The organism is Mesorhizobium humile (assembly GCF_033977215.1).
Taxonomy (GTDB): Bacteria; Pseudomonadota; Alphaproteobacteria; order Rhizobiales; family Rhizobiaceae; genus Mesorhizobium; species Mesorhizobium humile.
In genome coordinates, this window is sequence record NZ_JAVIIV010000006.1 from 166645 (window position 1) to 281987 (window position 115343).

Here is a 115343-nt window from a genome sequence, read left to right on the forward strand (position 1 = left end):
CATGTATGTTCGCGACAAATCGGTTCCGGTTTCGGCGCTCACCAACCAGCAGGCCGACAACCAGCCGCTGTTCCTCGCTGGCCAGCTCGGCATGATGATCTCGCACCCGTCCGACTACAACGTCATGCTCGACCTGCAGAAGAAGGCGACGGGCACCGACAAGGACAAGGCGCAGACCGTCATCGACAACATGCGCTACGGCCTGATCCCGACCGGCCCGGACGGCAAGCGCGCCGTCGTGTTCGGCGGTTCGAACATCCACATCCTCAAGCCGGAATATGTCGAGGGCGGCAAGGTGGACGAGCCGGCCGCAAAGGCCATCATCTGCATGTGGACGAGCCCCGAATGGTCGCTGAAGATGGCCTATGCCGGTTCGAACCCCGGCAACCTCAACGGCTTCAAGACCAAATGGATGAAGGAACGTCTGGACAGCATCAAGTTCCTCGACGTCACGACCTCGATGCTGCCATACGGCATCCCCTTCCCGGCGCTGCCGCAGTCGCCCGAGATCATGAATATCATCGTCCCGGACATGCTGCAGAATGCCCTGACCGGCGCTATGACCGTCGACCAGGCGGCGGACGACGCGGCCAAGAAGGTGAAAGACCTGATGGGCGGCGGACTGTAGCCCAGGCCTGACCTGAGATCCGACCGGTTGCGCGCGCAGGGCGCAGCCGGCCCATTCCTGAAAACAAGGGCACGCCACAGTGACGATCGTGACCGGGAAGGCCGAGGCTCGCCCAGGATTGCAACCCGGTGGATCCGGCATGCTGCGCCAGGTCTGGCAGCATCGCGCCGACTACGCCTATGTGCTGCCGGCGATCGTCGTGATGCTCGTCGTCATTGCCTATCCGATCTACTACACGATCGAGCTGTCCTTCTTCAACACGCCGCCCGGCCTGCAGCTGCGCGACAAGATCTTCGTCGGTTTCAACAACTACACGGCGATCCTGACCAGCGAGGTCTTTTGGCAGGTCACCTTCAACACCCTGATCTGGACGATAGGGTCCACCTTGATCTCATTTGTCCTGGGGTTTGCCGCCGCGCTGGCGCTCCACCGCGACTTTCTCGGCCGCGGCGTCCTGCGCGCCATCCTGATCATTCCCTGGGTCATAAGCGCGGTCGCCGCATCCTATATCTGGAAGTGGATCTACCATTCGGATTTCGGGATCATCGGCGCGGTCCTGGTCGAGCTCGGGTGGGCTGATCGGCCGCCGAATTTCATCGACAGCGTCTCAACGGTGCTGCCCTCGCTTATCGTCGTCAACATCTGGCGCGAGTTCCCCTTCGCCATGATCATGATGACGGCCGGTCTGCAGACGGTTCCCGAGCAGTTGCTGCGCGCCGCCAAAGTCGACGGCGCCAACGCGTGGCAACGCTTCTGGCACGTCACCTTCCCGCATTTGCGCAATGTCTCGACGGTGACGATCCTGCTGCTCGCGGTCGCCAATTTCAACTCCTTCATCATCCCCTGGATCATGACCGGCGGCGGTCCGTCGAACGCGTCGCATATCTGGATCACCCATATCTACGAGCTCGCCTTCGGCCGCCAGCGGTGGGGCGTGGCATCGGCCTATTCGGTGCTTCTGTTCATCATCCTGATGACGCTTGGCTACTTTTATGTCCGCGCGCTCAGCGGCAACGAGCGGAAGGATGGCGGCGCATGAGCACGGTTTCCGAGACCGCCTTTCGAGCGCAGCCCGTTCGTCGCATGCGCTTCGACGGATGGCGATGGGGCGGGCGCGCCTTCCTGGTGTTTATGCTGCTTTACACCGCCTTGCCGATGATCTGGATGCTGCTCACCTCGATCAAGTCGGGCTTCGCGGCAATGCAATTTCCGCCGCAATGGTGGCCTGACCAACCTACCCTCGCTAGCTACCAGAAACTGCTCGATCCGCAGAACAGCGTCGGCCAGGATTTCCTCCGCTTCTTCTGGAACAGTCTCATCGTCTCGACCGCCACAACCATCCTCTCGGTCATCGTTGCGGTGCCTGCGGCCTATGCGTTCTCGCGCTTCACCTTCCCGGGCCGGAACTTCCTGTTCTTCGCCGTCCTGTTGCGCAACATGTTCCCGGCGGTGATCTTTCTCGTGCCGCTCTTCATCCTGATGCGCGCGATCGGACTGGTGAACACGCACGGCTCGCTTGTTCTCACCTACCTAACCTTCGGCCTGCCGCTCGCGATCTGGTTGCTCAAGGGATTTTACGACAACATTCCCGTGCAGCTCGAGCAGGCGGCGCGCATCGATGGCGCAACGCGGTTCCAAGCCTTCGTCCTGATTGTGATGCCGCTCTCGACGCCGGGCATCATCGCGACCGCGATCTATTCCTTCATCGGCGCGTGGAACGAATACATCTACGCCTATACCTTCCTCTCCAAGAACGAGCAGTTGACGCTGCCCGTCGGTATCCAGCGCTTCTTCTCGGAGAACACGACCGATTTTCCGGGCCTGATGGCCGCCAGCTTCATGATGAGCGTGCCCGTCGTGGTGCTGTTCCTCCTCCTGCAACGATATTTTGTGCGCGCCCTCACGGAAGGCGCCGTGAAGCACTAGGAGCTGCCGATGGCCCATGTGGTCCTCAAAGATCTCGTCAAGACCTATGGCAGCTTCAAAGCCGTCAACAACGTCTCGCTGACGGTCAATGACGGCGAGTTCATTGCGCTCGTCGGTCCTTCAGGCTGCGGCAAGACAACCACGCTCAATCTGGTCGCGGGCCTGACCTCTGTCACATCGGGCGACATATTCATCGGCGACCGGGTGGTCAATGACCTCGACCCCAAGGACCGGGACATTGCCATGGTGTTCCAGAACTACGCGCTCTATCCGCAGAAGTCGGTTTATATGAACCTCGCCTTCCCGCTGCAGATGCGCAAGTTGCCCAAGGACGAGATCGACAGGAAGGTCAGGGAGGCGGCGCGGGTGCTCGATATGACCCAGCTGCTCGAGCGCAAGCCACGCGAGCTTTCCGGCGGGCAACAGCAGCGCGTGGCGCTCGGTCGCGCCCTCGTTCGAGATCCGGCGGTGTTTTTAATGGACGAGCCGCTCTCCAATCTCGACGCAAAGCTGCGCGTGCAGATGCGGTCCGAGATCAAGCGGTTCCATCAGGACCTGAAGGCAACGATCGTTTATGTGACGCACGACCAGCTCGAGGCCGTGACCATGGCCGACAGGATGGCGGTGATGAATGGCGGCTATCTGCAGCAATATGATTCACCGGCGCAGGTTTTCGCGCATCCCGTCAACATGTTCGTGGCAAGCTTCGTCGGCAGCCCGGCGATGAGCCTAATTCCGCTGGAGGCATCCGCGGCTAACGGCGACGCCGTCCTCACAAGCGCGGAAGGCTGGACCCTCCAGCTGTCGCAACGCAACGCCCGCAAGGTCCAGAACGCGACCACCAGGAAGATCGTGCTCGGTGCGCGCCACTCGACGATCAAGCTGCACAAGAGCGCGGTGCCGGGCGCCATCCCGGCCAAGGCCTATACGGTGGAACCGACCGGAGACGTCACCTTCGTGCAGGCATTCCTGTCCGGCGCGATCGTCAATGTCAGCGTGCCGCCGAGCGTTGCCGTCGCGCCTGATGAGCGGATCTGGCTCGAGTTCGACCAGGAGCGGGTGCATCTGTTCGATGGCGAAACCGAAATGGCCCTCAAATCCGACTGAGATCCGGGTGACGGATACGGGGCCGACTGAAAGATGGGACGCGCGCGGAACGTGGGTAGGAATGACTGCGAAGCTTAAAATCACTGCGATCAAGCCCTACCCGGTGTGGGTCGGAACGCGCAACCAGATGCTGGTCAAGGTCGAGACCGACCACGACATCTCGGGCTGGGGCGAGAGCGGCTTGAGCGGCCGCGAGAAGGCCGTCGCAGGCGCGGTCGAGCATTATCGCGAGTTTCTCATCGGCCGCGACGCCATGCAGATCGGCCGGATCTGGCAGGAGCTCTATCGCAGCCAGTACTTCGAAGGCGGGCGGGTCCTGCAAGCGGCGATTTCCGCCATTGACATCGCCCTGCATGACATCAAGGGCAAGGCGCTGGGAGTACCGGTCTATGAGCTGCTCGGCGGCAAGCAGCGCGACCGCATTCCCACCTTCGCCTCGACCGGAGACGAGGCCGAGGGCGACGCGGCCATCGAACGAGCTCGTGAGCTTCGCTCGCAAGGATGGCAGGCGATCCGCTTCTTTCCCGCAGGGCAAAGCAGCAAGGACATCTTCGAGCCGCGCGAGTCGATTGGTACTACGGCGAACATGCTGAACAAGGCGCGCGAGGCGCTTGGCGACGAGGTCGTCCTCGGCATCGACTATCATCATCGGCTGTCGGTGGCCGAAGCGGCGAGCTTCTGCAGCAAGCTCGACCGCGGCGTGCTTGATTTCCTCGAGGAGCCGATCCGGGACGAGACACCGGAGGCCTACGAATCCCTGCGCAGGATGACGGACATCCCCTTTGCCATCGGCGAGGAATTTGCCAGCAAGTGGCAGTTCCTGCCCTATATCGAGCGCGGCATCCACCAGTTCAATCGGCTCGATGTCTGCAATGTCGGCGGGCTCACCGAAGCGATGAAAGTCGCCGGCTGGAGCGAGGCGCATTATGTCGACTTGATGCCGCACAATCCGCTTGGTCCGGTATGCACGGCCGCGACTATCCATCTCGGCGCGGCGGTGCCCAACTTCGCCTGGCTCGAAACCAGGGCGCCCGAAAGGAAGCTGGGCTTCGACAATTCCGACTTTTTCCCCGTGCAGCCGCGGCTCGACGGCACCGATTATCCGGTCGGCGATTTGCCGGGGCTTGGTGTCGAGGTCAACGAGGCAGCGATCCAGGCGCAGAGTTTCAGTTTCTGGGAAGCGCCGCATCTCAGGCGCCGCGACGGTTCCGTCACCAACTGGTAGTTCCATTCCAATCGGAGTCCATCATGACGCATACCCCCGACATAACCCGGCCGCCCAGGGACCTGATCGACGCGCTGCGGGAGATCGGCGCCGCGACGGTTGCCGGCACGCTCGGCCACATGGGCTTCCGCAGTCCGCACATGGTCGGTCCGGTGGCGCAAAACCATGGCAAATCGATCGTCGGGCCGGCGCTGACGCTGCAATTCCTGCCGCAGCGTCCGGACCTCTTCAACGAAGGAGAATATGCCGATCCGGAAACGCAGTTGCATCGGCACGTGCTTTACCATGCACAGGAAGGCGACGTGGTCGTGGTCGACGCTCGCGGCGACATGAGGTCGGGCGTCTTCGGCGATATGATGTCGACCTATTTCAAGGGTAGAGGCGGCGCGGGCATCGTCATCGACGGATGCATGCGCGACCGACCCAATGTCGAGAAGCTCGATCTGCCTTTATGGCTGCGCGGCTGGACGCCCAACTATCATGTGCAGACCAGCATCTATCCCAATGCCGTCAACGTTCCGATTGCTTGCGGCGGTGTCACGGTCATTCCCGGCGACATCATTGTCGCCGACGATGACGGTGCGGTGGTGGTTCCCGTCGCAATGGCTGCCAAGGTCATCGAGGAAGCGAAGAAGCATCACGACTGGGAGGAGTTTTCCCGCGAGAAGCTGATGCAGGGCGCACCTTTGCAGCGCTACTATCCGCTGCATGACGATGCCCGCGGGGAGTATGAGGCCTGGCGTAACTCCAGGAATATGCCGAGCTAGCGAGGCCGGCGCCAACGGGCGCCGGCCTGATGCTGGTCTAAAGCGCGTCGCGCAGAAACGGATTCAGGCGACGCGCTTTAGGTCCTTTGTTTGATGCATGTCGTTGCCGCAAAACCGAGGTCACTTTTGCGCGACATGCATTAGCTGTGCCGGATTTCCGTGCCGAGCACCTTCAGGCACTCGCGGATGAATGCGGCAAGAGCGGTCCAGCCTTTCGCCGAAACCATAGTGCCGTCGACATAGGCCTCAGTTGGCGACAGATCGATGTAAGTACCGCCGGCAAGCGTCACTTCCGGCTCGCAGGCCGCCAACGCGCCGACCTTCTTGCCGCGCACCACGCCGTCGACCGCGATCAGGATCTGCACGCCGTGGCAGATGGTGAAGATCGGCTTTTTGGTCTCGTGGAAATGGCGCACCATGGCCTGAACCCGCTTGTCGGTGCGGATGTATTCCGGGCCGCGGCCGCCGGCGCAATAGACGGCGTCGTATTGATCGAGCTGCTTTTCGGCGTCGGCGAACGTCTTGTTGATCAGCGCGTAGTGGCCGAGCTTTTCGGTGTAGGTCTGGTCGCCTTCGAAGTCGTGCAGCGAGGTTTTGATCACGTCGCCGGCATTCTTGTCGGGGCAGACGACGTGGACCGTGTGGCCGACCGCTTCCATGGCCTGTTGATAGACGAAGATTTCGTATTCCTCTGTGAACTCACCGGTCAGCATCAGGATTTTCTTGGCTGGCATGATTTTTCCTCTTCGATTGAGATGGCGAGGCGTGAGCGCGCCTCGCCAAGGATTGCGACGGCGGTCCTCGGAACGGAGAATCGGGGAAGTAATACTCCCTGGCGTTGGCCTGGGTGATCAGCGGCGCGTCGAGCTTGACGTGACCGCGAACCGGCGCCTGGCCGATCAGATTGGCAACCGTCATGTAGATGGCGGTCTTGATCATCGCCGGCGGATAAGGCGTCTCGACCGGCGTCATGGCGTCGCCGTCGATGACTTTCCTGACGACGTGGCAGGACATCGAGCGTGACATCCGACAGGACCATCGCCGCGCCGTATTGCTTGGACAGCCCTTGGGCACGCAGCACCGCGGGAGGGACCAGCATGCCGTCTGCCGGCGCAATAACGCATTCTTCGTCGATACGAGCGGCAATGGACATCGGTGCGGTTACTCGAAGGCTGGCAGGAGCCGGTCTCGCGAATTCTCGATATGCACTCGCATGGCCTTCGCGGCGGCGCCCGCATCGCCCGCTGCGAAGGCAGCCAGGATCGCCTCGTGTTCGTCCAACGCCTCTTCGGTGACGCGCGAATGATACATCAGGCGAAAGATGTGGAAGTGCGTGTGCTGGTGGTTCAGCGTCTCGCGGATGAGCTCGTTTTGGGCGAACTCCATGATCTTGTCGTGGAAGATCGCGTCCTGGCGCGCAAAGTTCGAATAGCGCAGACGCTCGTCCTTCCCAACCCGCCGGGCCATCACGCCCGCCGCCTCTTGCAAGGCCGCAAGGCGCTCCTCGTCCAGGGTTGCCACGGCCTTCGCCGCGGCGGCTGGCTCGAGCAGAAGGCGCAGTTCATAGAGCTCGTCGAACCGGCGCCGGGTGATCTGCGGAGCGGCGCGATAGCCGATCAAATGGGTCTTCAACACCAGCCCCTCACCTTCCAACCGGCCGAGGGCTTCGCGGATGGGGGTGTGGGAGACGTTGAACTCCCTGACGAGATTGTCGACGGTGATCCGCGATCCCGGGGGAATCCTCAGCGACATCAACTGCGCGAAGATCGCCTCATAGACATCTCCAGCCAGGCTGTTGGCCCGCTGGATGCGGCCGCTCGCGCGGGCCTCGTTGTCGACGGTCAGACCGTGGTCTTGCATCGTTTTGCCTCTTGACAGGAGAAAGCCCTAACACGATGCTCCGGCCAATTCAATACTATATCCTATACGATTTTATAGAGGATATAATCGGATGGGCTAGAACCCTTTATGGACGCGGCCGTGGTTGGCTGCCGGTCCGCCAAGAAAGCTGAACGCATGAAACTCGCCAAGCCGGGTTCGGCGACGAACACGGCGCTTGGCCAATCAGTTTCGTTTGAAAGATCGTGATCCATGACCTTGTTTGCAGCCGCGCGCCTTCCGCGCGAAATCCTGTTCGGCAAAGGCCAGCGCCATGCGCTGCCCGCGATCGCGGCACGCCACGGCGGTCGCGCCTTCATCTGCACGGACGAGCGCCTGTCAAAGACGGCTGAATTCGTCGAGATCCTCGCCGGCTTCAAAGCCGCCTCGGTCGAGACACTGGTTTATGACAGGACCTTGCCCGATGTGCCGCGCGACAGCGTGGCGACCTGCGTCGCCGAGGCGAAGGCGTTCAAGCCGGACATGGTCATCGGCATCGGTGGCGGCAGTTGCCTCGACATGGCCAAATGCGCCGCGCTGCTTCTCAGCCACGGCGGCCAGCTCCAGGACTATTATGGTGAGTTCAAGGTCCCTGGACCCACCCTCCCCGTCATCGCCGTGCCGACGACAGCCGGCACGGGCTCGGAAGTCACCCCGGTCGCAGTGATCTCCGATCCGGACCGGACGCTCAAAGTCGGCATCTCGAGCCCGCATCTGATCGCTGCTGTGGCGCTTTGCGACCCCGACCTGACCGCAACGTGCCCGCCTTCGCTGACCGCCATCGCCGGTGCCGACGCCCTGACCCACGCCATCGAAGCGTTCACCGCTTCAAAACGCGGCACCGATGCCGACCTGCCGCAGAAACACGTTTTCATCGGCAAGAGCGCATTGACGGATCATTTCGCGCTTTTGGCGATCAAGCTGCTGGGCCGCAGCCTGGAAACCGCTTGCCGCGACGGCTCAGATGAATCGGCCCGCGCCGACGTCATGATGGGCGCGCTCGCCGCGGGCTGCGCTTTCGGCACCGCCGGAACCGCTGCCGCCCACGCCGTGCAGTATCCGGTCGGCGCGCTGACCCACACCCCGCATGGGCTCGGCGTCGCCACCATGCTTCCCTATGTGATGCGTTACAATCTTCCCGTCGCGGCGGCGGAGATTGGCGAGATCGGCATTGCCCTTGGCCTGTCCGGCCAAGGCCATGATGCCCAGAGCCTGGCCCGCGCGACCATCGCTGAGATTGCCCGCCTTTTCCGCGCCATCGGCATCACCGTGACGCTGGCCGAACTAGGGCTTGCCGAGGACAAGATCGACTGGACGGCCGAGCAGGCGCTGGGCATCGACCGGCTGATCAAGAACAATCCGCGACCCTTCGACATCGCCTCGATGCGCAGCCTGGTCAGAGCCGCCTACGAAGGTCAGATTGCGCCGGGCACCGTGTGAGCTGGAGCCAAATCCATGAACATCCTCCAAGACCAATTCGACCAGGATCAAGATATGTCCGACTACATCACCTTCGCCCACGGCCTCTATATCGGCGGCAAGTGGCGGCCGGCGTCCGACGGCCGTGTCATCGAAGTGGTTGACCCTTCGACCGAAGCCGTGATTGCGGCGGTGCCGGACGCGACGCTCGGCGACACCGCCGACGCGGTGGAAGCGGCCGCAGCCGCGGCCGAAGCGTGGCGCGGAACCCCGCCGCGTCGCCGCTCCGAGATCCTGCGGCGCTGCTTCGAGCTGATGACCGAACGCGCTGAGACCTTGGCCGCGCTGATCTCCCTGGAGAACGGCAAAACCCTGCGCGATGCGCGCGGCGAAGTCGCATACGCGGCAGAGTTCTTTCGCTGGTACGCGGAGGAAGCGGTTCGCATCAGCGGCGAGTACAATCTTGCGCCGTCCGGCGCAAACCGGATCGTGGTTGACTACCAGCCCATCGGCATTTGCATTCTGATCACGCCGTGGAATTTCCCTGCCGCCATGGCGACGCGCAAGATCGCGCCGGCGCTCGCAGCGGGTTGCACTGTGATCCTGAAGCCTGCCAGCGAGACGCCGCTGACAGCTTATGCGCTTGCGGCGCTCTACGAAGAGGCAGGCGTGCCGCCCGGCGTCGTCAACGTCATCACCACGTCCGATCCTGGACCGCTGACCGCGGCCATGTTGGCCGATGCGCGCGTGCGCAAGTTGTCGTTCACCGGCTCGACCGGTATCGGGCGATTGCTCCTGGCCGAGGCCGCGAAGCATGTCATCTCCTGTTCCATGGAGCTTGGCGGCAACGCGCCGTTCATCGTCTTTGACGACGCCGATCTGGAAGCCGCCCTCGACGGCGCCATGATCGCCAAGATGCGCAATGCCGGCGAGGCCTGCACGGCGGCCAATCGGCTCTATGTCCAGGCCGGCATCCATGACGCTTTCGCCGAGGGCCTGCGCAGACGCATGGCGGCGCTCCGTGTCGGCCCGGGCACGGAGGCCGATACGGAATGTGGTCCGATGATCACCAGGAAAGCTGTCGCCAAGATCGACCGCCTTGTCCAGGACGCGGTGACGCGTGGCGCCAAGGTCCTGTGCGGCGGCGAGGCGCCGGCGGACAGGGGGTTCTTCTATCCGCCGACGGTGCTCGCCGACGTCCCTTCGGATTCAGAAATGGCGCATGAGGAGATCTTCGGACCGGTGGCCCCCATCAGCCGATTCGAGAATGAGGCGGAGGCCATCGCTCGGGCCAACGACACCGAGTACGGTCTCGCCGCCTACATCTACACCCGGGACTTGGCCAAGGGCATGCGGGTTGCTTCCAGGATCGAGTCCGGCATGATCGCGCTCAATCGCGGCCTGATGTCGGATCCCGCCGCGCCCTTCGGCGGCGTCAAACAGAGCGGGCTCGGACGTGAAGGCGGCCAGAAGCACGGCATAGCCGAGTTCATGGAAGCGAAGTATATCGCCGTGACGATCTGATGAGCCAGATGCCGAAAGATCCGTTCCGCATTCGTGATCACGTCGCAGAGTTCGACGAGATCGTCGCGGACATCGTTCAGCGCAGCGCCAAGACGAGGCAGAACATCCCGATGGTCGCTGACGTCGCTTACGGTGCTGCGCATACCGAAACCCTCGACCTGTTTTTTCCGCAAGGAGAACGGCACGGACTGCCGGTGCACATGTTCATTCACGGCGGCTATTGGCGCATGTTTTCCAAACGCGATTATTCCTATATCGCCGACACGGTGACGGCCGCCGGCGCGATAGCAGCCATTGTCGACTATGCGCTCATGCCGACCGTCAGAATGGCGACGATTGTCGACCAGGTGCGCCGTGCGCGGCATTGGATAGAGCAGAATATTGCCAGCTACGGCGGCAACGCCGGCCAGTTCACAGTTAGCGGCCACTCTGCCGGGGCGCATATCGCGACAATGCTCTTCAACGATCCTGACCGCCTGTCTGGCGTCAGAGCCGCGCTGCTGCTCGGAGGGCTCTATGACTTGAAGCCGCTGCAAGACTCCTTCCTCGCTGCAGAGATCGCGATCACCGACGATGAAGTGGCCCGGTTCTCCCCAGTCACCCATCGGTTCGACAGTACGGTGGCGGTCGAAATTCTTTTCGGCGCCACGGAAACACTCCCATTTCAAGCCCAAGCTCAGGCAATGGCCGAACATTTTTCCCAACAGAAACTGGCCGTGTCGATCTGTAGCCTTCCGAACGCCAACCACATGAGCAGTGTGAGCGACCTCGGACTTACGAGCACTCGTGCCGGCGCCAGGTTGGCGGAGCTGATCGAAAGTATCAATCAATAACGGAACTAACGCTTCTAACCGCGCAACCCTGCCTAAAGCGCGTCGCTAATGCTTCAGGATCTGGCTGAGGAACAGCTTCGTCCGAGCATGCCGCGGGCGGGCGAAAAACTCGTCTGGCGTGCCCTCTTCGACGATCTGTCCGGCGTCCATGAAGATGACGCGGTCGGCCACGGCGCGGGCAAAGCCCATTTCATGCGTCACGCACACCATGGTCATGCCGTCACGGGCCAGTCCGGTCATCGTCTCCAGCACCTCCGAGACCATTTCCGGGTCAAGAGCTGAGGTCGGCTCGTCGAACAGCATGACATCGGGTTTCATGCACAGGCTGCGGGCGATCGCCACGCGCTGCTGCTGGCCGCCGGAAAGCTGGACCGGGAACTTGTTCGCCTGCTCGGGAATGCGAACCCGTTCCAGGAACTGGAGAGCGGTCTTGCGTGCCTCCGCGGCGGACACGCCCTTGACCCACATCGGTCCGGCCATGCAGTTCATCAGCACCGTCATATGCGGGAACAGGTTGAAGTGCTGGAAGACCATGCCGACGTTGGAGCGCACGGCAGCGACGTTGTTCATCTTGCCATGCAGGGCAATACCGTTGATGACGATGTCGCCTTCCTGATGCGCTTCAAGGCGGTTGAAGCAGCGGATCAATGTCGACTTGCCCGAGCCGGACGGCCCGCAGATGACGATGCGCTCGCCCTTGTGCACAGTGAGGTTGATGTCCTTCAGCGCGTGGAACTGGCCGTACCATTTTGAAACGGCCTTAGCTTCAATGATGGCTTGAACACTCATCGCACCTTGCTCCTGGCATAGTGCCGTTCGATGCGGGACTGGATCAGCTCGAGGCAGATCGACAGCACCCAGTAGATCATGGCGGCCGAGATCAGCATTTCCATGTGCTGGAAGGTCTTCTGGCCGAGCGTGCGCGCGAGGAACATCAGCTCCCACACGCCGATGACGGAGACCAGTGAGGAATCCTTCAGCATCGAGATGAACTGGTTGCCGGTCGGCGGAATGATGACCGGCAATGCCTGCGGCAGGATGATGCGGCGCATGGTCAAGGCGAAGCCGAATCCCATCGAGCGCGAAGCCTCCCACTGGCCGCGATCGATGCTCTGGATGCCGGAGCGAAAAATCTCGGTCATGTAGGCGCCGTAGCAGAGCGACAGCGCCAGGATGCCAGCGGGCACGGCATTGATGACGAAACCGAGCTGCGGCAGCCCGAGATAGATCAGATAGACTTGCATCAGCAGCGGCAGGCCGCGAAAGAAGGAGGTGTAGAAGCTGGCGATCGCGTAGGCGAAACCGTTGCTGGAGAGCTTGGCGACCGCGCCCGCCACCGCGATGACCGAAGCGATGACGATGGAGATCGCCGAGACGTAGAGCGTGGTTACCACGCCCTGGCTGATCAGGAACGGAAGCTTCTCGCGGATGAAAGGCAGGCTGAGGTGAAACGTCTCGAAGAAGGCGATGAACAGGAGCAGCAGTTCGAGCCATACGATGCCGATCTGCAACTTAAGCGGCGCGAAACCGATCAGCACGACGTTCAGCGTGAAGATCACCGCAATCGCAAAGCCGATGGCGAAGCGTCCGTAAAGGCCGCTCGTCGAGGGCTCGCCGATCACCGGACGCATCAGTTCGGCGAAGCCGGTGCCAGACAGGTTGAAGGCCATGAACACCAGCAGGACGACGCCGAACATTGTCGCCACGAACCAGGGCTTGTGAACGAGGACTTCGGCCTCGACGGTATCCGGGTAGAGCATATTTGAGCACCGGCGGTTCGGCGGCCCGCCAATGGCAGGCCGCCTTTGGAGGGACTAGTTCGTCTTCGAATAATCCTGGCCGTACCATTTCTCCGAAAGCTTGCTCAGCGTGCCGTCCGCCTTCATCGCCTTCACGGCGTCGGCGATCTTGGCCGACAGTTCCGGATCGCCATGCTCGATGGCGATCGCCAGCGGCTCGTAGAACACCGGCTCGCCCACCTGCTTGATCGGATAGCCGGCCTTCACCGCATCGAGGATCGACGGAAGCGAGGAAACCACCGCGTCCAGCCGCACGCCGTCGCCGAGGCGCAGGTCGTCGAAGGCGGTGGTCGAGTTCTCGTAGGAATGCACTTCCTTCGGGTTGAGCTTGTACTCGAATGGCGGCGCGCCGGCGGCGTCGAGCGTCAGTTCCTTCTTGGCATAGGCTTCGAAGGTGGAGGTGCTGGTGGCGCCAACCACCTTGCCGTCGAGGTCGGCAAGCGTCTTGGCCTTGCTGTCCTTGTGCACGGCGACCGCCGCCGGCGTGTAGTAGTATACTGCCGGGAAATTGAAGATCTCGGCGCGCTTCTTGGTCGGCGTCATTGAACCGACATGCATGTCCCAGCGCCCCGCCCAGTTGCCTGCCGTGATGATGTCCCAGCCGGGTGTGACGAACTCGACTTTGACGCCGAGATGCTTGCCGATCTCCTTGGCGACGTCGACGTCGAAACCGTCGAGCTCATTGTTGGCATTCATGAAGGATTGCGGCGCCCAATTAGCGTCTGTCGCAACCTTGAGCGTGCCGGCTGAAGTCACGCGGTCGAGCACAGCCCCGGCGTGGGCGGGATATGCGCCAAGCGCAAGCGCCATAGCGGCCATCGTCAGCTGTCGTCTGTTCCAGAATGTCATGTCTCTATTCCCCTGTTGTTGTTCAGTTCCATGCGGTCACGATCTTTCTGTCTGGTCATGACCCGCAATTTCGTGCTGGCCGGGCCGGCGTGCTCCCCCAAAAAGCATGCGGATTTAGCGACGGGCTGGCCGCTCCGGTCTTCCGATGCCGCGGAGGATGTTTGCCGTTCCCCTTCCCCCGATCACAGGGAAAGCCGGCGCTGTCAGCCATGAGAGGCAACTCCCTTCGTCCGACCGGCGCCCGACAGGAAGTCGCCCATCACGGCGGCAACTTGGGCCGGTGCCTCGATCAGGATCGAATGGCGAAGCCCGGGCAGGATGGCGAGCTCGGAGCCCTGCACCTGTTCGTGCATCAGCCGCGCCATGCGCGGGCTGGAGCCCTGGTCGTCCTCGCCGGTCACGATCAGCGTCGGGCAGGTGATGCGATCGAGGATGCCGCCGAAATCGGTTTCGGCCAGAACCCGGTAGGCGGCGGCATAACAGTCACGGTCGTTCTCGGCGTCGCGCCCGCGCAGCTCGGCGATGATCTCCGGGTTCCGGTCCTGGAAATCCTCCGTCAGCCAGCGCGACAGCGAGGCGGCGTGATGCGCCGAGGCGTCGCTCGCCATCAGCGCCGCCAGCCGGCCGCGCACCGCCTGCCGCTCCTCGGGCGTACGGCCGGCGACGGTCGACAAAAGCACCAGTTTTTCCAGCCGCTCGGCATGCGTCAGCGCAAGCCGCTGCGCGATAAGGCCACCCAGCGAAAACCCGGCCAGATTGAAAGTCGAAAACCCCAGATGATCGGCCAGCGCCAGCGTCTCGCCGACGAAATCGTCGATCTCGTAGCGGCCCTTGACCCGGCTGGAGCGGCCATGGCCGCGCAGATCGAAGGTGAGCACCGCGAAGTGGTTCTTCAACCGGTCGGCCACGCCATTCCAGGCTTCGAGATAGGAACCGACGCCGTGGATGCAGACCAGCGGCACGCCGCCCTCGCCCTCGAGACGCCAGTTGAGCAGCACGCCTTCGACGTCGAGCTGGCCCGAGCGCGCCATGGTCACGCCCTCGCTGCCTGGCGCGCCTTGTCGCGCTCGCGCGCGGCAAAGATCGGCATCACCTCGTCGACCCACAGCTTGATCGTCTTCTTCTGCAGTTCGAACGGCAGGTTGAACGTGAGGCCGAGGCAATATTGATCGACGCCCGCCGCCTCATAGTCGAGCAGTTTCTCGATCACCTCGTCCGGCGTGCCGAACATGAGGTTGCGACGGATGTTTTCGGGATTGTAGTTGTCCTTACCCTTGACGCTCTCGTAGGGCACCGCTTCGGGGAAGCCGTTGTTCACAGTGCCTATGTTCTGGAACAAGTTCTCGAAGGCGCGGCCGTAGTCGATGGCATGCCCAACCGCCACCTCCCAATCCTGTTCCCGTTCGTAGACGCAGGTGCGGCGCTGCATCATCAGGCGCGGACGCGGCACCTCCGGATGATCGGCGACGGCCTTGCGGAATTTCTCACCGAGCACAGCGATCTCGGCCGCCGGCGCCGACAAGGGCGTCGACAGGATCGAGGCGCCGATGCCGACCGCCCAATCGAATGTGCCGGGATCGCGCGCCGCGACCCAGACCGGCGGATGCGGCCTCTGCAGCGGCTTCGGCACACCGGCGGCTAAAGGAAACTTCCAATAGTGCCCGTCATGGGCATAATCCTCGGCCCACAGTTTCTTCACGGCCGGAACCAGTTCCTTCAGATAGGCGACGCCTTCCTGCTGCGGCATGCCGCCTGCCATGCGGTCGAACTCATACTGGTAGGAACCGCGCGCGATGCCGAACTCCAGCCGCCCGCCGGTCAGGTGGTCGCAAAGCGCGGCCTCGCCCGCCAGCCGGATCGGGCTCCAATAGGGCGCGACCAGCGTCGAGGTGCCGAGCCTTATCTGCTCGGTGTGCTGGGCCAGCCAGGTCAGCGTCATCAGCGGATTGGGCGAGATCGTGCATTCGATCGTGTGGTGCTCCGCCGTCCATAGCGTCTCGAAGCCGCCCTCGTCGGCCATGCGCGCGAGTTCCAGCAGATTGCTCTTCACCCTTTCCATCGGGATGTCGGGCGAGAAGCGCTCCATGGTCAGCGATACGGCGAATTTCATGTCGGTCTCCCGGTCGTTGCGTCGGGTTATGGTCAGCGAAGGCGGATGACGAACGGGTCCTGCATGGCGCCCGAATAGTCGATGACGACGTTCTTCAAGCGCGAGAACTCCTCCATGGCGTCGAAGCCGCCGCGCCGCCCGTAGCCGCTCTCCTTGAAGCCGCCATTGGCGGACATGAAGGAGGACGCGCGATAGGTGTTGATCCAGACCGTGCCGGCCTCGACATTCCTGGCGAAGCGCAGGGCGCGGTTGATATCGCGCGTCCAAATGCCGGAGGCGAGCCCATAGCGTGTGTCGTTGGCGAGCCGGATCATCTCGTCTTCCGACGAGAACGGAATGACGCCGACGACGGGACCGAACAGCTCCTCCTGCATGAACTCCATGCCGTTGTCGGCATCGGTCATGACGGTCGGTTCGAAATACCAGCCGCCCGCGAGCTCGTCCGCCTGCGGCCGCTTGCCGCCGGCCGCGATCCGGGCGCCCTGGCGCACGCCCGAGGCGACATAGGTTTCCACCTTGGCAAGCTGCGCCGACAGCGCCAGCGGGCCGATGTCGGTGTCCTCCTGCATCGGCAACCCGACCCGAACGCGACGGGTGCGCTCGACCAGCGCCTCGACGAAGCGGTCATAGGCGCTCGCCTCGACAAAGCAACGCGAGCCGGCGACGCAGGTCTGGCCCGCGGCCGCGAAGACACCGGACACGACGCCGTTGACGGCATGCTCGATATCGACGTCGCCGAAGACGACATGGGGTGACTTGCCGCCGAGCTCCATCGAACAGGGGATGAGGTTCTCCGCCGCGTTGGCGGCAATCCGGCGCCCGGTTCCGGTCGAGCCGGTGAAGACGAATTTGGCGATGCCTGGATGCCGGGTCAGCGCGTCGCCCGCCACGGCGCCGGTGCCGGTCACCACGTTGACGACGCCGGCGGGAAACCCGGCCTCCATGATCAACTCGGCCAGGGCGAGCGTCGAAGCCGAGGCGTGCTCGGACGGCTTGACGACCACCGTGTTGCCGAGCGCCAGGCATGGCGCCAGCGTGCCGGTGAGCAGCATCAGCGGCGAATTCCACGGCGTGATCATGCCGACAACGCCGATCGGCTCGCGCAGATTGAAATTCAGCATGTCGAGCTTGTTGACGGGAATGGTGTCGCCGAGCAGTTTGTCGGCCATGCCGGCGAAATAGGTGTAGCTGTCGGGCATGGCGCGCATCTGTGCCCGCATTTCCTTGAGCAGCTTGCCATTGTCGCGCGTCTCGATCAGCGCGAGCTCGTCGGCGTGCTCCAGCACCAGCTCCGCCAGCCGGCGGACGAGCTTGCCGCGGTCGGTCTGGGTCATGCGCCGCCAGGCCGGATTGACGAACGCGGCTCGAGCTGCCTCGACGGCCGCCCCAACATCCTCGGCGTCGGCCTCGGCAAACTGGTACCAGGGCTTGCCGGTAGTCGGGTCGAAGCTGTCGATATATTGCCCCTGCTTCGGCGCTACGAACGCGCCGTCGATGAACAGGTCCTGGCGTGAGCCTTCGAGCGATCCGACCGTCGTTTTCATGCTGTCAGTCCTGCGTGGATCATCATTCGGACGCGGCCTGCGTCCACGATTGCGACTGGCCGTCGATCATGGCGACGCGGCCGCCGTCGCCGGTGTCCATGTAGATGCCGAAGCGCTTGTCCTGGCGCTCGCGCGCATAGCGGCGCAGCATGGCGCGCAGCTCGTGCGTGGTGATCTTTTCGTAGGGCAGCGCATCGACGGCAAAGAAGGCGTGACCGTCCGGCAGTGCGGCTTCAGTGCTCTCACGGTTGAGCTCGGCGCGGTAGATCAGGTAGCCGGGATCGCTATCGGCGACGTCGAACACCGAATAGAGGAAGGTGTTTTCAGGAACGAGGCTCAACGCCTCGCCTCCATCGAGGACGAGCCGGCTGTCGGCCTTGCGGCGCTGCGCGGTCGGCAGCACCCAGCCGCCCTTGCCGTCGCCGCGCAGAAGGATGCGGTTCCCCGCTTCGACCAGATAGCCGATGATCATGTCCTGCGAGGCCAGCCAACCGGCCGGCAGCGGATCCTTCACGCTGGCGTAGCGGCCGCGGCAGAAGCCGAGCGGCGCCGACGGGCTGGTTCCGAAGGCCTGGACCCGGCCGATCAGGATGATGTGATCGCCGGCCTCGATGCGGTTGTGAACGGTGCAGTCGAACCAAGTCAGGCTGTCGGTGAGGACCGGCGCGCCGGTGTGCGCGCGGTCATGTTTGACCGACTGGAATTTGTCGGCCGACTTCGAGGCGAACGCCGACGAGACATCCACCTGCCCCTCATGCAGGAAATTGACCGCGAAGGACTGAGTTTCGTTGAAGGCCGGAAAGCTCGCCGCCGACTTGCCGACGCAGACCAGGAGCAGCGGCGGGTCGAGCGAAACTGAGGTGAAGGAATTGGCGGTCATGCCACGCGGATTGCCGTCGCGATCGCGCGTGGTGATGACGGTAACCCCGGTGACGAAGGTGCCGAAGGCACGACGCAAAGCGATCGGGTCGATCGTCCTTTGTGCCACCGCGTCCGCCATTGCTTCCTCCATTGTGCGGGATGGAAGCTAGGCAGGTGCCGGCACCGGTTCTTCCTCCGATCTGTAGGAAAGACTTCGCGACAGGCTGCTGCCATCCCGAGCAAGCACGAGCGCGACGAGCCCGTGCCCGGCGCGGATGCGATGTGGCGGCAGCGATCTTGAGATGGAGTGGTTCTAGCGGGCTGCCGGCACGCGGCTGTCGATGATGCCGCTGAGGCGGATTGCCAGCTCGACCGCGAAGCGTTGTTCGGGCGTGTCGAGCTTGATCCCGAACAGCTCCTCCATGCGTGACAGGCGATAGCGCAAGGTGGTGACATGCAGCCCGATGGCGTCGGCGCAGGCCTGGCTGCGGCAGCCTTCGCGCAGATAGGCGAACAGGGTGTCCAGATAGGGCGTGCCGTGCTCGCGGTCATGCGCGATCAGCGCGCCGACGCTTTTGTCGACGAAGTTGCGCACGTCGGGCACGTCGGCGGCGGCGACCAGCATCGGCAGCGGACCGAAGTCCTGGCCGGCGAAGACGCCGGTGCGTCCGAAGGAACGGCCGATGCGGATCATGCGGCGGCAACGGTCCCACGCGGTCGGATAATCGGCCAGCGAGGTGCACACTTCAGAACCCAGGATCGCCGGCTCACGCTCGAAATAGCGGCCAAGCTCTGAGGCTATTTTGTTGAGCAACTTCCCCACGCGTATGCCGTCCTGCCCGATATCGTCTGCGACGAGACAGACAAGGCCGCCTTCAACGGCGATAACGGTGCCGGCCACGCCTGTCTGTTCCAACAGCCGGACCAGGGCATGATGCGGATCGGCGCCGCTGCCGTCCTTCGCCGCGTCGGCGTAGTCGACGACGATCAGCCTTTGCGGCGCCGTCAGGTCGACGCCCAAGCGGCGGGCGCGGTTGACGATATCGGCCTCATCGCGCCAGCGGCGCTCCACGACCTCCAGGAAAAGCTCGGTCAGCGACCTGGTCTCGAAGCGGAAGCGGACGAAGCTGCGCATCATCTGCACGCTGAGCGCGAATTTGGCGCTGTCCAGCAGCATCTGGTCGAGTTGGCCGGACTGCTGCGGCGTCGGAAAAATCATCAGCGCGCCAACCACTTCGTCATCGATGGTAAGCGGCTCGATACGCACCGAAAGCCTGAGCCGGTGCTTGCCGTCGTCGACGAACAGCGTCTCGTTCTGGCGCGCTTCGGGCGCACCGCGCGCGACCTTGACGATCTGCCGGTTGAGCGGACCGGCCACGGCCTGCTGCCAGGACGCTGCATCGAAGTGCGCTTCGCTCGGCGAGCGACCGGCGACGATCAGATTGGCGTGGAAATCGATGACCACGACCGGATTGGGTAAGAGCTCGCCGACCTTGTCGGCGAGCGCGGCAACTGCCCCTTCCGACAGCGCCTGCTGCAAAAGCGTGGTGTGCGCCAGCAGGGCACGCTGCAGTCGCTCGCCGGCCTGCTTCTCCTGACGCAGGCGATGCTGCTTCTCCACCGCGATCTCGCCGAGATGCACGATCATGCCGATGAAGGCGATATCCTCGGCGCTCACCTCGGTGATTTCGCGCGAGACCACCGTCAGCACCATCGGCCGGCCGTCCTCGTCGACGCAGTTCATCGGCATGACGAGAACGCTGCGATAGTCGCGCTCGAACGCCTCGCGGCGATAGCCGGGAAACTCCTCGGATACACGCGCGTCCCTGATATAGACGGGCTCGTTGCGATTGAGCGCGACGATCGACGGACTGGTCGCAAGTTCCCAGCGGTCCGGCAATGTACGTTGAATGAGCGTCGGGTCGTGGCGCACGATGACATAGGCGTGGCCATGCGGCGCATCGATGCTCATGATCGAGCCCAGGGTCCATTTGGCATGACGGCAGGCTGCCAGCACGAGGTCGCGCAGCACGGACTGGAGATCGCCACCCGAATTGATAAGGCTGGCGGCGTCCCGCAAAGAGAGAATTTGCGACTCGTGGTCCACGCCCGGTCTTCCGCCTCGCGAAGAGCTAAATTAAGCCCTCGCGGATATACGAACGCTACACCGCTTCCAAGCGGGGTGCACGCCGATTCTTCCTACGAACCGGAGGAATACCAGTCCCTTGGGCCTTACTAGGCTGGACTTCCACCAACGGGGCCCAAAATCATGGAATTGCGAAAAGTCTGCACCTTCATCGAGGAAGTGCGCATCGAAGGCGGCAAGGCGGGTGCCAGGCCGGTAACATCGATCGTCGTTGCCGCCGTCCTGCGCAATCCATGGGCCGGGCGCGGCTTCGTCGAGAATTTGCGGCCGGAGATCGTGGCCATCGCACCTCGGCTGGGGCATGAGCTTACGCACCGCCTGCTCGGGCTTATGCCGGCAGAGCGTATCGAGAGCTATGGCAAGGCCGCGGCCGTTGGGGTGGCAGGCGAGATCGAGCACGCGTCGGCCATGATCCACACGTTGCGCTTCGGCAATGTCTTCCGCGACGCCGTCGGCGGCACGACCTATCTCGAATTCTGCAACACGCGCAACGCGCCGGGCGCCCTGCTGTCGCTGCCGATGATGCACAAGAGCGAGAACGGCCGCCGCTCGCATTTCATCACCGCCAATTTCCAGATAGCCGACGGCCCGGCCGCCGACGAGATCGTCGTGGCCATCGGCGCCGCCGACGGCGGCCGCGTCCACCCGCGGATTGCCGACCGTTTTCAGGACATGAAAGAGATGGAGCAGGAGACCGCTGGATAACGTTGTACGCGACGCGTTCGCTTTGTTGTTGATGATGTCCGCTTCAGAAACATGCCAAGCCGGCTTCAACGGCCGAGATTGAGGCGCAGAGAAGCCATGTCCGGTCTGGTGGAACCGAATGCTGTCGAAGTCATGAAGCGTGATCTCATGCCGCTTTGCCGTCTGATCACGCCGAATCTCATTGAACTGGCGGTGCTGGCCGGCTCGGAATTGGCCGTCAACGACGAAGAAGTGCTGCGGCAGGGAAGGCGATTGCTTGCGGCCGGGCCGCGGCACTGCTCATCAAGGGCGGACATGCGGCGGGGGCAACATCAACAGACATGCTGTTGACATCCGACGGGGAACCGGTTCGTTTCGACATGCTCCGGCTTGCCGGTTCGATGCGCGGGACGGGCTGCATGCTGGCCAGCGCGATCGCCGCGCATCAGGCCAAGGCGAAGTCGATTGAAAGCAGCGTGCGAGACAGCAAACGATTTGTGTTCGAGCAGTTTTTGAAGAGCTCAATCGAATAACTTGCGGCTGCCCGACTATTCATATCGCGCGCCCTCGGCGACATGCACTATTGCGGGGTTCCCGCGTTCTTTTGCCGGCGAGATCTGACCGCCTCCAGCAGTTCGCGTTCGCTGGTGTGAGCATTTCGATAAATTGCCACAACCATCACCGCCAGAATTTCGGCGTCCGGGTCCAAGGGATCGAGCCGTTCATCCGCGCAAACCTGATTGAAGACGCGTTCGCAAACAGCCAGATCGAGAGGGCTAAGACAGGTGCGATTGAAACGCTGACGCAGCATTTGAGCGAACCTTTCAGGGTCCGCCGTCCGTGCTTTGCGGCGGGCTTGTATCACTGAAGCTCGAGCGATGGTATTGCTCGCAATCTTATTGCCGTACTAATCAATACATCACGACTATGGTATTAGTATTCCTAGAATCTGGGCGCACTCGCGAGATCTGTATTGCCCGGATGTCATCAGTTGGTAATAGTCTTGCCGCTTGTTTTCCGGTACGTGAAAACCCCGCCGGAAATCCGCCGCCTCTTTTGGGGTTCTGGTGCAGCCGAGTTTGCTGGCGCTGACTTTCAAACTCGCCAGCGAGCATCCGAGCTTTGCCGCAATATCTTTCAAGGGTTCGTTGTTAAAGTACCCATCGAGAATGATCTTCCGGCGAGCTTCTCCTTTCAGCTTTGCGTTCATTTCGTGGTCTCCTCAACTACGCTTTCACGGTGCCAGATTCTATACGCACGAGGTTGAAGAGTGTCGTTAGCTCCGCATCCAAAAACTTATCTCGGAATGCATTTCTTACTGCCACCCAGCATGGGACGGCTTCTGTGGACTCCAGCCCCACCGGTCTTGCCAGATGCCTGGTGCACACCACATGATTGAGGATGGGCGCGGGCATACCGGATTCGGATATGGCACCCTGCGATGGACGCTAAGAAACAGGACGAGGCGCGTGCGCGGCAGTCGCCGGAACGTGATCGACGTCGTTGGCCGCGCGAAGCTCAACCTGACGACGCAGACTGTGAGGTTGCAACCTCACTTCCGCCGGCGCTCAAACCCTTGGCGTTTTCAACGCGCGAACTGGCGCCGCCGGATCAGTTCGCCGCCTGGCAGGCACTCATGGCACCGCTTGTCGAGGTCAAGTTGGCGGATGACAAATCGCGCGAAGATGGCTTTCCCGCTGACCATGTGACCTGGAACCTCGGTGGCATGCTGATTGTCCAACAGCGCGCGCCGGCGCATAGCTATCTGCGTTCTTCCGCAAAGCTTCGGTCCAGCTCGATCGATCACTGGTATATCGCCTTGCTACGGAATGGCCGGTCGTGGACGGAGGTCGATCGCCGCGTGGCGGAAAACCAGCCGGGCAAATTGGAGATCAGATCGCTTGGCTACCCGTTTCGCGGCAGGACAACGGAATCCGAAAGCCTGTTTGTCTATTTGCCGCGTGATCTGTTCGCCCAGGCGACGGCGACCCTGGACGCAAAGAACAATTCAATTCTGTCCGGCAACTTTGCCAACCTCTTGGTCGACTACGTCAACAGCATCGAAGCCAGGCTGAGCAGTCTCACGGCTGATGATCTGCCTCGTATCGTGCACGCAACACGCAGCATGATCACTGCCTGCCTCTCGCCCCAGGCGGACCAATCGGCAGCCACCGAACAATTGGCGAGCGTCGCGCTGATGGAGCGAGCGCGCCGATACGTCCACAACAATCTGGATGCGGCTCATCTGACCCCGGATTCGATGTGCCGGGCGCTCGGCGTATCGCGCTCTCGTCTCTATCAGTTGTTCGAACCGAGCGGTGGTGTTCTCCACTACATACAAAGTCGCCGACTTCTGGCCGCCCATGTTGCGCTTAGCGATTCGGCGGACAGCCGGCGCATTGCCGATATTGCGGAAGCCGTGGGGTTTAGTTCGGGGGCCAATTTCAGCCGGGCATTCAGCAAGGAATTCGGTTACAGCCCGCGCGAGGTCCGAAGTTCCACGGGGTTGCCCCACCCCACCTCCTCTGTCTCGCCTGCCGAACATGAGAAGGCCCCATCCTTTGAAGGTTGGCTAAAGGCGCTCGGCAGTTGATTTGGGATTGGGCGATGGCTGGGATGGCGCGCTCGAAACAGGCTTGCCGGCGCGCGCAGGCAGTCCCGCCTTACGAATCACAATATTTTGAATCACGTCCGACGTGCGCTCTTTAGAATGGCCAAATTTGCGGCAATTCCGGTTGTCAACGAACTGTGACTATTAACCATTGTCGATAATACAACGCCAATCACTGCGGAGCTTACATCGTAACTGCGTCGCGCATGCCGCTTGTTGAGAACGCGCGTTGAAAGTTTGCCAAGTTCGACAGTCATGTTATTTCTAGACTGGGGGACGCACATTGACACCGCCTATGGAGGTGACACTTGCATCCAAAGGCGTCAGGCGCCGGCAAGGAGAGTAAGGGGGCACCCGCTAGCGCCCCACGTGCCGACGAATCGCTTCTCGCCGACCTCTTGTCGAACACCGCCGATCTCGTATCGTTCTATGACCGCGACTTCCGCCTGACGCACTACGCAGCCAGTCTCAAAGACATCTGCGGAGGCGCAGTGACGCCGGGTGCCGCCATTTGGGAGGTCTACCCTGGCTTCCTCGATGCGAGGTGTCGCGACGAATTTCTTCGTGTGTTCCAGGGCGGCTCTCCGGCAAACATTGAATTGCCGCGATCGTCAGGCGAGGCTCCCCGGTCCGTTTTCGTCTTCGGCTCTGCAAATGGTGTAGGCATCATCGAATCGCGGCAGCATGGCAGGCGGAGTGCGGCGGAGGAGCAGGAACATGTAATTCTGCTCCATCAGGCGACGCACGACGTGCTGACCGGGCTGGAGAACAGGCGGCGTTTCGGCGAGCGGCTGCAGCAGGCGCTGACCGCCGTCGGCGGATCAAAGCCGAAAGCTGCCCTGCTGCAAATCGACCTCGACGACTTCAAGGCGGTCAACGACACGCTCGGCCATGGAGCGGGCGACACGCTCCTTCAACTCGCAGCAGGCCGAATCCGCGACGCGCTGCGGGACGGCGAATCGGCGTATCGGTATGCCGGCGATGAGTTCGCTGTTATCCAATTGGGAAAGGCGCAGCCTGAGGAAGCAGAGCGCCTCGCCGGATCGCTGGTGGATGCGTTCAAGGAGCCGTTCGTCATCAACGGCATTCCCGTCTTCGTCGGCTCGAGCATCGGAATTGCGTTCGGGCCGGAGCACGGGACCGATGGCGAACAGCTGATGAAAGCCGCCGACATTGCTCTTTACGCAGCCAAGACGGATGGGCGCGGTTGCGCTCGAACGTTCAACCGTTCGATGCTGCTCTTGCTCGAGCAACGCGAGAATCTGCGGCGCAGCCTTCGAACGGCGCTGGAACGGGACGAGCTCTACCTTGAATATCAGCCGCTCATTCGGCCGCCTTCGTTGGTGATCGGTTTTGAAGCGCTGCTGCGGTGGCGGCACCCCGAGGTCGGGATCATTCGGCCCGGCGTGTTCATACCGATCGCCGAAGCCGACGGGCTGATGGACGAGATTGGACGATGGGTGATTGAGGAAGCCTGTCGCCAGGCGTTGACGTGGCCTTCCTCGCTTACGGTCGCGGTTAACCTGTCGCCGGCTCAGTTCCTTAGCGGTTCGCTGACCGACACTGTCGCTCAGATCATCGACGCCGTTGGAATCCGGGCCGAGCGGCTTGAGCTTGAGATAACCGAAACGGTGCTTCTCGAGAAGACGGTCGACAATATCGATACGTTGAATACGCTGAATGTGCTGGGAATACGAATTTCGCTAGACGATTTCGGCACCTACTATTCGTCGCTGAGCTACCTTAAGAACTTTCCCTTCGACACCTTGAAGATCGATCAGTACTTCATCGCGGACTTGGAGACGGATCTCAAAAGCCAGACGATCGTGCGATCGATCATAAATCTGGCGCACGGCCTGGGAATAAGCGTCACCGCCGAGGGGGTGGAGACGTCAGGCCAGGCGCGGTGGCTGATCAACGAGAATTGCGATTGCCTGCAAGGCAATTTCCTGGGACTGCCGCTCGGAGCCGAGCCAACCAGGGATTTCATCAGGCGGTCGCCGCGGAAGGTGCTGCGGGCAATGGAGGAATCAAATCGGGCGCTATAGCGCCTTGCACCCTTTGTTAACGATGAAGTCGAGATTTGTAGAAACGTTCGAGGTAGATACCGCGCAATTCTAACGTCAGTGCGAGACTGGTTCATCCAAGGGCCGCAGCGAAGTCTTCCGCCTCGGAGGCTGTCGCCGCATCAGTGCTCGAATACGGATGAATAGGGAGGATGCCGATGGGAGCTGTTCATCACGACCTGGCCGGCGAGCCGACCTTCGAGCCGATGATCCAGATCGACATGGAAATGAACGCTTTTGTCTCCACCTGGAGGCACTGCGACTATGTCTCGACCTATATGGCCCGGATGATCGGGCAAAACAGGTCCGATTCAGTCCGCCACTCAAATCTCTTTTCCTCCGCCTTCAACGAATTGCTGGAGGTCGCCTTTCGCACGCGCCATACCGACGGCGAACTGGCATGCAGGGTGTCCCGTCAAGGCGCGACGGACAGGATCGAGCTGACATTTCCATGCGTGCCGGAGGAACGCCGGTTCTACGAGGAAGCCGTGGCGCAGGTCGCGGGGTCCGAAGCCAGGGAGCGATATCTCAACTCCGTATCCGGGGATCTAGCGCCCACTCGGGAGATCCTGCTCCTCGAACTGGCCGTCGACTACGACGCGACACTCAAGGTAGAGGAAGCCGACGGCGATGCGATCAAGCTTGTCGTGGATATTCCGCTTGAGGGCTTATAAAATTGCGCCCCGACAGCCTCCTCCCGCGTTTCAAGGCGCATTACGACGCCAACAATCAGGAGTTCTCCATATCGGGGGTCGTCCGGCCCCAGGCGATCGATGAGCTTGCGCCCAGCATAGCCTTGCTCCGCGATGCGATCGGCCGTGTGCGCGGCGTTCTTTACATCAATGTCAGACGCCTGACGCAGATGAACAACGCTGCATTTCATGCCTTTTCGAGGATCATTCTTGACACCTGCCGCGCTCGACCGGATTTGAAATTCGTCGTCGTCACCTCAAGCGTCGTTGGATGGACGTCACGGAAATTTGGTCACTTGAACGCGATCGAGCCGAACATAGAGGTCGCGGAGTACGACACCCAATTCTATCCGGGGCAGGGCTTCCTCGAGGAAGGCGGCTTCGTTCCCATCCTGCGTACGCAGACAAAGATGACCTGGCGCCACGAGCGCGCAATCTTGCCGCGACACGGCATGAAACCCGGCATCGTCATGGCCGACATCTGTTGCGGGATCGGTGATTTCGCCGTGCTTGTGCAGAAGGAATTCCAGCCATCGCGGATCGTCGCCCTGGACCACTCCATGTCCAGCCTCGCCTATGCCCGACAGGTGATGCGGGAGTTCGATATCCGCGGCATCGAATATACCTATGGCGATGCGTCGGAAATGCTGCTCGACGAAGCGCAGTTCGACTTGGTCACCTGCCGGCATTCCCTTCAGATCTTCAACCGACCCGAACTCATCCTCAAGGAACTCTATCGCATCTGCAAACCGGGCGGCCGGGTCTACATCACCAACGAGAAGAATTCGCATTGCCTTGGCGAGCCTCGCGCCGAAAGCATTCGCTGGACCTACAACGAGGTGGCGAAGCTGTTTGCGCACTTTGAGATGGACGTCGAGCTTGGACCGAAGAGTCGGCGATACCTGGTCGAAGCCGGATTCGAAGATATACGGGTCGAAACCTTCATGGTCACCAACCTGGACGGCGATCCGCAGGACTTCGCCGATGTCATCGCGGCCTGGGCGGATGTCTATGCGGGCGAGATGGCGGCCAGACGCGGCGATGACCCGGAATTCGTCGCACGGTTCCGGCAGGGCTTCCAGGACCACATTTTCGCTGCGCTTCACTCCAAGGGTTACGCGGGCTGGCCGATCTGGGTGGCATCGGGGCGAAGACCACAATGAAAGCCGACAATGAGCAGACGCCGCGTTTCGGCCTGCGCTCCTTTCGGGCGAAATTTGTATTGGTCGTTGGCGGCGCCGTGCTGTTCGACCTCCTGCTGAGCGGTGGGCTGGCGCTTTGGAATGTCCAAAAGCTGTCGCGCGATGCAACGTCGGAGGTCGGTGAAGGCCTGACGACCGCGAACCAGGAATACATTCGTTCCTATGCCGACTCGACGGCGTCGAGTGTGGACCTGCTGCTCGATCGGGTTCATGGCGACGTGAAAGCGCTCGCCGGCGTGCTGCAGGCCCAGATCGACGATCCGGCGAGACAGCAACAGGTCGGAACGACGCTTGCGCATGAAGAGCCGGGTTCCGTGAAGGTCGTCTACGACGCGAAGGGGAATTGGGCGCAGAACCTGCCGGGCGCGCCTTCTGTGATCAGCGTCTGGGGCTACCTGCTGAGCGCCGACCACACTCCGCTGCCAGGCGTTCAAAAAGAGATAGAAGACAGTACCGTGATCGATCTCGTCGCGCCGACTCTCATGGCGAGCGGACCGTCCAAGCTGCAGATGTACTACATCGGCCCGAAAGAGCGACCAATCTTCAGGACGGTGCCGTATACGGACCAGGCACAGACCTTCGACCGGCTCTATCCAGGCCACAACAAGGCGGAGTTCTGGGAGTTCTTCTTTCCAGGGATCTATGGGTCCTGGCAGCAATGGGCCAGGGATCCGGCTTCCCGCCCGGTCCCTGACGATATTACCCAGACGGCACCCTACACCGATGCCATCACCGGCAAGCTGATCGTCAGCTTCTTCCACCCGCTATGGACGCGCGATCGCACCGGCATCGCCGGTACGGCGGGGGCGGACATAACCCTCGACCAGCTTGCGGAAGTCGTCGAGCGCGTGAAGATCGCCGATACCGGCTTCGGCTTCCTGACGATGTCGACTGGGAACGTGGTCGCGATCAATCCTTCGGGCCAGGCGATTATCGGCCTGAGGTCATCGAGCGATGCCGGCACGCAGGGCGTGACCGGCCTGGAGAGGTCCCTGCGGGGAAGCACGCAGCCGGCCATCGCGTCGCTGCCCCTGGACCGGAACAATGATGGTGTCATTCAGCACATTACGCTCGACAACAACGGCGAACGCGTTCCCTACATTGTAGTCCTCAAGAGATTGAAGCCGACCAATCTATGGAGTTCGGGGCCGATCAAGTCCGAAGCCATGTCGGTCGGCATCGTCGTTCCCGAACGAGAGATCTACGCGTCCCTGTTCGCCGCACAGGAGAGCATTTCGCGCGCGACCAACCGTATCCTGCTCTTTCAGATAGGCGCGATCATCGTTTCGCTTCTGATCGTCTTTGCGGCCGTGCTCGGAATTTCCAAGCGGATCACCGCGGGCCTGAGGGCGCTTGCCAGCGCCGCTCAGCGACTGCAGTCCAAGGATTACTCCGTGCGGGTTAACATTCCAACGCGCGACGAGGTTGGGGCGGCTGGGATTGCGTTCAACCGCATGGCCGAAGAGATCAGCTTTCACACTGAAAACCTCGAGCAGCTCGTCGACGAACGAACCAGAGAACTCGGCGACGCAAATCAGGAGATATCCGCGCTCAACGAAAAGCTGCGCGACGAAAACGTCCGCCTCGGTGCCGAGCTCGCGGTTGCCAGGCACATCCAGATGATGGTTCTGCCGAAGCCAGTCGAACTCGAAGCGATCCCGGGACTGGAGATCGCAGCCTATATGCGGCCAGCGGACGAGGTCGGTGGGGACTACTACGACGTCCTGCAGAACGGATCACGGGTCAAGATCGGCATTGGCGACGTGACAGGCCATGGTCTCGAGAGCGGTGTACTGATGCTGATGGTCCAATCCGTCGCACGCGCGCTGCAGGAGACCAACGAGGGGGATCCGCACCGGTTTCTGGATCGGCTGAACAGAGCGATCTACAAGAACATCGAGCGGACGAAGACCGATAAGCATCTCTCGCTGGCCTTCCTTGACTTCGAGGACGAGCAGGTGACGCTCTCCGGCCAGCACGAGGACGTGCTGGTCATGCGCGCAGATGGGGAAGTCGAGCGCATCGATACGATTGATCTGGGTCTGCCGGTTGGTCTGGAGAATGACATCTCGCCGTTCATTGCCACGCGCGATATCCCATTCGGGAGCGGCGACGTGATCGTGCTGCACACCGACGGCGTGACCGAGGCGGAAGACCAGGAGAGAAAGATGTTCGGGTTCGAGCGCCTCCGCCAGAGCGTGGAAGACCGTCACGGCAGGAGCGCGGAGGAAATCAAAGCCGGTATCATCGAGGATCTGATGGCTCATATCGGCATCCAGAAGATCCACGACGACATTACCCTTGTGATCATAAGGCGCACATAGGAATGACAACGCTGTTCGGTACCCCTGACATTGCAATCGGGATGAAAGAGAGCATCAGTCGGGTGCGGCTGTTCGACGGGCCTCTCGATTTGAGTTGGCGTCATTGTGCCACCACATCTGACTTCATCGCCGATCTTTTCGCGTTGCGCTTTCAGTCGTCCCGCAATGACTACGTGGAGATGCGGCACAGCATCGGGTATCTGGTCAACGAGCTCATTGAAAATGCCGTCAAGTTTCGCGCGCCGGGCGAAATCGTGATCGAGGCGTCGATGGATTCGGACTCCTTCAAGCTCAAAGTCTCGAACGATGTCGACGGCGAGAACGCGTCCGAATTCCAAAGTCTCCTGGCGGACATCACGGTTGGCGACCCCAGGGATCGGCTGATACAGCGAATTGAAGCGAATGCTGCGAACCCCGACGTCGCAGGCTCCGGTCTCGGATTGCTGACGCTGATGAGCGACTATGGCGCACGCTTGGCCTGGATATTCAGCTCCGCCGACGAAAGCGATCGGATTTGCTTGGAAACCTATGCCTCCATTCCGATCTCGCAAACGCAAAACTAGATGAAACGAAGCCACATTATGGAAATCAAGACAGACGACTACCGGGTGTGGGTTGAAGGAAGCGAAATTTTTTTCGACGGCGCGATGCGGCTTGCCAGTTCCGAGGCCGGTGCGCCTGTCACGGCCTTGGCGGCCAGCGTTCTTGCCTCGAACCCATCCTCCATCACGCTCAATTTAAAGGACCTTCAGTTTCTCAACTCCTCCGGCATCAATCTGCTGGCGAAATTTACCATCGAGGTGCGCAAGCATCCAGACGTTAGACTCATCGTGCGTGGAACGCCCGACATACCCTGGCAGTCGAAATCATTGCCGAATCTGAAGAAGCTGCATCCTGCTGTAGTGCTTCTGATGGACTAACCCGGTCGTCCGAAAACCGACCAAGGGCCGAAACCAGAGCGCGGTCCCCAGCGAGATATGTACGCCAAGATAAGTAAATGGATGCGAGGCTAACGACAATCCGGCCGCGATCGAAGATGCTTGCAACGGCTCGGCGGGGGCTCGGCACAGGCGGCAGGCGTCCAGGTTGGGGGGATGTGGCGCTGCCTGTGCCGATACGCCGTCGCTGCCCGGTCCAAAGGTGGCGTCATTGAGTAAGCGTGCCAAGTTCAATGGCGGCCGGCTGGAGTTCATTCCGCCGCAGTTAGCGAGTCGGGTCCAGCAGCCTCCCCAAGACGAGGGATGGGTTCACGAGATCGATTTTGACGGTTACCGAACGCAGGTCATCATCGATAAGGGCGGCATACGTCTTTACAGCAAGAACGGCCGCGACTGGACCGCGAAATACTGGGCCATCGCGCTGGCTGTCGATCTGCCATGCCAGGCTGCCATTATCGACGGCGAGGTCATCGTACCAGGTGAGCAGGGCGGCGCCGATTGCGCTGCGCTGGAAGCCGCGATTTGGTACGAGCCGAACCGGCTGGCGTTCGTTGCGTTCGACATCCTCCATCTCGACGGCCGCGATCTGGCCTCCTTGCCCCTGCTGCGGCGCAAGCAGACGCTGTGTCGCCTGGTTGGGGCGGGCCTTGGCAAAGTCCAGTACAGCCAACATTTCGAGGCCAGCGCGCTGGCGATCTCCCACGCCGTCGCGAAGACCAGGCTCGAGAACATTGTCTCGAAGCGCGCCGATGGCCACTACAGGAGCGGACCATCGAGCACATGGCTGAAAGCCAAGTATTTCCAGGAAGCCGATTTCTGAGCATCAACGACCGCTTTTGGGCGCGAAGCGGACATCCGCAAGCTTAGGCATGCTTTGCCAGCCCGGCGATCTTCGGACGATCCGGAGGGCCAGGCGGACTGATCAGCACGGCCGATCTCACGTCTTTAACATCGTCGAACGAAGAAGAGCCTGTATTTGTTCCGGCAGGTCGAGCTCACCGCGCGCCTCGATCTCTAAAAGATATCGGGCCTTGGCAAGACGATCGCCTTCGATGACCGCAGGATAAGCGCAGATAGCTAGCAGCGCCCTCTCCTCCTCTCGGTCGGCTTGGTCATAGTCGCGGCTGCTGCAACCCATTTCGCGGACGGCCTTGCCAAACGCGGCGTATGCTGTCACGTGCGCCTGAATCAATGCCCGCAGTTTGGGCGCTACTCGTTCTCGGTGCGGCTCTGCGTGAGCCGCTGCCGACACCATGGAGGCGAAAATGCCGCTGCTGGAGTGGAAGAGCAAGGCGCGGCGGTTGATACTGGACGTGGCGACTTTCTCCCCTTGATTTGATGGCAAGCCCGGTTGGTGTTCATTGGCATCGTAACATGACGGCTCGCGCATTCATGTCAGGATGGATAGTCCCATTATCTAACTTGGCGCCGCCGCCTCTGGACGCGCTCCCTTCCCGGCTACAGCCCCTGCCGGTCTCACCAGCGCGCATTCGCTGCCGCGTACGGCCGATGCGCCGTTCGCATCCCGGCGCGTCGTGTGGACTGCAGGAAGCCCTCAGACACAATCCAGAAACACACCAGAAAAACTCCAGAAATCGTTAAGGCGTAGAATTGAGTAGAGGGTCAGTTCATCGGCTGCTGCACTGCGGCAGCACTTGCTCGGGTTTGCGACAAGGCGATGCAAAGGGTCTCGATCAGCTTGATGGGTGCGTCGCTCGGCATTTTGCTCATCACGGCCGCGGTTGGAGTATCCGACGCAAAGGTGGCGATTACCCGGGCTGAGCGCTGCAGCAATCTCAGCCGTCAAGTTGATGAAGCCCTCGATGCCGCAGCAACGCAGGTCGCCGCGGCGAAGGCGCTTCAAAGAAAGGGAAACCGGTACTGCGCCAAGAAGAAGGAGGCGCAGGGAATCCGAATGCTCGCGAACGCTTTGAAGTTGCTTGGAGTGACACCGGTCGATCCGATCGAGTGACACTTAAAAAACCGACCCGCAAAAAAGGAAATGAAACAATGAAAAAGTCCCTCATCTCCGCTCTCGGTCTTGCGTTTGCGCTGACTGTCTCGATGCCGATTCTCGACGTCAGTACTGCCGATGCTGCCACCAAGCCGGCCGCCCCCGCGGCGACCACAACCACCACCGCGCCGGCCTCAGATGCTATGACGAAGAAAAAGCCAGCCAAAAAGCACGTCGTGAAGGCCTGCAAGGTGACGAAGAAGCACAAGTGCCCAGTGAAGCACAAGAAGCACGCCGCGAAGAAGGCCGCCCCCAAGAAGGCCTACTAAATTCTGCTGTTACAAAGGCCGTCCCAACTCCGGCATTTACGTGGACGGCCTTTTTCTTGCACCCGCCGCCATCCTACACCGCCCGATGCGACCTTGGTGTCCTGGTGCCGCGCGCTGTTCCGTCGTGGCAGCCACGGAGCCTTGCGCTGGTGCGCTCTGGTTGAATGTTGGCCGGCTCTTTTCGTCGGCGAGAACACCGAACTACCCGAGAGTTTGGCTCGCCAGAGCATAGGCCTTCGGCACAGAGGGGCCGCCGGCAACAAAATCGGCGAGACGCTTGCCCAACGACATGGTCAGCACCGTGTCGAAGACCGGCATTGCGGCGTGCGAGAGGAAGGCGGCGAACTCTCCGTTGGCCATATGGGTGTCGACCCGAAGGAAGGACCCCGAATGGTCGGCCACGTGCGGCCGGAGGATAGCCACGGCGTCGGCATCGTTTTCGGCCACGACCGGCCCCACGACATGGCCCCGCCCGAACGGCCGGCACAGCGCGAAAGCGCTCAGTTGGTTCCCTTTGAAAAGCCCATAGCCGACCGAATGCGCGAACAGCTTTTCAATGAGCGCTGTTCGCCTCACGCCAAATCCCGCCGCGTCGAGCGCGATCGCTGACGGAATATCGCTTGTGTCCAAAGTCCGGATATCGCCGCGCGGCTCCGCCGGACGGCCCGTTGCCGGCACGCGGGCGACGCCCTGGCATTGATAAACGGTCTTCTCCGGCTGGAAGTCGAGCGAGAGATAAAGCCGCCGAGCAGCACGGGTCGCGTTGAGACGCAGATCGCGCCCGGGGATCCTGTCGAAGACCCGCTTCATCAGCCATTGCGCCGCCCCCTGTGTCTGAAGGCGCGGCGAGGTGATGACCATACCGACGGTCGCGAAACCGGCGCCATGCCCGAACCACATGGCCGAACCCAGAACCCGGCCGATCTCGTCGAGCGCCACGAAGCCCTGTCCCGTTTCGCGCAGGAATTGCCAGTCCTCAGCCCGATGCGGCCAACCCACTGACAGCGAGAGCGCGTGCAACCGGTCCAGTTCGACACCCTCGATGTCGGCGATCCGCATTGAAAAGGCATCGATTTTCAAGCTTCCGGACAGCTTCAATTTCATGCCTCTGAAAGGTCGCGAAAAGGGTGACATATAATGGCCGCCCTGCCCCTGCCTAACGCTAGACAACCATACCGGTACGATTTGCTTGAAAGCCACGCACCAACGCAAGATTCAACTGAAACACTTCCGCTTTCGGCATGCAATCGCGAAAGAAGGCGCACATGCTCTCAGGAATTGTTGCAGCTTACGGTCGACGGCACCAATCCCGGCGCACCCAGATGCTTTGAGGACTGGAAATGGATGTCTTCGACCTCCTCGACCGTCTCGTCGCCTTTCCATCGGTTGCCGGCAAGCCGAACGGCGACATCGCAGGGTGGATCGGGGCCTACCTCGCGGGATACGGAATAAAGGTCACCCTGCTTCCAGGACCGGAAGGCGACCGCTCCAATCTTTTCGCAACGATCGGCCCTGCCGATGTCCCGGGCTACATCCTGTCCGGCCACATGGACGTCGTTCCCGCTGGCGAGCCGCAATGGACCTCTGCTCCTTTCACGCTGCGGCGGGAGGGTGAGCGGCTCTATGGACGCGGCACCACCGACATGAAGGGATTTCTTGCCGCCGCGCTCGCGGCCGTACCTCATATGGCCGGGCAGCGCCTCGCCAGACCGATCCACCTCGCCTTCTCCTACGACGAGGAGGTAGGATGCCGCGGCGTGCCGCATCTGATCGCCCGCCTTCCCGAACTATGCGCCAAGCCGCTCGGCGTCATCGTCGGCGAGCCGAGCGGCATGCGCGCCGTGCGCGGCCACAAGGGCAAGGCGGCCGCCCGCGTGACCATCCACGGGCGCAGCGGCCATTCCTCGCGGCCCGATCTAGGGCTCAACGCGATCCACGCCATGGCCGATGTGCTGAGCGCGGCCGTCAGCGAAGCCGAGCGGCTGACGCACGGTCCGTTCGATCCCGCCTTCGAGCCACCCTATTCCTCGCTGCAGGCGGGTGTGATTGCAGGTGGACAGTCGGTCAACATCATTCCGGACATCTGCACTCTGGATCTGGAGGCGCGCGCCATTCCCGGCGTCGACCCGGCCAGCCTGCTTGCGCTCGTCAAGGCCAGGGCCGAGGTCATTGCGGCAGACGGCTTTGAGATCGAATGGACGCCGATCAGCGCCTATCCCGCGCTATCGCTACTGCAGGACGCAACACTGGCGGCGCTGCTGCCTGAGTTGACCGGCGAAGCAACACTTGCCGCCGTCAGCTACGGCACGGAAGCCGGGCTCTACCAGGCCGCCGGGCTCGACGCGATCATTTGCGGCCCCGGCGACATCGGCCGCGCCCACAAGCCGGACGAATACATTCTCGCCAGCGAACTCACCGCCTGCCAGCGGATGATCGAGGCGCTTGGCGCCCATTGCGCGGCCTGAAGGGGAACTGCAATGACGTTCCTGTTCAATTCCGATGCGCGGCGCGGCGCGGTCTTCGCCGAGGCCTTCGCCAAGGAATTGCCCGATCTCCCCTTCGCCATGGAGGCGACGACCGTCGATCCCGACGCCGTACGCTATCTCATCACCTGGACCGCACCAGAAGACCTCGCGCGCTACAGGAACCTGGAGATCCTGTTTTCCATTGGCGCCGGCGTCGACCAGTTCCGCCTCGATACAGTGCCGGAACAGGTGAAGATCGTGCGCATGGTCGAGGAAGGCATCGTGCGCATGATGCAGGAATATGTGACGCTGGCCGTGCTCGTCCTGCATCGCAACCTGCCCGCCTATCTGGCACAGCAACGCGCCGGCCAATGGCGTGACATCCCACAGATGCAGACCGAGTCGCGGCGGATCGGCGTGCTTGGCCTCGGGCAACTCGGCCAGGCTGTCCTCGACCGGCTGAAGCCCTTCGGCTTCCCCCTCGCCGGCTGGAGCCGCTCGCCGCGGCGGATTGACGGCGTGACGTGCCATCATGGTGAGCCCGGGCTGGAGCAGATGCTCGCGACCAGCGACATACTGGTCTGCCTGCTGCCGCTGACTGAGGATACGCGCGGCTTCCTCGATGCCGGCCTGTTCGCGAAACTGCCCGAAGGCGCAGCGCTCGTTCACACCGGCCGGGGGCCGCAGCTCGACCACGCCGCGCTTGTCGCTGCACTCGACCGCGACCACCTCTCAGCGGCGATGATCGACGTCACCGATCCCGAACCGCTGTCCGCGGGGCATCAATTCTGGTCGCACCCGAAGGTCATCCTGACCCCGCATATCGCGAGCGTCACCCAGCCCGCGACCGCCGCGCGAGCCATCATCGACAACATCAGGCGCCACCGCGCCGGGCTCGATCCCATCGGGCTCGTCGACCGGTCGCGCGGTTATTGAAATCCAACCAGAAAGGCCATCCTTTGTCCCTGCTCAAAACCGTCGACACCAACCCAGCCTTCCCGCCGCGCGAATCCAGGGCCTTGCCCGAGCGGCTGATTGCCGGTGACCCCGCCTTCAAGACCTGGGCACAGGACGTCGCCAGGGACGACCTCGTCCATACCGGCGTCTGGGAGGCGACGCCGGGGGAGACGCGCTCCATCAAGGGAGACACCTTCGAGTTCTGCCACATCCTCGCCGGCGTGATTGAAATCACGCCCGATGGTGGCGAGGCAATGACCTACCGCGCCGGCGACAGCTTCGTGATGAAGCCTGGCTTCACCGGTGTCTGGAAGACCATTGAAACGGTGCGCAAGATCTACGTCACGGTAGGGTAATAGGGGCTGCCCTAGCCGGCGCCTCCGCAACAGATTTTGCCGTCCCTCATCGCCAGCACGCAACAATCATCCGCGGCCGATCGTCGAACGGTGCATGCTGCGCTTCTGCTCGCGCTAGGCTCCTCCAGAGCAGCTGAGAGTGGACGCCCATGGGCTTGAGCTTCGACCCGAATACCGTCGCCCTTCCCGTCGGCCATTTTATCGGCGGGGAACTGATCGCGGCCGAGGGGGCGATCGAGATGCGGCGCCCGTCCGACGGCAAGGCTTATGCCGCCTGTCCAGTGGCAGACCTTGATATTGTCGATCGGGCGGTGGAAAGCGCCAGGGCGGCGCTGAAGGCCAGCAACTGGGGCGGCGTTCGGCCGCGCGAACGCACCAGGGCGCTCCAGGCCTGGGCCGACCTGATCGAGGCGGAAGCCGAAACGCTGGCGAAGATCGAGGCTCTGTGCTCGACGCGGCCCGTCGGCCAGCTTGTCGCCGGCGACATTGCCATAACCGCCGAGCAGATCCGCTTTTTTGCCGAGTTCGCCGACAAGGAGGGCAGCGAGCTTGTGCCCACTGACGATGCCACCCTTGGCATGATCATGAGCGAGCCCTATGGCGTGGTCGGCGCGATCACGCCCTGGAATTTTCCCATCTCGATGGCCGGCTGGAAGCTTGGCCCGGCGCTCGCCGCCGGCAATGCGGTCGTGCTGAAGCCATCTGAAATGACGCCGTTTTCGGCTGTCTATATGGCGCAGCTCGCCGTCAGGGCCGGCCTGCCGGCCGGGCTGGTCAACGTGGTGCTCGGCGACGGTCCGACGACCGGCACGGCGTTGACCGGCCATCCCGAGATCGCCAAGGTCTCATTCACCGGCTCGACTCGCGCCGGTTCGGCGATCATGGAGAATGTCGCCCGCACCGGCGTCAAGCCGATGACGCTGGAACTCGGCGGCAAGAGCCCGCAGATCGTCTTTGCCGATGCCGATCTCGACAAGGCGGCGACGGCGATCGCTGGCAGCGTCACCTTCAACGCCGGCCAGGCCTGTGTCGCCGGCACGCGCCTGATCGTCGAGAGGAGCGTGGCCGACAGGCTGACGGCCGCCATCGTGGATAAGATGAAAGCGGTGCGGCCCAGCCCGACTTGGGACGAGGCGACGCAGTATTCGCCTGTTATCTCGGAACGGCAGCGGGCGCGTGTCGATAGCATCGTGCGGGCCGCGATCGAGGCCGGCGGCGAATGCCTGACCGGCGGCGGCGCCATGGACAATCCCGGCTATTTCTACGAGCCAACGCTGATCGCCAATGTCGACCAGGCCAATCCGGCGATCGTCGAGGAAATCTTCGGCCCGGTCCTGACTGTCCAGACCTTCGAGACCGAGGACGAGGCGCTGGCATTGTCCAGCCATCCGACCTACGGACTGGCTTCCGGCCTGTTCACTTCCGATCTGTCCCGTACGATCCGTTTGGCACGCAGGCTCGAAGCGGGCACGGTCTGGGTCAACCGTTACAGCCGCTCGCGGGACCATATTCTGCCCACCGGCGGCTACAAGCGCTCCGGCATCGGCAAGGACCTTGGCCGCGAAGCCTATCTCGCCAATCGCAGGACCAAGAGCGTCCTGATCAGCCTGTGAAGAGATGCCGATGAAATCCTACTCGATTGCCCTGATCCCCGGTGACGGCATCGGCCGCGTTGTGACCGCTGCCGCCTGGACGGTGCTGGAAGCGGCGGCCAAACAGTCCGGCTTTGCCCTGACCGAAACCGAATTTCCCTGGTCCTGCCGCTTCTTCAAGGAGACAGGCCGCATGATGCCCGAGGACGGCATCGAGACCTTGCGCGGCTTCGACGCCATCCTTCTCGGCGCGGTCGGCTGGCCGGCGGAGGTGCCGGATTCCGTCTCGCTCCACGGCCTGCTGCTGCCGATCCGCAAGGCGTTCGTGCAATACGCCAACATCCGGCCTCACCGCCTGCTGCCTGGCGTCACGGGCCCGCTGCGGGCGGAAGGCTTCGACATCCTGTGCATCCGCGAGAACACCGAAGGGGAATATTCCGGCGCCGGCGGGCGCGTGCACCAAGGCACGCAGGACGAGGTCGCCGTGGAGACCTCGATCTTCACCAGGGTGGGCGTCGAGCGCATCCTGCGCTTCGGCTTCGAGCAGGCGCGGTCACGGCGAGGCAAACTTGCCTCCGTCACCAAGTCCAACGCGCAGAAACATTCGATGGTCTTCTGGGATGAGATCACGAGGAAGCTGGCACCAGATTATCCGGACGTCGAAGTGACCAGCTATCACGTCGATGCGCTTGCTGCGCGCATGATCATGGCGCCGGAAAGCCTCGATGTGGTCGTCGCCTCCAACCTGTTCGGCGACATCCTGACCGACATCGGCGCGGCGATCCAGGGCGGATTGGGCTACGCCGCCTCGGCCAACATCAACCCCGACCGATCGGCGCCATCCATGTTCGAGCCGGTGCACGGCTCCGCGCCCGACATCGCCCATCTCGGCATCGCCAATCCAATCGCTACCATCTGGTCCGGCGCCATGATGCTCGATCATCTCGGTGAAAAGGCTGCCGCCGGCCGCGTCATGAAGGCTCTCGAAGCGACAACTGCCGGAGGCATTGGAACCACCCCCGGCAAGGACCGCACGGAAGCCATCACGGCCGCCGTCGCCGCGGCTCTCAATTGATTTGCAAGGTCGTTTCCGATGAAAAACCTGAAGGACGAAAGCCTCTTCCGCGAAGCCGGCCTAATCGGCGGCGAATGGATCGCTGCCGGCTCCGGCAAGATGGTCGATGTCGTCGATCCGGCAACCCAGGCCGTGATCGGCACGGTGCCCGATATGGCCGGTGCCGACACACACGCAGCGATAGAGGCCGCGGCTTCGGCCTATCGCGTGTGGAAAAAGAAGACCAACGCCGAACGCGCTCGTCTGCTGGAGGCCTGGCATGACCTGATGCTTGCGCATCTGGATGATCTGGCTTTGATCCTGACCACGGAGCAGGGCAAGCCGCTGGACGAGGCCAGAGGCGAGATCCGTTACGGCGCGTCCTTCGTCAAATGGTTTGCCGAGGAAGCGCGCCGCATCAACGGCCACACCATCCCCTCGCCCACATCCGACCGCCGCATCATCGTCCTGAAGGAACCGGTCGGTGTCTGCGGCATCATCACGCCGTGGAATTTTCCCAACGCGATGATCACCCGCAAGGTCGCGCCGGCGCTCGCCGCCGGCTGCACGGTCGTCATCAAGCCGTCCGAGTTCACGCCCTATTCGGCGCTGGCGCTCGGCGTGCTCGCCGAGCGGGCCGGCATCCCTGCCGGCGTCATCAATATCGTTACCGGCATGCCGTCCGAAATCGGCAACGAGATCATGGCGAACGAGACCGTTCGCAAGATCTCCTTCACTGGCTCGACACGGGTCGGTTCGCTGCTGATGCGCGGCGCGGCCGACAGCGTCAAGCGGCTCAGCCTCGAACTCGGCGGCAACGCGCCTTTCATCGTCTTCGACGACGCCGATCTCGACCTCGCCGTCGAGGGCGCGCTTGTCTCGAAGTTCCGCAATGGCGGCCAGACCTGCGTCTGCGCCAACCGCATCCTTGTCCAGGCCGGCGTCTATGACGCGTTCGCAGCGAAGCTCACGGCTCGAGTCAACGCCATGACGGTGGGGCCAGGCACGCAGCCCGGCGTCGCCATCGGGCCGATGATCAATATGGCGGCGGTCGAGAAGATCAACCGCCATGTCGAGGACGCGCTCACCAAAGGAGCGGCGATCGTCACGCAGAAGCCTGCGCTGCCCGACGGCCCTCAATATGTCGCACCGCTGGTGCTGATCGGCGCCACAAAAGACATGCAGCTTGCCGGCGAGGAAACCTTCGGCCCGGTCGCGCCGCTTTTCCGCTTCGAGACGGAAGAGGAAGCGGTCGCGCTCGCTAACGGCACACCCTACGGTCTTGCGTCCTACTTCTACACCGAGAATTTGAAACGCGCCTGGCGCGTCGGCGAGGCGCTGGAGTTCGGCATGGTCGGGCTCAACACCGGCTCGGTGTCGATGGAAGTGGCGCCCTTCGGCGGCGTCAAGCAGTCCGGCCTCGGGCGCGAGGGCGCGCAGGCCGGCATCGAGGAATATCTCGAGATGAAGAGCTTTCACATGGGCGGGCTGGGCTGACCCCCCAATCACTGGATCCGGTCGAGCGCCTTGTAGTAGAGGCCGACCATCGGCAGGAACCACGGCTTACCCGAATAACCGGGAATGGAAGGCCACTCGAGCCCCTTCACGGGATTTAGGTCCTCGCGGCCGAGCATGGCATCGGCCATGATCATGCCGAGATGGGTCGAAAGCTGCGCGCCATGGCCGGAATAGCCCATCGCGTACCAGACCCCATCATGATAGCCGGCGCGCGGAAAGCGATCCTTGGTCATATCGACCAGCCCGCCCCAGCAATAGTCGATCTCGACCCTGGCGAGTTGCGGGAAGATAGCGGCAAGGCTTGCCCGCAAAATCTGTCCGCTCCTGGCGTCGGAGCGCTGGTCCGACGTCGCCGAGAAACGCGCGCGGCCGCCGAAGATCAGGCGCTTGTCCGGCGACAGCCGGAAGTAGTTGCCGATGTTCATCGAGGTCACGCATGTCCGGTTGCCCGGCATGGTGGCGGTGATCTCGGCGTCGCTGAGCGGCCGCGTGGCGATGATGAAGCTGCCGACCGAGATGAGCCTGCGGCGGAAATAGCCGAAATTCGGCGTGGTGTAGGCGCCGGTCGCCACCAGCACATTGTCGGCGCTGATCCGGCCACGCGAGGTGGTCAGCTCATGCCGGTTGCCTGCCTGCTTGTGGTCGGTCACCCTGGTGTTCTCGTGGATGACGGCGCCATGGCGTGCCGCGGCCGTGGCGAGACCCGCCACATAACGGCCCATATGCATCATGGCGCTCTTCTTCGACAGCATCGCGCCATGGAAGGGCGAGCCGACCTCGGATTTGAGATCGGCCGCCGACAGCAGCGCCGTGTCCGGATCCACCTCGGCATGGATGGCTTCGAAGTTGCGAGCGATTGCTTCGAAATGCTGCGGCTTGGAGGCGAGCTTCAGCTTGCCGGCGCGGCGGAAGTTGCAATCTATGCCTTCCTCGGCGACCAGCGCCTCGATGGTGTCGACGGACGAGTCCAGCGCCCGGTAGAGCGTGATCGCGCGCTCCTTGCCGAGCTCCGCCTTGGCCGAAAGATAGCTGTGGGCAAGGCCGTTGTTCAGGTGTCCGCCATTGCGCCCGGATGCGCCCCAGCCCACCCGCTCCGCTTCCAGCACGACCACTTTGGCGCCGGCCTTTGTCAGTTGGCGCGCGGCGGCAAGACCGGTGAAGCCGCCGCCGATGATGGCGGCGTCGAAATGTCCTTCGACCGGGCCTTGCGCCGCACCGGAAAAGACCGGAGCGGTATCGTGCCAATAGGAGACCAGCTTCATCGGCAATCCGCCCGTTTCAAAGCCCGACCACGCCCGGAAGACCTGAAATGTCCGATATCTCGACATAGCCATAGTACGGGTTGGCCGGTTCGTGGCCGCGATTGACCCAGACCTTGTTCTTGATGCCGAGATCGTGTGCCGACATCAGGTCGTAGCGGAACGAGGACGAGCAGTGAAGAACGTCTTCCGGGTCGCAACCCAAATTGTCGAACATATATTCGAAGGCCTTGAAACGGGGCTTGTAGGCCTGCGCCTGCTCGGCCGTGTAGACGGCGTGGAACGGCGCGCCGAGCTTCTCGACGTTGGACATGATCTGTGCGTTCATGGCATTGGACAGGATGACCAGCGGAATTTCCTTGGCAACCTTCGCCAGACCCTCCGGAACGTCCGCGTGCGGTCCCCAGGTCGGGACACGCTCATATATCATTTTGGCGTCGTCGGGGCTGAAGGCGACACCGTTGCGCTTGCAGGCGCGCTCGAGCGCGTTGTGGATGACGTCGGCATAAGGCTTCCAGTCGCCGAGGATCTCGTCGAGCCGATAGGCGGCGAAATTCTTGATGAATTCCTGCATGCGCGGTTCATCGAGCCGGCTGCCATAAAGATCGCGCGCCGCTTCCGCCATCTGGAAAAAGGTCAACGTGCCATAGCAGTCGAAGGTGATGTATTTGGGCCTGAAAGGAGCCATGTCCGTCGATCTCCGGTGGAAGCAAACCCGCTTTGGGATGCATTTCATCATAGGCCGGTGGGCAGCGAGCCACTTGACCGAAATGGGCCTCCAGAAAGCAGAAAGTACCGTATCAGCTGCCCGGTTTGGCACGCTGTTGCATCCTGAAGGCCAATGAAAGCGCCTTCCGCAACCTGAAACGCATCCGCTGCGGCTGTCGCCAGCAGAAGATGCGGCGCACACCCCGCGCAAAGGCGAAAGATATCGCAGAGACCGAGACCTTCAGACGATCTGCGGCGCGTCGATGACCGAGACTTGCGCGCAGACGGAAGGATGCCTCATGCAGCAGAGCGAGATCGAAATCCGGGACTTCGGGCCGGACCATATAGAGGGCGCAGTGGCGCTTTCGCGTCAGGAGAACTGGCCGCATCGCCCGCAGGACTGGCAGATGGCGCTGCAGCTTTCTCGCGGCGCGGTTGCGCTCGACGACGAGGGCCGGGTTGCCGGCACCATCCTGGTGACGCCCTACGGCATGGACTGCGCCACGATCAACATGGTGATCGTCGACAAGAACGCGCGCGGCAAGGGGCTCGGGCGCAAGCTCATGGAACAAGCCTTCACCCTTGCCGGCAACCGTCCGCTGCGGCTGGTCGCGACGGCGGTCGGCATGCCTCTCTATGAGAAGCTGGGCTTCGTGCCCGCCGGCACCATCCTGCAGCACCAAGGCAAGGTTGCGGAGCTTGGCTTACCCGAAGGCGTGGAAGCCGCGAGCGCCGACGATCTTCCGGAAATCAAGGCACTGGACCGTGACGCTTACGGTGCCGACCGCGAAGCTCTGATCGATGCGCTGGCGCAGCGGGGGCAGTTCGCGGTCATCCGCCGCAATGGCGCCATCGAGGGCTATGCGGCAATCCGGCCGTTCGGACGCGGCGAGGTGATCGGTCCGGTCATCGCGGCAGGTGCCGAGGCCGCCAAAGCCCTGATCAGCTTCTTCGCCGCGCAGCGCGCCGGCGCCTTCCTGCGCGTGGATACGGGCAGTATGACCGGCATCGCCTCCTGGCTGACAGAAGTCGGCCTCGCCCATGTCGGCGGCGGCGTGGCCATGGATCGCCCGGCCAGGAAGGCATCGGAACAGGCCAGGCCAAAAGTTTACGCCCTCGCCAACCAGGCGCTCGGCTAGAGCCGGATGATTTCGGATCGAGTCGATCCGAAATCTGAATCCGGTTCTAAATCAAGGAGATAGAGCATGATGTCGCCCGAAAACCGCTTAACACTTTTCGGCATCATGCTCTGGGGAGGACAACAATGCTCGCCAATTCATTGATCGAACTCGACCGCGCCCATCTCATCCACCCGGTGTCTTCATACCGCGGCCACGAGGCGCTCGGCGTGCGCGTGCTGAAGTCGGCGAAGGGCGCGACTGTGACCGACGCATCCGGCAAGCAGCTCGTCGATGGCTTCGCGGGTTTGTGGTGCGTCAATGCCGGCTACGGCCATGACAGCATCGTCGAGGCGGCGGCCCGCCAGATGCGCGAGCTTCCCTATGCCACCGCCTATTTCGGCCTCGGCTCCGAGCCGGCGATCCGTCTCGCCTCGGAACTGGCCGAGCGCGCGCCGGGCGATCTCAATCACGTCTACTTCACGCTGGGCGGGTCTGACGCCGTCGACAGCACGATCCGTTTCGTCCGCTACTACTGGAATGCCAGGGGCGAGCCGAAACGCGACCAGTTCATTTCTATCGAACAGGGTTATCACGGGTCGTCAGTGGTCGGCGCAGGCCTGACCGCCCTGCCCGCCTTTCACGCCGGTTTCGGCATTCCCTTCGAATGGCAGCACAAGATCCCCTCGCCCTATCCCTATCGCAACCCTGTCGGTGAGGACGGCAACGCGATCACCGCCGCATCGCTCGCGGCGCTGAAGGCAAAAATCGAGGAGATCGGACCGGATCGCGTCGCCGCCTTCTATGCCGAACCAATCCAGGGTTCGGGCGGCGTCATCGTTCCACCGACGGGCTGGATCAAGGCAATGCGCGAGCTCTGCAAGGAGCACGGTATCCTGTTCATCGCCGACGAAGTGATCACCGGCTTCGGTCGCACAGGCCCCCTGTTCGCCTGTGACGAGGAGGACATCGTTCCCGACTTCATGACGACCGCGAAAGGCCTGACCTCAGGCTATGTTCCTATGGGCGCCGTGTTCATGACCGATCATGTCTACAACGTCATCGCCGATGGCGCGGGCACTTCTGCGGTCGGCCACGGCTACACCTATTCGGCCCATCCCGTCAGCGCCGCCGTCGCGCTCGAAGTGTTGAAGCTCTACGAAGACGGCCTTCTGGAGAATGGCATCAAGGCCGGCGCCCGCCTGATGGAGGGATTGGCAAGCCTGAGCGACCATCCTCTCGTCGGCGATGTACGCGGTCGCGGCATGCTTGCCGCGATCGAACTGGTGGTCGACAAAAAGAAGAAGACACCGCTTCCCGCATCGGCCATGCCTGCGCGACGCGTCTTCGACAGGGCGTGGGACAACGGTCTCATCATCCGTGCCTTTGCCAACGGGGTTCTCGGCTATGCTCCCCCGCTCTGCTGCACCAACGACGACATCGATGCGATCATCGAGCGCACGCGCCGGACGCTCGACCAGACGCTGGACGATGCCGATGTCCGCAAGGCCCTAGCATGACGGGCGACGAATACCGCGTGTTTCGAAATAGCGCCGGGGCAGACGATTTCGCAATTTTGTGCCGCCCCCTCACGCCTTTTCGGCGAATTCAGCGCGGGGGAAGTGCCAGACTGCTCTTAAGACAAGGCCAGAAGGCTCGAATTTTCGGGCTTTTGAAGAGGCCGATGCCCCGGACAGCACGGAATTTTGTTCTGTTCAGCACCATGCAATTCGGCCACGCGCAGAGGAGAGCCAGTCTTGGCCAGGGGCTTTAGCGAATTCAAATACGTGACCTTCGACGTCGTCGGCACGCTGATCGACTTCGAAGGCGGCATAACGACCTGCCTGGCCGGGATTGCCGCCGACGCTGGCGTTTCCATCGATGACGAAGCCGCGCTGGCCCTTTATCGGCAGGCCCGCTACATGCCCGATGCGGGGCTGTTTCCTGACGATCTCGTGCGTGTCTACATGGTCATCGCGCCGCAACTCGGCCTGCCGGCCGAGGAGAAATATGGCGTCCGGCTGCGGGACTCTGCAAGCGCCTGGCAAAGCTTCCCCGACAGCGCGGCGGCATTGGCCGAGCTTGCGAAATCCCACAAGCTGATTGCCATGACCAATGCCCGGCGCTGGGCGCTCGGTCATTTCGAGAGGCAGCTCGGATCGCCCTTCTTCGCCACCTTCACGGCCGACGATACCGGCACGGAGAAACCGGATCCGGCCTTTTTCCAAAAGGTCTTCGATTTCCTCGCCTCAAGGGGCGATAGCAAGGACGACATCCTGCACGTCGCGCAAAGCCAGTATCACGACATCGGCATATCCCGCGCGCTTGGCGTGACCAATTGCTGGATCGAACGCCGACACGCCCAGAAGGGCTATGGCGGCACAATCGAGCCCGAGCGCTTCACCGTACCAGACCACCACTTCACCTCGATGGCCTCCCTTGTAGCGGCCGTCCGGGAAAGCCTGAAGGAACGAGCCTGAGCCAAAGCCCGGAAAGCCGCAGCAAGACGAGCATCCCGACCAAACAAACAGAAAGGGGAATAACATGACCGACAAGATCACGAACTGGACCAGCGCAGACGATGCCATGGTCGAAAATGCCATTCGACGCGGCGCCAACCGTCGGGAACTTCTCAAGATGCTGTTGGCCGGCGGCGCCGCGGTGGCCGCGGGCAGCCTGGTGCTCGGCCGCGTCACCAATGCCGTCGCCGCCACGCCGGTTTCCGGCGGGAACCTCAAAGCCGCCGGCTGGTCGTCATCGACCGCCGACACGCTTGATCCGGCAAAGGCGTCACTCTCCACCGACTATGTCCGCTGCTGCTCGCTCTACAACCGCCTGACCTTCCTCGACAAGGATGGCGTCACGCAGATGGAGCTGGCCGAAAGCTTCGACAGCAAGGACGCCAAGACCTGGACCGTGAAGCTGCGCAAGGGCGTCACCTTCCACGACGGCAAGGACCTCACCGCCGAAGACGTGGTCTTCTCACTGAAGCGCCATCTCGACAAAGCGGTCGGCTCCAAGGTCGCCAAGATCGCAGCGCAGATGGCCGGCTTCAAGGCGGTCGACAAGTCGACCGTGGAAATCACACTCGCCGACCCGAATGCCGACCTCCCGACCATCCTGGCGCTGCACCATTTCATGATCGTCCAGGACGGCACTACCGACTTCTCCAAGGGCAATGGCACCGGCGCCTTCGTGCTGCAAACGTTCGAACCGGGCGTGCGTTCGGTGGTCACCAAGAACAAGAACTATTGGAAGTCGGGCAAGCCCTATCTCGACTCCTTCGAGTTCATCGCCATCAGCGACGACAGCGCCCGCGTCAACGCCCTGCTTTCCGGTGACATCAATTTTGCGGCTTCGATCAACCCCCGCGCGATGAAGCTCATCGGCGGCCAGCAGGGCTTCGAATTGTCGAAATCGACTTCGGGTAATTACACCGACCTCAACATCCGGCTCGACATGGATCCTGGCAGCAAGGCCGACTTCGTTGCCGGTATGAAGTATCTCGTCAACCGCGAGCAGATCGTCAAGTCGGCATTGCGCGGCCTCGGCGAGATCGGCAACGACCAACCCGTCTCGCCGGCGAATATCTTCCACAATCCTGACGTCAAGCCGAAGGCTTTCGACCCGGACAAGGCGAAGTTCCACTTCCAGAAGGCCGGCCTGCTCGGCCAGTCCATCCCGGTGATCGCTTCCGACGCCGCCACCTCGTCGATCGACATGGCGGTGATCATCCAGGCCGCCGGCGCCGATATCGGTATGAAGCTCGACGTCCAGCGCGTCCCGGCCGACGGCTACTGGGACAATTACTGGCTCAAGGCGCCAATCCATTTCGGCAACATCAATCCGCGCCCCACGCCGGATATCTTGTTCTCGCTCCTCTACGCTTCCAACGCGCCGTGGAACGAAAGCCAGTACAAGTCCGAGAAGTTCGACAAGATGCTCATCGAGGCGCGCGGCTCGCTCGACCAGGCCAAGCGCAAGGAGATCTACGGCCAGATGCAGGCTATGGTCTCCGAGGAGGCCGGCACCATCATCCCGGCCTACATTTCCAACGTGGATGCCCTCTCCAGCAAGGTGAAGGGTTTGGAAGCGAACCCGCTCGGTGGCATGATGGGCTACGCAATGGCGGAATATCTCTGGCTCGAAGCCTGAGAGAAGCCAGCCGGGGGCCGTTCAGCCACCCCCCCGGCACTTCATTGCGCAAGATCGCTTGGCCGAACAACCGCAGGGAGCGCTTCCATGAAGTCTGGGGTTCCGAACCTCGTGATGAAGCGGCTGGGTATCGCGGCCGTCACGCTTTTGATCGTGCTGTTCGCGGTGTTCTTCGCCACCAGCATGCTGCCCGGCGACACCGCATCGATCCTGCTCGGCCAGGCGGCGACTCCGGAAGCGGTCGCCGGCCTGCGCGAGGCCATGCATCTCAACGATCCAGCGATCCTGCGCTTCCTGCTCTGGCTTGTCGGCCTGCTCCATGGCGACCTCGGCACCTCCTATGCCAACCAGATGCCGGTCGCGGCGCTGATCGGCGGGCGTCTGGTCAACACCATGAAGCTCGCCGGCATCACCACGCTGCTCTCGGTGCCACTGGCGCTGACGCTCGGCATCACCGCCGCCATGCTGCGCGGCTCTGTCTACGACCGCACCATCACCATTCTTTCGATCGGTGTCATCTCCGTGCCGGAATTCATGGTCGCGACCCTCGCTGTCCTGCTCTTCGCCGTCTATCTCAAATGGCTGCCGGCGCTGTCCTCGGTCAACGAGGCGCATTCGCTGACCGACCTCGTGCGCATCTATGCGATGCCGGTGATCACGCTCACCTTCGTCATCTCCGCGCAAATGATCCGCATGACCCGCGCCGCGGTGATCGAGACGCTCTCCACGCCTTATGTCGAGATGGCGCTTCTGAAAGGCGCCTCGCGCAGCCGCATGGTGCTGAGGCACGCGCTCCCCAATGCGCTCGGGCCGATTGTCAACGCGGTCGCGCTCTCGCTGTCCTATCTGGTCGGCGGCGTCATCATCGTCGAGACGATCTTCAACTATCCCGGCATCGCGAAGCTGATGGTCGATGCCGTCGCCACCCGCGACCTGCCGCTGATCCAGAGCTGCGCGATGATCTTCTGCCTCGGCTACCTCTTCCTCATAACCGCCGCCGACGTCGTCGCCATCATGTCCAACCCGAGGCTCAGATGACGATAGCGCGCGCGACAATCTCCCGACGGTCGTTCCTGGGCCACAGCTACAGCCTCATGGGCGTCGTGGCCGCTTTGGTCATCCTGGCTTGGACGCTCGTCGCGATCCTCGCGCCCTACATCATTCCCCATTCGATCGGAGACATTGTCGACGACGACTATTTCGGCCCGATGCGCCAGGGGCTGTGGCTCGGCTCGGACTATCTCGGGCGCGATATGCTCTCGCGGGTTCTGATGGGCGCACGCTACACTGTCGGCATATCGCTCGCGGCCGTCTCCATCGCCTGCTTTTCCGGCGTCGTGCTGGGGATGATAGCGGCCGTCACCGGTGGCTGGCTCGACACGTGCCTCAGCCGCTTCCTGGACGCGATGAACTCCATCCCCAGTAAGCTTTTCGGTCTTGTCGTCGTTGCCGCCGTCGGCTCGTCGATCCCTGTACTGATCCTGACACTCGCGGTCATCTATATCCCTGGCGCCTACCGCTTCGCGCGGGCGCTCGCCGTCAACATCAACACGATGGACTTCATGACCGTCGCCCGCGTGCGCGGCGAAAACACCATCTATCTTATCGGCTCCGAGATCCTGCCGAACATCATCCGCCCGGTGCTGGCCGACTTCGGCCTGCGCTTCGTCTTCATCGTGCTGCTCCTTTCGGGCCTCTCCTTCCTGGGCCTCGGACTCCAGCCCCCGCTCGCCGACTGGGGCGCGCTGGTGCGCGAGAACATCGGCGGCCTGCCCTTCGCGGCGTCCGCCGTTATCGTGCCCTCGCTGGCGATCGCCAGCCTCACCATCAGCGTCAACCTGCTGATCGACAATCTGCCGCAGAAGATCAGGGACCGGGACGCATGACCAATCTCGTCGAGGTCAGGGATCTGAGGATCGAGGCGACCACCGACGCCGGCCGGATTGTCGAAATCATCAAAGGCGTCAGCCTCGACATCCCCGACGGCGAGATCGTCGCCTTGATCGGAGAAAGCGGCTCCGGCAAGACGACGGTGGCGCTTTCTCTGATGGGTTATGCAAGGCCCGGCTGCCGGATCACCGGAGGCGAGATCAACGTGAACGGCAAGGACATGGCAGCACTTTCCGAGAAGGAACGCGCCAGGTCACGCGGCACAGACATCGCCTACGTTCCACAGAGTGCCGCCGCAGCCTTCAATCCCTCGTCGACGATCATGGAGCAGGTGATCGAGGTCACGCGGATCCACAGCCTGATGCCGCCCGAGCGAGCGCGTCAGCGTGCGGTCGAGCTGTTCAAGGCCCTGTCGCTGCCGGATCCGGAAGGGATCGGCGCCCGCTACCCGCACCAGGTTTCGGGTGGGCAATTGCAGCGCCTGGCGGCGGCCATGGCACTAATCGGCGATCCCAAGCTGGTCATCTTCGACGAGCCGACGACGGCCCTCGACGTGACAACCCAGATCGACGTGCTGAAAGCCTTCAAATCGGTCATGCGGGCGGGCGGAATAGCAGGTGTCTATGTCTCCCACGACCTGGCGGTCGTTGCCCAGATCGCCGACCGCATCGTAGTGTTGAAGGGCGGCGAAGTGCAGGAGACCGGCACGACGGCCGCCATCCTTTCGGCGGCCACGCACGCCTATACGCGGGAACTGCTTGCCGCCTTCGAACCAAAGCCACGGCAAACGCAGGCCAATGCAGATGTCGGCGCGAAAGCGCTGTTGCGGATCGACAACCTGACGGCAGGCTACGGACCGGTGCGGACCAACGGACAGCCTGTTGTCCGCGCAGTCGATTCTGTCAGCCTTCTCGTCGAAAGGGGGCGCAATCTCGGCGTCATCGGCGAATCCGGCTGCGGAAAATCGACGTTGGCGCGAGCCATTGCCGGCATCCATCCGGCGGCTACCGGCGACATCGTCTTTGACGGCAAGGCACTGGAGCGTGCCGCGAAGAACCGCAGCCGGGACCAACTGCGCGAGATGCAAATCGTGTTCCAGTATGCCGATACCGCGCTCAATCCGGCCAAGTCGGTGGAGGATATCATCTCTCGCCCGCTAGCCTTCTATCACGGGCTGGGCGGGCAGGCACGCTCGAAGCGCGTCGATGAGCTGCTCGACATGGTGCGCCTGCCGAGGACGCTTCGTTACCGTCGTCCATCGGAACTCTCTGGCGGCCAGAAGCAGCGCGTAAACTTCGCGCGCGCGCTGGCGGCTGACCCCAAGCTCATCATCTGCGACGAAATCACCTCGGCGCTCGACACGGTGGTGGCGTCCACGGTGATCGAGCTGCTCAAGGAGCTGCAGCGAGAGCTGGAACTTTCCTATATCTTCATCAGCCATGACCTCTCGGTCGTCGAGGCCATCTGCGATCAGATCTTGGTCATGTACAACGGGGAGCGGGTGGAGCAGATCACGCCCGACAAGGTGCAGGCACCCACCCACCCCTATTCCAAGCTGCTGTTCTCCTCCGTGCCGAAGCTCGATCCGACATGGCTCGACGGTCTCGTCCGCGACCCCGAGCTCGTCAGCCAGTACGGCCATCGCTGACTAGAGCGGTTCACCGTTTCACGGAAACGGCGAACCGCTCTATCTCCTTGTTTTAACGCAATTCCGGACGGAAAACCGCGTACACTTTTCCTGGAATTGCTCTAAATCGGAAACAGGCTGGGCAGCGGCATGTGCGTCTTGACGATGGGTGACTTCAGCACGACGAAGCTGAAATACTTGTCGATGCCGATGTCCATGTCGGTCAGCCGCTCCATGATCGTCTGGTATTCGCCGATGCCGGCGGTCACAAATTTCATCAGGTAGTCGTAGCCACCTGAGACAAGATGGCATTCGATGACCTGGTCGATCTTCTCCACGACGGACAGGAAGCGGGCGAAGTCAACCTGACGATGGTTCTTCAAGGTGATTTCGGTGAAGACAGTCAGCGCCTGGCCGAGCTTGCCGAGATTGATCTGAGCGGAATACCCTTCAATATAGCCTTCGGACTGGAGTCTCTTGACTCGCATCAAGCACGGGCTCGGCGACAGATGCACGAGTTCCGCCAGTTCCACATTGGTGATGCGGCCGTTCTTCTGCAATTCGTGAAGTATCCTGATGTCGATCCGATCCAATTTCACGGCCGCCTCCGGAGAAAACACATCACAGCACAAAATGCTGCCTTGCCCACGATTCATGGAGACTATCACAGCCGGCTGGCCTGTCCATCCAGGCGGATACCCTCCGAGAGGCAGGGCCTCCCGATTCCGGCGGAGCTGCCAGAATAAAATTCTGCTTCGGCCTTAACTGCAGCAGCGGCTGCCTGCGCTACGCGCTAGATTGAAGCGTCGAAGCAGGGAAGACCATGCGCGCGCCACTGCAGCAAATCGAGACATCCGGCGAACTGCCGCGATCCGCGGATACAGTCGTGATCGGCGGCGGCATCGTCGGCGTCTTCGCAGCCTATCACCTGGCAAGGCGCGGCATGAAGGTCGCGCTTGTGGAAAAGGGATTTGTCGGCGCAGAGCAATCCAGCCGGAACTGGGGATGGTGCCGCCAGCAGAACCGCGACGCCCGCGAGCTGCCGATGGCGATGCGAAGCCTCGATCTTTGGGAGCGCTTTGCAGCGGAAACAGGCCAGGACACGGGCTTCCGCCGCTGCGGCCTGCTTTATCTCAGCAATGATGAGGCGGAGCTGGCCGGCTGGGCGCGCTGGCGTGACTTCGCCAAGACGGCCGGTGTCACCACGCATATGCTCGACGGCGCGGCGGCGAGCGAGCGCGGCCGCGCCACGGAGCGGGCATGGAAGGGCGGCGTCTTCTCACCGACCGACGGCACTGCCGATCCGTCACGGGCCGCACCGGCGGTCGCCCGCGCCATTCTCGAGCGTGGCGGCAGCGTACATCAGAATTGCGCCGCGCGCGGTATCGAGACCGAGGGCGGACGCCTGAGCGCCGTGATCACGGAACGCGGAACGATTCGGACAAAGGCGGCGGTGATGGCCGGCGGCGCCTGGGCCTCGTCATTCTGCCATCAGTTCGGCTTCCGCTTCCCACAAGCGTCGGTCCGTTCCTCCATCCTGTCGGTGTCGCCCGGTGCCGCGGGCCTGCCGGATGCGCTGCACACGGCAAGGATCTCGTCCACGCGTCGCGGCGACGGCGGCTACACGCTCGCCATAAGCGGGCGAGGCCGCGTGGACGTCACGCCGCAGCAGTTGCGCTTCTCCTCGCAATTCCTGCCCATGTTCCTGAAGCGGTGGCGAAGCCTGGCGCCCGGCGGCCTGCAAGGCATGCGCTCGGGGCACGAAACGCTTCGACACTGGCCGCTCGACCAGCCGACGCCGATGGAGCGGATGCGCATCCTCGATCCGATCCCGGACCGGGCGACCATTCGCCTGACCTACGCCCGCGCGCTTGAGCTGCTGCCCGACCTCCGAAAGACGAAGATCAGCGCGGCCTGGGCCGGCTACATCGACAGCACGCCGGATGGCGTGCCCGCCATCGGCGAGATAGCTACCCTTCCTGGTTTCTTCCTGGCTGCCGGGTTTTCGGGGCACGGCTTCGGCATCGGGCCGGGCGCCGGTCACCTCGTCGCGGACCTGGTGACCGGGTCGGAACCGATCGTCGATCCGACATCCTATGATCCCCGGCGCTTCGATGCTTCGGCCTGGGGAAAGGTCGCCGATTTCTAGAACAATTCCAGGAAAAGTGCGTAGCGGTTTTCCGTCCGGAATTGCGTAAAAACAAAGACTTAGAGCGGTTCGGCGATTCCGTGAAACGTTGAACCGCTCTAGGATGTGATCGTCATCCATGCGCGGCCTCAGCACTCTCGCAGAAAAGCGCTGATAGGCACTGGCCGGGCAGGAGCCTGTGCTCGAAACCGGCCGACGGCGTCGGGCGTGCAGCCTGCTTGCGCCGCAACAAGCTCAACGGCAGCCAAAAGGCAGTAACGCCCCTGGCAGCGCCCCATGCCGGCGCGCGAGAGCGACTTGACCCTGTTGGCCTCGCCGCCACCGAAATCCACACTTCGGCGTACATCTCCGGCACTCACATTCTCGCAGCGGCAGACGATCGCATCGTCGGGGAGTGCCGGCGCCATCGACGCCGGCCAGGGAAAGGCGCAAGCCAGGCCACGGGCAAAGCGCGCAAGCCGCGCGAGCTTACGCAGATCAGCTGCGGTGGAGGGCGCCGGATGTCCGAGATCGGCAAGGCATGCCGCCGCCGCGAGACGCCCAGCGATCGCCGCGCCGTCCGCTCCCAGAAGACGAACTCCATCGCCCGCAAGGTAGACGCCATTGCCGGCCCGACCCATCTCGTCGGTCTTTGGCAGCCATTGCCGCCACTGTGCGTCATAGGTAAAGGCGCATCCCGCCAGATCGGGCAAATGCGTTTCCGCCCGCAGGTGCCAGCCCATGCCGACCATGTCGCATGGGGAGAGGCGCTGCCTTCCGCCAGCGTCGCGCCAGCGCATCGCGGTGACACCTTGTTCGTCGGCCTCGATTCGTTCGAGCGTCACACCCGCATGGTAGCGGCCGCCGAGCCTCGCCCGCAGGGCCAGGCCGAGCAGCGCGACCAATGGCCGGGCGGCAAGTCCCCCGAGCCCCCGCATCTGCTGGCGCCAGGACGAGGTGTCGAGCACCGCCGCCACATCCGCTCCAGCCTTGACGAGCTGGGCGCCAACCAGCGTCAGCAGAGGCCCTGATCCCATCAGGACGATCCGCCGCCCGAGGGCCACGCCTTGCGCCTTGAGCGCGATCTGCGCCGCACCAAGGCTGTAGACGCCAGCGCTTTGCCAGCCGGGGACAGGTGCGATGCGGTCCGACGCGCCGGTGGCAAGGATCAGGCGGTCATAGCCGATCACTTCAACGCCACCCTCCCCCAGCACGTGCAGTTGCCCCTCGTGCACGGCGATGACGGAGCAGTGCGCGCAATGGGTGAGCCGCCCCTCTTTGGCCAGCCGATCGAAAAGCGCATGCAGCACGCGGGCCTTAGCAGCCTCGGAGCCATAGAGCTGCTCGGGCGTGCGGGCGAAGCCGGCAGGCGGGCGGCGATAGATCTGCCCGCCAGCGCGATGCCCCTCGTCGATCACCACCGGGTGGAATCCTGCCTCGACCAGCGTCGCGGCCGCTCTTACGCCGGCGGGGCCGGCGCCCACGATCACGATGCGTGGCGATAAAGTCTCGCTCACGGCCAGCTCTCTGGCGGCGCCGTGCGCAACCGCATGCCCTCAGCGACCGGCGTCGAACATGCCTGCAGGCGCGGCCCATCCTCTTGCCATATCCAGCAATCCTGGCAGGCTCCCATCAGGCAGAAGCCGGCGCGCGCTTCGGGTCCGAACTCGGACCTCCGCAACGCATGCCCCGACGCCAGCATGGCGGTCAGCACGGTGTCGCCGGCAAGCGCTCCGCGCACCTCACCGTCCAGAAAGAAATACAGCTCCGCGCGGTCGCGCTCGACCAGCCGGACGATGCGGCCGGCGGTGATCATTCCGCGGCCTCTCGCACGGGGTGAGGACGAGGCAGTTCGGGGAACCGTTCGCAGACCGCATCGAATGCGACCTGGACGCCTTCCGGTCCCGAACGCCCCTTCATGCGGCGGAATATCTCCGTCTTGGCGAAGAACCGCCAGTGGATCGGCAAATCCCTCAGTATGGCGGTGAGCCGGTCATAGGCGTCCGGCGTCCACTGCGCTTCGTAGCCGTCGCGCTCCGGGCCGAAATGGAAATGGCCGGTGGCCGAACGCTGCCGTGCACGCCGTCCTTCCGTCGCCTGCTCGTCGACCTCGCCGTCGCGGATGACGACGCCATAGTCGCGCTCCGCCGATGCCACTGAGACATAGCCGCGGCGAACGTCCTGCGCGACCCGCCAAGGCTCGCGTTGATGCGGATCGCCCCGCCCGCCGCCTCCGGCAGAGCGAATATCGAGCATGTCACCGGGCTGCAGCACCGCGGTGTCGATGTTGCCGAGCCGCCGCTCGTGTTCGGCCCCAGGATTGACGATCATGTCTGACAGGCCGGCCGCCTTGCCGCCCAGCACGCCCCAGGGACGAAAGAAGCTGCGGTCGCGGTTGCGCGCCGTGATCCTGGAATCGGGGGCGAAGACACGGAAGGCCATCTCGGTCGCCAGCCCACCGCGCCAGCGGCCCGCCCCGCCACTATCCCGGGCGAGCCCGTATTTCAGGAATTCGACCGGGGTCTCGGTTTCGGTGATCTCGATCGGCGTGTTCTTGAGATAGGCGGCATCGGCGCCCGATCCGTTGGTCCCGTCGCGATGCGGCATCGCGCCGCCGCCCCCTACCACCGGGTTCACTGCAGCGATGACGGTCCGGCTGGTGCGCTCGTCCGTCGTCATGACGTTGACGATGCAGTTGTTGCCAGCCGGTGCCGCCGGCAGGCGTGCCGGCACCGCTTGCGAAAAGGCGCCGAAGATGACCGACCGCAGGCGGGCGCAGGTGAGCGAGCGCATGCCCACGGCAGCGGGATAGACCGGGTTCAGCACCGAACCTTCGGGGGCAATGCAGGTGAACGGCCGGGTGAGGCCCGTGTTGAGCAGGATCTTCGGGTTGAGCGTATAGAGCACATAGTAGACGCCGACGAGCAGGATGGTGTGGCGCGGGTCACCGCCCGCGGGCACATTGAGTGAGGAGCCGAGCTGCGGATCTGAACCGGTGAAGTCGAGCACCGCCTCGTCGCCCCTGATCGTCAGCGTCAACTTCAGCCGGCAGGGATTGGCCTCGACCGAATCCTCGTCGGCATAGTCGGCGAATTCCCATGTGCCGTCTGGCATGGAGCGCAGCACGTCGCGTGCCTGCGCCTCCGCATGGTCGAGAAGAGCGGCAACGCCTTCGACGAAGCCGGCCTTGCTGAACTTCCGCACCATCGCGTGGATCTTGCGCTCGCCGGTGTTGAGCGCGCCGACCAGCGCCTTGATATCGCCGATGTTGAGATCTGGCTTGCGCACATTGGTGCTCATGATCCGCAGGATCATCTCGTCGAAAACGCCTTCATTCACGAGCTTCATGGGAGGAAAACGGATGCCTTCCTGATGGATTTCGGTCAGCGCCCGGCTGAGAGAAGCGGGCACCGCCCCGCCCATGTCGGTGTTGTGGATGTGGCCTCCGGTCCAGGCGATGATCTCGCCATCGACGAAGACCGGCTTCCACAAATGCGTGTCGGGCGCGTGGGTGGCAACGTAGCCGGAATAGGGATCGTTGGTGAAGGCAACGTCTCCCGGCCGGTAGTCGTCCACCATCGCGATCGCGCGGTGATACGAAACCCCGGGATGCCAGGTGGTGCCGAGTTCCATTGGGACGGCGAAGGTCGCGCCGGAGCGGTCCAGCAGCATCACCGTGAAGTCTTGCGTCTCCTTGACGAAGGCGGAGTGCGCGGTGCGGTGCAGCGTATGGGCCATATTTTCGGCGGCTGCGCGGGCGTGGTTCGCCAGAACCTGAAGGTTTGTTCGGTCGAACATGGCGTCACTCCCCGAAGGTCAGAAGTAGGTTGAGATGGCGATCGACGCGTGCCTGCGTTCCGATGGGGATCGCGAAGGTGGTGTCTTCCTGCACCACCACGGCAGGCCCGTGGAACACGCTGCCCGGCACGAGCGCCTGCCGGTCGTGGAGATCGACGGTCTCGACGCTCAGGCCGGTGTAGACCGGGAGCCGGCGCGCTGGGATGGCCGGGGCGTCCTTCTCGTCGATCTCCGGGAAGGACAATGCCGGACCGGCGCCCACGGCGGCCAGCCTGGCATTGACGAGTTCGATCTCGCCGTCCGGGTCGTGGAAGTCGTAGAGGCGCTCATGCGTGAGGTGGAAAGCCTGCGCGATGGCGGCCGCGTCGCCGTCCATGAGCCATTCCGGCGAAAGGACGACCTCGATCTCATAGCTCTGCCCGACGTATCGCATGTCGCAGGAGAGACTGAGTTCCGCTGCCGCGTCGTGGCCCTGTGCCGCCAGCCAGTCGCGACCTTCCCGCGCGAGAGCCTCGAAGGCGCTGTGAATTCCTGGAAGTGACGCATCCGACAATGGAGCGAAGATGGTGCGTATGAAGTCTCCGCGCAGATCCGCCACCAGCCCGCCCAGCGCCGACACTACACCGGGGCGACGAGGCGCCATGAGGCGTGTCATCCCGAGTTCGCGGGCAAGGAAGGCGCCGAGCATAGGCCCGCCGCCGCCAAAAGGCATCAGCGTGAAATCCCGCAAGTCCACGCCTGCGCGCGAGGCGAGTTTCTCGACCTCGACGAACATTTCAGACACCGCAATGTCGAGGATCGCCTGCGCGGTCTGCTCAACCGTGCGGCCGAGTCGGGAGGCAAGGTCGCCGACCGCGCGATGGGCCAACCCGACATCGATCTTGAGCTGGCCATAGGCCATCTCAGTGTGGCCGAGCCATCCGCACACCACCATGGCGTCCGTCACCGTCGCGCGCTCGCCGCCACGGCCGTAGCATGCAGGCCCAGGCGTCGAGCCGGCCGACTCCGGCCCGACCCGTAGCACCCCTTGGGCGTCGACGCTGGCGATCGAGCCGCCGCCTACGCCGATCGAGCTTACCGACACGGAAGGAATGTGGAGCGGAAATTCACCGATCAGCTCGCCGGTGCCGAATTGCGGCTCACCGCCGATGATGAGAGCGAAGTCGGCCGAGGTCCCACCGATATCGAGGGTCAGGATCTTATCCTCGCCTGCCTGACGCGCGAGCCACGAGGCGCCGATGACGCCGGAGGCCGTTCCCGACAGCAGCATGTTTACGCAGGCGTGCTTGCCTTCGGCAGCGTTCATCAACCCGCCGTTCGATTTCGTCAGCATCGGGCGCGCTGGCACGCCGCTTCCTTTCAGCCGCTCTTCCAGCGCCGTCAGATAGCCCGAGACGCGCGGATGGACGTAGCCGTTGAGAATGGCGGTCGAGCTGCGCTCGTATTCGCGGATGACCGGCCACACCTCGGCCGAGGAGAAGACGAAGAGTTCGGGCGCAAGACGCGCGATCGCCGCCTTCACCGAAGCCTCCTGTTCGCCGTTGCGCCAGGAATGGAGGAAGGACACGATGATCCCTTGTGCCCCGGTTGCTTTCGCCGTCGCGACTGCCCTTTCCACGGCGTCCATGTCCGGCGCCTGGGATTCACTGCCATCGGCGCGCATGCGAACCGGAATGCCGAAGACCATGTCTCGCGAGATCAGCGGCTCCGGCCGCGTGCAGAACAGCGAATACATGTCCGGCATGCGAAGCCGTGCGAGCTCGATCACGTCCTCGAAGCCGGCATTGGTGAACAGTGCCAGCGGCGCGCCCTTGCGCTGGATGATCGTGTTGATGCCGACGGTCGTACCGTGCACGAAGCGCGTCATACGGGCAGGATTGAAGCCTTCGCGCTCGGCCAGAAGAGCAAGACCCGTCATCAGCTCGGCACCCGGATCTTCTGGTGTCGTCAGCACTTTCAGCGAGGCGACCCGCCCGGAATTTACCTCGAGCGCACAGAAGTCGATGAAGGTGCCGCCGATATCGACGCCGACCTTCCAGTCGGCTCCGTCCTGCGCTAGATCCGCCGCGATGGCACCATCCATGATGCGTCCCTTCCTGTCTGCCACCTGGATGCTGGCACGACCGGATGGTCCACGTCCAAGACGCATGATGGACAAGGATATAAGTCTTGCTTATGGTCTTGCGCGATGTTCGCCGAGGATTGCGTAACAGGCCGCACGGATCTCATCTCGCATCATCTCATCGGCCCGTGAAAGCGCTCGTGTGCGCGAGGTAAGAAGCGCGACCGGAAATTCCGGTCCCGCCGCCAGCGGCCTGACCGCGAGCCCGGCGAACTGCTGCCAAGGCAACAGCGCGTCGACCAGGGCAATACCCAGACCAGCCTGGACGAAGCCGATCGCGGAGATGGAGACGTCGATCTCAAGCGACGGTGAAAGTTTGACACCCTGCGCGCGCGCCGCCAGGGCCAATTCGTCGGCAGGGCGTGTGTTTCCGTGATAGGATATCAGCTCTTCCCGGGCGAGATCGGCGAGCGTCAGCTCAGTTTTCCTTTGCAAGGCGTGCCCGGCGGGTAGCAGGCATGCGAAGCCGACACTTCCGATCACCTCCGCCTCGATGTCGGGAGGCAGGCGGTCGTCCATGGCCACGCCGAGGCTGGCGTCGCCCGTGCGCAGCATGTCTACGATTGTGGCGATCGGTGCGCTATGGGAACGCAGCAAAATATTGGGATGCTGGGCCCGGAATTTGGTGAAGGCGCGCGGCAGGATCGCCATGGCGGGCGGCGGTGAGGCCGCAACCCGGACTAGCCCAGTGCGACCCAGCCGAAGGTCGGTGGTCTTGCGGCGTAGTCCGTCAAGCCCTGCCGACAGCCTCTCGGCATCCGGGAAAATCTCCAGCGCGTCCGGAGTCGGGCGCAGCCTGCCCTTCACCCGTTCGAACAGCGCGAAGCCGAGTTCGTCCTCGGTGTGAAGCAGGATCTGGCTCAGCGCCGGCTGGGAGATGTTCAGCATCCGAGCCGCAGCTGTCACGGTGCCGGCGCGCATGACGGCGATGAACACTTCCAGCTGCCGGGCTCGCATCGCTACTCCATAGGTACAACTTATGACTCTGGTTCAAACCTGTCTTTGACGCAATGCCGCGGCGCGGACAAGATTGGCGCATTCAAGGATCATCCGCCCTGCTCAAGGAATGACTATGGATGTGATCGCGCTCGGCGGCGGACTGATGGGGACGGCTTCGGCGTATTTCCTCGCCAGACGCGGCGCGCGCGTGACGCTGATCGAGCGCAATCGGATCGGCACCGGAGCGACTGTCGCCTCCTTTGGCAACATCCGGCGCACGGGTCGCCATCTGTCCCAGCTCCCGTTGGCCCATCGCTCGCTCAGGCTGTGGGGCGAGGCCGAGAAAATGCTTGGCCGGGACGTGGAATTCCGCGCCACCGGTCATATCCGCCTGATCTTCGATGAAGGCAGTCTCGCCGACATGCGGGCCTATGCAGAGGCGGCGCGATCCTGGGGCCTTGACCTGGAGGAACTCACTTCGCGTGAGATCCATGCCCGTTTCCCGGGTCTCGGTCCCGAGGCCATCGCGGCATCGTTTTCGCCGCACGACGGCAGCGGCAATCCGCGGCTGATCGCGCCGGCCTTCGCCGACGCTGCCCGGAGGCTCGGCGTGGAAATCGTCGAGGGAGCCCAGGTCGAGGCGATCAGGCACACAGGCTCCGGCTTCCTTGTCACCACCTCAAAAGGTTCATTCAACGCCGAGTGCCTGCTCAATACCGCCGGTGCCTGGGGCGCGCGCATCGCCGCGCAGTTCGGTGAGGAGGTTCCACTCGATGCCCGCGGCCCGCAGATGGGGGTGACCGAGCCGCTGCCCTATCGAGTACCGCCGGTGATTGGCTTCTGGACGCGCGACAAGGACCATGGCGCCTATCTGCGTCAGGTCGAGAGGGGCAACATCGTGTTCGGCGGAGCCGCTGAAAGGGTGGCGGTGGACCTCGACCCAGGTCACGCGGTCGCCGACCCCACGCGGCTGTCGACCCAGTTGCGCGCCGTCGCGCGGCTGCTGCCGGCGATCGGCCAGGTGGCAGTCATCCGAACATGGTCCGGCTGCGAGGGCTATGTTCGGGACATGTTGCCCGTCATGGGACGCTCGATGACGACGCCAGGCCTGTTCCATGCCTTCGGCTTCAGCGGACACGGCTTCCAACTCGGTCCAGGTGTTGGAGACGCCATGGCCGAACTCATTGCGACCGGCCGTTGCGAAACGCCGCTTGATGATTTCAGGATCGATCGCTTCGGCCGCGCGGCCTAATGCATGTCGCCCAGAAGTGTGCAGCGGTTCTGGGACAACGACATGCATCAAAACAAAGACTTAAAGCGCGGCGCATGAAGCCGTTTCGATGCGACGCGCTTTAGAGGAGCAAGATATCGGACCGGCGTCTTAGAGAAGGCCGCACGAGAAGGCGGGCATTTCACCGACGCCATGGAGGTGAGTTCAGGCTATCCCTAAGCGCCTGCAGAAACTTATTGGTCCGACTGCTACGTCCATGGCGGGCATGGAGCAGTGCAACCACGTCTGCCTGTGGCAATGACCAGCATGGGAGAATGGCCTGCAATCTTGCTGCTGCCAGATCATCCGCCACATCCCACTCGCTTCGTACCATGACCCCCAGGCCGGCGAGCGCCCAGTCGCGGACGATCTCGCCATCATTGCTCGACATGGACGGCTTCACTCGAACGGTGGTGTTGCCTTGCTTGGAATGGGCAAAGCGCCAAAGCGTTACGTCTTCGTTGTTTTCTCGAAGGGCGAGACATCGATGCAGGACAAGATCGTCCGGCTTGAGGATAGGCAAACTATGCTGCAGATAGCTGGGGGATGCACAAAGAACGCGCTGGTTCGGCGCGAGCGTGGTTACCAGGCGATCGCTCTCCGGCAATGATCCTATGTGCACCACGATGTCCCAGCTTTCGGACATCTGTCGTATCGGGCTATCGAAGAGTTCCAATGTGACCGATACCGCAGGATGCTTGCCCGCAAATGCCTGTACGATCGGTGCGATATATCGCCTTCCAAAGCCATAGGGCGCGGCAACACGCAAATGGCCCCGCACCTGGCTGGTTCGGCTGGCCAGTCGCTCCGACAGATCGTCAACGGCTGCGATGATCGTAGCGCCCTCCGAAGCCACCAGTTCGCCCTCATCCGTAAGGCTGAGGCCGCGTGACGTTCGCTCGATGAGTTTGACGCCGACGCGGCTCTCGAGTGCCCGCAGGCGCTGTGTCACCGCCGGAGGCGTCACATCGAGCCTCCTTGCAGCTTCCGCGAGCGAGGGCGCGGTCGCAAGGACATGGAAGAAGGTCAGATCGTCGGTCGAGATCATTAAGCCAGACCTTAATCAACAATGAAGATTGGATTAATTGTAATATTCATGTCGTGGCATATTCTCCCCAATCAGGCAACGGGCGCCGATAAAGCAGCCTGACCCGCCGCCTCTGTTGGAGTGCGAAGGGAGAAAGCGAATCGATGGAAATGTCGCGATGCGATCTGCTTTATCTCGACGGCGGCTGGAGACTCCCTGCAAGGCCAGCCGCGGCGATCCCAATCATCAGCCCGGTGACGGAAGCGGCAATTGGGTCTGTCGCTCGAGGCAGCGGATTGGATGTCGACATTGCCGTTGCCGCTGCTCGCGGCGCGTTTCCGTCATTCGCAGCGACATCACCGTCCGAGCGCATCCATTTGCTTAAGCGGATTCTCACTCTCCTCGAAGAGCGATTTGAGAATCTGGCTCAGGCAATATGCCATGAGATGGGATCGGCCATCGCCTTTGTCCGCGCCTCGCAGGTTCCGTTCGGGCTGGCACATATCCGCACCGCGATCGAGGTGCTGGCAGATTTCCGCTTCATTAAGGAGCAGGGCACGACTGCGATCGCGAAGGAAGCGATAGGCGTCTGCGGTCTTATTACACCATGGAATTGGCCGCTTTATCAGATCACAGCGAAGGTTGCCCCGGCGCTCGCAGCCGGCTGCACCATCGTCCTCAAGCCCAGTGAACTTTCTCCGTTCAGCGCCCAGCTGTTCGCGCAGATCATGCATGACGCCGGAACGCCGCCGGGTGTTTTTAATATGGTGACCGGCACGGGGGAAGATGTTGGCGCAGCGCTCGCTTCACATTCTGACATCGACATGATTTCGATTACCGGATCGACACGCGCGGGCGTGCTGGTGGCGCAGGCGGCGGCGCCCACGGTTAAGCGCGTAACCCAGGAGTTGGGAGGCAAATCACCCAACATTCTGCTTGACGACGCCGATTGGGCGCGGGTTGTACCTCTCGGCGTAGCCGCCGCATTTCGCAATGTCGGCCAGTCGTGTAGCGCCCCCACGCGAATGCTCGTACCCGTCAAAAGACTACGGGAGGTGGAAGAACTGGCGGCGTCGGCTGCGGCTACCATGACTGTCGGCGACCCGCTCAACGAGGCAACCGTCCTTGGTCCGCTCGCCAATCTTAACCAGTTCGACAAAGTGCAGGACATGATACGCATCGGGATTGCCGAAGGCGCCAAGCTCGTCTGCGGCGGCCCCGGACGACCTGAAGATCTGTCGAAGGGCTATTTCGTGAAGCCGACCATCTTCTCCGAAGTGCGGTCGGGAATGCGTATCGCGCAGGAAGAGATCTTCGGGCCGGTGCTGTGCCTCATCCCCTATCAGGATGAGGATGAGGCAATCCGCATCGCCAATGACACTGTCTATGGTCTGGGTTCCCATGTTCAATCCGGCGATATCCAGCGCGCACGTCGCGTTGCGGGGAAAATTCGCGCCGGCCAAGTGCATATCAACCATCCCGCATGGGACGGTTTTGCGGCTTTTGGAGGGTACAAGCAGTCGGGCAACGGTCGGGAATATGGCGTCTTTGGTCTCGAGGAGTATCTCGAGACCAAAGCCATCCTGGGATTTTTTCCGGGATGAGCGGCCCGAGTTTCAGCTGCCGGTCTCGCGCCGCTCGTCTTTCGAGAGTCGATGCAAATGATCATCAAAATAGACGCGAGGAAGCAGACGGTGGGTGAGGCAGAAACCTTGGAACAGGTGCGGCACGAGAGCGCCGCCAGACGTCTCGACGATCTGGAAACGCCTTGCCTAATCCTCGACGCCGATCGTATGGACCGCAACATCGTTCGACTACGCGAACGGCTCGTACCTCTTGGCGTGTCGCTGCGCCCGCATCTCAAGACTGCAAAGTCAATCGAGGTTGCCCGCCGCGTCATGACCACCAGAGAGGGGCCGGCGACCGTCTCCACCCTCAGGGAAGCGCGGCTCTTTGCGAATGCCGGTGTCCGGGACATCATCTATGCCGTGGGCATCGCACCATGGAGGCTGGCCAAGGTAATCGAGCTGCGGAGGCAGGGCGTCGACCTTGCCGTGATTCTCGACTCGGTCGAACAAGCGGAAGCGGTCGCCGCAACATCGCGAGAAACCGGCATAGCCATCCCCGCCCTGATCGAAGTCGACTGCGACGGCCACCGATCCGGCGTCCTCCCAGACGACCGGGATCGGCTGGTTGCAATCGGCAGAGCCTTGATCGACGGGGGAGAGTTGCGCGGCGTTCTGACCCATGCCGGCGGCAGCTATGCGGCGCGAGGAGACGAGGCGCTGCAGCGCTGCGCCGAGGAAGAGCGGCATGCTGCCGTCGCCGCGGCCACCATTCTGCGCGACGCGGGCTTGCCCTGCCCCGTCGTCAGCGTCGGTTCGACGCCGACCGCGCATCATGCTGTGGACCTGAGCGGCGTGACTGAAGTCCGTGCGGGCGTTTTCGTGTTCTTCGACCTGGTGATGGCTGGGATTGGCATCTGCCGGATTGAGGATATTGCGATCTCCGTGCTGGCGACCGTCATTGGCCATCAGCATGAGAAGGGCTGGATACTGATCGACGCCGGGTGGATGGCGATGTCTCGGGATCTCGGAACCGCCAGGCAGGAGGTCAATCAGGGCTATGGCGTCGTCTGCGACAGCAGTGGCCGGCTTTTTGACAATATTATACTGGCCGATGCGAACCAAGAGCATGGCATTATCAAGGTGCGCCCAGGCTCCGGCGCGACTTTGCCCGAGCTCAAGATCGGCGACCGGGTGCGGATTTTACCCAATCACGCTTGCGCGACCGGGGCCCAGCATCGCAGCTACCATGTCGTCCGTAGTGCCTCCGACTTTGTCGAAAGCGAGTGGCAGCGCTTTGGCGGTTGGGAATGAACAGCAAGCCGCAAACCATCCTGACTGAGGACGCGCCAGCGCCGGCGGGCTATTATTCGCAGGCTGTTCGATCCGGGAACAGTCTGTACATTTCAGGCCAGCTTCCCATCAGGGCCGATAAGGCGCCACTCGCCGACACAAGCTTCGAAATCCAGGCACGCCTGACTATCGCCAACATGCTCGCGATCCTGGAGGCAGCTGGCGGCAAGCCGGACGACCTCTGCCGTGTGACGGCCTATATCGTCGGCTACAGAACTGGCCGGAGTTCAATCGCGTTTACGGGGAAATGCTGGGCAAGGCGCGGCCCGCGCGTACGGTCGTTCCTGTGCCTGAATTGCACTATGGCTATCTGGTAGAAATAGACGCGATCGCGAGCCTCCCTAGCCAAGGCTGAACGCGTAAGCCCAACGGACCATCTTCCCATCGCTCTGCGAGACGATCATGGCCGCTCTCGCAAATCACACCACAGCAAAGACGGTCCGCAATCCGCATCAATGCAACAAGGTTTCTTACGCATGTCTCCTGTCGTCCGGTCTGTCTCCAGCGATGAAGCCCTTCCGAAGGCAGTGGACGCTGTGGTCGTAGGCGCAGGAATCGTCGGCACCGCCTCCGCCTATTTTCTTGCAAAGCGTGGGTTCTCCGTAGCGCTGCTCGAAAAAGGCCATGTCGCATGTGAGCAATCGAGCCGCACCTGGGGCTGGTGTCGGCAGCAGAACCGCGATCCTCGCGAAATGCCTCTGTCGCTCATTTCCATGCGGCTGTGGGCCAATTTGGCGACCGATATAGGACAGGATCTGGGCTTCCGCCGCACAGGCCTCATCTACACGACGGATAATGCCGCGATGCTGGCTGGCTGGGAAGCCTGGAGGCCAACGGCGAGAGAGTTCGGCGTCGAAACCCATATGCTGAGTGCGGCTGAAGCCGGAAACCGAATTCCGGAAACAAGACGCAAATGGGTCGGTGGATTGCACTCTGTCGCGGACGGCAAGGCCGAGCCTGCTATCGCCGCGCCGGCGCTAGCGGAAGGCGCCCGCGCGCTGGGCGCGACAATCCATCAGAACTGCGCCGCACGCGGCCTGGATGTCGCCAACGGCCGGGTAACGGGGATACATACCGAAAAGGGCTACATCCGTGCCGATGCCGTGCTGTGCGCCGCCGGTGCCTGGGCCTCTGGCTTCCTCGGTCGCCATGGAATCGTCTTCCCGCAGGCGAGCGTGCGGCAAACTGCGGTGCGCACGAAGCGGACGGTTAACGTCGGCGAGGTCCTCTATAGTCCTGATTTCGCGATGACCCGGCGGCTTGACGGCAGCTATACCATGGCGATCAGCGGCCGTGCCTCGCTGGAAGTGACGCCGCAGGGCATCCGCTTCGCCCGCGAGTTCTTGCCGCAATTCATCAAGCGCCTAAAGGCGGTGCAGATGGGGTTCGGCAGGTCGTTTTTCGCCGGCCCCGAGTCCCTGGACGCGCTTTTGGGGAAGGATCCGACGATTTTCGAGCGCAATCGCGTTCTCGGTCCTGCTCCAAATCGACGGCTGGTCAATGCGATCATGGATAATGTGCGTGGCACATTTCCCCAACTGGCAGGCCTCGAAATCGATCACGCATGGGGTGCCTACGTCGACTGCACCCCTGACGCGGTGCCGGTGGTGTCCGGGATCGAAGAGTTGGGAGGGTTTTATCTGGCAGCGGGCTGCTCCGGTCACGGCTTCGGCCTTGGCCCAGGCCTAGGTTACCTTGCCGCGGAATTGATCACCAATGAGACGCCAAGCGTCGATCCGACTCCCTTCCAGCTCGCGCGACTGACCAATGGTTCGAAGATAAAGGTAGGGTCCCTATGACGCCCCGCCCCAAGCGGCCGATCTTGCCAATATGCATAGCGCCGGCACGCCAGAATATCTTTCACTACCGAGAACGCGGAGATTGTTTGAAGCGCTGCACCCCTGCCAATGGTGGAATGCTCCCACTGTCGAGTTCGCGATCACCACTAGTATGGCAATTGAGAATGTCTGCTTGGGGGACGCGACCTCAACAAACGATCAGAATGGGGTCAGTTGTCTGCCTCAACATCTTCGTAACTGGCGCACGTACGACCAATAAGTGGTTGGTCAGAAATAGGGGGTTCGAGTCCACCTTGTGGGGCCAATTGAGAAAAATGGCATAAAAATCAGCCACTTAGGTGGTCGTTTTGGTGGGCCCGGAGGGTGTGAGACTTGCAAGGAAAATCAATGGCTTAGCGGATGGTTAGCCAACCCATATCCTTCGCATGATCTCGTATGGTCTGGCGAACCTAGAAAAGCCAAGAAAGATTAGTTTTGCAGGTAAGCGGTGTCTCTGTCTCATCCCACACTACCGAGCATCAGGGCCGAGACACTTCCGGCGCTGACCGCAAGGCTTCTGGATATGGCGGCTGACATTTCGAAGCTCTTGTGAGGAACAGCACCGCCCAGATTTCGTGGAGCCGGCCACTCCGCTTTCCTGTGAGGCGTTGAGCGTGCGGTCCGATGACGTCTGGTGACGATCAAACCATCCCATTCGCACGCTGTAGCCGCCGATCACCGCACGCCTTGGTCTGAGGTCTTTCTGAGCGAGACTTCATGGACTAGATGTCGCTGGTCAATACCAAACAGGAGAAGTCTAACTCAGACAGCGACACCAAAAGACTTCTTATGTGCACAGTTTCCGTAAGGTAGGTTTCCTCAGCTCGACAGGATTGTAAGAATCCGGAGCTAACTCACTGATATTGTTAATATGGTGGGCCCGGAGGGCGACCATAGCTAGTTGGTTTTATTTGCTTTTTCGAGGACAAAAAACTGCAGTTCTCCCGTATCGTTCCGTATAACTCCGTGCTGCGACCTTCTCCGCCCTGGAAATTGTACAGAGCCAACGTCGAGCGTCAGGAACCTGGTTCGCCATGCAAGCAATTGCGTTCATTTTCAATAGACAAGCTCGATGAATTGATTCAATCTCTTAGCTTGATTCCGGTGTTTGGCTGGAACGTGACACAACGCTCTGCGGATCGCTCACAATATCAATGTACTATATACAAATCTGGAATCTGCGACCTAGAGCGATATCCACTTACACCACAGGCAGCCCCCTACGGGTAAGTCATTGGACTTGCAGAAGGCTGATATCATGATGCGTCACTTTACAACCCCTCGCCCAGTCACCGCGGAGCGCATCGAGCGAGCGCTCGACCGCGTTGCAGAGATCATCGTTGCGCGTGGCGACCAAGGCGAGAAGTGGCTTCCTTTATACGACTATCTGGAACGTGCGTTGCGGGATCACAAGGCGAAGGAAGATCGCCTCAATGCAGCGCGCCAGCGTGTGAAACGATTGCAAAGTTGAACATAAACACAGTCTTCGCAAATTCATCCCGCGTTTTCCCGATCAGCAATCTCCTCGCGGCGCTTAACGACCTAATGGAGTGACCGTGCTGGCGTAAGGGATGCCTAGCTGCGGGCAAGGCTTCAGCGGGGAAGTCCAACGTTGATCCAGTTGGCTGGGATCGGCCTCAGCGCTATTTCGTTGTTTTTATTTGTTTTTTTGTATTTTCCGGGTCGATTTGTGTCACAATACGTAGCACATCCAACGCGACTTCGGTGGCTCAACCGAGATGAATGGTCGAAGCGGTTGTTTACAATGGCTGCGACAACTATTTCCGCTGTGGATGTTGCCCACTCGATTATTTTTCGCCTAAGCTAGGCCCTTGATTAAGTTGGGTTTTTCATTTTTTGCAGCCGGCAATGCCGACCCGAGGCTGTCAAGAATCTATGGCGTTGATTAAAGGGAAAATTCCTGAAAATTTTTTGGTAGTTTCCAGCATCAATCGACCTTTGTTGGACCAAATCCTGGTTCCGCGTAGGTAAGACCGTGACGGTACTTTTTTCGAATCGCGGTGAAGCTATCCTACCTTGCCCCATCCAGACGAGCCTCGGCAAGAAAGAGCGCAAGTGAGGGTCCGTGAGGAAACGGAAGCATCAGGACCCACCGACACTCCCCCGTCATTGATGCATCAAAAAACACCGCAAAGTGGCACGCCGCGATGCCGGCGGAGGAGCCGGCCACTGCATCAAATGCGGCCCCAATGGACATGGTTCTTTAAGCGGCCCGCTGTCGGGCGTTCGCGCAAGGGAACAAATCCCGAAGCCCAGCGCTTTGTAAGGCCCTAGGAAGCGTAAAATGTCGACGGCAGAAGTCAAAGCCAAGGTTGCGCTCGATCTCGACGCAGACCCCCAAGCGGTATTTGCCGCGTGGGTCGACCCGTCGCTGATTGAGCGATGGCTGTTCAAATCGCCGACAAACACGCTCGAAGCACAAACCGACCCTCGGGCGGGCGGCGCTTTTTCAATTGTCGAACACGAGTGTAGTGAGATCATCACGCATGATGGTCGGTACGCGATTTGCGAGCCGCCGACACGCCTGTCATTCACGTTGGGAGTGCCCCAACACTTCGCCGGCCTGGCGCAGATCGATGTGACGATCACACCCAGGGGGTCAGGCTCGCACTTGGATTTCCAGGCGAGCGGCGCCGGACCGTCTGATGCGCAACAGCTCTGGGAGAAAATGCTAGCGAACCTCGCCCAGTTGCTCAAAGTTCGTTGAACATAGGCACAAAGGCGTGCTCGGCGATGGCTGTAGCTATTTGCCTTTAGCTGAACTCTGGTTCGATGGACCAGCCTGATGGCCGCAGCGCGAGGCCGCGCGTGGGTAGTCCCCACGAAACTGACCTTAGCTGACCGGCTCGTAGGTCAAGATCACAACACCCGAACTGAGCGTCTTCGAGCTGGCGAGCCGCAGCTTTGCGGAGTGCCCACCCTCGATGAATAGGCGTTTCCCGCCACCGATCACCAACGGGTGCACCCAGACTCGGTACTCGTCGACCAGGCCGTGCTTCATTAGCGTTTGCAGGAGTGACGCGCTGCCATACATCTCGATGTCCTTGCCAGGCTCCAGCTTCAGTTTGGCAATCTCCTCTGCGACATCACCGCTGATCAGCTTGGCGTTCCACTCTAACGGCTCGGCCAGGGTCCGTGAGGCGACAAGCTTCGGCATGCTGTTCATCCGCTCGAGGTAGGGGCCACCCTTGATCTTGCCCCACGTCTTTGACAGCAGCTCATAGGTAGTTCGTCCGCACAGGAAATAGTCGGCCTCCATCAGGTGCTCAAGCGAGTCTTGCTCGGCTTCCTCAGTGAAGTACGGGTTGGCCCAGCCGCCTTGCTCGGTCTCACCGAAACCACCAGGATCTTGGATAACGCCATCAAGCGTGACGAGCGTCGATACTTTCAGCTTTCTCATTTCGGAATTCTCCGGTTCTGTTAAATGATTTCAGTCAGGCGGCGTAGGATGCTCAAGATCGACGAGGCTCCACCTGACCTTCTCAGCGGGCTGCCAGTCGCGGATTCGTGCCTCTATGCAATGCTCCGCATTCCGAAACGGACAAAGGCGGCGCCCGCGAGCAGGACCAAGATGACCCCTGCCGCCAGGAACGAGAGCGTGTAGCCGAGCACAGCGGCGAGACCGCCGAGGGCCATGCCTCCGATTCCCAGCCCGGCATCATAGGCTCCGTTCCAGAGTGCACCCACGGCGTCCGCCTGCGCCGGCTTGGTTTGAGCGAGCAACCGGCAGAGGCTGGCGCTCTGCGCGACCCCGAAAGCGATGCCGCTCACCGCCATGCCAATCATTACCGCGAAGGCTCCCGGCACCGCGAGGCAGAGCAAGCCGGCGATGGAGAGTCCCGCCGCTGCGATCAGCGCCCCACGGGGACCATGCTGATCGATCGGCCGGCCCGCCACCCAGCGAGCGCAGCCCGCGAACAACGCCTGGAGGAGGAGAGCGATCATGATCGTAGCCTGATCGAATTCCGGATGCGCCAAGGGAAGGAAGGTTATCGCTGCACCGACCACGACGGCACCCAGGGCCAGCACCGTGATCGGCCAAACCGTCACGCGAAGCGGCGGAAACGAAGAGGCGTGACCCGTATCGCGAGGCGCCGGGCTGCCTTCGGGAACAAGCGCGACGGTAAGCAAGGCGGCGACCGCGAAAGCTGCGGCGATGCCGGCCGTTCCGCCGGGGCCGAGGGTTGCGAGCGCATAGGGGCCGAGCGGGACGGCGACGATGGCCGGGATCGCGGAGGCGACGCCGAATGCGCCCAGCGCCTCTGTGCGCCGCGCCGGCGGCGCCAGTTGCGCGGCCAGGCCGCAGGCCGCAACCAGCAGGATTCCAAGGCCAAACCCGCGCGCGGCACAAGTGGCAAGGAGCAGTGCGAGCGAGCTCGAGAACGTCGCGAGACAGGGGAGTGCCATCGTGAGCAGCGCCGCCGCCAGCGCGCGGCGGCGCCCGACCTTGACGATCACTCGGGGCGCGATCAATTCGCCGATGATGGTCGTCGCCATCAATGCGCCGGTGGACAAGCCCGCGGCTGACGCGCCGCCAAGCGCGGCAGCGTGCGTCGGAATCGCGGAGAGAAGCAGATAGAAGCTTCCCATCGCGGTCAGCATCACGCCGGCCAACGTCAGGATCGCAGGGGTGAGGATCGCGGTCCTGCTTGCATCGCTCGGGACGGGTGTTGCGGTGGCTGCGATCGACATCTAGGCGTCTCCAGTTGTGACTGTCCGTTCGATGCCTAACGTGCTAGTGGTCTGCTGAACATGACCAGTTCCGATGCAAAATTGTTGCCCACTTTGACGGATGGACTCCCTCTGTCGGTCGATCGAGACATCCCAGAGACTCTGGCGGCCCAGCTCCGCCGCGGGATCCTCAACCTGATCCGTACCGATGCGCTGCATCCCGGCGTCCGCCTGCCCTCGACGCGGGTGCTTGCGGCGCAGCTCGGCATCTCGCGACCGCTCGTGCTCGACACCTATGCGCAGCTCGCCGCCGAGGGCTATCTGAGTCTTCGCCGCGGCGCCCGGCCTGTGGTCGCCGGGGAGGCCGTGGCGCCTCCTGACGGCGAGGAGGTGTTGGCGGAGCCTGAACAAATCCGGTTTGACCTTCGACCGGCCATGCCCGATCTCTCGATGTTTCCCAGGCGCCTCTGGCTCCGTTCGCTGCGAAGCGTCCTTGCGAACCTTCCTGCAAGCGATCTTGGCTATGGCGATCTGCGGGGCAGCCCCGTGTTGCGTCACGCGCTGGCGGATTATCTCGGCCGGGTCCGAGGCGTGATCGCCGATCCGGCATTCATCTTCGTCACGAGCGGCTTCGCGGAAGCGCGCGCACTCGTCTGCGCGGCCCTTTACGCGAAGGGCGTGCGTGGCCTCGCGGTGGAGGATCCCAGCTACAGCGACTGGGTTGCGGTCAACAAATCGGGCCTGCGGCGCACGCCTGTGCCGGTGGATGCGGAAGGTCTGGACGTGCCGCAACTTGCCGCCCTCTCGGCCGGGGCCGTGTTTGTCACGCCAGCGCACCAGTTTCCGATCGGAGGCGTGCTGAGCGCGGCGCGGCGCCAAGAACTGGTGCGCTGGCTGCGGGAACGTGACGCCTTCGCCCTCGAGGACGACTACGACGCAGAATTCCGCTACGATCAGGCGCCGATCGGCGCCTTGCAGGGCCTTGCGCCCGATCGCGTCATCTACGCTGGAACTGCCAGCAAGACGCTCGCACCGGCGCTCCGGCTCGGCTGGCTGGTCGTGCCGTCTGACCTCGTGGAGACGATGGCGGGTGAGTTGCGCCGTTGGAGCGAGGGGCCGCCGAGGATCGACCAGGATGCGCTGGCCGCCATGATCGACAGCGGGGCGCATGACCGGCACCTGCGCAAGATGCGACGCTTCTATCGTGACCGCCGCGACCGGTTGCTCTCCTGCCTGGCCTCGGCGCTCCCTGAGCTCGCAACCGAGGGCGCAGCCGCCGGGCTCCACGTGACGCTTCGCCTGCCTGACCAGATAGACGCGGCCGGCGAGGCTCGCGTTATCGACCATCTGCGGCGCCACGGCGTCGCGACCGAGGGGCTCGGGCGCTACAGCACGACTTGTGCTGGACCTCGTCGCCTCTTCATCGGATACGGCCGCATCGCCGACAGCGCAATCGAGCCAAGCATCAGGATCCTCGCGAGCGCCGTCCGCGAGTTGGCCGAATGAGGGCGTTTGGGTTTCTGGCAGGGTCCACGAGCACCTCACGCTCTCCGGACCGCCATCGCCGTCAGGCGATCGTCAGCACGCCGTCGACGAGGTCCTGGCTGCCCGTCACGTAGGCCGCCTCGCCTGAGATCCGGACGGTCGATGACGGCACTGCCACCAGTTCGCGCACCGAATGGGTGTTGTTGCCGGGCACGGCAATGCCGTCGCCGTGATGGGCTTGCAGCCAGCGCGCCGAGGCAATGTTTGCCCCTTCGCCGGTGACGCCGACGAACAACCCGGCGCCGATGCCGTTGAGCAGGTGGCAGCCGGAATAAATGGCGTGGGCAACCTTGCCGCTCTGACGGCCGGCGACCACTGCTCGGTCTGGCGCTCACTGCGGATGCCGATGTCGGCGGCATGGCGACCGATGTCAACCGGTTCGGCGGTGGTAACGAGTTCCACCCCTTATGAACGGGCACTTTTTCAATTTGTCGGAAATCGCCGCTCAAAATGCTACGATTTTCGGCAAAATCATTGGAGCAGAATCCTAAATCGCATCACAGCATTCCGAGTTCTTCACCGACGACGGCTTACCGTATCGGCATCTCGCCGCGAAACAGCGGCTGGTGGGCCGCATCAAGGCGCTAATTCGATTGGCGACTTTTCGGACCGGCGGGAAGTGACGTTCCTGGTGTTGGGTGACGATCCATTGGTCGGTTTCGAGTTCGGGGATTGGCTTGGCGACGCGAACCAGTCATCGCTGTGACCGACGAAGCACGGAAAAGGCCGGGGCCGCCTGAACCGCTTCAGCCCGACGCGCTTTAACGTCCGATCAGTGTCAGCCCGAACAGGATGATGAGCCAAAGCCCCGCGGCCACAACGGCGAGCCGGGGCAACGTACCGATCAGATGCATGAACAGCATGGCGATCAGGACCGCCTTCGCGGCCGCTATCGCCAGGTTAAGGGCGACATTGAAGGGGCCGAGATCGATCAAGGAGGAGCCGACCGTCAGCGCCAGCAGCGCGAGCAGCCCGAGATAGCCGAACGTGAGTTTGCGCAGTTCGCTCATCGGTTGATCAGGTAAAGAACGGGGAACATGAAAACCCAGATGATGTCGACGAAGTGCCAGTAAAGACCGACGGCCACCACCTGGCGCAGCCGGTTGGCAGGGCTGGAAGTCGGCCAGAGCGCGACCATACCGGCGACGACCACCAGGCCGCCGATCAGGTGCAGCGCATGCAACGAGGTCATTGTGAAATAGAGGCCGAAAAACAACTCGGCTTGGGCCGGGTCCGGCCCGGCATAGCGAAACGGCAGGCCGAGGAGCGGCGCCAGGCCGTCGCTGATCTCCCTGCTATATTCGATCCCCTTCACGATCAGGAAGCAGATACCCAGCGCCGACGTCGCGGCCAGCGCCCAAACGGTCGCGCTCCAGCGTCTGTGAACGGCAAGCTTATGGGCCAGCGCCATGGTGAAACTGCTGGTGATCAGCACCGCGGTGTTGAAGGTGCCGAGCGGCAGCGAAAGATGTTTCGAGGCTGCGGCGAAGGCGGGGCCGAAATCGATATGCGCGACAAGGAAGACCAGAAAGATGGCGCCGAACAGCATCGCCTCGGAGCCGATGAACACCCACATGGCGAAAGTGTCGGCTCGCCGTTCGCGTTGAGGTGTATCGAAAGCGACGCTTTCGGTGCCGCTCATCCCGCCGCCTCCTCCCGGTGCGGACTGAAGCGTTCGTGCTCGAGCCCCTTCATGTCGTAGTCATAGGCCGGCCGCGTCACGACCGGTATCGTCTCGAAATTATGCGGCGGCGGCGGCGAGCTCGTTTGCCATTCGAGCCCGGTGGCGCTCCACGGATTGTGCACTGCGCGGGCGCCGCGAAACAGCGACCAGCCGAGGTAGAACAACGGCATCAGATAGCCGATCGCCAGCACCACGGCGCCAGCCGAGGACAACACGTTCCAGAACTGGAACTCCGGCGGATAGGTATGGTAGCGCCGCGGCATACCGTCGAAGCCCAGCACATATTGCGGGAAGAAGGTCAGGTTGAAGCCGATGAAGGTGACAGTCGCCGCAATCCTCCCTGACGTTTCCGAATACATGCGGCCGGTCAATTTTGGCCACCAGAAATGCAGGCCGGCCATATAGGCGGTCACCATGCCGCCAACCATGATGTAGTGGAAATGCGCGATGACAAAGTAGGTGTCATGGACATGCACGTCGACCGCGAGCGACGCAAGGAACAGCCCAGCCAATCCGCCGAAGGTGAACAGCGCGAGGAAGAACAGCGCGTAAAGCATCGGCGTCTCGAAGCTGATCTCGCCCTTGCGCAGCGTCAGGCTCCAGTTGAAGACCTTGATCGCCGACGGAATAGCGACACAGAAGGACAGGAACGAGAACACCACCCCGGCATAGGCCGATTGCCCGCTGACGAACATGTGGTGGCCCCAGACCAGGAAGCCGAAGACGGCGATCGCCATCGACGACATCGCCACCGCCTTGTAACCGAACAGCGGTCGGCGGCTGAAACAGGGCAGCACCTCCGACACGACGCCCATTCCGGGCAGGATCATGATGTAGACCGCAGGGTGCGAATAGAACCAGAATAGATCCTGAAAGAGCAAAGGATCTCCCCCGAGATCGGGATTGAAGATGCCAATGCCGAAGACACGCTCCAGCACGATTAGGATCAGGGAGGCGGCAAGCACCGGGGTGGCCAGCACCATCACCAGGCTGGTGGCGTAAAGCGTCCAGACGAAAATCGGCAGGCGAAACCAGGTGAGCCCGGGAGCGCGCAGCATGTGAACGGTGACGATGAAGTTGATGCCGGTCATGATCGTCGAGAACCCGACAATGAAGACGCCGAAAGCCGCGGTCGAGACCCAGCCATTGGCGTAGAGCGTCGACAGCGGCGTGTAGAACGTCCAGCCGGTGTCCACGCCGCCGGCCACCACCGCAAACAGCGCGAACAGGCTGCCGAAAATGAAGACGTACCAGCTGACGAGGTTCAGTCGCGGGAAAGCGAGATCGCGCGCGCCGATCATCAACGGCAAAAGGAAATTGCCAAGCGTGGCCGGGATCGACGGCACCAGGAAGAACCAGACCATGATGATGCCGTGCAGCGAGAACAGCCGGTTGTAGACATCGTCAGACACAAGGTCGCCGGCCGGTGTCGCGAGCTCGATCCGCATCAGCACCGCCATGGCGCCGCCGAGGAAGAAGAAGGCCGTCAGCGAGATCAGGTAAAGCCACGCCACGCGCTTATGGTCAGTGGTCAGCAGCCACGCGCGAGGGCCGCTTCCCTCCTCTAGATAAGTGCCAGGCATCGCCGCGTTGGTCATGGCTTGGCTCCTGCCTTAGGTAGACGCGATAACGACTTCAGATAGGCGAGCAGCATCTGCAGCTCACCTTCATCGATCAGGCCGTCGAAGCTCGGCATCACCGGCTCGTAACCGGCGGCGATCTCCTTCTTCGGATTGAGGATGGAGTCGCGCAGATAGCGCTCGTCGGCGATCACTGTCTGCTGGTTGTCGAGCGCCACCGGCCGACCGAAGATGTCTTCAAGCGAGGGCGCCCTCACCTTGCTGCTGGCGCCATGGCAGCCGGAGCATCCCAGCGCGCGAAACAGTTTCTCGCCGCTCGCGGCGAGCGTCTCGCCTTCGCTCTGACTGTTCAGCCAGGCGGCATATTGCTCGGGCGCCATCACAGTCACCCAGCCGCCCATTTGGGAATGTTGCGTGCCGCAATATTGGGCGCAGAACAGATGATAGCGGCCGGGCTCCGTGGCGATGAACCAGATATGCGTCGTGCGGCCCGGCACCGCGTCCTGCTTGATGCGGAATGCCGGCACGTAGAAGGAGTGGATGACGTCCTGCGAGGCGAGCGACACCACGACCGGTTTGCCGATCGGAACATGCAATTCGTTGATCTCACGCTGACCGCCGGGCTGTCTGAACTCCCACATCCATTGCTTGCCGAGTGCGATGATCTCCAGCGCATCCGCCGGCGGATGGTCGCGCCGAACGAAAAGGGTGGCGCCCCAGCCGAAGAAGACAAAGGCAATGACCAGGCTGGCCACGGTCCAGCTCATCTCAAGCGGCAGGCTGCGGGAACGCTTGCCTGTGCGATCCGCCTTCGAGCCGATGCGGTATTTCACCGCATAGCCGACGACCAGGCCGCTGAGCGCCAGTCCGAGAAGGATTGAAAAAGCGACCAACGTGTAAAATAGCGCATCAATCTGGCCGGCTTCCGACGAGGCTTCCTGCGGGAAGAAGGGGATGCCGAAGCTCACCTTGCCCTCCCCCAGGTCTGCCAGAGCACAGTTGCGCCGAGGCCGAGTAGCGTTGCCAGGCCTGCCACTTTCAGCGCCGCCCAGATGGCAGGCGTGTACTGGCCTTTCGACCTGTCGAACCCAGCGCAAAGCAGGAAGGCGTGATCCGCGATAGAGCCAAGTTTGTTGGCCGACGCCTCGACCAATGCAAGCTCGAGGTCGCGCGGCGTAAAGGTCAGCGCCGGCAGCACCTGTGAAATTCGGCCCGAGGGTGTGAGCGCGATAATTGCGATCGGATGGACAAACTGATCGATGCCTTTGCGCCGATCGAAAGTGATGCCGGCCTCGTTGGCGAGCGCTGCGCCAGCACCTTCGCTGCTGGTCAGAAAACGCCAGGTGGACAGGCCCACCGGACCGGCGGCGGAAGCGATCTCATCCCGTGCCGCTGTGGCATCGGCGGGGGTCTCATCGGCGTCGATCGAGATGAACAGCGCGCGGTAATCTGTCGGGAGAAGCGATGTCTTTTTCAGGTCGGACGCGACAGCCTGCTGGGTGACGCCGCAAAGGTTCGGGCATTTGTCGTAGCCAAAGATGACCAGGGCTGGACGGCCGTTCAGTGTTTTGCCAAGCGTCAGCCTCGCACCGCTTGCATCGGTCATTTCGCGATCGAGAGTCAGTTGCGCTCCGAGCCTCGGATCGAATGTCGGTCGCTCGGCGGCAGGAGCCGCGCCGGCAATGAACAAACAAAGCGCAGCGAACAAGCTTCTCATCGTCCTGCTCCGCTTTGCCCCCGGCAATTCTGACTCTGCGGAGCGCGGGGAACCGCCGCAGTAACCAACCCGCAGTCATCCCCTCCAGAGCTCACTGATCGCTGCTGCGACCAATCCGGCAAACCGTTGCTGACAATCGCCCACATGGCGTCGTCGATCGGCATACGGGCGATGCCGGCATCGCGGTCGATCCAGCCAAGCATTTTGAGCTGGCGATCCTCCTCGGCGCGAAAGCTGATTAAGTCCTGGTTTGGCGCGGTCTGCAACCCAGGGCTTTCCGGACTAGTGTTGCCCGGAACCGGCAACCAGGTCGGCGCGGTGTTGAAGGCAAGCTTCACGCCGATCGTGGCTAAAGCGATGAACAGAAGCAGACCGCCGCTGAAAGCGAGGAGCACACCCGGCTGGACATCGCGCACTTCGGGATGGCGGTGCGCCTTAGCCATGGGCGACCTCCCGCTTCCACCAAGTGATCCGATCCGGTCGGCGAAGAAGGAAGAGGAACAGCACGAGCCACAGCCCGCCAACTCCAATCCATGCTGCCGCATCTCGCCATAGTCCCAGCAAGCCGCCGGAAAACAGCGGTGGGCGAACACGCCAGAACACATCGGCGAAATGGCCTGCTAAAGTTACTCCTGCCAGCCAGACCAAGCCGTCATGGCTGCGCTTGAGCGGTCGGCTGAGCGAGCCTGCGAACGCAGCCACCTGCAAGGCAATCAGCAGCCACAGCAGATACCACCAGCCGCCGGTGGCCCGGACGATGTACCACTGGATCTCGTCCGGAAGGTCACCGCCCCAGACGACAACCCACTGCATGAAGACGAGGTAGATCCAGGTCAGCACGAAGCCGAGCTGCATGTTGGCAAGGTCTTCGCCAAGCGCGGCATCTTCCTCACCGCCGGGTATGACCTCGACCGCCTTCCTCGCCGCCAGCACAAGGATCGCCAGAGCGAAAGCTCCAGCGACCTCCGCTGAAGCCTCGCAAAGTGCGTAGATAGTCGAGGTGAATTCGGGCTCGATCGAAAGCATCCAGTCGATGGCAAAGACGCTGACGGCAAGCGCATGGAGTATCAGGCTAAGGGCATATTTCCTCCCGCTGCCAGCCTTCCCGGAACCCTCTGAAGTCGGGCGGAGCACCACCCAAGTGAGGACGAGCCAGATCGCCGCGCAGACAGCAAAGCGCAGCATGAAGAACGGCACGTTGAGATAGGCAAGCTTCTCTCGAACCTTCTCGGACAGCGTCGCGGGATCGGCGCCGGCCCATGGTAAGATCAGATCGAGCCTCATCAGCACCGGCAGGAGCAAGACGAGTCCAAACGGCAGTGTTGCGGTCATGGCCTGCAAAGGCTGACGGACCGCCTCGCCCCAGCGTCCGCCGGTCAGCCCATGCACCATCAATATGGTCAGCGCGCCGAGCGGCAGGCTGAGCGCGAAGAGAGCCGCCGCGAGCCAGGCGCCCAGCATCGCTTTGACATCAAGCGATGCGCCAAGAACGCAAGGAACGAGCCCTGTGATGCCGACGGCGGCAAAACCCTGCTCGAGGCGGCTCACGGCGATGTCTCCGCTTCGAGCCGCGCGCGCAAGGTCTGCGGAAGCTCAGCGACTGGTGCGTTGCGCGAATATTGCAGCGCGCGGATATAGGCAACGATTGCCCAGCGGTCTTGCTGCGGCACGCGCGCCGCGTAGGAATACATGGCGCCATAGCCATTGGTGATGACATCGTAGAAATGCCGGTCGGAGGCCTTGCGAAGCGCATCCTGATGATAAGTCGGCGGCGCCGGAAAACCACGCTGGACAATCATGCCATGGCCGTCGCCCGTGCGGCCGTGACAGGGCGAGCAGAAGATGTCGAAACGCTGCTGGCCACGCAGCAGCAGCGCGGTCGTGATCGGATAGGGGATCCTGTCCGGGACAAGCGAAAGATCGGCATCGCGCGCGACGGTGCCCGTTACCGGCGTGCGTGCCGACATGCCGTCGGCGAACTGGTTGCTCGCCTCCAGCGGATCGTAGCGCGGCTGGTCCTCCATGTCCTGCCGGCAGCCGGCGACGGCCAGCGCACCGAGGATCAGCGTGAGGCGCAAGCGGTTCACGCTTCGACCTCCTCGACGGTCTCGGCGCCGAGCCGCGTCAGTTGGCCCTTGGTGACGCCCTTGCGGTATTTCGGATCGGCCGCTTCGATCAGAAGATAGAACTTGCCACCGCGCGCGTAGCTGAAGCTCTCGGCGTTGAAGACCGGATGATGGTAGCGGGGCAGCCCATTGGCCGCGAGCACGCCCACAAATCCGGCAAAGGCGGCGCCCATAATGCCGGCCTCGAAGGCGATGACGACGAAAGGCGGCCAGGAATGCAGCGGACGCCCGCCGACATTGATGGGATAGTCGACTTCGACCGAGTACCAGAGCAGAGCATAGACGAGAGCCGCGCCGGCAATGCCGCCGGCGAGCACGGCCCAGGGCAGGCGCGTCTTCGGGATCGCCAATATCCCCTCCAGCTCTTTCACCTGAAATGGCGAGAACGCATCCATGCGCCGATAGCCGCGCTCGCGCATGCCGCGCGCTGCCTCGACGAGCGCTTCGGGATCGGCAAAAACCGCCATGAGACCGTAGAGGCTCATTTGAGCTTGCCCTCTTCCTCGGCCAGTTCCTCGACCTCGAAGATCGTGATCGCCGGCAGGATGCGGATGAACAGGAAGACGAGCGCGAAGAAAGTGCCGATCGAGCCGAACAGGATACCGAAATCGAGCCAGGTCAGCGACTGCTCGCCCCAGGACGACGGCAGGTAATCGCGGCTCGGGCCCGTCACGACGATGATGTAGCGTTCGATCCACATGCCGATATTGATGGCGATGGCGATCGCGAACAGCAGCGGCATGTTGCGTCGGACGCGCCTAAACCACAGCAATTGCAGCACGCCGCAGTTCAGGCCGATCATCGTCCAGAACAATGTCGCGTATGGACCCAGCGCGCGCTGGGCCATCATCGCGCGTTCATAAGGCTTGCCTGAATACCAGGCGAAGAACGCTTCCGAGACATAGCCATAGGCGACGACCATGCCGGCGGCGATCATCAGCTTGGCGGCGTTGTCCATGTGCCTGAGCGTGATCAGGTCCTCGACCGAGAAAGCCCAGCGCAGCGGAATGGCGATGGTAAGCACCATGGCGAAGCCGGAGAGCAGCGCGCCGGCGACGAAATAAGGCGGAAAGATCGTCGAGTGGTAGCCGGGCGTGATCGCGAAGGTGAAATCGAGCGAGACGATCGAATGCACCGAGACGACCAGCGGCGTGGCTAAGGCCGCAAGCAGAAAATAGACGACCTGGTAGCGCGCCCAATGATAAGCCGAGCCGCGCCAGCCAAGCGCCAATATGCCATAGAAGAGCTGCGCCGGTTTCGAGCTTGCGCGATCGCGCAGCACCGCCAGATCCGGCAGCAGACCCATGTACCAGAACAGCAGCGAGACGGTCGCGTAGGTCGCGATCGCCGCAAAATCCCAGACCAGGGGGCTGCGCCATTGTGGCCAGTGCATATGCACATTGGGCAACGGCAGCAGCCAGTAGAAGAACCACGGCCGGCCGAGATGCAGGATCGGAAAAAGTCCGGCCATGGCAACGGCGAACAGCGTCATGGCCTCGGCGAAGCGATTGATCGAGGCGCGCCACGGCTGGCGCAGCAGCAGAAGCACCGCCGAGATCAACGTGCCGGCATGACCGATGCCGATCCACCAGACGAAGTTGGAGATCATCGTGCCCCAGACCACCGGCATATTGATGCCGTAGGCGCCCACGCCGACCGCGATCAGGTAGGTGATTGAATAGAGCAGCAGCAAAACCAGCAGAAAGCAGAGGAAGAACGCCGCCCAGAAATGACGCGGCAGGCGGCCGTTGAGCACGATCGAGCCGATGCGCCCACTGATCTCGCGAGAATCGTGCCGCCCGCGCAAGACGGCCGGGCTGTTCGCGCTGGCTTCAGCCATCGGTCGCCTCGCCCGGCTTGGCAAGCTTGCCGTTCGGATTGCAAATCTTGCCGAGATAGGTGGTGCGCGGCCGTGTATTCAGTTCCTCGAGCAGCGCGTAATTCTGCGGCGCGCTTTTCTCGCGAACGACCTTTGCATCTTTCTTGTTGCGATCGCCGAAAGTGATGGCCAGGGTCGGGCAGGCCTGCTGGCAGGCGGTGACCACCTCGCCATCGGCGAGGTCGCGGTTCTCGATCTGGGCCTGGATGCGTTTGGCGCTGATGCGCTGGACGCAATAGGTGCATTTCTCCATCACCCCGCGCGAGCGCACGCTGACATTGGGGTTGTGAACGGCCTGCTCCGGCCCAGCTTCGTCCTTGTCGAAGGATTGGTGCTCGAGAAAATTGAAGCGCCGCACCTTGTAGGGGCAGTTCTGCGAGCAATAGCGCGTGCCAATGCAACGGTTATAAACCTGCGCATTCAGCCCATCATGCGTATGGACGGTAGCGTTGACCGGGCACACCACTTCGCAGGGCGCCTTCTCGCAATGCATGCACGGCACGGGCTGGAAAAAGGTCTCGGGCGCATCGACAGGCCCGGCATAGTAGCGATCGACCCGCAGCCAGTGCATCTCGTGGCCGCGCTCGCATTCGTCCGGCCCGACCGGCGCGATGTTGTTTTCCGCCTGGCAGGCCGAGACGCAGGCCATGCAGCCGATGCAGGTCGACAGATCGATCGCCATGGCCCAGGCTTCCTGTTTGTAGGGCCAGGCGGGATAAAGCGATTCAGTCGGCGCCGACGGTGAGTCCGTGCGCACGAAATCTGGATTCTGCCGGAATGCGTCGAGCGAGGCGTGGCGCACAATGGCGCGACCTTCCATCGCCTGGTGTTGCTGCGTGGTGATGACGCGCATGCTGTTCTTGCGGAGCGTGATGGCCGCGCCGGTCGCGAACCATTGCGACCCACGGCGCAATTGGAAAGCGTCATAGCCTCCCGATAGGAGAGCGACAGAACCGACCTTTCGCCCGAAGCCAATGGAAAGCGTTATCGTTTCGTCCGGGTGGCCGGGCACGATCCAGGCCGGCGCGTCGATGTCCGCTCCGTCGCACGCGACGTTGATGGCCTCGCCGTTTCCGACTTTCAGTCGCTCGGCCGTGGCGGGCGAGATGAGCGCGGCATTACCCCATACGATCTTGGTCAAGGGTCGCGGCAGTTCCTGCAGCCATGAGGCGTTGGCGAAACGACCGTCGCGCAACCAGGGATCGGCGACGAAGCGGATATCGATACCGGTGCCTGCTTTTGCCGCCGGCTTCAATCCGGCCAGGTCCGGCGGCACTGTGACGGATACTGGCTTGGCGGCACCATTTGCTATGACCCCGTCGCGCAGAGCCTTTCTCCACGCGTCATCATCGAGCTCGGTCCAATGCTGCCGGACAAGCAAAAGCGGATCCGTATCGAACGCGCCACCAAGCACGGCGAGCAGCTCATGCCCGGTCTTTCCGTCGTAAAGCGGCCTGATCAGCGGCTGCACCATCGAGGTGCTGCCGTCATAGGCACGGATGTCGCTCCAGCTCTCGAGCTCGTGCGCCGCGGGCAGATGCCAGTGCGCCAGGAAAGCGGTCTCGTCGCGGTAGAGCCCATGATGGACGAGCAGCTTGACGCTGGAGAAGGCCTTTTGCACATCGAGGCCTGCCGGCTCGGTGTAGAGTGGGTTTGCGCCCAGCACGACCACTGTGTCGATCGCCTTGAGGCCAATCGCTTCGTACATCGCCTCCAGATCGCCATCGACCGACAGCGCATCCGGCGCCTCGATAAACTCCACTGTATTGCCGAGCGCACCAAGGCTCGCGTTGGCGGCAAACGCGGCGGCGTGAACGAACGCGCTCTGATGCGCACCCGGAACGACCAGCGCGCTGTGGCCGGCCGCCTTCAGATCGTCGACCAGCGCTGTCATCCATGTCTGGTCGATAGATGTGCGGGAAGTTCCGGCTTGGCCACTTAACGCCGCAATCAATCTCGCAGCCACCGCCTCCATCTCGCTTGGCTTGATCGCAAGCCGATGATCGGCTGCTGCGCCGGTGATCGTCGGCGTCGACTCCACCGCGTAAAGCCGGCTCATGCGGTCACTCGGGCTGCGCACGCGTCGCCGCGCTGCGAAGTCGCGCGCATAGACGAGCCGCCCTGGCCCCTCTCCCAGGAAATCGGCATCAAGGCTCACGATCGTTTCTGTACGATTGAAACGATAGACCGGCGTCAGTGCCGCCCCGAACAGAGCACGCGACGCCTCGGCCGATCCCGGCGCCGCCAGCGGATCGTGGCGGTAAATTTTCAGCTTTGGATAGCGTGTCCGCAGCGCATCCAGCTGTGCCGCGAGAGTCGGCGAGGTCGTTGATTCTATCAGCAAGGCACCGCCCTGCCCCTTCGATGCCGTCCATTGCGAAACGAGCCCTGCCATGTCCTTCAGGAAATCGCCATAAGATGCCGGCTCGCCATTCTTCAGCGGCGTGCGTGAACGATCGGGATCGAACAGCATCAGCACAGCCGCCTGCATCACCGCGTCGGTTCCGCCAAGCGATGCCGGATGATCCGGATTGCCCTCGACCTTTGTCGGCCGCCCTTCATGGCTCTCGACTATGGCGCCGATGCCGAAGCCGTCGCTCGACAAGGTTGTCGCGTAGTAGGTCGGCTTGCCCGGGATCAGGATTTCCGGCTGGCGCACATAAGGGACGATGCTTACCGCTCTGCTGCAGGCAGCCAGACCGGCTAGCGACAGCGACGCGCCCATCAGCTTCAGCAGCGTGCGTCTGTTCGGCCTTGCCGGCAGGCGCTCCGCGATTGCCGGGAATTCGGTTTCGACAAAGCGGCGGAAATCTGCGGTGCCGGCGATCTCGTCGAGACTGCGCCACATGTCGCGATCGCTTGTCAGCCGTCGGCGCAACGCTGCGATGTCGATGGCGAGCCGGCCCTTTTCATCGATGGCAGACATAGCAATCCGTCATCGTCTCGGGATGGATGTCGAGCATGCCGATCAGCTGTCGCCTGATCTCATCGATGTCGGCAGGCGGCCGCCAGTGCATCAGGAACACGTCCTTCGGCGGACGCAGATTAGGACCGGGATTGCGATGACAGCCCAGACACCATTCCATGCTGAGCGTATGTGCCCGCATCGTCAGCGGCATCTGGTCGACCTCGCCATGGCAGGTCTCGCAGGCGATGCCCTTGTCGATATGGATCGCGTGATTGAAGAAAACGAAATCGGGCACGGTGTTGACCCGCTGCCATTCGATCGGCTTGCCGCTGGCGAGGCTTGCACGCACCGGCGCCAGCATGTCGGCATTGGTGAAGAGCTGCGAATGGCAGGTCATGCAAACTTCGGTCGCTGGCAAACCCGCCAACGAGGAGGTTTCGACGCCGTTGTGGCAATAGCGGCAGTCGATGCCGAGCTGGCCGACATGATGCTTGTGGCTGAATGGCACCGGCTGCGCCAATGGCTCACCTACTCCCGTTACAAAGTCCGAACGGGGAAGGATTGTCCCGATCGCGGCGGCCATCAGCAGAACCGCACAACTTCCCCAGATGACAAAGCGCGCAACCCCGTTGGCGTTTTTCGAGAAGATCTGCGGCATCCCCTCGCCGATTCTGCTAAAGGCAAACTCAAAGTTGACGACACCTAACGGTGCTTTTGCCTCGAAGGTTCCGAAGCCGCAAAAGGATCACAAAATGGTGACCCACAGCGAGAGCCGGCTTCAAAATTAATCCGCAACCACAGGCAGTCGCACGCGTTCGCCAGATATCACGATCGGGCCGATGACCTATGCATAGTCATCGCGCCTGGAGGACATCGTTTCATGGGAACCAAGGTTGGCGATGAAGTCATCGCCTATGCTCTGCCGACTGGGTGAGACCGGCTTAAAAAGCGCTTTAACCTTCTAGGTCGCCACGACGGCGTCCCGTCGTCCGCGAAGGGCCGTCTCTCCTCTCCGCCAGTCTACGACTTCGACGCCTGGCAAGAAAATACATCCAGATCAGGATGAGGAACAAAGGGACGCCCGCGACGGGCAGCATCCACATGCCAATGTGAAACATGGGTCTCCCCAATCATAGAACGGTCTTAGAGCATACTCAGGCGAGAAGTTGCTCAATCCTGATCGGCAAGTCGCGGATGCGCTTGCCGGTCGCATGATAAACAGCACTCGCAACAGCGGCGGCGGTGCCGACATTGCCGAGTTCGCCGAGGCCCTTGACGCCGGCAGGGTTGACCGCGTGGTCGACCTCCGGAATCAGGATCACCTGCAGGTCCTTGATGTCGGCATTGACCGGCACGAGATAATCCTGCAGGTCCCGGTTCACATAGCGGGCGTAGCGACGGTCGATTTCCGTCGCTTCATGCAGCGCCTGGCCGATGCCCCAGATCATGCCGCCCATCAACTGGCTGCGCGCCGTGCGCGTGTTCATGATGCGGCCGGCCGCGAACGCCCCGACAATGCGTGGAACGCGAATTTCCAGAGTGTAGCGGTTGATGCGGACTTCGACGAATTCGGCACCGAAAGCGTATTTTACCGAGTCCGCATCCTGTTCACCGCCGTGGAACTCCGGCGTGCCAGCATAAAGCTTCTTCAGCGCCTCGGGCGTCGCGCCCTTCGGCGCAAACTCGGCATACTCCTCGATCGCGCCGACCTGCATGGTCTTCAGGATGTCTTCGACCTTGGCCGACGCACCGCCCTTTGCCACGATCTTTCCGTCGGTGAGGTCGAATTCCTCGTTGTGGGAGCCGGCCAACGGACCGCCTTCTGCGGTCGCGGCGGCAAAGAGCTTGCTGCGGATGGCGTCGCAGGCTTTGAGCACCGCCGAACACACGCTAGCTGTGGAGATCGACCCACCGGAGACCGGAGCCGGAGGCAGGTTGCTGTCGCCCATCTCGACGCTGACCCGATCGATGCCGACGCCGAGCCGCTCCGACGCCATCTGGCCGGCCACGGTACGCACGCCGGTGCCGATCTCGTGGGAACCACATTGCAGCCGAACATCGCCGTCGATGGTGAGGCGCACCCGTGCCGCGCATGGCGCGACGGCGGTGGGATAGATCGCCGTGGCACAGCCCATGCCGACCAGCCAGTCGCCCTCACGCATCGCGCCGACTTTCGCCTCGCGCTTGGCCCAACCGAAAGCCTCCGCCGCCTGGTCGTAGCATTGGATCAGCGAGCGGCTGGAGAATGGCTTTTTGCCGATCGGCTCTGTCACCGGTTCATTGATCCGGCGGAACTCCACCGGGTCCATGCCGAGCGTCACAGCCATTTCGTCCATGGCGTTTTCGAGCGCATAGACATAAGGGGTCTCGGGCGGCGAGCGCATGTAGCCAGGCGTGTTGCGGTCCGCCTGCACCAGCGAGACGTGTGTCAGCACCGAGGCGTAGTCATACATCCGTCCAGTTGCTGATGTCCCCCCCACGACATAGGGGTCTGGCCGCGAGGTAACCTCCCAGCCTTCATGCGCAAAGGCCGTGATGCGCCCGTCCTTGTCAGCGCCGATCCTGATGCGGTGCCTCGTCTCCGCCCTATAGGTCTGAGTGCCGAAGGCCTGCATGCGGCTGACCACGCAGCGCACCGGGCGGCCGAGCCGCCTGGCGGCGATGGCGACAATGGCGGTGCGGGGCGTCATCGGCCCCTTGGAACCAAAGGCGCCGCCGATGAAGGGGCTGAAGATACGCACCTTTGCGGGATCGATCTTCAACTGTCTGGCAAGCTCGACCTTCCAGCCGGTCACATTCTGCGACGGCTCGTGTATGGTCAGCTCGTCGCCCTGCCAGAAAGCGGTGGTTGAAAACAGCTCGATCGGATTGTGGTGCTGCGCGGGTGTCGAATAGCGTTCGTCGACCTTGACGGCGGCGGCGGCATAGGCGGCATAAAAGTCGCCGGCCTTCACGTCTTCCTTGAACAAAGGACTCTTGCCGGCGGCGGGAATGGTCACCGTGCCCGGACTGTCGAAGCTCGCCGTCGGAGCCTCCACATCATACTCGGCGCGGATCAACTGCGCCGCCTCTTCGCCTGCTTCGAATGTCTCGGCGACCGCGAGCGCGATGATCTGGCCGTCGTGGAAGATCGTCCGGTCATGCAGCGGTCCGATCGAGGTCGCGCCGGAATTGCCGAATTTCGGTTTCTCGACCTTGTCCATGTCGCCATAGGTAACAATGTCGAGCAGGCCGGGCACCGCGCGGGCTTTGTCCAGGTCGAGCTTCGTCACCTTGCCTCTGGCAATGCTGCTGGTAGCCAATGCGCCATATGCGACGTTGGGGCTCGGCAAGTCGGCGGGATAATGCGCCTGTCCGGTGACTTTCAGGCGCGCATCGATGCGCGGCAGCGGTTCGCCCTGATTTTCTTTGGGTGTTGGTGTGGCGTCCATGGTTCATACCTTCATGTCACGGGTTTCAAGCAGCGCGCGCATCAGCGTTCGTTTGCCGAGCTCGATCTTGAACGCATTGTGCTGGCGCGGCTGGGCCTCGGCGAAGGCCGCGTCCGCCGCCGCAGTGGCGGTGGCTTCGTCAAGTTTCTTGCCTTGCAGACTCTGTTCGGCCGCGCGGGCGCGCCAGGGCACGGTCGCTACGCCACCCAGTGCAATGCGCGCATCGCGAACGTTGTCACTGTCCAGGTCGAGCGCAACAGCGGCCGAAGCCAGCGCGAATGCATAGGATTCACGGTCCCGAATTTTCAGGTAAAGCGAGCGCCGCGCCCATGGCAGGGCCGGCACTTCGATGGCAGTGATGATCTCGTCGGCAACGAGATCGGTCTCGATGTGCGGCGTTTCGCCAGGTTGCCGATGCAATTTGGAAAATAGGATTTTGCGCGCCCCACGCGAACCCTCGGCATGCACGACGGCGTCGAGCGCGATCAGCGCCTGGGCAAAGTCGCCGTGATAGGTCGCAATGCAGGCATCGCTGCCGCCCAACACCGCATGCTGCCGATTGAAACCCTCTATCGCGGCGCAGCCGGAGCCCGGCACGCGCTTGTTGCAGGACCAGGATGTCTCGCGAAAATATTCGCAGCGTGTGCGCTGGAGGATGTTGCCCGAGAGGCTAGCCATGTTGCGGATCTGACCGCTCGCGGCCAGGCGCAGGCTGTCGGCAATGACGGGATAGCGGCGCTTGATCTCGGCGTGATCGGCGGCCTCACCCATCCGCACCAGGGCGCCGAAGCGGACTCCATCCTCGCTCACGCGTATTTGCCGTAGCCCGGGATCCTTGAGCCGGTTTAGGTCCACAAGACGGTTGGGCTCCGCAACGCCAAGCTTCATGTAGTCGGCGAGATTGGTGCCGCCGGCGATGAACTGCGCATTCGCTCGCGTCGGCTGGTCGTCGTTGGTGGTGAAGCGGGATGCGATAGCGACAGCATCGGAGATGTCGCTGGGCTGTTCATAGACAAACGGGCGCATATCAGGCTCCCTTCGTCTGATCGCGTGCCTGCAGGACGGCGGCGACAATGTTAGGGTAGGCAGCGCAGCGGCAGATGTTGCCGCTCATATATTCTCGGATGTCGCCTTCGGATTCCGCGTGCCCCTCATTGACGCAGCCGATCGCCGACAGGATCTGTCCCGGCGTGCAATAGCCGCACTGGAACGCATCGTGATCGATGAAGGCCTGCTGCATCGGATGCAGCTTGCCGTCACTGGTGGCAAGCCCCTCGACGGTTGTGATATCCTTGCCTTCGTTCATAACCGCAAAGGTTAGGCACGACAGTACGCGCTTGCCGTCGACCAGCACCGTGCAAGCACCGCACTGGCCATGGTCGCAACCCTTCTTGGTGCCGGTTAAGCCGATATGATCTCGCAAGGCATCAAGCAGGCTGGTTCTAGTATCGAGCGATAGTTCATAGGCCTGCTGGTTGATCCGCAGCGACGCCACCACTGGCGCCCGGAGTTTCGGGCCAGATGGGGCTGGCGCTTCGGCTTTCGCGGATGACGCGAGCAACGGCGCTGCTGCGGCCGAGACCGTGCCTGCCATGAAATTTCGCCGGCTGAGGCCAAGCGCGGATGAAAGAGAAGGCTGGGACATGGCTCGCTCCTGGCTGGCTAGTCATCGGAGCTAACCCTTCATGCAGGCCATTGTTCCGGCCTTGCCCGCGCAGAATCATAAGCTCACCGAAGCGTGATCCTGGCCGATAGACGCGCATCATTCTGGAACATGGATGCCGGCTTCGAGTTCTACGGCCAACACCAACGCTGATGGGTAGCCGATATGAAATCGAAACTGGTCGCGGAGACGTCTGGACAAAGGACATTCGTGGTCGTTCTGGATCCGGGAGAGGAAGCCTTTGCCGCGCTGTCCGCGTTCGCCGCTCAGAAAGGAATCGCCGGCGCTTCGCTGACGGCAATCGGCGCTTTCGAAAAGGCGACAGTCGGCTGGTTCGACTTCGGCTCGAAATCCTACCGCAAGATCCCGGTCGGCGAACAATGCGAGGTTCTGAGCGCCATTGGTGACATCGCGGTCGACGACAGCGGCAAGGCGAGCCTGCATGTCCATGCTGTCCTTGGTCTAAGCGACGGATCGACGCGCGGCGGCCATCTTGTCGAAGGCATTGTCAGACCTACGCTCGAAGTCACGGTGACGGAATCGCCGATTCACCTGCGGCGCACCAAACGCCCCGGCCTCGGCATCGCGTTGATCGATCTCGGCGCCTGAGGGCCGGCGATGGCAGCGGTCGCAACCGAGGTGTTTCCTCTCCCTCTCGATACATCCCCAATGGAGGCTCGGACCGATGAAGCATTGCCGCAGGACAAGGGCATCTGGCAGTTCGAACCGAAATGGGATGGGTTTCGCTGCCTCGCTTTCAAGAATCGCAAAATGGTCGATCTCAGGGCGAAGTCGGGCAAGCCGCTTGGGCGTTACTTTCCCGAGCTGACAGCGATGATGCAAAACCTGGAAGCCAAGGATTTCGTGGTCGACGGCGAAATCGTCATCGAGATCGGCGGCGCCGCCTCCTTCGACGCCCTGCAGATGCGGCTTCATCCGGCGGAGAGCCGCATCCGCAAGCTGAGCGCGGAAACACCGGCGCGACTGATCGTGTTCGATATGCTGGTCGCGCCGGGCGGCAAATCGCTGCTGGAGGCCGCACTGACGCAAAGGCGCGCGGCAATCGAAGACTTCGTCGCGAAAGCAAACACCGGCGCTCTTCAGCTCTCGCCCTGCACCACGAGTGTCGAGACCGCTGGGCGATGGCTGAAAGATGCCGGTCATGGGTCTACCGACGGTGTCGTCGCCAAACGGCTGAATGATCCCTATCGGCCGGGCGAGCGCGCGATGATCAAGGTCAAGCGACTGCGTACGGCCGACTGCGTGGTCGGCGGCTTCCGCTATCTGAACGGCAAGTCGCAAGTCGGGTCCCTGTTGCTTGGCCTCTACAACGAACGCGGCTTGCTTGACCATGTCGGCTTCACCTCGACATTTGCCAATGAGGAACGCGCCGCGCTCACGAAGAAGTTGGAGGCGCTGCGCGGCGGGCCCGGCTTTAGCGGCAAGGCGCCGGGTGGGCCGAGCCGCTGGAGCACGGAGCGCAGCGGCGAATGGGAGCCGTTGCGGCCGCAGCTCGTCGTGGAGGTACGCTTCGACCACGTCACGGGGGAGCGCTTCCGGCACGGCACTCGATTCGTTCGCTGGCGGTCCGACAAAGCGCCGAGCCAATGTACGTTCGAACAGATTCGATAGGAGCGCACTTCCGGAACAATCGCCTTTCCGGGCGGTTCCTGGTCAGGACGGCCCCGCGCCACGAACGCACCTACCGTTGGAGACAAGAACATGGATCCGCGCGATAAACAGCGAGCCACAAGGCAGGAAGAAACCGAAGCTCCCGGCATCGAACAACAAGACTGGGACGCTCTTGAGGGCAACCGGATCCTGCCTGACGGCGTCGCCGTAAACGGCGATCCGGGAGACGATATGGAACCACAAGGTGTCCTTCCCGAAGAAGACGACGACAATCCCTATCAGGAGAGCGACGAAGCCTTACCTGACGATGAGGAAGAGCGCGTGCTATCGCGCGACCCTTCCAAGGAAGGCAGTCCCTTTGACGAAGCCTAGCGAAAGGCTTCAATTGCGAGGTTGCAAGGCGGCCGACGGTCGTCGCAGCGACCCTTGGTCAGTCGATTGTGTTTATCGAACCAGCACGTCGCGAATTTTTGCGGCCAGTTCATTCGATTGTATGGCTTGGTCAAAAGTTCCGTGCCGAAATCCACGTGCCGTTGTGGACGATCGCGCGCGTGTAGCCGGTGGTATAGGGGACCTTTAAGGAAAAGCTGGACCACCTTCACTTTGTCGACGAGTTCGTCCGGACATTTCGGGCATCACTACATCGGTAAAGAGCAGCGACGGGATTTTCCCGCCTTCTATGCGCAGTTGACCTCGAAGTTTCGCCCGACCAACTCGGCTGCTGCGTAAGCCAGCTCGCCGGCATCTCGATCTCGCGAATCCGATCTCCCAGCGCCGCCAGAAGTTGAAGGCGCTGAACCCCAGTCTGCCGATCGTGCTCGATAACCCCCATTGCGCCCCCCCTGCCGGTGCAGCCGGCAAAATGCGCTCAAGGGAGATCGGTTCCGCATGGTGCCTCGCCCCTAGATACTCAGCCCAAAAGTCTGGCTGTGTCTATCCGGCGACACCTACGGCGCTGCTCTGGCTTCGTGAGTACGCAGGGATTCGATCTCTTCCGGTTCTTTTTCATCGATCTTGGCAATGCTGTCGCGAGCAGTTTCGCTGGCTCTTATAAGCTCGTCCAATTTTGCTTGCAGCGCTTGGGTGTCGCGATGTTCGGCTCGCTGAATCAGCAGGGTCATGGCCCAAGTGACAAGTGTGGCGATGCCATGCCAATCCAGGCTCTCAGGTTCGAAAATCACCCAGCAGGCCGTAAAACCTCCCAGCACCAGGAACGCCGATGGTCTCGAAGTAGCCGTGCCTATTGCCGTGAGCAATTCGCCGATTTGATGTTTTGCCATGCCCTCGAACGGACTGAGCGAGGTCCAGTTCCGCTGAAGGTGATGACTTGTCGGAGGCGTTCACGGGGGAACGCTACGGCTTGCGGCGACTTATCGTGCGCAACCGGGAGTTTCCATGCCACGCAAGCTCGATCTCAGAGGTGGCACACCAGTGTGGTCGGCCTATCGTTCGCCCGCAGTGCCGGTGGCTGCTCTGAAGGGGGATACAAAGACGGATGTGTTGGTCGTCGGCATGGGCATCAGCGGTGCAATGATGGCCGAAGCGCTCACCCGGGATGGCCATTCGGTCATCTGCATCGACAGACGCGGCCCGCTGAAGGGGTCGACCGCAGCGACGACGGCACTCGTCCAGTTCGAGATTGATCAGCCGCTGACAACGCTTTCAAAAATAATCGGAGGCGATGCTGCTCGACAGGCCTGGCGACGATCGCGACTTGCTCTAGCAAATCTGCAAGCGCGCGTAAGAGAATTGCAAATCCGCTGCCGGTCGGTCGCCACCCCGTCAATTTATTTAGCGGGCAATCGGCTCGGCGCGTCCGACCTGCGCCGGGAAGCGGCTGCAAGGCGGCAGGCCGGCATCGGCGCATCGTTCCTGACCCGCAAAGAGCTGCAAGACGAATTCGGCATAGACCGCGGCGGCGCTATTCTCAGCCATGGCAACCTGGCGCTCGATCCTCGTAAATTGACGGCCGGGCTGCTCCTGACGGCATTGCAACGCAAGGCAAGGTTCTACGCGCCGGCCGAAGCAACAGCGATCGAGGGTCATCGCTCCGGCGTAACAGTGGCGACGCGGCAAGGCCCTGTGATCGAGGCCCAACATCTTGTCCTTACGACGGGGTACGAACTCGCCGATATCGTTCCCGCCCGGGGCCACCACATAATCTCGACATGGGCTATTGCTACCGCCCGGCAGCCGAGCAAGATCTGGCCTCTTGCCGCAATGATCTGGGAAGCCTCAGATCCTTACCTGTACGTCCGGGCGACGGCCGATGGGCGTGTGATCTGTGGCGGCGAGGATGAGGAGTTCACCGATGAGGAGCGGCGAAACACTCTGACCTTGAAGAAGGCGGCTCGCCTAACGAAGAAGCTCGAACGAATGTTTCCGGACTTGGACCCCGCAGCACGGTTTGCCTGGAGCGGATCATTTGGAGCCACGGGGACCGGACTACCCATTATCGGCGGCGTGCCCGGGCATCCGCGTATCTATTCGGTGATGGGATATGGCGGCAACGGGATCACATTTTCGCAGATTGCGTCCGAGATCATTTCGGCATCCATCGCCGGGCTGGAGGATGTCGATGCCGAACTGTTCAAGCTCGAAGCATGAACTCATGGGACGGTGGGAAGCCGGCTAGCAACTTCGTCAAGCCGCCGGAACGAAAGCTATCGCTGGGAATTGTCCCTAAGTCTCAATACTTTATCAGGAGGTCGATATGGGACGCGGTATCTTGCTCTGGCTCCTTGGGGTGCCAATTCCGATCATCATTCTGCTCATGCTGTTCATGCGATAGGGGAGCTCGACAATGCAATCCCCTCTCCCCTCCGCGGCCGTGGCAGCCGCACCTACAGAATCTTCTTCGTCCGCAGTCAGTTGGGCATCAATTATTGCCGGCGCGTTCGCGGCGTCCACTCTCACCGTCATCCTCATGTTGATTGGATCGGGGCTCGGCCTGACGATGGTTTCGCCGTGGACCGGCTCCAGCGCCGCTCCCACGACATTTGCGGTATCGGCCGCCGTCTGGCTTGTCGTTGTTCAATGGCTCTCTTCCGCTGTCGGCGGCTATCTCACCGGTCGCCTGCGGACGAAATGGGTGAACGTCCATAACGACGAGGTCTATTTCAGAGACACCGCGCATGGCTTTCTCGCCTGGGCTCTGGCGACGTTGCTGCTGGCGGGTGTGCTCGGCTCCGCCTTGTCTGCCGCGCTTGGATCAGGGGTTCAGGCTGCCGCGACTGTTGCGTCCGGAGCCGCGATGGGGGCCTCCAGTGCAGCCGCCGCGTCGCAGCGTCCGTCGGCTGAAAGCTCGATGAACTATTTTGTCGACATGTTGTTTCGTCCTGCCGACCCGGCGTCGGCAACGGCAGCCCAGAACGACACTGCCGTCGCGCAGGCCGGCCGTATTCTCGTTGCGGGCGCAGCAAACGGCGAAGTCTCTCCCGACGACAGGGCGTATCTCGCGAAGCTCGTAGCTTCGCGAACCGGCCTGTCCGAGCCGGATGCGAAGAAGCGGGTAGATACTGTGCTGGCTGGCATCGACGATGCCAAGAACAAGGCCAAGGCGGCCGCCGATACCGCCAGGAAGGCCGTAGCGACATTCTCGCTTGTAGGAGCACTGTCAATGGTACTTGGCGCCTTCATCGCGAGTGCGGCGGCAGCTCTTGGCGGTCGACAACGCGATGAGGAAGAGGCTCTTTTCCTAAATCGCTAGCCAGGATGCAGGACGCCCGCCGATGACGAGGGCGGGCATCCTGTTCAAACGTGGCGACCCAGCCCTCACGAGTCACCGATGCGCGCCGAGTGCGGCAAATATTTCGGTACCTGGGATGAATTGCAGGCCTACTTCGAGCGTCAAGGGAGGCAGCGGAGTTTTTCGCCTCGACAGGGTCGTATCAAGCGGCTGTTGTGACCCGCCTGCGTCCGGTTTGGGCACTAATTGTTGCCGGCATGGGGCGACGGATTGCCGCTTCGCCAGAGGACGAGGGCCCAACGCTGCGCCAGGATGATCCGCAAGCCCCGTGGCCGGTGAAGCGCGGAGGTTGGATATCGCGGCCTTACTCTCGCTCGCTTGGAGCGGCGCTGCTCGCCATTTTCATGGTCACGTTCATCGCTCGCCTGTGGCAAAGCACCCGCCATGCGGCCGAGCAGGCAGCGGCGCACGGCCAGCCTGCCGAGGGCGTTCTCCAGCACCTCTTTTCGGGTCAATTCTGGTTCGAAAGTTTCCAGAATTGGCAAAGTGAATTCCTGTCGACGGGCGTGCTCGTGCTCCTTGCTATCTGCCTACGGGAGAAGGGATCACCGGAGAGTAAGCCGGTTGCGGCGCCGCATCAGAAGACCGGCCATTGATGCAAGGTCATTAAGCTTGGGTTGTTAATCGCGGGGTATCAAAATCGGTACTCCAATATTCGTGACCGGAGGGAACAACTGACCGGAGGACAGGTTTTTGAATAGGAAAACCGTCTCAGTTTGAACCGCAGCGATGGGCGAGAAACGCGACAACAAATCCAGAGCCAGCCTTCTTAGGCGGCAATTCTCGAACGAAATCATGCGCCGATATCTACGCAGCCTACCTCTGTTTCACGTAAGCCGCTGGCTCCCTGACGAACTGCGCGAATTGCTCAAGCGTCTCGACCGCAAGCATAAGTGAAGCCACCATCTTCACTTCCCTCAACGTCCAAAAATGGGGGCCACGTTCTTGCCGTTCAACCGAACGCGCCTCACCAACTCTCCTCCAGGTTATGGTCAGGCAGCTCCAGTCCACAGCAGACCCATGGCAGCCGCGTCCGCGAGGCATAATTATACTGTGGCACGAGGTTCGACGGTTCATCGAAAGTGCCCACATGCAGCGCAATCCGATCGATGTCGAGATTGTAGCTTAGCGTGAGCGGCGAACCACAAACGCCACAGAATCCTCGCTCCGCAATGGGAGAAGACTTCCTGAAGGTGGGCGCTGCGCCCGACCACGAGAGGCTGGTCCTAGGCATCCACGCAAGAACCGCGAAAGCACTGCCTGTTGCGCGTCGACACATATCGCAATGGCAGTAGTGAATTCGGGGCTCGGACGAGGTCTTATACCGGACACCACCGCAAAGGCATCCGCCCGTACGTTCACGTCCAGGTGCTTGATCGATCTCTCCGGAGTTCGCCATCTACCGACAACGCCGAACGCCGAAAGTGGTTTCGGCTACCCACGTCGTTCGGCACGAACTGAGGCGGTGCATCCTTCCTTGAGCATCCGCGTTTGTGGTTCACAAATCCGGAGCTCAAGCCATGAAGATGGACATTCTCCCTGCCCCCACTGACAACCCAGCCCAGCTCGATACCCTCGTCAACAGACCGGGACACTTCGTCGAGGAGTGGATCGAAGGTCATCCCGTCAAGCCGCTCGCCGAAGCATCCCCGGAAACCGCGGCGGAAAAATTGGCGACAGCTTGCATCGCGGACGCAGAGCGTGAAGGCATCCTCGCGGAAGAAATCAGCGATGAGGTCGGCGATCTAAAAGAATATCTCGCCGTCACGGTCCTCGCCGAACGTAAAGCCGTCGGCGAAATGGATGCCGACACCAATACCCCGACCGCACGAGCGTTGGCTGACCCAAAGGCTTAGCTTTCGCGGCTGAAAAGTATCGAATCGCAATGACGCTAATCTCAACACGAGTCGTCCACATCAGCGGTGGCAGAGGCCGATATGTGCGTGTTGGCGACGCTGCTCGCAGCGATCGACTTCGGCTACAGGACCATCCTGGTCGAGGACGCGATCGGCAGCACATCTGACGAGGCCCGAAAATATACTCAAGCTGTTCACGACGCGATATTCGCATCATGTCGAAGTGGTTTTCCGCGGAGGAGGTCCTGGCTTACTGGCGCTGACACCGTGGGCATAACAGGTGGAACATGCTGGCTCCAGCGGGGTTGTGGAATTGTCCATGTTTCAAAGGAGACTGTGCGATGACGAACGGTGAAAACCGCCGCGAAACCGGCGCTACGAAATACCCCGCGACCCAACGCGGCACCGGTGATTTCTCGCAAGATGCAGCAACCAACAAAAAGCCGGACACCGGGATTGGCCTTACGCGCCCCGTGGACGAGGTGAACGACAAGACGCACCAAAGTGACGGGCTAAACCGGAGGCTGACACCTTCACCTTCGACAGAAAAAGTATCAGGTGCGGGTCCTGCTTTGGCCGAGCATTCGAAGGACTCCAAAGCTCCGAAATCGGGCCGGCCATGCAGCGCTTATGTCAAGAAATAGGACGCCATATCCCACAGCGGTAGAGTTGGAACCGTTCGGTTTTGCGGCGGTTAGGAGAGAAGTTCCAGCGACGCATCATGGATTGAACCCTATCGCCATCCCGAACGCTACCAGGAGCAGCACAATGCCACGCGGAGACAAATCGAAATATACCGACAAACAGGAACGCAAGGCCGACCACATTGCCGAAGGCTACGAAAAACGCGGCGTCTCTGAAGAGGAAGCCGAACGCCGAGCCTGGGCAACGGTCAACAAGGATGATGGCGGCGGCAAAAAGGAGGGTGGTTCGGGTCGCGGCAAACACACGGGGCATCCTGCCGCTCACAAGGGTGGAAGTAAGGGGGGCGCCGCCTCAGCCAACCGCGCCGCCGCCGAAAGATCAGCATCCGCGAAGAAGGCCGCGAAAACGCGGAAAACCCATGAACAGCATATCCATTGATACGCCGGAAGATCAGCGTGGCGATCCGGTGTCTGAACGAAGCCGCTGCATCGCCCTACTTCGGAGGCACGCAAGAGCGTTCGAAAACCGGAAGCTCTTTCATATATCGCGGGCATTGCTGAGGGTCGCGGATGAGCTGACATTTTCCGACAACCGCACGGCATAAAGCTGTCGAGGAGTTACCGGCAATAGGTGGCTCCTCAAGTACTCGCTGGCGCCGCCGATCGTCGTGGCATGGGCCCGCTCGACAAGAAATCTCCTCCCCTTAAATTGCTATTCGGACTGGCACCGATTTCGCCGCCGGCACATGCGCCTTTTCCGCCCTATGCCACAGCGGGATCAGAGGATTCAGTTCGGGATAATAGCCGGCGCAATCCCCTCGGGGGATGGAATAGGTGGTCACCCTAAGTCCGCTCACCCGGCGCGGGACCCCGTCATCGGCTGCCGACTCCAGACTGATCATCTGTCCCTCGTGGAGTCCCATGCGCCGGATGTCGTCTTCGTTCATGAGCACCACCATGCGCGTGCCGTTGATGCCACGAAGGCGATCGCGGTAGCCGTAGATGGTGGTGTTGAACTGATCGTTGGAGCGAATGGTGATCAGCGTCAGCACGTCGGATCGCGAGACGTCGATATCGGGATCCGTTTCCAGCATCGTCGGCGGCTTGAAATTGGCCTTCTTGTTGGGAGTCTGCCACACCCGCTTCGAGGCCTTGATGTCACGATGAAATCCGCCGGGCACAAGAAAGCGTTTGTTGAAATCCTCGAAATGGTCGGGGTAGCAACGCTCGATTTCATCCCTGACGCGCGAATAGTCTGCCACCCATTCGTCCCACGGGACCGAACTTTTTCCTTCCACTGTCGCCTTGGCGAGTTCGGCAACGATGCGGGGCTCGGAGAGCAGGTTGGGTCCAGCCGGTGGCCGATAGCCGAAGGAACCATGGATGCAGGCTGTGGAATCCTCCATCGAGACGTGCTGCTCTCCGGCCTTCTGCAGATCCTTCTCGATCCGGGAGAGACAGGGCAGAAGATAGGTGACGGCACCCGGTATCAGATGGCTGCGGTTGAGCTTGGTGGCGATCTGGACATGCAATCTGAGATGCCGCCAAGCCTCTTCGACCAGACCCGTTTCCGGAACAGCGCGCACGAAATTGCCGCCCAGTCCAATGAAAGCCTTGACTGAGCCATCGATAATCCCTTCGCATGTTTCCACGGTATCGCGCCCTTTCTCGCGCGGTGGTTCAAACTTGTAGAATGCTGCGAACTTGTCGAGCGGGACAAGTTCCGGCTTTTCGGAGATGCCGACGGTGCGTTGGCCCTGGACGTTGGAGTGACCGCGAAGCGGCGAGACGCCGGCGCCCGGCTTGCCAATGTTGCCTCGCATTAGGAGCAGGTTGCACAGCATATGGACGTTCTCCGTCCCATGCCGGTGCTGCGTCAGCCCCATGCCGTAGTTGCCGATGACCGCTGAAGCCTTGCTGTAAACCTCGGCGACATGCTCGAGATCCGCACGTGCAATGCCCGATCGCGATTCAATCTTTTCCCAAGGTGTGCGGCGCAGATAGGCCTCGAACGCACCGAAGCCGTCGGTATGTTCTTCGATGAAGGCCGTGTCGAGGACGCGCGGCGCGCCGACCTTCTTGGTCGCGTCGTCGAGCGCCAGAACGGCTTTCGCTATACCCGTCATGGCGGCGATGTCGCCGCCGCTGCGGATCTGGAAGAAGTCGCTGGACATCTTGGTGCCGGCGCCAGGCGAAAGCATTTCAACCGGGCTTTGCGGATTCTTGAAGCGCTTGAGCCCCCGCTCAGGCAGCGGATTGAACGTAATGACAGGTATGCCCCGCTGGCGCGCCTCCTCGATGGGGTGAAGCAATCGCGGCGCGCTCACGCCGGTGTTGTGGCCGAAGAAGAACATCAGGTCACAGTGGCTGAAATCCTCCAGCTGGACGGTGCCGACCGGCGAGCCAATGGACTCCGGCAAACCTACCGAAGTCGACTCGTGACACATGTTGGAGGAGTCCGGCAGATTGCCCGAACCGTAGATGCGAGCGAGGAGCTGATACATGAACGACGCCTCAAGCGAGGCACGGCCAGAAGTGTAGAACACCACCGATTTCGGATCGAGCTTCCGGAGCTGCGCGCCGATGTCGCTGAACGCGGTCTCCCACGGGACCCGTTCATATTTGTCGGTGACCTCATTGTAGCGCATCGGCTCGAGCAGGCGGCCCTGCTTCTCAAGGTCATGGTCTGGCCAATCGAGCAACTCCTTGACGGGATGGGCAGCGAAGAACTCCGGGCCACACCGTCGCTTCGTCTGGTCCCAGATCGTGGCCTTGGCACCGTTCTCGCAAAATTCGAACGGCCGCGGCTCGGCGGGCTTCGCCCAGGAACAGGAGACGCACATATAGCCGTCGGGCTTGTTCTGCTTCAGCAGGGTGCTCCAGATGCCGGACATCAACAATCCTTCGCCGCGGGCCTTGCGGATCAGGGACTTCAAAGAACCCCATCCGCCGGTAGGGTGCTTGTATTTGCGGATTTCTACGTTGTTGGTTGTGGCCGGATTCATCTCAGTGCGCCCCTGCTCATCGATAGGAGCAACACCACCCCGATAAGGAAGTTCCTAAGCCGGAGGCGTCCGGCCGGAACTTCCAGGTCACGTATTGGTGAACAGTGGATCCCACCCTCTCGCAAATGGCAGAGCCGAGAGTGGGACCTTGAGCAACGCTCAATGTCGATCGCCGGGCAGGATCGACTGAGGACGTGCCGTCCCGTTCCGCGCACCGGTTGCGCGAAGTCCACTGCACTCCATAGGTATTGCGAAGCCCACCACCGAGGCGAGCCCGCCGGACAGCGACTCACCGCCATACAAGCAATCGGCCCGACAGAGATCTTACTGCGAAGCCACGACGTCGGAGCAAACAAGAAAGATCCGGTTTAAGAGTCCACTGCCGCCGAAGAACGGCGGCATGCGCCATTGCGTATGCGCTGAGTACAATCTTGCTCCGCAAGCATCGCCCCACAGTAGCGATTTGCTATAAATCGCTTCGGATCAATGCGCGAGAAAACTCCTCCTTATCCAAGCCCAGATTTTGCTACCGGCAACTATCCGACGGACTCGCCCGGCAGCCCATCCTGCCTGCATGGTGGCGCCGACATGGCAACTGCAGACGATTTCATGCAACTCCCAATCGGACAGGTCGAAAAACCTCTTGGCGGCGCCGAATGTATCCGAAGCCAGGCCCGCACTGCGCAGCAGCGAATCTTCGAAGGCGACTGTGATCGGCGATCCAGCGGCTCTCGCTTCATCCCGAACACCGGGATAGAGATGCTCTGTTCCTGTAAGCGCTGCGAGGCAGCGAGAAGGATTGCGTTCAAGCAACTCCGCCCAGCGTTCGATCCGTTGTGTTCTTGTCATCGGTCTGGCGGGTGCCAGAGGATTAATTTCAGCAACCGCATGCAGTTGATCGATTGTTTGATGTTTCATGGCCAGCTCCTGTTCGTGGCTTCGGCGGCTTCTGCTAGCGTACGGGTGGCTAGCGCGCGTGGGCATTCACGAGCGCTGCCACTAATCTTCGGCCAACACACAAGCAGCAGTGTTGATGTGCTACAGAACCAACAGCAAACGCTAATGTTCCATGTGACCAACGAGCAGAATCGCTACCCCTGTCACCGGGACTATGCGCTCTGCGGTTCGCGCCGATTCGGTGCGAAAGGTCCTCATTCCGCCAAGAACAACGTCATCAATTCCACGACGTGACCAGGCTACTGGATTGAGCAACGTGATACATAAGCGATTTCGCGAGTCCGCTCCAACTCAGATCTTCCCGCATTTGCGGCACTTGTCTCGCGACGACCAGCTTTCTGGTCTACCCGCGCGATTGCTTTGCCAGCCGGATGGACTCGATCAGTTCGTTATCCTTGAACGGTTTACCAAGGAGGGGCACATCGCTAGGCAGAGCCCCGATCGCTCTGGTGTCTGCGTAGCCCGTGATAATGACCGCAGGCCAGTCAGCCTTCAGGCTCCGCGCAAACCGGATCACTTCGACGCCCGAGACAAGCGGCATGGCGAAATCCGTAACGATCACATCGAAGTCATCCGGCGATTTTTCGATAGCAGCCAACGCCTCAGCTCCTCCAGCGGCGCAAGTCACATCAAAACCGGATTGCCGTAACGACGCAGCTGTCAATTCGCGCAAGGCCTCGCTGTCATCGACTAACAAGATCGATGGCTGAGCGCCATTGCCATTGTATTGAGGGTGGATGATTTGCTCCCGCTCCCCCCGGAGTTCCGGCTCCGTTAGAGATCTAGGCAACCATAGACGCATCGTAGTTCCCCGGCCGACCACACTATCGATGCGGAGGGCGCCGCCCGACTGTTTCGCGAAGCCGTACACTGTGCTCAACCCAAGCCCGGTGCCTTTTCCAACGGGCTTTGTCGTGAAAAACGGTTCAATCACTTTGGTCAAAAGATCGGCAGGAATCCCCGAGCCGGTGTCGGTGACCGAGATGACCACGTAGTCGCCTTGCCTTAAATCGTATGAATTCTGGTTGGCGGTATTGTTGGCAGCTCGTATGGCGATCGTGCCTCCAGAAGGCATTGCGTCACGGGCGTTGAAAACCAGGTTCATGAGCGCGAGTTCGAGTTGGCCCACATCCACATGAATTGGCCAAACTGAATCATCTATATGCCACTCGAAACGGACCAACCCTCCCAGAACCGGCGCGACGAGCCCGTTCATGGTCTCTTCCAACGCGGTCAGCCGCACTCCTTCCGGCTTCAGGTTCTGGCGTCGTGAAAAGGCGAGCATCCGATTAACGAGTTCTGCTCCTTGTCTGGCGGAGCGCCTTGTCAAATCGAGCACCTTTAGCGCCTGTTGGTCGAGGGTTGAATTTCGCTCGAGTAGCCCCAATCCGCTAAGGACGGCTGCGAGCAAATTGTTGAAATCATGAGCCAAACCGCCCGTAAGCTTACCGATAGCATCGATGCGTTGTGCCTGCAGTAACTTATCCTCAAGCTCGCGCCGTTCTGTGACGTCAAGCAAAGTACCAATGATTTCATTGGCACCCTCTACTGGGTCGGATGAGATGACGCCTTGGTCGAGAAAAGTCCGGTATTTGCCGTCGGCGCACTGCCAGCGGAACTCGCAATTGTAAGCCCCTGTGGTCTTGGCGCCCAACAGAGCTGCCCTCACGTTCGGCAGGTCGTCCGGGTGCACACGACTGAGACCGAAACCTGGCTCTGACGTCATTCGTTCGGCAGGAAAGCCGGTCAGCCGCTCGACACCTGCAGTCACAAACCTCGCCCCGAAAGGCGGCTCGGCTGATCGGGCGTGAAAGCAAACCGGCAGGGACCGCAGGATCGTTTCCTGACGTTGCTCAGAAGCGCGCAAAATGCGCTCGGTCTTCAGTTTCTCGTCCTGTGCTTGCAGCGCTTGCTCCAAGAGCCGCTGCTCGAGCGTGGCCTTGCGCTGGATTTCCAACGTCTTTTCATGCAACTCAACAAATACCGCAACCTTCGAGCGCAACATCACAGGATCAAAGGGCTTGAATACATAGTCGACTGCACCTGCATCATAGCCGCGCAGCATATGCGCTTCTTCCTTGTTGATTGCGGTCAGAAAAATGATCGGTGTGCGCTTCGATTGCTCGCGTTTCCGGACTAGCGAGGCAGTCTCGTACCCATCCAAACCAGGCATGAGCACATCGAGCAGAATAACGGCAAAGTCTTCCTTCAGCAGAAGTCGCAAAGCTTCTTCCCCGGAGGGTGCGCAGGCAACCTCGCCAACACCATCCAGAACTTCCCTGATCGCCAGAAGATTGCGGTCGTCGTCATCTACGGCGAGAATTCGCGCACGCTCCGGCGCTTTCGGCAAAGCCCCAGGACGCTTACCTTTGGTTTTTTCGATCCGCTGCATGTTGTCGTCAGACTGCCGCCGCCAGCTGTTCCGTCACGTCAACATTTTGCCGCGAACGGCCAATCCAGACGCGAAGCAGCGCAAGCAGAAGATCAAGATCCACAGGTTTGGCTATGTAGTCCGACGCACCAGCGTCGAGACATTTCTGCCTGTCACCTTTCATCGCCTTGGCTGTGACGGAGATTAGAGGAATATGCGCAATCGCCGCCATGCCGCGTATCTGGCGCATCGTCTCGTAGCCGTCCATCTCGGGCATCATTATGTCAATAAGGGCGGCATCGATGTTTGGATTCTGCTCGAGCAAGGTGATGCCATCTCGGCCTCGCTCAGCGTGCAGCACCTGAATGCCATAAGTCTCGAGGACACTGGTGAGCGAATAGATGTTGCGGATGTCATCATCGACAATCAGAACCCTGGCGCCGGCAAGGTCGGATTTGTCTGACGGTTGCATAACGGCGCCGCCGTCGCTTTGTCCTTCGTGTGGCAGGGCCGCCGACATCAGCAACGTCAGTTGCCCGAAATTTTCGGCTCGTGGAACGTCGGCCATCTCCGGTTTAAGGGCGATCAATTGTTCCAGCGCTTCTGGATGTGGAGCGAAGAATAGAAGGTTTGACGGTGGGCCTTCGAACGAGGCGGAGATCTCCTCGAGCGTCTTAGCATTGTCCTTGCCGGATCGGCCGAACCCGAGCACGATCGCGTCGTAGGCCGCAAAATCGACATTTTGGCCATTGGCAGCAATCCGGGCCAAGGCGGTCACAGAGGTGACGCCGTCGCGTATTGCCTCCACCAGTGACAGGCGGCGCTCTGGTTCTGCATCGACCACCAAGACGGCGCGCTGGACACGAAGCTTGCTGGAATGGATACCTTCGAAGACGCTCATGAGATCATCGGTCGACACCGGCTTGGTGGATACGCTGGCCGCGCCATTGGCCGACAAGCCGGCAGCGTCGTCGGCGCCGGAAATGACGTGTATCGGAATCCCTTCCGTCTTCGGGTCGTGCCTCAGCAGGTCGAACAAAACCCATCCATCGATGTCAGAAAGACCTAGATCCAAGGTTATGGCATCCGGGACCAGTTTCCTCGCCAACGCGACCGTGCCGGAACCCGCGGTGGACAGCACGCCCTTGAGACCGGCGGAACGAGCCATGCCCAAGAGAAGCCCAGCAAAAGTTGGGTCGTCCTCGACGATCAGCACTACCCTGTCATTGGGCGATAGGGTATCGCGATCATCCATCAACTCCGCGGTCGGCATGGCCGAGGTCGGCGAAGCAGCAGACGCTTCATCATCCAGCGATGCCATGGCCTGGGGCGCAGCCCGAGGCCCGTCGAATGGAATGACAAGCGTGAAGGTCGAGCCCTTCCCTGCCGTGCTCTCCACTCTCAATTCGCCGCCAAGCAGGCGAGCGATCTCGCGGCTTATCGACAAGCCAAGACCGGTGCCGCCATATTTGCGGCTCGTCGTTCCATCTGCCTGCTGGAATGCTTCGAAAATTAATTTCTGTTTATCGTCAGGAATGCCAATGCCGGTATCGGTGACGGCGATCGCGAGCGCCTTGGGAGACTGAGCGCCATAGCGTCGTCCTGCTCTCTCTGGCCTGAAGTGCAGGCTAACCTGGCCTTGAGATGTGAACTTGAAGGCGTTCGACAGCAGATTAAGGACGATTTGCTGGAGGCGCTTTTCGTCGGTGCGCACAGTCTCGGGAAGCCCCGGATCCACGTCGATGGTGAAGCCAAGCCCTTTGTCTGCGGCCAACTGACGGAATGTGCGTTCCATATGCTGGCGAAGATGCGCCAGCGGCATGTCGTTAATCTCGACGGAGACCGTACCAGACTCAATCTTCGACAGATCGAGAATGTCGTTAATGAGGCTGAGCAGATCAGTCCCGGCCGAGTTGATGGTGCGAGCAAACTCGACTTGCTTGTCGTTGAGGTTGCCCTGCTGATTGCTGGCGAGAAGGTTCGAAAGGATGAGCAGCGAGTTCAACGGGGTGCGCAGCTCGTGACTCATATTGGCCAGGAACTCGGATTTGTATTTGGATGTCAGGGCTAACTGCTCCGCTTTCTCCTCGAGCGCCCGCCGAGCCATCTCGATTTCGAGGTTCTTGTTCTCCACCTGTTTCTTTTCGTTCTCGAGCAGCTGCGCCTTCTCCTGCAGTTCCTCGTTCGTGGCGTGCAATTCCTCCTGTTTCTTGGTCAGCTCTGTTTGGCGCGCCTGCAATTCGGATGTCAGCAACTGCGATTGCTTAAGAAGCCCTTCGGTACGCATCGTCGCTGCGATCGTGTTGAGCACGATGCCGACCGACTCCATCAGCTGGTTCAGGAATGACTGGTGGGTATCGCGAAATTCGTTGAAGGAAGCGAGTTCGATAACCGCTTTGACTTCGTCTTCGAACAGGGCCGGCAAGATGATGACATTGGCGGGGGCGGCGCTGCCAAGGCCGGACGTGACACGAAGGAAATCCGGCGGCACATTGTCGAGCACAATTGCGCGCTTGTCGGCAGCACTTTGCCCAATAAGTCCCTCGCGCAGATCCAACCGCTGCTTCATCGCGGCCTTGCTCTCGGCGCCATAGGACGCGGCGAGTTCGAGATAGGATTCGTCTTCTTCTCGGTTGGTCACGTAGAATAAGCCGTATTGAGCGTTCACCAACGGCGCCAGCTCCGACATGATCAGACGCGACACGGTCGCCAGATCGCGTTCGCCCTGCAGCATGCGCGAGAATCGGGCGAGATTTGTCTTTAGCCAGTCCTGTTCGGCATTCTTGAGTGTCTGATCCTTGAGGTTGCGGATCATCTCATTGATGTTGTCCTTGAGTGCCGCCACCTCGCCCGACGCCTGCACGCTGATCGAGCGTGTTAGATCACCCTTGGTCACCGCCGTCGACACCTCAGCGATAGCACGCACCTGGGTTGTCAGATTGGCCGCAAGCTGATTGACGTTGTCCGTCAGGTCGCGCCAGAGGCCGGCGGCACCCGGCACACGGGCCTGGCCGCCAAGTTTGCCTTCGATGCCGACTTCGCGCGCGACGTTGGTTACCTGGTCGGCAAAGGTGGCGAGCGTCTCGATCATGCCGTTGATGGTGTCGGCCAAGGAGGCAATCTCGCCCTTGGCGTCCACCGTCAGCTTGCTGCGTAGATTTCCCTGTGCAACCGCCGTCACGACGTCCGCGATGCCACGCACCTGATTGGTGAGATTCGTCGCCATCAGGTTGACGTTGTCGGTCAGATCCTTCCAGGTTCCAGCGACGCCCTCAACGCGCGCCTGACCGCCAAGCTTGCCTTCGGTGCCGACCTCGCGCGCCACGCGCGTCACCTCCCCGGCGAACGAATTCAGCTGATCGACCATGGTGTTGATGGTCGACTTCAGCTCGAGTATCTCGCCTTTGACGTCGACGGTAATCTTCTTCGACAGATCGCCACGCGCCACTGCGGTGGTCACTTCGGCGATGTTGCGCACCTGGCCGGTCAGGTTTTCGGCCATGGAATTCACGTTGTCGGTTAGGTCTTTCCACGTGCCAGCGACGCCACGAACTTGCGCCTGGCCGCCGAGCTTGCCCTCAGTGCCGACCTCACGTGCGACGCGTGTCACTTCGCCGGCGAATGAGTTCAGCTGATCGACCATCGTATTGATCGTCGACTTCAGCTCCAGAATCTCTCCCTTGACGTCGACTGTGATCTTCTTCGAAAGATCGCCGAGCGCCACGGCGGTGGTGACCTCGGCGATGTTGCGAACCTGGCCGGTCAGATTGGCCGCCATGGCATTGACGTTGTCGGTCAAATCCTTCCATGTCCCGGCAACCCCACGCACCTGCGCCTGTCCGCCGAGCTTGCCATCGGAGCCCACCTCGCGCGCCACGCGCGTGACTTCCGAGGCGAACGAATTGAGCTGGTCGACCATCGTGTTGATGACGTCCTTGATCTGAAGTATCTCACCTAGGGCGTCGACCGTGATCTTCTGGGTCAGGTCGCCGGTGGCGATGGCCGTCGCCACCTTGGAGACGTCGCGCAACTGCACCGTAAGATTGCCGGCCATCGCGTTAACGTTGTCAGTCAAATCCATCCAGGTGCCGGCAACGCCTTCGACGTGAGCTTGGCCGCCGAGCTTGCCTTCGGAACCGACTTCGCGCGCCACGCGCGTCACCTCGGAGGCAAACGAATTCAGCTGGTCGACCATCGTGTTGACGGTGTCCTTGAGCTCCAGAATTTCGCCCTTGACGTCGACCGTGATCTTCTTCGACAGGTCGCCACGGGCGACAGCCGTGGTCACTTCGGCGATGTTGCGTACCTGGCCGGTGAGGTTAGCGGCCATCAGATTGACGCTGTCGGTGAGATCTTTCCAAGTTCCGCCGACGCCTTTCACCTCGGCCTGACCGCCGAGCTTGCCTTCAGTGCCGACCTCGCGGGCAACGCGCGTCACCTCGGAGGCAAAAGAATTGAGCTGGTCGACCATCGTGTTGATGGTGTCCTTGAGCTCCAGGATTTCTCCCTGGACGGCCACGGTGATCTTTTTCGACAGGTCGCCCGACGCGACGGCCGTCGTCACTTCGGCAATGTTGCGAACCTGGCCGGTCAGGTTTTCGGCCATCGAGTTCACATTGTCGGTGAGGTCCTTCCAAGTGCCCGCAACACCACGCACCTGGGCCTGACCGCCCAGCTTGCCTTCGGACCCGACCTCGCGCGCCACGCGGGTGACTTCGGAGGCAAACGAATTCAACTGGTCCACCATCGTGTTGATGGTATTTTTCAACTCGAGGATCTCGCCCTTCACATCGACGGTGATCTTCTTCGAAAGGTCGCCGAGAGCGACGGCGGTCGTCACCTCGGCAATGTTGCGAACCTGGCCGGTCAGGTTCTCGGCCATCAAATTGACGTTGTCGGTCAGATCTTTCCAAGTCCCTCCGACACCTTCGACACGCGCCTGGCCGCCAAGCTTTCCTTCGGTGCCGACCTCGCGCGCCACGCGCGTCACCTCCGAGGCGAATGAATTGAGCTGATCCACCATCGTGTTGATGGTGTTCTTAAGCTCGAGAATTTCCCCTTTCACATCGACAGTAATCTTCTTCGACAAATCACCCGATGCGACGGCCGTGGTAACCTCGGCAATATTGCGGACCTGCCCCGTCAGGTTGGTCGCCATCGCATTGACGTTGTCAGTCAGGTCCTTCCAGGTGCCAGCCACGCCTTTGACGCGCGCTTGCCCTCCGAGCTTGCCTTCTGTGCCCACTTCACGGGCGACGCGAGTGACCTCCGAGGCAAAGGAGCCCAATTGCCCGACCATGGTGTTGACGACTTTGCCGATGCGAAGGAACTCACCTCGCAGGGGCCGTCCGTCGATCTCCACCATCATGGTTTGCGACAGGTCACCCTTGGCCACGGCTCCAATGACACGGGCGACTTCCGTCGTCGGTTGCACCATGTCCTCGATCAGATTGTTGACGGAGCGAACGCTGCTCTCCCAACTTCCGGTGGCGTTGCGAACGCGGCCGCGCTCACCGATCCGCCCGTCCTTACCGACCACCCTGCTCAGCCGCTCGAACTCGCGCGTAACTTGGTCGTTGATTTCCACGATCTGGTTAAATGCATCGGCGATATCGGAATCGAGTCCGTCGTAGACATTCTCGATGCGGACGGAAAAGTCCCCACGCCGGAACGCTTTGAGCGCATTCAAGATGTGCCGGCGGTCCAACTGCGCCTTCGATGCTAGCCTACCCACAGCGCCCCTCACACTCAGCTGACACAGATAAACGTCGTTTTGCTGAAAAACCCCGTCGCGGATACACCTCCGCGAGGAAAGTAACGCGAAAAGCTCCTCTGGGTTCCAACGCTGCGCTGGGCTACCCGACAACTCGGCGAATGAGCGGGGATGCGTCCTCCTCCCTCGGTATCGCCAGGTCCGGAGAGCTTACGCCAATACGGTTGGATGATGATCCCGGCGTCCCTACAGGATGTCCTTCATGAGCTCCTCGCTAGCGGTCGCATATTCCAGTTGGTGGTGGAGAGCGAATATTTCGTTCAATCGTTCCAGAAGGTTGAGCCCGGCAGCATGGTGCGTTGACCTTGATACCGGCTTCACGCCCACGGAGCCGCGATGGCATCACCGGTGTTTTCTGCCAATCCTCGTCGACCGCGCATAGCTTGCCGTCAGCTGCCGAAGACCTGATATTCGAAACGCCAGTCACCGCAAGAGCCCGTTCATATCGAAGTCTTCCCAGCCCCGCAGGCGGGTCGCCTCGTCCCAACTCGCGTCAATGTCATTTGCAGGACCGTGGCGCCTCTTTTGCGAGCGTTTAATGGCAGTCTTCGCGGCGGCGCGTCGTCGGTTCTCGGCGACCTTCGCCGCGTCTTCTTCGCGCCAGACTGCGACCAGGTCGCGGTCAAGCACATCCTCGATGTGACGCGGATCGAAGACGTGGAAGGTTATCTTCCTGGCTCGGCCGCGAAGCTTGACTGTCCTGGTCCCCGCGCTCTGCAAGCGACCGTCTGTCAGCCAGCGGCGCCGCTCGCCCTGCTTGATCGTGAGGATGTCCTCGACTTCGCGCGGGATCACCGGCAAGTCTTCGATGTCGTGCATGGCCTCGAACACGATCGCCGAAGCCGCCTGAATATCAGCATCGGAGCCCTCTGGCAGGCGCAAGGTCACTTTTCGAGATTCAATGTGGAGCAGCTTCCTCAAAGCCGCAGGAAGGCGAGCACGGATCTCGAGGAAAATGCCCCTCGCCCGCACCGACGATCCAAGCGTCGCCGCCGAAGACAGGGGCCACTCAGCAATTAACTTACCAGTTGAAGAAATTTTGCGGCGTGCGGACATGGCCTTTAGATTGGCCTTCGATCCAGTTCGTTTCAATACGGCCGCGCCGGTGAGGGTCCGCCATACTGCTATTTGGAGTCGCGTTCGATACCGACGGTGTCGCCGTCGCCATGCACTGCGTCGCGGTCCCAATCGTTGGTCTTGCCGGGTGCTTGACCTTTGTCTTTGCGCGGCTGGCGCTCCTGCATCTCGGTGTATTTCGATTTCTCGTTGCGCGGCATGCAAACCTTCCATGAATAAGCCATCGAAATTCAACCGGCAGGTTGGACAATCGTTCCAGAGAAGTTGAACCCGGCGCCAGCGCCTTGCGTTTGTTCTTGGAGCCGCTCAGGGAGACAAACGGTGACCCGGATCGCAACCTTCAACGTTAATGGTGTCAACGGCCGCCTACCGGTGCTCCTGAAGTGGCTCGGCGAAACCAGCTACGACGTGGTCTGCCTGCAGGAATTGAAAACTTCCGACGACAAATTTCCGATCGAGGCGATCCGGGACGCCGGCTACGGCGCTATCTGGCATGGCCAGAAATCCTACAACGGCGTGGCGATACTGGCGCGCGGAAGGGATCCCATCGAGCGCCGCCGCGGCTTGCCTGGTGACCCCGACGATACGCATAGCCGCTATCTGGAGGCGGAGATCGACAACATGGTCGTCGCCTGCATCTACCTGCCCAATGGCAATCCGGCGCCAGGACCCAAATTCGATCACAAGCTGCGGTGGTTCGAACGTCTCGTCACCTACAGCAGATCGCTGCTGGACGAGCGCTCCGTGCTGTGTGGTGACTACAATGTCGTCCCGACCGAGATAGACGCCGTGGTGCCTGCTCGCTGGTTGGGCGATGCCGTCTTCTTCCCGGAAAGCCGGAAAGCCTATGCGAAAATGCTATCCTTGGGCTGGGTGGACGCGATGCGCCGGATTTACCCAGGCAAGGGCATCTACACCTACTGGAACTTCTCCTACCGCGGCGGCTACGACCGAAGCTCCGGATTGCGCATGGATCACTTGCTTGTCAGCCCATCGCTGGACGAGAACATTCGAGATGCCGGCGTGGATGTCGAAACCCGAGGCTGGGAAAAGCCGAGTGATCACGCACCAGCTTGGCTCGACCTTGGCCGTTAGGTCCCTGGTCCCGGGATTGCTCCCATCAACTCCAGCGTCCAGATACCGCAGAGTAAAGGAATTCCTCATTCAGCAAATCAAATTCAGCCTCCATGGCATCCAGCTGATCAGCAGTTACGCCGACAAACTTCTTTCTCGGCCCGGTGGGATACACCAACTGGGACGGTGGTGTGAGTGTGATGAGAAGTTGCGCAAAGTGGAAGTTCGCCCGCTTCAGGCGATGATCAGGCTCGCCGCTTTAAGCTGCCTTTCAGCATGGTCGCTAAGTCTAGGCCGCCACATGGGCGCTTCCCATCCACTAAGGCCGTCGCTGTCGGTTCACGGCTAGGCACCAGCACGGGCCACCATGTGTTGTGGGGCCACTAAGGAGTTAGGCCTCAATCGCAAAACGGGCTTACCGACTGAGCTACATCCCAATTTGCTAATCGCGCGCTTGAGGTCTACTCTGCGATACATCGGCCGCCAGTGTTTCGGATGCAGCCGACAGTAAGAGGTACGCGCTCTTGCCCGTCAGGCAGAGCGCCGTGCCCCAATCTCTTCTTCGCAACCATATTTTGAAAGCCCTTTCGCCCGAGGATTTCGGGCTGCTGCAGCCGTCAATGCATCACGTCGAACTGGGCATCAAGGACCGACTGGAGACCCCGTATCAGCCAATCGAGCATGTGTATTTTCCAGAGGCAGGCATCGCTTCGGTAGTCGCCACCCTGACCGGCGGCCGGCAAAGCGAAGTCGGCATCATTGGCCATGACGGCATGACAGGGGTCGCGATTATCCTCGGCCAGGACAGTTCCCCCAACGAAACCTACATCCAGGTGGCAGGCAATGGCTGGTGCCTGCCAGTTCCCAGCCTTCGCGTCTCGATTGCAGAAAGCCAGAGCCTTCGCGACTCGCTGCTTCGCTACGCACACGCGTTCCTGGTGCAGTCGTCCCGCACGGCACTGGTCAATGGCCATTCGAAAATCGAGGAACGGCTGGCCCGGTGGTTGCTTATGGTCGATGATCGTATGGAGAGCAACAGGATCTATCTGACGCACGAGTTTCTGGCCACCATGCTTGGCGCGCGGCGCCCTGGCGTCACCATAGCCCTGCAAATGCTTGAATATCGGGGGCTGATCCACGCCAGGCGCGGCGAGATAACAATTATCGACCGGCCCGGAATGATAAAGCTGACGCACGGCGCCTATGGGGAGGAAGAGCAACGCCACTTCGGCGCTGGCCGGCTGATTGTCCGGAATCGGACATAAGCTTGAAGGCCGCCGAATATTGGCCGTAAATCGCGTTGGTTTGGGTTCAGGGAGGAACTCCAATGACCAACACTGTTCACACCGTGACGGTTGAAAGCGCACTCGAGGCCCATGTCTGTTCCAGAGGGAAGGCCCGTTTCCTTTCCATCGCACAGCAATACATGCCATTCGAACACAGCTTCCGGCGTGTAAACCCCTGACCGCGAATTGGAAGAGATCCTGGCTTCGGCATGCATCTTCCACAGCATTCCTGTCGCTTTCGACGCAATGACTGCCGATCGTTATGAAACACGGCTTCATTCATAGGCCGCGCAATGACAGACGTCGTCTCCACGCTTACTTCATCGGAAGTTCGCCAAACGATCATCCGTTACCTGCTTGATAATGTTGAAAATCCGAGCGTTTCGATAACGGAGGTCATCCACGCCGTCAGAGAGCGGTTCCCGCTTTGCGAACTGACGGATTGGGAACTCGGCGATTACATAGCGCGAGCCGCGATCGACGCGGGTTTTGCTGTGGAGTTCGATGCGGAGGTTCCATGATCGCTCCAAAGCTGGGCGT

The 115343-nt window shown here is 61.8% G+C and carries 104 protein-coding genes and 3 pseudogenes (1 of these 107 running past the window's edge); 57 read left to right on the top strand and 50 right to left on the bottom strand.

The genetic code is table 11. The annotated features are described in order from the left end of the window. The 6 genes from RFM52_RS12160 to RFM52_RS12185 all read left to right on the top strand — a co-directional run. A protein-coding gene (locus tag RFM52_RS12160) for an ABC transporter substrate-binding protein (protein WP_292316210.1) crosses the window boundary here: on the top strand, window positions 1-628 show its final stretch. 854 nt of this gene lie to the left of the window's left edge; only the last 628 of its 1482 coding nucleotides appear in the window; its start codon lies beyond the left edge, outside the window; its stop codon occupies window positions 626-628. A gap of 79 nt (window positions 629-707) precedes the next feature. Then, window positions 708-1667, top strand: a complete 960-nt coding sequence (locus RFM52_RS12165) for a carbohydrate ABC transporter permease (protein WP_320293711.1) — start codon at window positions 708-710, stop codon at window positions 1665-1667. Further along, window positions 1664-2554 (top strand): carbohydrate ABC transporter permease, encoded by an 891-nt coding sequence (locus RFM52_RS12170; RefSeq protein WP_320293710.1) that lies wholly within the window; start codon window positions 1664-1666, stop codon window positions 2552-2554. Before RFM52_RS12165 ends, RFM52_RS12170 begins: the two co-directional genes overlap by 4 nt. 9 nt (window positions 2555-2563) lie before the next feature. Continuing rightward, a complete protein-coding gene (locus RFM52_RS12175; RefSeq protein ID WP_320293709.1) occupies window positions 2564-3661 on the top strand; it encodes an ABC transporter ATP-binding protein in 1098 nt (365 codons plus the stop codon). A 61-nt stretch (window positions 3662-3722) separates the two neighbouring features. After that, window positions 3723-4886, top strand: a complete 1164-nt coding sequence (locus RFM52_RS12180; protein WP_320293708.1) for a mandelate racemase/muconate lactonizing enzyme family protein — start codon at window positions 3723-3725, stop codon at window positions 4884-4886. Window positions 4887-4909: 23 nt separating this feature from the next. Then, window positions 4910-5653 carry a ribonuclease activity regulator RraA gene (locus RFM52_RS12185; protein ID WP_320293707.1) on the top strand — a complete coding sequence of 248 codons (744 nt, stop codon included), beginning with the start codon at window positions 4910-4912 and terminating at the stop codon, window positions 5651-5653. Window positions 5654-5793: 140 nt separating this feature from the next. On the opposite strand, the gene RFM52_RS12190 is transcribed toward RFM52_RS12185, so the two are convergent. From RFM52_RS12190 to RFM52_RS12200, 3 genes and pseudogenes are all read right to left on the bottom strand, one after another. Next, window positions 5794-6387: a DJ-1/PfpI family protein gene (locus RFM52_RS12190; protein WP_320293706.1), complete on the bottom strand. Its 594-nt coding sequence runs from the start codon at window positions 6385-6387 to the stop codon at window positions 5794-5796. A 70-nt stretch (window positions 6388-6457) separates the two neighbouring features. Next, window positions 6458-6655, bottom strand: a pseudogene (locus tag RFM52_RS12195) (ABC transporter substrate-binding protein); the annotation flags it as partial. 159 nt (window positions 6656-6814) lie between these two features. Further along, window positions 6815-7513 (bottom strand): GntR family transcriptional regulator, encoded by a 699-nt coding sequence (locus tag RFM52_RS12200; RefSeq protein ID WP_320293705.1) that lies wholly within the window; start codon window positions 7511-7513, stop codon window positions 6815-6817. Between the two features lie 231 nt (window positions 7514-7744). Here RFM52_RS12200 and RFM52_RS12205 point away from each other — a divergent pair, with 231 nt between their 5' ends. Genes RFM52_RS12205 through RFM52_RS12215 form a run of 3 tightly spaced genes read left to right on the top strand, consistent with a single transcriptional unit; the run spans window position 7745 to window position 11307 of the window. Beyond that, window positions 7745-8971, top strand: coding sequence for an iron-containing alcohol dehydrogenase (locus RFM52_RS12205; RefSeq protein WP_320293704.1), 1227 nt, complete (start codon window positions 7745-7747; stop codon window positions 8969-8971). A 15-nt stretch (window positions 8972-8986) separates the two neighbouring features. Then, window positions 8987-10474, top strand: a complete 1488-nt coding sequence (locus tag RFM52_RS12210) for an NAD-dependent succinate-semialdehyde dehydrogenase (protein WP_320293703.1) — start codon at window positions 8987-8989, stop codon at window positions 10472-10474. Continuing rightward, a complete protein-coding gene (locus RFM52_RS12215) occupies window positions 10474-11307 on the top strand; it encodes an alpha/beta hydrolase (protein ID WP_320293702.1) in 834 nt (277 codons plus the stop codon). The genes RFM52_RS12210 and RFM52_RS12215 overlap by 1 nt, the downstream gene beginning before the upstream one ends. A gap of 45 nt (window positions 11308-11352) precedes the next feature. On the opposite strand, the gene RFM52_RS12220 is transcribed toward RFM52_RS12215, so the two are convergent. From RFM52_RS12220 to RFM52_RS12255, 8 genes are all read right to left on the bottom strand, one after another. Beyond that, a complete protein-coding gene (locus RFM52_RS12220) occupies window positions 11353-12096 on the bottom strand; it encodes an amino acid ABC transporter ATP-binding protein (protein WP_320293701.1) in 744 nt (247 codons plus the stop codon). Next, the gene (locus tag RFM52_RS12225; protein ID WP_320293700.1) at window positions 12093-13067 is read right to left on the bottom strand and encodes an amino acid ABC transporter permease; all 975 of its coding nucleotides are present in this window, start codon (window positions 13065-13067) and stop codon (window positions 12093-12095) included. Before RFM52_RS12225 ends, RFM52_RS12220 begins: the two co-directional genes overlap by 4 nt. Window positions 13068-13121: 54 nt before the next feature. Next, the gene (locus RFM52_RS12230; protein ID WP_320293699.1) at window positions 13122-13955 is read right to left on the bottom strand and encodes a transporter substrate-binding domain-containing protein; all 834 of its coding nucleotides are present in this window, start codon (window positions 13953-13955) and stop codon (window positions 13122-13124) included. A 203-nt stretch (window positions 13956-14158) separates the two neighbouring features. Then, window positions 14159-14986 carry an alpha/beta fold hydrolase gene (locus RFM52_RS12235; protein WP_320293779.1) on the bottom strand — a complete coding sequence of 276 codons (828 nt, stop codon included), beginning with the start codon at window positions 14984-14986 and terminating at the stop codon, window positions 14159-14161. Between the two features lie 2 nt (window positions 14987-14988). Beyond that, window positions 14989-16065, bottom strand: coding sequence for an LLM class flavin-dependent oxidoreductase (locus RFM52_RS12240; RefSeq protein ID WP_320293698.1), 1077 nt, complete (start codon window positions 16063-16065; stop codon window positions 14989-14991). A gap of 32 nt (window positions 16066-16097) precedes the next feature. After that, a complete protein-coding gene (locus tag RFM52_RS12245; protein ID WP_320293697.1) occupies window positions 16098-17609 on the bottom strand; it encodes an aldehyde dehydrogenase in 1512 nt (503 codons plus the stop codon). Between the two features lie 22 nt (window positions 17610-17631). Then, entirely contained in the window at window positions 17632-18609 is a 978-nt protein-coding gene (locus RFM52_RS12250) for a flavin reductase family protein (RefSeq protein WP_320293696.1), read from the bottom strand. Between the two features lie 174 nt (window positions 18610-18783). Continuing rightward, a complete protein-coding gene (locus RFM52_RS12255; RefSeq protein WP_320293695.1) occupies window positions 18784-20577 on the bottom strand; it encodes a helix-turn-helix domain-containing protein in 1794 nt (597 codons plus the stop codon). A 162-nt stretch (window positions 20578-20739) separates the two neighbouring features. Between RFM52_RS12255 and RFM52_RS12260 the strand changes: the two genes are divergently transcribed. Together RFM52_RS12260 and RFM52_RS12265 are read left to right on the top strand one after the other, a co-directional pair. After that, on the top strand, window positions 20740-21321 hold the full coding sequence (locus tag RFM52_RS12260; protein ID WP_320293694.1) for an amino acid synthesis family protein: 582 nt from the start codon (window positions 20740-20742) through the stop codon (window positions 21319-21321). Window positions 21322-21468: 147 nt separating this feature from the next. Beyond that, a pseudogene (locus tag RFM52_RS12265) lies at window positions 21469-21833 on the top strand (bifunctional hydroxymethylpyrimidine kinase/phosphomethylpyrimidine kinase). A gap of 47 nt (window positions 21834-21880) precedes the next feature. Here the strand turns inward: RFM52_RS12265 and RFM52_RS12270 are convergent. Further along, a complete protein-coding gene (locus tag RFM52_RS12270) occupies window positions 21881-22111 on the bottom strand; it encodes a hypothetical protein (protein WP_320293692.1) in 231 nt (76 codons plus the stop codon). Window positions 22112-22225: 114 nt separating this feature from the next. Then, window positions 22226-22510: a hypothetical protein gene (locus RFM52_RS12275; RefSeq protein ID WP_320293691.1), complete on the bottom strand. Its 285-nt coding sequence runs from the start codon at window positions 22508-22510 to the stop codon at window positions 22226-22228. 231 nt (window positions 22511-22741) lie between these two features. Here RFM52_RS12275 and RFM52_RS12280 point away from each other — a divergent pair, with 231 nt between their 5' ends. From RFM52_RS12280 to RFM52_RS12315, 8 genes are all read left to right on the top strand, one after another. Further along, window positions 22742-23893: an AraC family transcriptional regulator gene (locus tag RFM52_RS12280; protein ID WP_320293690.1), complete on the top strand. Its 1152-nt coding sequence runs from the start codon at window positions 22742-22744 to the stop codon at window positions 23891-23893. Window positions 23894-24309: 416 nt separating this feature from the next. Next, window positions 24310-25959, top strand: coding sequence for a putative bifunctional diguanylate cyclase/phosphodiesterase (locus RFM52_RS12285; RefSeq protein WP_320293689.1), 1650 nt, complete (start codon window positions 24310-24312; stop codon window positions 25957-25959). Between the two features lie 176 nt (window positions 25960-26135). Continuing rightward, window positions 26136-26651, top strand: a complete 516-nt coding sequence (locus RFM52_RS12290; RefSeq protein ID WP_320293688.1) for a ubiquinone biosynthesis methyltransferase UbiE — start codon at window positions 26136-26138, stop codon at window positions 26649-26651. A 2-nt stretch (window positions 26652-26653) separates the two neighbouring features. After that, entirely contained in the window at window positions 26654-27832 is a 1179-nt protein-coding gene (locus RFM52_RS12295; RefSeq protein WP_320293687.1) for a methyltransferase domain-containing protein, read from the top strand. Next, window positions 27829-30195, top strand: a complete 2367-nt coding sequence (locus RFM52_RS12300; RefSeq protein WP_320293686.1) for a SpoIIE family protein phosphatase — start codon at window positions 27829-27831, stop codon at window positions 30193-30195. Before RFM52_RS12295 ends, RFM52_RS12300 begins: the two co-directional genes overlap by 4 nt. Window positions 30196-30197: 2 nt before the next feature. Next, on the top strand, window positions 30198-30758 hold the full coding sequence (locus RFM52_RS12305; RefSeq protein ID WP_320293685.1) for a slr1658 superfamily regulator: 561 nt from the start codon (window positions 30198-30200) through the stop codon (window positions 30756-30758). An 18-nt stretch (window positions 30759-30776) separates the two neighbouring features. Further along, on the top strand, window positions 30777-31115 hold the full coding sequence (locus tag RFM52_RS12310; RefSeq protein WP_320293684.1) for a slr1659 superfamily regulator: 339 nt from the start codon (window positions 30777-30779) through the stop codon (window positions 31113-31115). A gap of 229 nt (window positions 31116-31344) precedes the next feature. Beyond that, window positions 31345-31953, top strand: coding sequence for an ATP-dependent DNA ligase (locus RFM52_RS12315; protein WP_320293683.1), 609 nt, complete (start codon window positions 31345-31347; stop codon window positions 31951-31953). Between the two features lie 117 nt (window positions 31954-32070). Here RFM52_RS12315 and RFM52_RS12320 read toward each other — a convergent pair whose 3' ends face one another. Next, window positions 32071-32523 (bottom strand): hypothetical protein, encoded by a 453-nt coding sequence (locus RFM52_RS12320; protein WP_320293682.1) that lies wholly within the window; start codon window positions 32521-32523, stop codon window positions 32071-32073. Window positions 32524-32811: 288 nt separating this feature from the next. On the opposite strand from RFM52_RS12320, the gene RFM52_RS12325 reads away from it, so the two are divergent. Together RFM52_RS12325 and RFM52_RS12330 are read left to right on the top strand one after the other, a co-directional pair. Further along, entirely contained in the window at window positions 32812-33105 is a 294-nt protein-coding gene (locus tag RFM52_RS12325; protein WP_320293681.1) for a hypothetical protein, read from the top strand. A 38-nt stretch (window positions 33106-33143) separates the two neighbouring features. Beyond that, the gene (locus RFM52_RS12330) at window positions 33144-33416 is read left to right on the top strand and encodes a hypothetical protein (RefSeq protein ID WP_320293680.1); all 273 of its coding nucleotides are present in this window, start codon (window positions 33144-33146) and stop codon (window positions 33414-33416) included. Window positions 33417-33617: 201 nt separating this feature from the next. Here the strand turns inward: RFM52_RS12330 and RFM52_RS12335 are convergent, their stop codons facing one another. Further along, complete coding sequence (locus RFM52_RS12335; RefSeq protein ID WP_320293679.1) at window positions 33618-34520, bottom strand: GNAT family N-acetyltransferase; 903 nt, start codon at window positions 34518-34520, stop codon at window positions 33618-33620. 236 nt (window positions 34521-34756) lie between these two features. Here RFM52_RS12335 and argE point away from each other — a divergent pair, with 236 nt between their 5' ends. The 6 genes from argE to RFM52_RS12365 all read left to right on the top strand — a co-directional run bounded on the left by argE (window position 34757) and on the right by RFM52_RS12365 (window position 41337). Beyond that, the gene (gene argE / locus RFM52_RS12340) at window positions 34757-35881 is read left to right on the top strand and encodes an acetylornithine deacetylase (protein ID WP_320293678.1); all 1125 of its coding nucleotides are present in this window, start codon (window positions 34757-34759) and stop codon (window positions 35879-35881) included. 12 nt (window positions 35882-35893) lie between these two features. Beyond that, window positions 35894-36817, top strand: coding sequence for a 2-hydroxyacid dehydrogenase (locus RFM52_RS12345; RefSeq protein WP_320293677.1), 924 nt, complete (start codon window positions 35894-35896; stop codon window positions 36815-36817). A 23-nt stretch (window positions 36818-36840) separates the two neighbouring features. Next, window positions 36841-37194: a cupin domain-containing protein gene (locus tag RFM52_RS12350; RefSeq protein ID WP_320293676.1), complete on the top strand. Its 354-nt coding sequence runs from the start codon at window positions 36841-36843 to the stop codon at window positions 37192-37194. Window positions 37195-37343: 149 nt separating this feature from the next. Continuing rightward, a complete protein-coding gene (locus RFM52_RS12355) occupies window positions 37344-38807 on the top strand; it encodes an aldehyde dehydrogenase family protein (RefSeq protein ID WP_320293675.1) in 1464 nt (487 codons plus the stop codon). A gap of 10 nt (window positions 38808-38817) precedes the next feature. Further along, window positions 38818-39861 carry a tartrate dehydrogenase gene (locus RFM52_RS12360; RefSeq protein WP_320293674.1) on the top strand — a complete coding sequence of 348 codons (1044 nt, stop codon included), beginning with the start codon at window positions 38818-38820 and terminating at the stop codon, window positions 39859-39861. A gap of 18 nt (window positions 39862-39879) precedes the next feature. Continuing rightward, window positions 39880-41337, top strand: coding sequence for an NAD-dependent succinate-semialdehyde dehydrogenase (locus tag RFM52_RS12365; RefSeq protein ID WP_320293673.1), 1458 nt, complete (start codon window positions 39880-39882; stop codon window positions 41335-41337). An 8-nt stretch (window positions 41338-41345) separates the two neighbouring features. On the opposite strand, the gene RFM52_RS12370 is transcribed toward RFM52_RS12365, so the two are convergent. Further along, window positions 41346-42620, bottom strand: coding sequence for an NAD(P)/FAD-dependent oxidoreductase (locus tag RFM52_RS12370; protein WP_320293672.1), 1275 nt, complete (start codon window positions 42618-42620; stop codon window positions 41346-41348). 16 nt (window positions 42621-42636) lie between these two features. After that, window positions 42637-43305 carry a haloacid dehalogenase type II gene (locus RFM52_RS12375; RefSeq protein WP_320293671.1) on the bottom strand — a complete coding sequence of 223 codons (669 nt, stop codon included), beginning with the start codon at window positions 43303-43305 and terminating at the stop codon, window positions 42637-42639. A 319-nt stretch (window positions 43306-43624) separates the two neighbouring features. Between RFM52_RS12375 and RFM52_RS12380 the strand changes: the two genes are divergently transcribed. The 7 genes from RFM52_RS12380 to RFM52_RS12410 all read left to right on the top strand — a co-directional run bounded on the left by RFM52_RS12380 (window position 43625) and on the right by RFM52_RS12410 (window position 52136). Then, entirely contained in the window at window positions 43625-44464 is an 840-nt protein-coding gene (locus RFM52_RS12380) for a GNAT family N-acetyltransferase (protein ID WP_320293670.1), read from the top strand. Window positions 44465-44589: 125 nt separating this feature from the next. Further along, window positions 44590-45963, top strand: a complete 1374-nt coding sequence (locus RFM52_RS12385; protein ID WP_320293669.1) for an aspartate aminotransferase family protein — start codon at window positions 44590-44592, stop codon at window positions 45961-45963. 237 nt (window positions 45964-46200) lie between these two features. Beyond that, the gene (locus RFM52_RS12390) at window positions 46201-46923 is read left to right on the top strand and encodes an HAD-IA family hydrolase (RefSeq protein ID WP_320293668.1); all 723 of its coding nucleotides are present in this window, start codon (window positions 46201-46203) and stop codon (window positions 46921-46923) included. A 64-nt stretch (window positions 46924-46987) separates the two neighbouring features. Then, entirely contained in the window at window positions 46988-48598 is a 1611-nt protein-coding gene (locus RFM52_RS12395; RefSeq protein ID WP_320293667.1) for an ABC transporter substrate-binding protein, read from the top strand. A gap of 87 nt (window positions 48599-48685) precedes the next feature. After that, a complete protein-coding gene (locus tag RFM52_RS12400) occupies window positions 48686-49636 on the top strand; it encodes an ABC transporter permease (protein ID WP_320293666.1) in 951 nt (316 codons plus the stop codon). A 56-nt stretch (window positions 49637-49692) separates the two neighbouring features. Next, window positions 49693-50484, top strand: a complete 792-nt coding sequence (locus RFM52_RS12405) for an ABC transporter permease (RefSeq protein ID WP_430699219.1) — start codon at window positions 49693-49695, stop codon at window positions 50482-50484. Next, window positions 50481-52136 carry an ABC transporter ATP-binding protein gene (locus RFM52_RS12410; RefSeq protein ID WP_320293664.1) on the top strand — a complete coding sequence of 552 codons (1656 nt, stop codon included), beginning with the start codon at window positions 50481-50483 and terminating at the stop codon, window positions 52134-52136. Before RFM52_RS12405 ends, RFM52_RS12410 begins: the two co-directional genes overlap by 4 nt. A 101-nt stretch (window positions 52137-52237) precedes the next feature. On the opposite strand, the gene RFM52_RS12415 is transcribed toward RFM52_RS12410, so the two are convergent. Beyond that, a complete protein-coding gene (locus tag RFM52_RS12415; protein ID WP_320293663.1) occupies window positions 52238-52714 on the bottom strand; it encodes an Lrp/AsnC family transcriptional regulator in 477 nt (158 codons plus the stop codon). Window positions 52715-52938: 224 nt separating this feature from the next. Here RFM52_RS12415 and RFM52_RS12420 point away from each other — a divergent pair, with 224 nt between their 5' ends. Continuing rightward, a complete protein-coding gene (locus RFM52_RS12420; RefSeq protein ID WP_320293662.1) occupies window positions 52939-54264 on the top strand; it encodes an NAD(P)/FAD-dependent oxidoreductase in 1326 nt (441 codons plus the stop codon). Between the two features lie 128 nt (window positions 54265-54392). Here RFM52_RS12420 and RFM52_RS12425 read toward each other — a convergent pair whose 3' ends face one another. From RFM52_RS12425 to RFM52_RS12445, 5 genes are all read right to left on the bottom strand, one after another. Beyond that, window positions 54393-55760, bottom strand: a complete 1368-nt coding sequence (locus RFM52_RS12425) for an FAD/NAD(P)-dependent oxidoreductase (protein ID WP_320293661.1) — start codon at window positions 55758-55760, stop codon at window positions 54393-54395. Continuing rightward, a complete protein-coding gene (locus RFM52_RS12430; RefSeq protein ID WP_320293660.1) occupies window positions 55757-56059 on the bottom strand; it encodes a (2Fe-2S)-binding protein in 303 nt (100 codons plus the stop codon). Before RFM52_RS12430 ends, RFM52_RS12425 begins: the two co-directional genes overlap by 4 nt. Beyond that, entirely contained in the window at window positions 56056-58041 is a 1986-nt protein-coding gene (locus RFM52_RS12435; protein WP_320293659.1) for a hydantoinase B/oxoprolinase family protein, read from the bottom strand. Before RFM52_RS12435 ends, RFM52_RS12430 begins: the two co-directional genes overlap by 4 nt. Window positions 58042-58045: 4 nt before the next feature. Beyond that, window positions 58046-60124, bottom strand: coding sequence for a hydantoinase/oxoprolinase family protein (locus tag RFM52_RS12440; protein WP_320293658.1), 2079 nt, complete (start codon window positions 60122-60124; stop codon window positions 58046-58048). Between the two features lie 90 nt (window positions 60125-60214). Next, a complete protein-coding gene (locus tag RFM52_RS12445) occupies window positions 60215-61120 on the bottom strand; it encodes a LysR family transcriptional regulator (protein WP_320293657.1) in 906 nt (301 codons plus the stop codon). Window positions 61121-61235: 115 nt separating this feature from the next. Here RFM52_RS12445 and RFM52_RS12450 point away from each other — a divergent pair, with 115 nt between their 5' ends. Beyond that, window positions 61236-62354 carry an NAD(P)/FAD-dependent oxidoreductase gene (locus tag RFM52_RS12450; RefSeq protein WP_320293656.1) on the top strand — a complete coding sequence of 373 codons (1119 nt, stop codon included), beginning with the start codon at window positions 61236-61238 and terminating at the stop codon, window positions 62352-62354. Window positions 62355-62514: 160 nt separating this feature from the next. On the opposite strand, the gene RFM52_RS12455 is transcribed toward RFM52_RS12450, so the two are convergent. Then, window positions 62515-63420 carry a LysR family transcriptional regulator gene (locus RFM52_RS12455; protein ID WP_320293655.1) on the bottom strand — a complete coding sequence of 302 codons (906 nt, stop codon included), beginning with the start codon at window positions 63418-63420 and terminating at the stop codon, window positions 62515-62517. Between the two features lie 143 nt (window positions 63421-63563). Here RFM52_RS12455 and RFM52_RS12460 point away from each other — a divergent pair, with 143 nt between their 5' ends. The 6 genes and pseudogenes from RFM52_RS12460 to RFM52_RS12485 all read left to right on the top strand — a co-directional run bounded on the left by RFM52_RS12460 (window position 63564) and on the right by RFM52_RS12485 (window position 70883). Further along, a complete protein-coding gene (locus RFM52_RS12460) occupies window positions 63564-65003 on the top strand; it encodes an aldehyde dehydrogenase family protein (RefSeq protein WP_320293654.1) in 1440 nt (479 codons plus the stop codon). A 51-nt stretch (window positions 65004-65054) separates the two neighbouring features. Beyond that, window positions 65055-66278, top strand: coding sequence for a DSD1 family PLP-dependent enzyme (locus tag RFM52_RS12465; protein ID WP_320293653.1), 1224 nt, complete (start codon window positions 65055-65057; stop codon window positions 66276-66278). Next, a pseudogene (locus RFM52_RS12470) lies at window positions 66275-66672 on the top strand (RidA family protein). The gene RFM52_RS12465 and the pseudogene RFM52_RS12470 overlap by 4 nt, the downstream one beginning before the upstream one ends. A gap of 121 nt (window positions 66673-66793) precedes the next feature. Then, window positions 66794-68116, top strand: coding sequence for an NAD(P)/FAD-dependent oxidoreductase (locus RFM52_RS12475; protein WP_320293652.1), 1323 nt, complete (start codon window positions 66794-66796; stop codon window positions 68114-68116). Window positions 68117-69389: 1273 nt separating this feature from the next. Then, a complete protein-coding gene (locus RFM52_RS12480; protein ID WP_320293651.1) occupies window positions 69390-69626 on the top strand; it encodes a hypothetical protein in 237 nt (78 codons plus the stop codon). 834 nt (window positions 69627-70460) lie between these two features. After that, entirely contained in the window at window positions 70461-70883 is a 423-nt protein-coding gene (locus RFM52_RS12485) for an SRPBCC family protein (RefSeq protein WP_320293650.1), read from the top strand. A 126-nt stretch (window positions 70884-71009) separates the two neighbouring features. Here the strand turns inward: RFM52_RS12485 and RFM52_RS12490 are convergent, their stop codons facing one another. Both RFM52_RS12490 and RFM52_RS12495 read right to left on the bottom strand, forming a co-directional pair. Then, window positions 71010-71576, bottom strand: coding sequence for a dihydrofolate reductase family protein (locus RFM52_RS12490; RefSeq protein ID WP_320293649.1), 567 nt, complete (start codon window positions 71574-71576; stop codon window positions 71010-71012). A 113-nt stretch (window positions 71577-71689) separates the two neighbouring features. Beyond that, window positions 71690-72868 carry an MFS transporter gene (locus RFM52_RS12495; RefSeq protein ID WP_320293648.1) on the bottom strand — a complete coding sequence of 393 codons (1179 nt, stop codon included), beginning with the start codon at window positions 72866-72868 and terminating at the stop codon, window positions 71690-71692. Window positions 72869-72928: 60 nt separating this feature from the next. On the opposite strand from RFM52_RS12495, the gene pdxR reads away from it, so the two are divergent. Next, window positions 72929-74353 (top strand): MocR-like pyridoxine biosynthesis transcription factor PdxR, encoded by a 1425-nt coding sequence (pdxR, locus tag RFM52_RS12500; RefSeq protein WP_320293647.1) that lies wholly within the window; start codon window positions 72929-72931, stop codon window positions 74351-74353. A 61-nt stretch (window positions 74354-74414) separates the two neighbouring features. On the opposite strand, the gene RFM52_RS12505 is transcribed toward pdxR, so the two are convergent. The 13 genes from RFM52_RS12505 to RFM52_RS12565 all read right to left on the bottom strand — a co-directional run bounded on the left by RFM52_RS12505 (window position 74415) and on the right by RFM52_RS12565 (window position 86755). Next, a complete protein-coding gene (locus RFM52_RS12505; RefSeq protein WP_320293646.1) occupies window positions 74415-74708 on the bottom strand; it encodes a hypothetical protein in 294 nt (97 codons plus the stop codon). A 445-nt stretch (window positions 74709-75153) separates the two neighbouring features. Beyond that, window positions 75154-75402 (bottom strand): cytochrome C oxidase subunit IV family protein, encoded by a 249-nt coding sequence (locus tag RFM52_RS12510; protein WP_320293645.1) that lies wholly within the window; start codon window positions 75400-75402, stop codon window positions 75154-75156. Then, entirely contained in the window at window positions 75399-76034 is a 636-nt protein-coding gene (locus RFM52_RS12515) for a cytochrome c oxidase subunit 3 (RefSeq protein ID WP_320293644.1), read from the bottom strand. The genes RFM52_RS12510 and RFM52_RS12515 overlap by 4 nt, the downstream gene beginning before the upstream one ends. Beyond that, window positions 76031-77674 carry a cytochrome c oxidase subunit I gene (ctaD, locus tag RFM52_RS12520; protein WP_320293643.1) on the bottom strand — a complete coding sequence of 548 codons (1644 nt, stop codon included), beginning with the start codon at window positions 77672-77674 and terminating at the stop codon, window positions 76031-76033. The genes RFM52_RS12515 and ctaD overlap by 4 nt, the downstream gene beginning before the upstream one ends. Then, complete coding sequence (gene coxB / locus RFM52_RS12525; RefSeq protein WP_320293642.1) at window positions 77671-78624, bottom strand: cytochrome c oxidase subunit II; 954 nt, start codon at window positions 78622-78624, stop codon at window positions 77671-77673. Before coxB ends, ctaD begins: the two co-directional genes overlap by 4 nt. Further along, complete coding sequence (locus RFM52_RS12530) at window positions 78621-79346, bottom strand: SCO family protein (RefSeq protein WP_320293641.1); 726 nt, start codon at window positions 79344-79346, stop codon at window positions 78621-78623. The genes coxB and RFM52_RS12530 overlap by 4 nt, the downstream gene beginning before the upstream one ends. Window positions 79347-79369: 23 nt before the next feature. Next, window positions 79370-79816: a hypothetical protein gene (locus tag RFM52_RS12535; protein ID WP_320293640.1), complete on the bottom strand. Its 447-nt coding sequence runs from the start codon at window positions 79814-79816 to the stop codon at window positions 79370-79372. Continuing rightward, window positions 79809-80921: a hypothetical protein gene (locus RFM52_RS12540; protein WP_320293639.1), complete on the bottom strand. Its 1113-nt coding sequence runs from the start codon at window positions 80919-80921 to the stop codon at window positions 79809-79811. Before RFM52_RS12540 ends, RFM52_RS12535 begins: the two co-directional genes overlap by 8 nt. Beyond that, window positions 80918-81460 (bottom strand): c-type cytochrome, encoded by a 543-nt coding sequence (locus RFM52_RS12545; protein ID WP_320293638.1) that lies wholly within the window; start codon window positions 81458-81460, stop codon window positions 80918-80920. Before RFM52_RS12545 ends, RFM52_RS12540 begins: the two co-directional genes overlap by 4 nt. After that, entirely contained in the window at window positions 81457-81984 is a 528-nt protein-coding gene (locus RFM52_RS12550; protein ID WP_320293637.1) for a DUF3341 domain-containing protein, read from the bottom strand. The genes RFM52_RS12545 and RFM52_RS12550 overlap by 4 nt, the downstream gene beginning before the upstream one ends. Then, the gene (gene nrfD / locus RFM52_RS12555; protein ID WP_320293636.1) at window positions 81981-83339 is read right to left on the bottom strand and encodes an NrfD/PsrC family molybdoenzyme membrane anchor subunit; all 1359 of its coding nucleotides are present in this window, start codon (window positions 83337-83339) and stop codon (window positions 81981-81983) included. The genes RFM52_RS12550 and nrfD overlap by 4 nt, the downstream gene beginning before the upstream one ends. Further along, entirely contained in the window at window positions 83332-86304 is a 2973-nt protein-coding gene (locus RFM52_RS12560) for a TAT-variant-translocated molybdopterin oxidoreductase (protein ID WP_320293635.1), read from the bottom strand. Before RFM52_RS12560 ends, nrfD begins: the two co-directional genes overlap by 8 nt. Beyond that, the gene (locus RFM52_RS12565; RefSeq protein WP_320293777.1) at window positions 86288-86755 is read right to left on the bottom strand and encodes a cytochrome c3 family protein; all 468 of its coding nucleotides are present in this window, start codon (window positions 86753-86755) and stop codon (window positions 86288-86290) included. Before RFM52_RS12565 ends, RFM52_RS12560 begins: the two co-directional genes overlap by 17 nt. Between RFM52_RS12565 and RFM52_RS12570 the strand changes: the two genes are divergently transcribed. Continuing rightward, window positions 86672-86992: a hypothetical protein gene (locus RFM52_RS12570; RefSeq protein WP_320293784.1), complete on the top strand. Its 321-nt coding sequence runs from the start codon at window positions 86672-86674 to the stop codon at window positions 86990-86992. The two genes, RFM52_RS12565 and RFM52_RS12570, sit on opposite strands and share 84 nt — an antisense overlap. A gap of 448 nt (window positions 86993-87440) precedes the next feature. On the opposite strand, the gene RFM52_RS12575 is transcribed toward RFM52_RS12570, so the two are convergent. From RFM52_RS12575 to RFM52_RS12585, 3 genes are read right to left on the bottom strand one after another with little or no spacing between them, the layout of a single operon-like run. Next, the gene (locus tag RFM52_RS12575) at window positions 87441-89717 is read right to left on the bottom strand and encodes a xanthine dehydrogenase family protein molybdopterin-binding subunit (RefSeq protein ID WP_320293634.1); all 2277 of its coding nucleotides are present in this window, start codon (window positions 89715-89717) and stop codon (window positions 87441-87443) included. 3 nt (window positions 89718-89720) lie between these two features. Further along, window positions 89721-90743 (bottom strand): FAD binding domain-containing protein, encoded by a 1023-nt coding sequence (locus tag RFM52_RS12580; RefSeq protein WP_320293633.1) that lies wholly within the window; start codon window positions 90741-90743, stop codon window positions 89721-89723. A 1-nt stretch (window position 90744) separates the two neighbouring features. Continuing rightward, entirely contained in the window at window positions 90745-91362 is a 618-nt protein-coding gene (locus tag RFM52_RS12585; protein WP_320293632.1) for a (2Fe-2S)-binding protein, read from the bottom strand. A 183-nt stretch (window positions 91363-91545) separates the two neighbouring features. Here RFM52_RS12585 and RFM52_RS12590 point away from each other — a divergent pair, with 183 nt between their 5' ends. From RFM52_RS12590 to RFM52_RS12600, 3 genes are all read left to right on the top strand, one after another. Beyond that, window positions 91546-91989 (top strand): PPC domain-containing DNA-binding protein, encoded by a 444-nt coding sequence (locus RFM52_RS12590; RefSeq protein ID WP_320293631.1) that lies wholly within the window; start codon window positions 91546-91548, stop codon window positions 91987-91989. 9 nt (window positions 91990-91998) lie between these two features. Beyond that, window positions 91999-93012, top strand: coding sequence for an ATP-dependent DNA ligase (locus tag RFM52_RS12595; RefSeq protein WP_320293630.1), 1014 nt, complete (start codon window positions 91999-92001; stop codon window positions 93010-93012). A 90-nt stretch (window positions 93013-93102) separates the two neighbouring features. Next, window positions 93103-93384 (top strand): hypothetical protein, encoded by a 282-nt coding sequence (locus RFM52_RS12600; RefSeq protein WP_320293629.1) that lies wholly within the window; start codon window positions 93103-93105, stop codon window positions 93382-93384. Between the two features lie 575 nt (window positions 93385-93959). Here RFM52_RS12600 and RFM52_RS12605 read toward each other — a convergent pair. Continuing rightward, a complete protein-coding gene (locus RFM52_RS12605; protein WP_320293628.1) occupies window positions 93960-94292 on the bottom strand; it encodes a low affinity iron permease family protein in 333 nt (110 codons plus the stop codon). 115 nt (window positions 94293-94407) lie between these two features. On the opposite strand from RFM52_RS12605, the gene RFM52_RS12610 reads away from it, so the two are divergent. The 3 genes from RFM52_RS12610 (at window position 94408) to RFM52_RS12620 (ending at window position 97356) form a co-directional block, all read left to right on the top strand. Continuing rightward, window positions 94408-95619, top strand: a complete 1212-nt coding sequence (locus RFM52_RS12610) for an NAD(P)/FAD-dependent oxidoreductase (RefSeq protein WP_320293627.1) — start codon at window positions 94408-94410, stop codon at window positions 95617-95619. Window positions 95620-95815: 196 nt separating this feature from the next. Beyond that, on the top strand, window positions 95816-96721 hold the full coding sequence (locus RFM52_RS12615) for a hypothetical protein (protein WP_320293626.1): 906 nt from the start codon (window positions 95816-95818) through the stop codon (window positions 96719-96721). A gap of 194 nt (window positions 96722-96915) precedes the next feature. After that, window positions 96916-97356, top strand: a complete 441-nt coding sequence (locus tag RFM52_RS12620; protein WP_320293625.1) for a DUF6766 family protein — start codon at window positions 96916-96918, stop codon at window positions 97354-97356. Window positions 97357-97727: 371 nt separating this feature from the next. Here the strand turns inward: RFM52_RS12620 and RFM52_RS32795 are convergent, their stop codons facing one another. Continuing rightward, on the bottom strand, window positions 97728-98159 hold the full coding sequence (locus RFM52_RS32795) for a GFA family protein (RefSeq protein ID WP_430699210.1): 432 nt from the start codon (window positions 98157-98159) through the stop codon (window positions 97728-97730). Between the two features lie 121 nt (window positions 98160-98280). Between RFM52_RS32795 and RFM52_RS12625 the strand changes: the two genes are divergently transcribed. From RFM52_RS12625 to RFM52_RS12640, 4 genes are all read left to right on the top strand, one after another. Further along, window positions 98281-98616, top strand: a complete 336-nt coding sequence (locus tag RFM52_RS12625; protein WP_320293624.1) for a hypothetical protein — start codon at window positions 98281-98283, stop codon at window positions 98614-98616. Between the two features lie 81 nt (window positions 98617-98697). Then, window positions 98698-98961 carry an isochorismatase family protein gene (locus RFM52_RS32800; protein ID WP_430699218.1) on the top strand — a complete coding sequence of 88 codons (264 nt, stop codon included), beginning with the start codon at window positions 98698-98700 and terminating at the stop codon, window positions 98959-98961. Beyond that, window positions 98958-99260, top strand: coding sequence for a hypothetical protein (locus RFM52_RS12635; protein ID WP_320293623.1), 303 nt, complete (start codon window positions 98958-98960; stop codon window positions 99258-99260). Before RFM52_RS32800 ends, RFM52_RS12635 begins: the two co-directional genes overlap by 4 nt. 124 nt (window positions 99261-99384) lie before the next feature. After that, on the top strand, window positions 99385-99699 hold the full coding sequence (locus tag RFM52_RS12640; RefSeq protein WP_320293622.1) for a plasmid stabilization protein: 315 nt from the start codon (window positions 99385-99387) through the stop codon (window positions 99697-99699). A 265-nt stretch (window positions 99700-99964) separates the two neighbouring features. Here RFM52_RS12640 and RFM52_RS12645 read toward each other — a convergent pair whose 3' ends face one another. From RFM52_RS12645 to RFM52_RS12670, 6 genes are all read right to left on the bottom strand, one after another. Beyond that, a complete protein-coding gene (locus tag RFM52_RS12645; protein WP_320293621.1) occupies window positions 99965-102265 on the bottom strand; it encodes an FdhF/YdeP family oxidoreductase in 2301 nt (766 codons plus the stop codon). A 483-nt stretch (window positions 102266-102748) separates the two neighbouring features. After that, complete coding sequence (locus tag RFM52_RS12650) at window positions 102749-103183, bottom strand: hypothetical protein (protein ID WP_320293620.1); 435 nt, start codon at window positions 103181-103183, stop codon at window positions 102749-102751. A 382-nt stretch (window positions 103184-103565) separates the two neighbouring features. Continuing rightward, entirely contained in the window at window positions 103566-105614 is a 2049-nt protein-coding gene (locus tag RFM52_RS12655; RefSeq protein WP_320293619.1) for a response regulator, read from the bottom strand. A gap of 7 nt (window positions 105615-105621) precedes the next feature. Continuing rightward, window positions 105622-111300, bottom strand: a complete 5679-nt coding sequence (locus RFM52_RS12660; RefSeq protein WP_320293618.1) for a HAMP domain-containing protein — start codon at window positions 111298-111300, stop codon at window positions 105622-105624. Between the two features lie 489 nt (window positions 111301-111789). Beyond that, entirely contained in the window at window positions 111790-112422 is a 633-nt protein-coding gene (locus RFM52_RS12665; protein WP_320293617.1) for a hypothetical protein, read from the bottom strand. 68 nt (window positions 112423-112490) lie between these two features. After that, window positions 112491-112643 carry a hypothetical protein gene (locus RFM52_RS12670; protein ID WP_320293616.1) on the bottom strand — a complete coding sequence of 51 codons (153 nt, stop codon included), beginning with the start codon at window positions 112641-112643 and terminating at the stop codon, window positions 112491-112493. Window positions 112644-112764: 121 nt separating this feature from the next. Here RFM52_RS12670 and xth point away from each other — a divergent pair, with 121 nt between their 5' ends. The 3 genes from xth to RFM52_RS12685 all read left to right on the top strand — a co-directional run bounded on the left by xth (window position 112765) and on the right by RFM52_RS12685 (window position 115324). After that, window positions 112765-113538 (top strand): exodeoxyribonuclease III, encoded by a 774-nt coding sequence (gene xth, locus RFM52_RS12675; protein ID WP_320293615.1) that lies wholly within the window; start codon window positions 112765-112767, stop codon window positions 113536-113538. A gap of 524 nt (window positions 113539-114062) precedes the next feature. Then, window positions 114063-114782: a Crp/Fnr family transcriptional regulator gene (locus RFM52_RS12680; RefSeq protein ID WP_320293614.1), complete on the top strand. Its 720-nt coding sequence runs from the start codon at window positions 114063-114065 to the stop codon at window positions 114780-114782. Between the two features lie 314 nt (window positions 114783-115096). Then, window positions 115097-115324 carry a hypothetical protein gene (locus tag RFM52_RS12685; protein ID WP_320293613.1) on the top strand — a complete coding sequence of 76 codons (228 nt, stop codon included), beginning with the start codon at window positions 115097-115099 and terminating at the stop codon, window positions 115322-115324. Window positions 115325-115343: the final 19 nt, after the last annotated feature.

Bases quoted from the DNA above. Each gene is read 5' to 3' on its own strand.
- RFM52_RS12345 (WP_320293677.1), top strand. From the start codon at position 35,894: ATGACGTTCCTGTTCAATTCCGATGCGCGGCGCGGCGCGGTCTTCGCC.
- RFM52_RS12215 (WP_320293702.1), top strand. From the start codon at position 10,474: ATGAGCCAGATGCCGAAAGATCCGTTCCGCATTCGTGATCACGTCGCA.
- RFM52_RS12670 (WP_320293616.1), bottom strand. From the start codon at position 112,643: ATGCCGCGCAACGAGAAATCGAAATACACCGAGATGCAGGAGCGCCAG.
- RFM52_RS12515 (WP_320293644.1), bottom strand. From the start codon at position 76,034: ATGAGCGGCACCGAAAGCGTCGCTTTCGATACACCTCAACGCGAACGG.
- RFM52_RS32795 (WP_430699210.1), bottom strand. From the start codon at position 98,159: ATGGCGAACTCCGGAGAGATCGATCAAGCACCTGGACGTGAACGTACG.
- RFM52_RS12355 (WP_320293675.1), top strand. From the start codon at position 37,344: ATGGGCTTGAGCTTCGACCCGAATACCGTCGCCCTTCCCGTCGGCCAT.
- RFM52_RS12650 (WP_320293620.1), bottom strand. From the start codon at position 103,183: ATGAAACATCAAACAATCGATCAACTGCATGCGGTTGCTGAAATTAAT.
- RFM52_RS12495 (WP_320293648.1), bottom strand. From the start codon at position 72,868: ATGTCGATCGCAGCCACCGCAACACCCGTCCCGAGCGATGCAAGCAGG.
- RFM52_RS12325 (WP_320293681.1), top strand. From the start codon at position 32,812: ATGCAAAGGGTCTCGATCAGCTTGATGGGTGCGTCGCTCGGCATTTTG.
- RFM52_RS12450 (WP_320293656.1), top strand. From the start codon at position 61,236: ATGGATGTGATCGCGCTCGGCGGCGGACTGATGGGGACGGCTTCGGCG.
- RFM52_RS12370 (WP_320293672.1), bottom strand. From the start codon at position 42,620: ATGAAGCTGGTCTCCTATTGGCACGATACCGCTCCGGTCTTTTCCGGT.
- RFM52_RS12330 (WP_320293680.1), top strand. From the start codon at position 33,144: ATGAAAAAGTCCCTCATCTCCGCTCTCGGTCTTGCGTTTGCGCTGACT.
- RFM52_RS12320 (WP_320293682.1), bottom strand. From the start codon at position 32,523: ATGCGCGAGCCGTCATGTTACGATGCCAATGAACACCAACCGGGCTTG.
- RFM52_RS12410 (WP_320293664.1), top strand. From the start codon at position 50,481: ATGACCAATCTCGTCGAGGTCAGGGATCTGAGGATCGAGGCGACCACC.
- RFM52_RS12550 (WP_320293637.1), bottom strand. From the start codon at position 81,984: ATGAGCCTCTACGGTCTCATGGCGGTTTTTGCCGATCCCGAAGCGCTC.
- RFM52_RS12465 (WP_320293653.1), top strand. From the start codon at position 65,055: ATGCAAATGATCATCAAAATAGACGCGAGGAAGCAGACGGTGGGTGAG.
- RFM52_RS12445 (WP_320293657.1), bottom strand. From the start codon at position 61,120: ATGCGAGCCCGGCAGCTGGAAGTGTTCATCGCCGTCATGCGCGCCGGC.
- nrfD (WP_320293636.1), bottom strand. From the start codon at position 83,339: ATGGCTGAAGCCAGCGCGAACAGCCCGGCCGTCTTGCGCGGGCGGCAC.
- RFM52_RS12665 (WP_320293617.1), bottom strand. From the start codon at position 112,422: ATGTCCGCACGCCGCAAAATTTCTTCAACTGGTAAGTTAATTGCTGAG.
- RFM52_RS12535 (WP_320293640.1), bottom strand. From the start codon at position 79,816: ATGGCTAAGGCGCACCGCCATCCCGAAGTGCGCGATGTCCAGCCGGGT.
- RFM52_RS12580 (WP_320293633.1), bottom strand. From the start codon at position 90,743: ATGCGCCCGTTTGTCTATGAACAGCCCAGCGACATCTCCGATGCTGTC.
- RFM52_RS12240 (WP_320293698.1), bottom strand. From the start codon at position 16,065: ATGAAATTCGCCGTATCGCTGACCATGGAGCGCTTCTCGCCCGACATC.
- RFM52_RS12200 (WP_320293705.1), bottom strand. From the start codon at position 7,513: ATGCAAGACCACGGTCTGACCGTCGACAACGAGGCCCGCGCGAGCGGC.
- RFM52_RS12290 (WP_320293688.1), top strand. From the start codon at position 26,136: ATGGGAGCTGTTCATCACGACCTGGCCGGCGAGCCGACCTTCGAGCCG.
- RFM52_RS12395 (WP_320293667.1), top strand. From the start codon at position 46,988: ATGACCGACAAGATCACGAACTGGACCAGCGCAGACGATGCCATGGTC.
- RFM52_RS12210 (WP_320293703.1), top strand. From the start codon at position 8,987: ATGAACATCCTCCAAGACCAATTCGACCAGGATCAAGATATGTCCGAC.
- ctaD (WP_320293643.1), bottom strand. From the start codon at position 77,674: ATGACCAACGCGGCGATGCCTGGCACTTATCTAGAGGAGGGAAGCGGC.
- RFM52_RS12305 (WP_320293685.1), top strand. From the start codon at position 30,198: ATGACAACGCTGTTCGGTACCCCTGACATTGCAATCGGGATGAAAGAG.
- RFM52_RS12640 (WP_320293622.1), top strand. From the start codon at position 99,385: ATGCCACGCGGAGACAAATCGAAATATACCGACAAACAGGAACGCAAG.
- RFM52_RS12455 (WP_320293655.1), bottom strand. From the start codon at position 63,420: ATGATCTCGACCGACGATCTGACCTTCTTCCATGTCCTTGCGACCGCG.
- RFM52_RS12175 (WP_320293709.1), top strand. From the start codon at position 2,564: ATGGCCCATGTGGTCCTCAAAGATCTCGTCAAGACCTATGGCAGCTTC.
- RFM52_RS12400 (WP_320293666.1), top strand. From the start codon at position 48,686: ATGAAGTCTGGGGTTCCGAACCTCGTGATGAAGCGGCTGGGTATCGCG.
- RFM52_RS12280 (WP_320293690.1), top strand. From the start codon at position 22,742: ATGGACGCTAAGAAACAGGACGAGGCGCGTGCGCGGCAGTCGCCGGAA.
- RFM52_RS12575 (WP_320293634.1), bottom strand. From the start codon at position 89,717: ATGGACGCCACACCAACACCCAAAGAAAATCAGGGCGAACCGCTGCCG.
- RFM52_RS12310 (WP_320293684.1), top strand. From the start codon at position 30,777: ATGGAAATCAAGACAGACGACTACCGGGTGTGGGTTGAAGGAAGCGAA.
- RFM52_RS12335 (WP_320293679.1), bottom strand. From the start codon at position 34,520: ATGAAATTGAAGCTGTCCGGAAGCTTGAAAATCGATGCCTTTTCAATG.
- RFM52_RS12595 (WP_320293630.1), top strand. From the start codon at position 91,999: ATGGCAGCGGTCGCAACCGAGGTGTTTCCTCTCCCTCTCGATACATCC.
- RFM52_RS12180 (WP_320293708.1), top strand. From the start codon at position 3,723: ATGACTGCGAAGCTTAAAATCACTGCGATCAAGCCCTACCCGGTGTGG.
- RFM52_RS12380 (WP_320293670.1), top strand. From the start codon at position 43,625: ATGCAGCAGAGCGAGATCGAAATCCGGGACTTCGGGCCGGACCATATA.
- RFM52_RS12430 (WP_320293660.1), bottom strand. From the start codon at position 56,059: ATGATCACCGCCGGCCGCATCGTCCGGCTGGTCGAGCGCGACCGCGCG.
- RFM52_RS12610 (WP_320293627.1), top strand. From the start codon at position 94,408: ATGCCACGCAAGCTCGATCTCAGAGGTGGCACACCAGTGTGGTCGGCC.
- RFM52_RS12170 (WP_320293710.1), top strand. From the start codon at position 1,664: ATGAGCACGGTTTCCGAGACCGCCTTTCGAGCGCAGCCCGTTCGTCGC.
- RFM52_RS12185 (WP_320293707.1), top strand. From the start codon at position 4,910: ATGACGCATACCCCCGACATAACCCGGCCGCCCAGGGACCTGATCGAC.
- RFM52_RS12645 (WP_320293621.1), bottom strand. From the start codon at position 102,265: ATGAATCCGGCCACAACCAACAACGTAGAAATCCGCAAATACAAGCAC.
- RFM52_RS12230 (WP_320293699.1), bottom strand. From the start codon at position 13,955: ATGACATTCTGGAACAGACGACAGCTGACGATGGCCGCTATGGCGCTT.
- RFM52_RS12435 (WP_320293659.1), bottom strand. From the start codon at position 58,041: ATGTTCGACCGAACAAACCTTCAGGTTCTGGCGAACCACGCCCGCGCA.
- RFM52_RS12635 (WP_320293623.1), top strand. From the start codon at position 98,958: ATGACGAACGGTGAAAACCGCCGCGAAACCGGCGCTACGAAATACCCC.
- RFM52_RS12405 (WP_430699219.1), top strand. From the start codon at position 49,693: ATGGGCGTCGTGGCCGCTTTGGTCATCCTGGCTTGGACGCTCGTCGCG.
- RFM52_RS12490 (WP_320293649.1), bottom strand. From the start codon at position 71,576: ATGAGAAAGCTGAAAGTATCGACGCTCGTCACGCTTGATGGCGTTATC.
- RFM52_RS12375 (WP_320293671.1), bottom strand. From the start codon at position 43,305: ATGGCTCCTTTCAGGCCCAAATACATCACCTTCGACTGCTATGGCACG.
- RFM52_RS12275 (WP_320293691.1), bottom strand. From the start codon at position 22,510: ATGAACGCAAAGCTGAAAGGAGAAGCTCGCCGGAAGATCATTCTCGAT.
- RFM52_RS12245 (WP_320293697.1), bottom strand. From the start codon at position 17,609: ATGAAAACGACGGTCGGATCGCTCGAAGGCTCACGCCAGGACCTGTTC.
- RFM52_RS12385 (WP_320293669.1), top strand. From the start codon at position 44,590: ATGCTCGCCAATTCATTGATCGAACTCGACCGCGCCCATCTCATCCAC.
- RFM52_RS12440 (WP_320293658.1), bottom strand. From the start codon at position 60,124: ATGGATGGTGCCATCGCGGCGGATCTAGCGCAGGACGGAGCCGACTGG.
- RFM52_RS32800 (WP_430699218.1), top strand. From the start codon at position 98,698: ATGTGCGTGTTGGCGACGCTGCTCGCAGCGATCGACTTCGGCTACAGG.
- argE (WP_320293678.1), top strand. From the start codon at position 34,757: ATGGATGTCTTCGACCTCCTCGACCGTCTCGTCGCCTTTCCATCGGTT.
- RFM52_RS12235 (WP_320293779.1), bottom strand. From the start codon at position 14,986: ATGGCGCGCTCGGGCCAGCTCGACGTCGAAGGCGTGCTGCTCAACTGG.
- RFM52_RS12365 (WP_320293673.1), top strand. From the start codon at position 39,880: ATGAAAAACCTGAAGGACGAAAGCCTCTTCCGCGAAGCCGGCCTAATC.
- RFM52_RS12590 (WP_320293631.1), top strand. From the start codon at position 91,546: ATGAAATCGAAACTGGTCGCGGAGACGTCTGGACAAAGGACATTCGTG.
- RFM52_RS12360 (WP_320293674.1), top strand. From the start codon at position 38,818: ATGAAATCCTACTCGATTGCCCTGATCCCCGGTGACGGCATCGGCCGC.
- RFM52_RS12205 (WP_320293704.1), top strand. From the start codon at position 7,745: ATGACCTTGTTTGCAGCCGCGCGCCTTCCGCGCGAAATCCTGTTCGGC.
- RFM52_RS12585 (WP_320293632.1), bottom strand. From the start codon at position 91,362: ATGTCCCAGCCTTCTCTTTCATCCGCGCTTGGCCTCAGCCGGCGAAAT.
- RFM52_RS12570 (WP_320293784.1), top strand. From the start codon at position 86,672: ATGGCAGGTCATGCAAACTTCGGTCGCTGGCAAACCCGCCAACGAGGA.
- RFM52_RS12270 (WP_320293692.1), bottom strand. From the start codon at position 22,111: ATGCTGCGTCAGCGTTTCAATCGCACCTGTCTTAGCCCTCTCGATCTG.
- RFM52_RS12250 (WP_320293696.1), bottom strand. From the start codon at position 18,609: ATGGCGGACGCGGTGGCACAAAGGACGATCGACCCGATCGCTTTGCGT.
- RFM52_RS12225 (WP_320293700.1), bottom strand. From the start codon at position 13,067: ATGCTCTACCCGGATACCGTCGAGGCCGAAGTCCTCGTTCACAAGCCC.
- pdxR (WP_320293647.1), top strand. From the start codon at position 72,929: ATGACCAGTTCCGATGCAAAATTGTTGCCCACTTTGACGGATGGACTC.
- RFM52_RS12615 (WP_320293626.1), top strand. From the start codon at position 95,816: ATGCAATCCCCTCTCCCCTCCGCGGCCGTGGCAGCCGCACCTACAGAA.
- RFM52_RS12260 (WP_320293694.1), top strand. From the start codon at position 20,740: ATGGAATTGCGAAAAGTCTGCACCTTCATCGAGGAAGTGCGCATCGAA.
- RFM52_RS12560 (WP_320293635.1), bottom strand. From the start codon at position 86,304: ATGTCTGCCATCGATGAAAAGGGCCGGCTCGCCATCGACATCGCAGCG.
- RFM52_RS12460 (WP_320293654.1), top strand. From the start codon at position 63,564: ATGGAAATGTCGCGATGCGATCTGCTTTATCTCGACGGCGGCTGGAGA.
- RFM52_RS12475 (WP_320293652.1), top strand. From the start codon at position 66,794: ATGTCTCCTGTCGTCCGGTCTGTCTCCAGCGATGAAGCCCTTCCGAAG.
- RFM52_RS12420 (WP_320293662.1), top strand. From the start codon at position 52,939: ATGCGCGCGCCACTGCAGCAAATCGAGACATCCGGCGAACTGCCGCGA.
- RFM52_RS12685 (WP_320293613.1), top strand. From the start codon at position 115,097: ATGACAGACGTCGTCTCCACGCTTACTTCATCGGAAGTTCGCCAAACG.
- RFM52_RS12655 (WP_320293619.1), bottom strand. From the start codon at position 105,614: ATGCAGCGGATCGAAAAAACCAAAGGTAAGCGTCCTGGGGCTTTGCCG.
- RFM52_RS12605 (WP_320293628.1), bottom strand. From the start codon at position 94,292: ATGGCAAAACATCAAATCGGCGAATTGCTCACGGCAATAGGCACGGCT.
- RFM52_RS12220 (WP_320293701.1), bottom strand. From the start codon at position 12,096: ATGAGTGTTCAAGCCATCATTGAAGCTAAGGCCGTTTCAAAATGGTAC.
- RFM52_RS12600 (WP_320293629.1), top strand. From the start codon at position 93,103: ATGGATCCGCGCGATAAACAGCGAGCCACAAGGCAGGAAGAAACCGAA.
- RFM52_RS12510 (WP_320293645.1), bottom strand. From the start codon at position 75,402: ATGAGCGAACTGCGCAAACTCACGTTCGGCTATCTCGGGCTGCTCGCG.
- RFM52_RS12485 (WP_320293650.1), top strand. From the start codon at position 70,461: ATGTCGACGGCAGAAGTCAAAGCCAAGGTTGCGCTCGATCTCGACGCA.
- RFM52_RS12625 (WP_320293624.1), top strand. From the start codon at position 98,281: ATGAAGATGGACATTCTCCCTGCCCCCACTGACAACCCAGCCCAGCTC.
- RFM52_RS12300 (WP_320293686.1), top strand. From the start codon at position 27,829: ATGAAAGCCGACAATGAGCAGACGCCGCGTTTCGGCCTGCGCTCCTTT.
- RFM52_RS12190 (WP_320293706.1), bottom strand. From the start codon at position 6,387: ATGCCAGCCAAGAAAATCCTGATGCTGACCGGTGAGTTCACAGAGGAA.